Here is a 115343-nt window from a genome sequence, read left to right as displayed (position 1 = left end):
GCCGCGCCCGGGTAGTAACCGGCCCTGCTCGTCGACTCGATGGTCACCGCCACGAACTGGAGTCCGGCCGCCCGGGCGTCCTTCTCGCGCAGACCGGTGCGGGCCAGCTCCAGGTCGCAGACCTTGCTGACGGCCGTGCCGACGACACCGGGGAACGTGGCGTAGCCGCCGCCCGCGTTCGAACCGATCACCTGGCCGTGCTTGTTGGCGTGGGTGCCGAGCGCGATGTGCCGGTGGCTGCCCGACACCAGGTCGAGGACCTCCACGCAGTCGCCGCCCGCCCAGATGTTCTCGTGCCCGCGCACCCGCATCGCGAGATCGGTGAGGATCCCGCCGTGCTCGCCGAGCGGCAGCCCCGCCTCGCGGGCGAGCGCCGTCTCGGGCCGTACGCCGATGCCGAGCACCACCACGTCGGCCGGGTACTCGGCGTCCTCCGTGGCCACCGCCCTGACCCGCCCGTCGTCGCCGGTGAGGATCTTGGTGACCTCGGCGTCGTTCACCATCTCGATGCCCATGCCGGTCATCGCCTCGTGCACCAGGCGGCCCATGTCCGCGTCGAGGGTCGACATGGGCTCCTTGCCGCGGTTGACGACCGTCACCTCGTAGCCGCGGTTGACCATCGCCTCGGCCATCTCGACGCCGATGTAGCCCGCGCCGATGACCACCGCCCTGCGCCCCTCGGTCCTGGCCAGGGTGTCGAGCAGGGCCTGCCCGTCGTCGAGCGTCTGCACGCCGTGCACGCCGGGCGCGTCGATGCCGGGCAGCGCGGGACGGATCGGCCGCGCGCCGGTGGCGATCACGAGCTTGTCGTACGTCGTCCAGGACTCGCCGCCCCCTTCGAGGTCGCGGTCCAGGACGCGGCTGTTCGCCACGTCGATCCGCGTCACCTCCGTACGCATCCGCAGATCGATGTCGCGCTCCCGGTGCTGCTCCGGCGTGCGCGCGATGAGGGCGTCGCGCTGCTCGACGTCGCCCCCCACCCAGTAGGGGATGCCGCAGGCGGAGTACGACGTGAAGTGGCCGCGCTCGAACGCGACGATCTCCAGCTCGTCTGGGCCCCTGAGCCTGCGTGCCTGCGACGCGGCGGACATGCCGGCCGCGTCGCCTCCGATGACCACAAGTCGCTCTCGTGTGCTGCTCATGAGGACACGCTAGGCGCTGCGCTGGCGAGGCGGTGGAGAGCTGCGGGTTCGTTGTGGCTGGTCGCGCCCACGCGGCGGAGCCGCACATGACACAGCCCCGCGCCCCTTACGGGGCGCCATCGTCGCCCTGTCCGCCCTGCGGACGGCGCCGCAGCCACACCAGCACCAGCAGCGCGAAGACCACCGCGAACGGCAACACCGCGGCCAGTGCCACGCCGACCCACCGCAGCGCCGTGACGAACACGTCCCAGCCGCCCGAGAGCGCGTCCATGAACGTCGGATCATCGTCCCCGGCGTCCGACGCCACCGCGTGCTCGGTCAGCGACAGCGTGATCGTCGCCATGCTCGTGCGGTCCTTCAGCGACGCCTGCTGCGCGAGCAGCGACTCCAGGTCGGCCTGACGGGTGCTCAACTCCCCTTCCAGGCTGACCACGTCGCTCAGTTTCGTCGCCTTGTCCATCAGCTCCCGCACCCGCGCCACGCTCGCCCGCTGCGAGGCGACGCGGCTCTCGACGTCGACGACCTGATCGGTGACGTCCTGCGCCTTGGCGTCCCGGTCGATGAGCTTGCCGGTGCCTTCGAGCGCGGTGAGCACGTCCTCGTACTCGTCCTGGGGAACCCGCAGGACGACCCGGGAGCGCTCGCGGCCCGCGTCGTCGCGCGAGGTGCTCTCGTTCCCCACGATGCCGCCCGCGTCCTCGGCCGCCGTACGGGCCCGCTCCAGGGCCGCGGGCACGTCCTTGACGCGGACGGTGAGCTCCGCGGTGCGGATGACGTGCGTGTCGGTCGGCTTGACCGGCTGCTTCTTGCCCGCGCGGGAATCCGCGCCGCGGCCGCCCCCGGCCTGCTTGCCGTCGGACCGCCCCGCCTCGTCGGGCGCGACGCCCGCCGCCTTGCCGCCGCCGCTGTCGGTGTCGTCCGAACCCCCGCCGCTGCACCCCGTGAGCGCGAGGGCGAGGGCGAGAAGGACTCCGGAGAGCGCCCGGACCGTGCCGTGGCGCGACTTGCTGGACGTGTGCATCGGCGTACCCCCGAGAGACGTGGCCAGTGATGCTCCTTCGACGCCGCACGGGGGCCCGACGGTGGTTGCCGACCGGTCCCGATGCGGTCACGGTCGGGACTCGGCGGTCTGAGAGAGTGGAGACATGCGCGAAACGGACACACGTACGGGGAACGGCCATGCCGTCGTCATCGGGGGCGGGATCGCCGGACTCGCCGCCGCGCACCGCCTGCTCGGCACGGCCCCAGGCACCCGCGTCACCGTCCTGGAAGCCTCGGACCGGCTCGGCGGCAAGCTGCTCGCCGGTGACATCGCGGGCGTCCGCGTCGACCTCGGCGCCGAGTCCATGCTGGCCCGCCGCCCCGAGGCCGTCGCGCTCGCCCGCGAAGTTGGCCTCGGTGACCGCCTTCAGCCGCCCGCCACCGCGACCGCGTCGATCTGGACCCGCGGCGCCCTGCGCCCCATGCCCAAGGGGCACGTGATGGGCGTCCCCGGCGACGCGTCCGCCCTCTCCGGAGTCCTCTCCGACGACGGCCTGCGCCGCATCGAGCGGGACCGCGAGCTGCCGCCCACCGAGGTCGGCGACGACGTCGCGGTCGGCGCGTACGTCGCCGAGCGCCTCGGCCGCGAGGTCGTCGACCGCCTCGTGGAGCCGCTGCTCGGCGGGGTGTACGCCGGTGACGCGTACCGCATCTCGATGCGCTCGGCCGTCCCGCAGCTCTTCGAGGCCGCCCGCACCCACGGCTCGCTCACGGAGGGCGTCCGCGCCATCCAGGCCCGCGCCGCGCGGAACCAGCAGACCGGGCCCGTCTTCATGGGCATCGAGGGCGGCATCGGCCAACTCCCGCTCGCCGTCGCCGATGCGGTACGCGCGCGTGGCGGTGAGATTCTGCTGAACTGCCAGGCGCACGACCTGCGCAAGGCCGAGGAAGGCTGGGAGGTGTACGTCGAGGACTGGAACCTGGAGGCGGACGCCGTCGTCCTCGCCCTGCCCGCCCCGCACGCCGCCCGCCTCCTGGACCATGACGTACCGGCCGCCGCCTCCGAGCTGCGTTCCGTGGAGTACGCCTCCATGGCCCTGATGACCCTCGCGTACCGCCGCAGCGAGATCGACCTCCCCGAAGGCAGCGGTTTCCTCGTGCCGCCCATCGACGGGCACACCATCAAGGCGTCCACCTTCGCGTCCCGCAAGTGGGGCTGGATCGCCGACGAGGACCCCGACCTGCTCGTCCTGCGCACCTCGGTGGGGCGGTACGGCGAGACGAAGATCCTGGAGCGGGACGACGCCGAGCTCGTCGACGTCTCCCGGCGCGACCTGCGCGAGGCCACCGGACTGAGCGCCGCCCCCGTCGCCACCCGCGTCACCCGCTGGCACGACGGACTCCCGCAGTACCCCGTCGGCCACCACGCGCGCGTGGCCCGCGTCCGCGACCACGTGAGCAAGCTGCCAGGACTCGCGGTCTGCGGAGCGGCGTACGACGGAGTGGGCATCCCCGCCTGCATCGCGAGCGCCCACGCGGCCGTCGACCAGCTGGGCGGCGACCAGGCCGGTGTGCAGGAGCTCACCGCCAACCCGGTGCAGAGTCCGCACGGCGGCGGAGGAGAATAGGGCCATGAGTGACGACGCCCCCGCCAAGACCCCCAACGCAGGCAAGAAGGCCAAGGACCTCAACGAGGTCATCCGCTACACGCTGTGGTCCGTCTTCAAGCTGCGTGACGTGCTCCCCGAGGACCGCGGCGGCTACGCCGAAGAGGTCCAGGAGCTGTTCGACCAGCTCGCCGCCAAGGACATCACCGTCCGCGGCACGTACGACGTGTCGGGGCTGCGCGCCGACGCGGACGTCATGATCTGGTGGCACGCCGAGACCGCCGACGAGCTGCAGGAGGCCTACAACCTCTTCCGCCGCACCAAGCTCGGCCGCGCCCTGGAGCCCGTCTGGTCGAACATGGCGCTGCACCGCCCCGCCGAGTTCAACAAGTCGCACATCCCGGCCTTCCTGGCCGACGAGACGCCCCGCAACTACGTCTCGGTCTACCCCTTCGTGCGCTCCTACGACTGGTACCTGCTGCCCGACGAGGACCGCCGCCGCATGCTCAAGGACCACGGCATGATGGCCCGCGGCTACCCCGACGTGCGCGCCAACACGGTCGCCTCGTTCTCGCTCGGCGACTACGAGTGGCTGCTCGCCTTCGAGGCCGACGAGCTGTACCGCATCGTCGACCTGATGCGTCACCTGCGCGCCTCCGAGGCCCGGATGCACGTACGCGAAGAGGTGCCGTTCTACACCGGCCGCCGCAAGGACGTTGCGGACCTCGTGGCGGGTCTCGCCTAGTCGGTAATTCGGTTGCCGTGCCCGCCCGGTGCGGGTTTCATCGAGAGGTCGGGCCGACTGGGGCCCGGCCTCTCGTGCGTGGACAGAAAGCCGGTGTTGTATGCCCAGGGCCCTGCGGAATCTCTCGAACTCACCCCATTCCGCATCGCTCAGGAGTTCCTTCCACCATGTCCCGCAACACTTCCAGGCGGGCGCGCACTGAAGCACGCGCCCAGTCCTTCCGCTGCCTGCACTGCGGTCTCGACGTATCGATGACCGCGCCGGGCACCAGTCACCGCAATCACTGTCCGAACTGCCTGTGGAGCCGTCACCTCGACGACACGCCGGGCGACCGGGCCGCGGACTGCGGTGCCCGGATGGAACCCCTCGCCATATCCGTCAAGGGAGACGGCGAATGGGTCCTCGTCCACCGCTGCGTCCACTGCGACGTCCTGCACGCGAACCGCACGGCGGGTGACGACAACGCGTTGCCGCTGACCCGTCTCGCCGTGCGGCCGCTGGCGCAGACGCCCTTCCCGCTGGAGCGGCTCGGGGCGCTCTGAGTCCCTGATTTTCTGAGTCCCTACGACAGGGGCTTCGGCTCCCGGTGCGGCGCGCACTCCGCGTGCCGCACCGGCAGGCGGCCCTCAAGCAGATACGCGTCCAGGTGGCCGTTGACGCACTTGTTGGGACCGGCGGCGATGCCGTGCGTGCCCGCTCCCTCCTCGGTCACCAGGACCGATCCCCGCAGCCTGCGGTTCAGCTCCAGCGCGCCCTCGTACGGGGTCGCCGCGTCCCGCTCGGCGGCCAGGATCAGCGTCGGGGGCAGCGCGCCCCGCGCCGTGCGCACGTCCACCGCCCGCTGCCGGGGCGCGGGCCAGTAGGCGCACGGCAGGTTCATCCAGGCGTTGTCCCAGGTCTCGAACGGCGCCACGCGCGCGAGGTCGGAGTTGTCGCGGTCCCAGACCCGGAAGTCCGTCGGCCAGGGCGCGTCGTTGCACTCGACGGCGGTGTAGACGGCGTTGCCGTTCTCCGCCTCCGCGGCGCCCTTCGGCTCCGGCGCCGCCTGCTCGATCAGCGGCTTCGGGTCGCCCTTCAGATACGCGGACAGGGCCGCCGCGCGCTTGGGCCAGTAGTCGTCGTAGTACCCGGCCTGGAGGAAGGCGGACTGCAGCTGACCGGGTCCCACCTTGCCGCCCGCGGGCTTGTGGGCCAGCTCGGCGCGGACCTTGTCGTAGCTGCGCAGCACGTCCTCGGGCGTCGTGCCCAGGTGGTACGCCTTGTCGTGCTTGGCCACCCAGGCACGGAAGTCCGCCCAGCGCCGCTCGAACGCGAAGGACTGTTCGAGGTTGTTGCCGTACCAGATCTGCGCCGGGTCGGGGTCGACCGCCGAGTCGAACACCATGCGCCGCACGTGCGAGGGGAAGAGCGTCGCGTACACCGCGCCGAAGTAGGTGCCGTACGAGGCGCCCATGAACGTCAGCTTCCGCTCGCCGACGGCGGCCCGCAGCACGTCCAGATCGCGGGCGTTGTTCAGCGTCGTGTAGTGCCGCAGGCCCGGATTGCGGGCGCCGCAGCCGCGCGCGTACGCCTTCGCCCGCGCGATGCGCTCCCGCTTGTACGAGGCGTCGGGGTAGGTCGGTGACTGAGTGGGTGCCTTTGTGTATTGCTTCGGGTCCTGGCAGGTCAGCGGCGCCGAGCGGCCCACCCCGCGCGGGGCGTAGCCGACCAGGTCGTACGCCGCCGCGATGCGCTTCCACTCGGGCAGCACGCCCACCAGCGGGAAGTACATGCCCGAGCCGCCGGGGCCGCCCGGGTTGAAGACGAGCGCGCCCTGGCGCGCGACCGCCTTGCCCGACGCCTTCTTGGTGGCCTTGGTACGGCTGACGGTCAGCTTGATCTTCTTGCCGTCGGGGTGCGCGTAGTCGAGCGGCACCGTGACCGTGCCGCACCGGACGGACGGCGGGAGGTCCTCGGCCTTGGCGCAGGTGCCCCAGCGGATCCCGGCGGCCTCGGCGCGCTGGGCGGCGACGGCGGTGCCGCGTGTCTCGGGCGACGGCGGAGCGCCGCTCGCGGAGCCCGCGGGGGCGGCGACGAGGGCGGTCAGGACCAAGGATCCGGCGGTTCCGTAGCGGGCGGCTGCTGCTCTCATCGCGCTTCTTACCTCTTTTGTTCGGCGGCACTACTCGAACAAAAGGGATACTTCGTGCGGCAGTTGGCGAAGTAAAGCACCGGCCCGCCGTGTCGGCTCAATGACCCCGATGCGCCGTATCCGACCGGGAGCGGTGCGCGAAGGCCGCCCGCAGGCCGGGGTCGGGAAGGGCGCGGACACCGCGTACGGCCACGGTGGTCAACTCGTCACGGGCCGCGGGCAGCGCGCCGAGGAGCCGCTGCCCGGCGGGGGAGGCCCAGCGCGTGTACGGGTGGACCTCGACGCGGGCGATGAGGAGGCAGCCCACGCAGAGCAGCAGCGGCAGCGAGAACCAGATCGCCACCGGGACCTGCCCCGCCGCCGCCCGCTCCTGGGTCGGCATGCACACCGCCAGGGTGCCGAGCGCGAGCACCGTCACCGTCGCCGCGCGCACCTGCCGCGCGGCGGCCGCGACGCCCGAGCCCGCGCTCTCCGGGACGGCGAGGCCCGCCGCGACGAGCCGCTCGCCGAGGGCGCGCACCGCGTCGGCGGTGGCCGCGCCCTTGCGTATCGGCGCTATCCGCGACTGGCCCGCGGGGCCGATCGCGCCGAGCACCGAACGCTCCATGTCGTCGCGGCCGACCGGGTCGACGACGGTCGCCCAGCCGGTGTGCGCGATCAGCAGGCGGCGCGCCCCCGCCATCGCGACGAGCGCCACATCGGCGACCCGCGAGGGGCCGCCGGAGAGGAAGGCCGTCTCGTAGAGCGTCAGTTCGTGCCCGCGGGGCGCGGCCCTCTCGTGGGCGGCGGCGCGGCTCGCGGCGAGGCAGAGCCTGCCGCAGGAGAGGCCGGTCGCGGCCCAGGCGAGGAGGAGAAGGGGCAGCCAGAACATGGCGGTTTTCTATGCGAAGGCGCCGCGCGGCGCCATGGCAATTTCACTATGTGGACAGTGGGTGACGGGTAGGTAACGTTCCGCTTCCGCCCAGGGTTCGAGGCTCAGGGCTCAGAGCTCAGGACTTGTCGGGGCTCGGTGCGGCCTGCTTCTCCGGTTTCGGGCGCGATGCCGCGGGAGGGAGCGAGAACGTCGGTGACGGGGTGACCGGTTCGGCGGGGGGAGGTGATGCGGCCGGGCCCGGTGGGGCGGGGGAGCGGGTCGCGGGGGCCTGGCCCGTGGCGGCGTCGCGCGCGAGCCCGTCGAAGTCGACCAGGCCGGTCCGCTCAAGGATCTTGATGTGGTCGAGGACGGTGGTGTTGGCGTCGTCGGCCAGGGCGCGGACCAGCGAGTTGCGGGTGCCCGCGCGGACCTCGGCCACCACCGAGAAGACCTTGCCGTGTGCGCCGCGCAGGACGTTCGCGAACTTCTCGTCGTACGTCTGCCCGTGCGCCGCGCTCAACTCGGCCAGCCAGCCGCGCTGCTGGGGGTTGGGCTGGCTCGGCAGTTCGAGGCTGAGCCGGGCCGCGACCTCGCGCACGCGCGCGTCCAGGAAGGTGTGGCCCTGGACGAGGTGCTCACCCGCCGTGCGCACCGCCTTGGTGGTGCCGCGCTCCTCGGCCTGCTGTCCGGCCGGAAGTTCCCACAGGCCCGCGAGGCGCACCTTGGTGATGAACTCCCTGTCCAGGGCGGACAGCGGCCCGAAGTCGGTCGACACGGTCTCCGCGTTGAGTCTGTCGAGGGTGGTGCCCGAACGGTCCGCGTACGACCAGAGGGGGAAGAGCAGGGCGGCCAGGGTCGCGACGAGCCCCGCGACGATGAGGCCGGTGCCGTTGATGGTTCGGGATCGCATGGTGCCTCCTGTTGCGGCACCGCACGTTAGTGCGCGGCGACCCGGGGGCACCGGGATACGGGCGGGAGTACGTCAACCGCCGTACTCCCGCGCCGAGTCGATGGCCACGGCGCGCGCCGCCAGAAGGAGGACTACGAACTGCTGCAACTGGACCCGCCACCTCCACCACAGGAGGACCCGCCTCCGCCGCAGGACGATCCGCTGCCGGAGCAGGAGGAGCCGCTGCCGCCCGAACACGAGCTTCCGCTGCCGGAACACGTCGATCCGCCACCGGAGCACGAGCCTCCGCTGCCACCGGAGCAGCCGCCTCCGCCACCGCCACCGCTTCCTCCGCCGCCTCCGCTGCCGCACCACGTCGGCGTCCCCGAGCTCGTGCTCCCCGAGTTCGTACTCCCCGTGCCCGGAGTCCGGTACGGCGCGGGGTACGGGCTCAACGGGCTCATGCGAGGCGGCGCGGGGGCCCGGACGCGCGCCGCGGCCAGCAGGTGGCCGCGCAGGTCGGGGTGGGCCGCCGACAGGCCGTGCGTCGCCACGAGGTGCGCCGCGCCCGTCAGGTGGCCCGAGGAACGCACGTACTCGTAGAGGGCGCGCCGCCCGGCGACGGTGAGCCGTTTCTCGGTGACGTACAGGCAGATCAGGCCGGTCACGACGCCGATGAGGACGACGGGAACCAGCTCGCCGACCCTGTCGTACAACGAATCGGAACCGGACCCCGGATAGCTGTCCGCGGCGTACTGAGCCGTCGTCAGCATGGCCGCGGCGATGAACCCGAAGACGCTCAGGAACGTCTGGAGCCCGGCCCAGCGGCGCCACTTGCGCTGGCTGCCGGGCCGTACGACGAGGCCGCGCCTCGCCAGCGCGTCGCCCGTCTCCTGGACCGGGGCGCTCCGCATCACCCCGAGCCGCAGCCAGTGCAGCGCGCCGTTCGGCGCCGCGGTGTGGGCGTCGAACACGGCCTGCTCGGCGGCGTTGCGCGCGGTCGGCCGCGTGATGCCGACGACGCCGGGGCCCCCGACGACCAGGCCGCCGTCCTCGTGCAGACCCGCGATCAGCGCGTCGGCGACCCGGGCGGGACCGCCGGAGAGGAACGCGGCCTCCATCGTGCCGCGCACGAAGACGCCGTGCTCGGAGCGCTCGTCGGCGTGCAGCGGCGACGTCCTCGTCCGGCGGGACGTCACCACGCCCCTGAGCAGCTCGCAGGAGGAGAGCGCGACGACGACGGTGTACACCGTGCCTGCGATGTTCATGACGTCACCGCCTCAGCAGGACGCGGCGGGTGGCGTGCAGCAGCCGGGCGGCGGGCCGCCGGGACAGCGGCTCGGGGCCCGAACGCTCCAGCCACCAGTGGCTCAACTCCCGCTGCGCCTGCGCCTTCTCGGGCCGCCCGGCGAGCAGCAGGTGCTCGGCGAAGGCCAGCGCGTCGTGCCGGTAGCCGCCGGTCATCGGCCTGGCCCTGGCGTACTCGACGAACGCGGCGCGGTACTCCCCGCCGAGGATCCCCGGCAGCTCGGGCGCCACCTTCGCCACGACGTCGGCCCGCTTGGCCGCGAGCGCGTGGCTCTGCACCCGCAGCCGCGCGTGGTCGAAGCCCTCGGGCGCGGGCGTTCCCGCCACGAGCGAGGAGAGCAGCGCGGCCTGCGCGAGCCCGGTGCGCTGGCGCGCGGTGGGGGAGGCGGGCAGCGGCTCCGTGCTGGTGGTGCCCCCGTGAGTGCTGTCCGCGTTGGTGCTGTCCGCGGTCGTGAGCGTCGCCCGGATCGCGGTCAGTTCGCGCTCCAGTTCGGCCGGTGCCGGAAAGTTCTCGTCGCGCTCCAGGAGGACACCGGGCGGGCTCACCCGGGACGCGAGGTCGGCGAGTACGGCGAGCACGGCCTCGGGGACCGGGTGCGCGTGGCTGTCGTGCCAGACGCCGTCCCGTTCGAAGCCGCCCGCGACGTGGACGTACGCGATGGCCTCGACCGGCAGTTCGTCGAGGGCCTTGGCCGGGTCCTCGCCGCGGTTGACGTGGTTGGTGTGGAGGTTGGCGACATCGATGAGCAGCCGGACGCCCGTGCGCTCGACGAGCTCGTACAGGAACTGCCCCTCCGTCATCTCCTCGGCGGGCCAGGAGATCAGCGCCGCGATGTTCTCCAGGGCGAGCGGCACCGGCAGCGCGTCCTGCGCGATGCGGACGTTCTCGCACAGCACGTCGAGCGCGTCGCGGGTGCGCGGCACCGGCAGCAGATGCCCGGCCTCCAGCGGCTGCGTCGCGGTGAGCGGACCACCGGCCCGTACGAACGCGATGTGCTCGGTGACGAGCGGCGAGCCGAGCGCTTCGGCGCGCTCCGCCAGCGCGCGCAGCCTTCCCTCGTCGGGGCGGTCGGCGCCGCCGAGCCCCAGCGAGACGCCGTGCGGCACCACGGTCACCCCGCGCTCGCGCAGCCGCAGCAGCGAATCGGGCAGGTGCCCGGGGCAGACGTTCTCCGCCACGGCCTCCACCCAGTCGATGCCCGGCATCGCCTCCACGGCGTCAGCTATCTCGGGACGCCAGCCGATTCCGGTGCCCAGATGCCTCATGTCGTTCCCCCCTGTCCCCCGTACGTCCCCCGTTGCCAGGACCATGGCCCCGGCCGAGTGGATCGAACCCCCGGGGGGAGACGTTCAGAGCTACATTTGAGGTTCCGGCCGACCGGTATCGATCCGGCTCGGCGCCGGTACCAGCGCCGGATCCGTCGCCGCCGCGCGCAGCCGCGCGGCGATGGCGGTGCTCGCGAAGCGGTACGCCCGCGACTCGTCGTGCAGCACCGAGTGCGCGTTCGCCGTCTCCATGAGGGCGATGCACTCGAAGGCGAGCTGGGCGAGGTCCGTGTCCGCGTGCAGTTCGGCGGCGTCGACGGCCTCGGCGAGCGAGCGCTCCATCAGCTCGCTCCAGTCGCGGTTGGCGCGGACCAGCGCGTCGTGCACCGGACCCTCGCGGGCGTCGAACTCGGCGATCACCCCGTAGAAGAAGCAGCCGCCGGGGAAGACGCGCTGCTCGGAGTAGTCGAGCCAGGCCGTACAGAGCCGCCACACGCGGCCGACTCCGGGCGGGGTCTGCAGGGCGGGCTCCACCACCGTGTCCAGATAGATGCGCCCGGCGGCCCGCACGGTCGCCAGCTGCAGTTCCTCCTTGGAGCCGAAGAGCGCGAACACCCCGCTCTTGCTCAGCTTCAGCTCGGTGGCGATCCGGCCGAGCGACAGCGCGTCGAGCCCCTCCACCGAAGCGACGTCGACCGTGCGCCGCAGCACCAGGCGGCGGGTCTGGTTGCCGCGCTCGACCCGGCCGTCGAGCCGGGTGCCGCCCGTCATGCCCGCGCCGTACGCAGGGCGGGGTGGTCGGCGACCACGGTGCAGGAGCCGGGGGCGATCTCCGTGAAGCCCGCGTCGCGCACCACCGGAAGGCCGCTCGCGGTGAGTTCGCGCCAGCGCGCCGCGTCCGGGGTGCGCACGGACAGCGGGAAGCCCGCGTCGCGCCACGCGGCCCGGTCCGCGTCCGACAGCTCCCACCAGGCCAGCTGGGCGCCGTGGCCCGCCTGGGCCATCGCCTTGCCCGCCGACATCTCGACGTCCGGGCTCATCCAGAGCACGGGGTGCGTGGTGTCCGCGCCGGGCGGGGGCTCCGGGTCGTCGAGCTCGGTGCCGGAGACCTGGAGCTTGGCCAGCTCCTTGGGCCAGCCGTCGAGCGGCACCGGCGGGAAGACGCGGACCTCCGCCGACTTGCCCGTGACCGTGATGCCGGGCAGGGTCTCAGCCCGCCGCCACTCGGCGCCGCGGGCGCGCCTGACCACCTTGCGGATCCGGGCGTCCTGCCAGTCGCGCACGGCCTGCGCCCACTCGCCGTCGCCGACGGAGCGCTCGTCGCTCAGCATCACGAGGACGGCGCGGGCCGCGGTCTCCAGGGCGTCCGTGCGGGCCGGGGGAGCGGCGCGCTCGATGCGGGCGACGAGGGGCAGCACGAACTGCGGGGCCTCGTCGCGCGAGATGTTCTCGTGCCGGAAGGGGCTGTCCGCCGCGCTCGGGGCGGGCGGGCCCTGCGGCGCGTCGGGGAGGGTCTGGTCACTGCTCACGCGTCCAGTCTGCCAGGCGGAAGATCGGCCGTACCTGGGATTTCGCCCCGGCCGACGGGACGTGCGCGAGGATGACCGCATGGAACGTGATCTCGCGATACGGCTCGCCGGGGTGGGTCGGCGCTACGCGCTGCGCGGTCCCTGGGTGCTGCGCGGCGTCGACCTCGGCATCGGCGGGGGCAGCCTGGTGCGGATCGAAGGCGCCAACGGCACAGGCAAGTCAACCCTGTTGAGACTCCTCGCGGGCATCGACGCACCCTCGGAGGGCCGCCGCGAGGGGCGCCCGCGCACGGCGTTCGTCCCCGAAAGGTTCCCCGCGTCGCTGCCGTTCAGCGCGGTGGGCTACCTGACGCACATGGGCCGCGTGCACGGACTCGCGCGAGGCGCCGCGGAACGGAGCGCCGAGCAGTGGCTGGAGCGTTTCGGCGCGGGCGGCTACGCGCGTACGCCGCTGGCGGAGCTGTCCAAGGGCAGCAGCCAGAAGGTCGCCGTGGCGCAGGCACTGCTCGCCGACCCCGAACTGCTCGTGCTCGACGAGGCGTGGACGGGCCTGGACGCCGCGGCCCGCGCCGAACTCGACCGCGCCGTGGCCGAACGGCGGGCGGCGGGCGGCGCGGTGGTCTTCGTCGACCATGACCCGCGGCGGCTCCTCGGGGCGACGGACGAGACGTACGCGGTGGTGGGCAACGCGCTCAACCGCCGTATGGGTGGCGGCACTTGGAGCCAGGAGGAAGACGGGAGCGCGGTGCTCGCCGGTCCCACCGTCGTCATCGAGACGCAGGGGCCGCTGGGCGCGGAGCTGCCGCCGTCCGTCGCGTCGGCGGCGACGGGGATCGGCGAGCCGACTCCGGAGGGAGTGACGCGGCTCTCGGTGCCGGAGAGCCGCTCCGACGTCGTACTGAAGGAACTGCTCACGGCCCTGCCGCCCTGGCATGTGGTGACGGTGGGTGGCGGCGCGGGGGCGAATGTGCCGTCGACATCGGCATCGTCGGTGGCGTCGGTATCGGCGTCGGTGGAAGTGGGTGACCGCCGATGAGCGCACTGCTCCACTATCAGCTCTCGTTGCTCGCACGGTCCCAGCGGTGGCTGCCGCCCGTGATTCTCTACGCGGTCTTCCTCGCCGTCGGCGTGCAGGGCGGCCAGCCCATCCTGGACTCGCTCGCGTACGCGGCCGCCGCCCTGCTGCCCGTGGCCGCCTGGCTGGTGCGGATCTGCGCCACCAACGAGCCGCCCGCGGCGCGCGGTTGCACCGCGGCCGCGGCGGGTCCCGGCCGCGCCCACCTCGCCTCGCTGCTCGCCGCCCTGCTCGCGTCGGCGGCGCTCGGCGCGCTCGCGGTCCTGGTGGTGACGGCCATCAGCGACGCGTCGAGCACGGACGCGCGGCATGCGGTCCCCCGGCTGCCCTCGGCCGCCGTGGGCCTCGTCGCGATGCTGGTCAGCGCGCTCGTCGGCACGGCGGTCGGCGCGCTCACCAACTGGCCGCTGCTGCGTTCGGCGGGCCGCGCCGTCCCCGCGCTGCTGCTTCTGGCGCTCCTCGCCCTGGTCACCTCGGGCTCGCCCGCGAAGTCCGTCCTGACGGATCTGACGGCGGGTTCGCGGGACGGAGTGGTACCGGTACCGGTGGGCGCGCTCGCGGCGGCGGGGGCCGTCGCGGCGGCGGCGGTGTGGGCGGCGTGCGCGCTCAGTTCGAGGCGGGGCGGATAGAGGGCGGGGTCCGTGGGGCCCTCAGCCCGAGCAGGCCGTGCGCTGGGCTTCCTGCCACTCGCAGACGGGGCAGAGCGTGATGCCCTTGTGGGACTCCGGGTACTCGGTGGGCGCGCGGCACAGGACGCACTCGGCGAGGGGCTCGTCGGGAACCGGTGCCGGTGCCGGGTCGTTCGCGGTAGAGCGTCCGGTACCCGTATCCGTATCCCCGAAGCAGTCGTCGCCCATACCGACCAGCCTAGCTCCGCGCCTCCACGGGCCCGGCCGTCGCCGCCGCGCCGGTCGCCCCCGCCGCGCCGCCCGCCGCGCCGATCTGCTCCGACACCCGTACGAATCGGAATCCGCGCTCGCGCAGCTTCGGGACGATCGTCCGCAGGGCTCGCTCCGTCGCGGGGGCCGCGCTGCGCGTGCAGTGCATGACGACCACCGAACCGGGCCGCACCCCGTCGAGTACCTGCCGGGCGACCGCCGCCGAGTCCGTGGCGAAGGCGTCGCCGCTCACCACGTCCCACTGCACGGCGGTGACGCCGGGCGCGAGCGCGCGCAGGGCCTGCCGGTCGTAGCAGCCGCCGGGGAAGCGGAAGTACGGCACCGCGCGCTCGACGCCCGCCTTGCGGAAGGCGTCGAAGGCGCGCCGCACGTCCGTGCGCATCCGGGGCGCGGGGACGGTCGGCAGGCCGTAGCAGCTGCCGGTGAAGGCGTGATGGCTGTACGAGTGGTTGGCGACCTCGAAGAGCGGGTCCTTGCCGATGTCCTTGGCCTGCGCCGGGTACTCCTCGGCCCAGCGTCCCGTCATGAAGAAGGTCGCGGGCACCTTGAGGCGGCGCAGGGTGGCGACGAGCGCGGGGTTGTCGAACCTCTCGCCGGCCGCCGCGCGCGGCCCCTGGTCGGCGGTCATGTCGGCGTCGAAGGTGAGCGCGACGGTGCGTCCGTGCGCGCGGGACCCGTTCATGAACACGGGGGTGAGGCCCGAGGGCCCGGGGGCGAGGGTGGGCGGGGCGGACGCCGAAGGGGCGACGGCCGCCGGGGTCCTGGCGGGACGGCCGGGGTGCCCCGGCGCGGCGGTGTCACCGGAACACCCGGCGAGGACGGTGGTCAGGACGCCCAGGGCGCAGAGTGCGGCGCAGCTCCGTACGAGAGTGATCACTCGGTGACGATATATGTGTAAATGGGATAAATCGTTTAATTGTGCGGAGGGTCGCGTACGTCAAGCCGGTTGGCGGGCCCGGCCCCGCACCCGACCCGCCCCCCCACCCGCCCCCACGCTCAGAGCCAGCCCTCGAGCGACGCCATGAACCCGTCGAAGTCGTCACGGTGGATCGTGTGACCCGCCCCCTTGACCGTACGCACCTCGAAGCCGCGCCTGGTCAGCTCGTCCTTGAGCGCCTCGTCGACGAGGAGGCTGGGGTCCGCGACCTGGACGAGGGAGGGGACGGCGGGCGCGGCCGGGGTGCGGTCGACGGCGTTCGCGCCGGAGAGGCCGAGCGCGGTGTCCGTGTCCCAGGCGGCCAGCGTGGCGAGTTCGATGTCCACGTCGGCCGCCTCCCAGCGCGGGTTGAAGTTCGCGATGATCCCGCGCGTCGCCCGCTGGAACTCCACGAACACGGCGGGGTCCACGGACTGTTCGGCCCCGAGCGTCCACGCCGGGTCGGAGTAGACGGCGCGCTGGGGCGCGAGGCGCTCGACCGCGAGGGCGAGTGCCATCCCGCCGAGCGAGTGCCCGATCGCGAGGTCCGCGCCGACCGGCAGCGTCTCGACGAGATCGTCCGCGAAGATCTCCGCGCCGTACGCGCCGCGCCCGCTCTCCCCGTGCCCGCGCAGGTCGACGCCTATCACCCGGTAGCCGCGCTCGGCGATGGCGGGTCCCACGCGCCGCCAGGTGCGGTGGTCCGACATGATCCCGTGGACCAGGAGGGCGACCCGGTCGCCGGTGCCCCATTCGTGGGTGTGCAGCTTCATTGTGGTGCCCTTCTGGCGGACGGGTAGGCGGGTAGGCGGGTGGACGGGTGGACGGGTGGACGGGTGGACGGGTGGCAACACGTCGATCTTGGCTGATCCGTTTCCCGCATGACCGGCGGCCCCCGGCTGGGGTAGCGTCCGCCGATGCGCTCGAACCTCTTCAACATCGCCGTCGACTGTGCGAACGCGTACGAACTGGCACAGTTCTGGAGCAAGGTCGTCGGCCATCCGTTGAACGACGACGACTTTCCCGGCGAGTCCACGGCCGTCGTGCGGCTCCCGACAGGGGTCCGGCTGTACTTCGCCGAGACTCCGGAGGCGAAGGCGCGGGCCGCCGACGCCAGCGGTGCCGCCCGGGCCCCCAAGAACCCCCTGCACCTGTGCTTCCAGCCCGACGGTCCGCGCGACGCGGAGGTGGATCGGCTCAAGGCCGTGGGCGCGACGGTGCTCGCGGACCTGCGTACGCCGGACGGCAAGGGGTGGGTGGTCTTCCAGGATCCGGAGCGCAACGAATTCTGCGTGCTGCGCAGCGAGGCGGAACGGCTCGCGGGGGAGGAGCCGGATGCCCCCGGCGAGGCGGATACCTGTGGAGGGGCCGAGGTGCTCCCGGGGGAAAAGCCGTTGTCAGGTGGGCCGGGGATGTGACAGCGTCCCGGTCATGACTCTGGGCATGGTTGTCGGCTGACTCCCGCTCGCGCGCCGCGACGCGGGGGTTCCGCCTGCCCTGAAGTGCCGGACGCCCGGCACGCCTCTCTCCGGTGACACGGTCCTGCCGCTTTCGCGCCGACCGTCGTTCCGGCAATCCTTGAGGTCCCTCTCGTCGAAGCGCTCTTCGTGCCCCTGAGCCTTGCGATCACGAGGAGTCCTGATGCTGATGCCTGCCCGCATCGAATGGACCGACAGCGACAGCGACAGCGACAGCGACAGCGACACCCCGACCCTCTCCGCCCGTTGGCACTCCGAGAGCGGCGCGGCCGCGCCCCGGCGCGTCGTCGTCGCCGATGACACGACCAAGGCCGCCACCGCCCACCGCCTTGCCTGCGAGGGCACCGCCCTGCTCTGGCGCGGTGACTTCCACGGTGCCCGGCAGTTGCTCGCCGCCATGGCGCGGCGCGTCGACAGGAAGACCCCGCCGCCGGGGCGCACGCCCGCGGACGCCTTCCACCAGCACCGCCGCGCCAGGGGGCACCGCGCCCGGGTGCTCGGCATGCTGCTCGTACTCCTCGACGGGGAGTACGGCCTGGTGGGCGCGTACGGCCTGGTGGGGGAGCGTGGCCCGGCGCTGCGCAGGGCGCCCGACGTCAGGGCCGCCTGTCGCGCGACGTACGGTCCGCCCCGCGGGCCGATGGCCGTCTCCCTGCGCGAACTGCTCGGCGTGGTCGGCGCCCACGAGTGGCGCGTGAAGGGCGTGCCGGTGCCCGCCATCGGCGGCGCGCGGATCCATCCGCATTACGGAGTGTTCTCGCCGGTCAGAGGGGAGTACGTCGACCTGGTGGCGCGAGCCGCGCTGCCGGTCGCCGCCTGGCGGGACGCGCCCCGCCCGCGTACGGCATTCGACATCGGGACCGGAACGGGCGTGCTCGCCGCGGTACTTGCCCGCCGCGGACTCGACCGCGTCGTGGCCACCGACATCAACCCGCGCGCCCTCGCCTGCGCCCGGGAGAACGTCCAACTCCTCGGCCTGGAAGGGGTGGTGGAGGTGGATGCCGCCCCTGGGCTCTTCCCTGCGGAGAGGCGCGCCGCGCTCGTCGTGTGCAATCCGCCGTGGCTGCCCGCGCGTCCGACCTCCGCCGTCGAACAAGGCGTGTACGACCCCGGCGGCGCGATGCTGTCCGCCTTCCTGGGCGGGCTCGCGGCGCGCCTCGCGCCGGGAGGTGAGGGCTGGCTCGTCCTCTCGGATCTGGCCGAGCGTCTCCAACTGCGCTCGCGCGAGCAGCTGTTGGGGGAGATCGCGGAGGCGGGGCTGCGGGTGGTCGAACGGCTCGACACGGTGCCGCGCCATCCGCGCGCGGTGGATGCCTCAGACCCATTGCGCGGCGGCGACTCGTTGTGCGCCGCCAATCCGCTGTGCGCCGCCGACCCGTTGCGACCCCCCGACCCGCTGCGCGCCGCCCGCGCGGCCGAGGTCACCTCGCTCTGGCGGCTCGCGCCCGGCCAGTTCTGAAGCGAACGCTTCAGTATGTGTTAGCGTCCCTCTTCGTCAGTTCTGAAGCACCCGCTCCAAAATTTGTGGAGCGGGTGCCGAGAGAGGGAGGACCGCCTCAATGCCGCCAGCGGTGTACATAGTCGGGCTCGGCATCTTCACCCAAGGGACTTCGGAGTTCATGCTCTCGGGGCTCCTTCCCGGCATGGCCGACGACCTCGGGGTCTCGATCCCGGACGCCGGACTGCTCATCTCGGCCTTCGCGATCGGCATGGTCGTCGGCGCCCCGCTGCTCGCCGTCGTCACGCTCGGCTGGCCGCGGCGCACGGCGCTCGTCTCCTTGCAGGCCGCCTTCGTCGTGGCCCACGTGGTCGGCGCCCTCGCGCCCGGCTACGCCGTCCTGTTCGTGACGCGCGTGATCAGCGCCCTCGCGTACGCCGGGTACTGGGGCGTCGCCGTGGCCACCGCGGTCGCGCTCGTCCCCGCCGCGGCCAAGGCGCGGGCGGTCGCCGTCGTCGCCGGTGGCCTGACGCTCGCCACCATCGTCGGCGTCCCCGTGGGCACCCTGCTCAGCCAGGTCTCCAGCTGGCGCGCCGCGTTCTGGGCAGTGGCCGCGGCCACTGTGGTCAGCCTCGTCTGCACCCTGCTCCTCGTCCCCGGCGGACGCGGCGAGGGCGAACGCCCCTCCGTCAGGGCCGAGTTGCGCGGCATGGCGCGGCCGCAGCTCTGGCTCTCGTACGCCATCACGGCCTTCGCCTTCGGCGCGGTCATCGTCACCTTCAGCTATCTGGCGGCGCTCCTTACCGAGGTCGGCGGGGTCTCCGAGGGCTGGGTGCCCGCGATCCTCGCGCTGTTCGGGGTCGGCGGTCTGGTCGGCATCGTGGTCGGCGGGCGTACCGGCGAGACCAGGCCGCTGGGCACGCTCGGCCTGGGGCTCGGCGCCCTCGCGCTGTTCTCCGCGCTCCTCGCCCTGACGGCCCACGTGACGGCCGTGGTGATCGCCCTGGTCTTCCTGCTCGGATTCGTCGGCTACGTCACCAACCCCGCCCTGCAGTCACGGGTGTTCACCCTCGCGCCGGGCGCCCCGACGCTGGTCGGCGCCACGAACACGGCCGCGTTCAACGTCGGCAACACCGTGGCCCCGCTGCTCGGCGGCCTGACCATCGACGCCGGGTTCGGCTACGCGTCGGTGGCCTGGGTCGGCACCGGTCTTGCCGCGGCGGGAACGCTGGGCGTGCTGTGGGCGGCGCGGCTCCAGCGGGCGGAACGTGGGCGTCCGTCGGTGCCGACGCCTGTGTCGCCCTCTGTGTCGCCATCTGCGCCGCTGCCCGTGGCGCAGGCCGCCCGTGAGTCCGCGCGGGCGGAGGCGTGAGCGCCGTGGAGCGGTCAGGCCGCACCCGTGTCACCGCCGATCCCGACTGGTACGAGTCGGCGGGCATCTCGCTCGGCATCCGCGTCGGCGACCTGGTCTTCACCTCCGGACAGGCGCCGGTCGACGGGCACGGCGCCACCGTCGGCGCCGGGGACTTCGAGGCCCAGGCCAGGCAGGCGCTCGCCAACGTGTCCACCGTCCTCGACCGCGCCGGGTCCGGCATCGACCGGGCCGTGAAGCTCACGGTGTTCGTCACCGACGTGGCCCACCAGGACGTGTTCGCCCGGCTGCGCGCGGAGTTCTACGTCGCGCCCTTCCCCGCCGAGTCCTTCGTGCAGGTCGCCGCGCTCGCGGATCCCGCGTGGCTGGTCGAGATCGAGGCGGTCGGCGCCGTGGAGTGAGCCGATGTTTTGTAAGAACGTTCCAAAACGTTTACGGTGGAGCCATGGCCAGGCCGCGAGAGTTCAACGAGGACCGTGTCGTCAGCGCCGCCATGGAGACGTTCTGGCGCCACGGCTACGAGGGCACGTCCACGCGCGACCTGTGCGACAGCACGGGCCTCGGCCCCTCCAGCCTCTACAACACCTTCGGCGGCAAGCGCCAGCTCTACCTGCGCGCCCTCCAGCACTACTACGACACCAGCACCGCCGAACAGGTCGCCGTCCTGCGCGGCCCCGGCCCCGCGAAGGAACGCCTTCGCGCCATGATGCTGCTCGCCGTCGAAGGGGAGCAGGAGGTCCGCGACGAACGCGGCTGCTTCGCGATCAACGCGGCCATCGAGGTCGCGGGTACCGACCCGGAGGTCAGGGCGGCCGTGCGGCGCACCTTCGACCGGGTCGAGAACGAGCTGTGCGAGGTCGTGGAGGCGGGGCGCCGCGCGGGGGAGATCCGCTCCACCGGTGACGCGCGGACGGTGGCCCGCCGGGTGCAGAGCACGTACTACGGACTGCGGGTCCTCGGCCGGGTGCAGGACGACCGCGATGTCCTGCTCGCCACGGTGGACGGGGCACTCGCCGACCTGTGACGCGCGCTGCTCCATGACGGGGAGAGGGCAGGGAGCGGGCAGGGAGCGGGCGGGTTTTCGTACACCCATGCGAGACCCGTAAAGTGGCGTAATGCCCGAAGAAGTACAGAAGCGTACCCGTGTCGCGTCCGTCGCCGAAGGAGTCGCCGCCCTCGCCGCCCTCGTGGCGATCGGTACCTCCGGCGACTGGATCTGGCGCCACGGCGTGGCCCTCTGCCCCGGCGGCGGCCACGTCTTCGCGGTCGTGATCGGCATCCTCTGCTTCGTCGCCGTGATGGTGGCGAGCGAGGCCCGGCGCCGGGTCCGCGCGATCGGCGGGGGCTCCGCCCGCGTCGTGGGTCCCGCGCTGCTCGCGGCCGTCGCCGCGGTGATCGGCACGTGCGCCGTGGCCGCCGTTCTCTCGTGCTTCCCCGGACGCAACGGAAAGCCGCTCGGCTCCCTCTTCCAGGGTGGTCCGATGTGGGTCGAGGAAAACCCCGACGTGTCGAGGAGCCTCCTCCTGGGTCTGGCCATCGGTCTCGCGGCCGTCGTGACGGCGGGGCTGCTCCGGCGTCCGAGCGGGCGTCGCAGGGCCGTGCGCTGACGTCGCGTCAGCGCGGTCACGCGGCGCTCTCCCGCACACTCCGGAAATGCCCGTCATCGCGTGTCACCTGCCCGTTTATCAGTTGTTGATCGGATACGGACAGGCTCCGCGAGTCCAAGTCAGTCATGTACCAATGGAATTGACCGGAGGCATGTGCATGAAGATCGTTCGCTCGCTCAAGAAGAGGATCACCGGAGAGAAGAGCCTCAAGGCGTACGCCTGGTACCACTGGTACTAGGCCGGCGACGCGCTCACCGCGCGCATCCCGCACGCTGACGGGGGTGCGCATCCCGTAGGGACGTAACCGCCGTCGAGACCGCGCCCGGCGTGCCCGACCAGCCGCCGGGTGCGGGCCTCCCGCACCTGGAGACCCCGATGCCCCCGACGCCCTCCTCCGGTACCGACCGGCTGTCCAGGACCACCGTCTTCACGCCGCGACTCCATGCCCTGCTGCGCGACCGCCGCGGTGAGGACGTGTTCCGCCTCGACTCCGACACCGTCGGCGTCGCCGGGCCCGAGCAGAGCGACCGGATCCTCGCCGCCCGCCCGGCCACCGAACGCGAACGCCCCACCTTCAAGCCGCTGCACGGGCGTTCGATCCCGCGTACCGAGGCGTCCACCGTCATGCAGGCCATCGGCCGCGACGTACGCAGGGCGCTGCGCGAACCCGTGCCCGGGAACGTCGACCTCTCCGGTGAGTGGCCGCACGTCGGCCACGTCCACCTGCGCGATCTGATCCTGGGCACCGACCCGTACCGGCTGCGCATCCTCATGGACCGGACCCTGGAGCTGACGCCCAAACTCACCTGGTCGGTGATCGCCGTCGGCGCCGCGCTGCCCGGCAGGCTCCGTCCCGGAGCGCCCGTCACCAGCATCGCGGGCCTCACCGCGGACGCCACGGGCTACAGCGACCGGCGGTACGCGATGGGCCTGTACCGGCGGGCCGCGGCCCCGGTCTGCTTCACCGTCTCCACGCTCGTCGCCAACGCGTACTGGCTGGGGGCGCCGTTCGACGACGAGACGCCGAACGAGCACATCCTCTACGAGTCCATGCGGCTGCTGCCGCCGTCCTGGAACATCCTGCGCAACGCGTCCCCCGAGTACCCGGCCATCGACGACCGCATCGGCGCGGGCGACGACGTCCTGCTGCTGCCGCTGCTCAGCCACCGGGACCCGGCGCTCTGGAAGGACCCCGACGAGTTCCGCCCCGAACGCTGGGCCGCCCTCGACCCCGACGACCACCCCGGCTACCTCCCCTTCGGCCACGTCTCCGAACGCTGCTGGGGGCGGCACATGGTGATGCCGCTCGCTGGTCAACTCCTCGACATCCTGCGCGCCGACGGCATGACGGTCGACCCGCGGCAGACCACCGCGAAGGTGCCCCTCGCCGGGCTCCTCGGGGTCGACAAGGTGCGGCTCGTGCGGTCGGGGCGGGCGTAGGGGTGTGAGTAACACCCCATGGCAGAAAGGGAGTTGGGTCTAGCGCTCGGGCGTTTCGGCAGGGCATGGTGGGGGTTCGCGGTGCGACACACGTATCGCGCCCGGACCCGTCATGGGGTTCGACCGCAGGGAGTGATGGACATGGCTGCGAACTACCGGCGCATGAGCGCCTCCGTTCACGGGAAGTGACCCCGGCCGCCGGGGCCGACCCCGGACGCGCTCCTGCGTTTGATCATTGAGGCCGAACTGCCTTGCGCTGCCGTCGCGTTCCGCGCGGCGTCGGTACGGTTTCGGCTCCGCCTCGGTGCTCTTCGACGTCGGACGCGTCTCCGTCGGCCACTCGGCATTCCGGATCCCGGACCTTCGGATCCCTGGATCCCTGGATCCAGGGACCTCGCCCCTCGCCCCTCGCCGACTCCGGCCTGCCGACGGAGGAATCCCATGACCACCATCCTGCTCGAACTCGCCGCGGGAACACCCGAGATCCTGCTCGCGGCCGTCATCGTGATCGCCGTGACCTTCCTGACCGCCCTCGCCATCGCGGTCCGGGGCACGGCCCCGGAAGAACGCGCGACGGTCTTACGCGCCTTCGCCCAGATCCTGCCGGTGCGAAGGAGATAGGCCTGGCCGATGGAACAGCGCCGTCCACAAGAACGGCTCGCCGAACAGTGGCGAGCCGTTCTTCTCGTCGCGCATGCGGCGCAGTTCGAGCTCCGTCAGGCCCGCGAAGATCCGGCGCAGCGCGTCCGCGTCGTAGGCGAGGCCGCCGTGCAGGCCCGCCGTGCGGTAGAACTCCGCGTCGGACAGCTCGGATCCCATGCCGTTCTCGCCTGCCGCGAAACAGGTGAGGGCGAAGTGGCCGCCGGGGGCCAGGACGCGGTCCAGGAGCGCGAGATAGCTGATGCGGCGGTGCGGCGGTAGGTGGTGGAAGCAGCCCGAGTCGTAGACGAGGTCGTACGGTCCGGCCAGCGCGGTCCGCGTCAGTACGAAGACGTCGCCCTGGTGGAAGCGCACGTCGGCGCCCGCCTCTTCGGCCCGGCCCGCGGCCCAGTCGAGCGCGGCGGGCGAGAGGTCGACGGCGTCCACCTCGAAGCCGAGGGAGGCGAGATGGAGGGCGTTGCGGCCGGGGCCGCAGCCGATGTCGAGGGCGCGGCCCGGGGTGAGCAGCCCTCGCTCCACGTACGAGACGAGGTTTTCGTCCGGCTTCGCGGCGAAGAACGGCACGGGCTTGCCGCGGTCCGCGTAGAAGCCGTCCCACCAGCCCGCCCCGTCGGCGGTCCACCGGTCGGCCTCCGGCGCGAACAGTCCGTCGAGGAGCTTCATCACGTCGTCGATCGTGTGGATGTCGCGGTCCATCAAGTCCCCTTTCGTGGAAGGCGATTGTAGGTGGCGACTGTCGCGTATGCCCAGGTCAGGAGGCATGGGTGGGCATCCTTCGAAGCTGTCCGAAGGCTTTCGGCGGGCGCCTGGAGGCGCTTGGGATGATGCCCGGCCCTGCCCGTCGACCAGGGCGCCACGGGGTGTCGGCGCCCGCGTGAGGTGCCCGTTCGGGGGCAATTTCGGCCGCGCGGGAGCGACTTTCCTCCGGGGTTCCCGGCCCAGGACCGTTCAGGACTGCCCAGGACCGTTCAGGACTCCCAGGACCGTCCGGGGCTGCCCAGGCCAGTCCCGGCCCGCCAAGGCCCGCCCGGGTGTGAACGCCGCGTTCACGCGAAGTATCCCCAGAAGTAATCGTGGCTGGTTGGATGTGCGGGCGCCCGGACACCGGCCGCTTCCGGCACGGCCGGAACCCGCAGCAACACCCCCCACACCCAGGAGTCTCAGTGCCGCACTCAGCGCTGCGCAGGACCCACGCGACCGCGATCTCCACCGTGCTCGCCGCCGCCACGCTCGCCGCCGTCGCCCCGTCCGCGACCGCGGCCGCCGACGCGTCTGCCGCGCCGCCCTCGCTCAAGGTGCTCACGTACAACACGTTCCTGTTCAGCAAGACGCTCTACCCGAACTGGGGCCAGGACCACCGGGCCAAGGCGATACCGGCCGCGGACTTCTTCCAGGGGCAGGACGTCGTCGTGCTGCAGGAGGCGTTCGACAACTCCTCGTCCGACGCGCTGCAGGCCAATGCCAAGGACCGCTACCCGCACCAGACGCCCGTGATGGGCCGCGGCAAGAGCGGCTGGGACGCCACCGGAGGTGCCTACTCCTCGGTGACCCCCGAGGACGGCGGCGTGACGGTCCTGAGCAAGTGGCCGATCCTGCGCAAGGAGCAGTACGTCTACAAGGACGCGTGCGGCTCCGACTCGTACTCCAACAAGGGCTTCGTCTACGCCGTCCTGGATGTGAACGGCACGAAGACGCACGTGGTGGGCACGCACACCCAGTCCACCGACCCGGGCTGCGGCAGCGGCGAGGCGGCGGCGACCCGGGCGAAGCAGTTCAAGGAGATGGACGCCTTCCTCGCCGCCAAGAACATCCCGGCGGGTGAACAGGTCATCGTGGCGGGCGACTTCAACGTCGACTCGCACAGCTCCGAGTACGCCTCGATGCTCGCCGACGGCGGTTTCGCCCCGGCCGACAGCCGCACGGGCCACCCGTACTCCTTCGACACCCAGGACAACTCGATCGCCGCCGAGCGCTACCCGGACGACCCCCGCGAGGACCTCGACTACGTCCTCCACCGCAAGGGCCACGCCCGCCCGGCCTCCTGGCGCAACAACGTGGTCAAGGAGCAGAGCGCGCCCTGGACGGTCTCCAGCTGGGGCAAGCAGTACACGTACACGAACCTGTCGGACCACTATCCGCTGACGGCGGGCTAGGCCAGGAACGGACGCAGCAGAGCGAGCAGGGCGCGCGGGCGGTGCAGCGGGATGATGTGGCCGCAGTCTTCGATGACGTGTCCGGTGAGATCGTCGGTGACCGGGCGGAGCTGGCGTTCCAGCGCGGTACCGACGGGCCGGGCGCCCAATGCCATCGTCGGCACCGTCAGGCGGGCGGTGGCGACCGCCCGCTCGATCTGTTCCGCGCTCGCGGGCAGCGCCCGGTAGTACGAGAACGCGCGGCTCAGCGCCTGGCGGCCGGTGTACGCGCGGACGAAGGCGTCGCGGAGGGCGGGGCGCACTCCGTCGCCGAGCGTCCCGGCGCGCAGGAACCAGTCGATGTAGGCGGCCTCGTGGCCCTCCAGCACGGTTTCGGCGAGGCCGGGCGCGGCGCGATGGAACCCGAACCACCACGGCGGCCCGTCGGCGAGGAAGTCCTCGGCGCCGGGCAGCCTGCCCAGGAGGGACTCCATGACGACCAGGCGCCGGACGAGACCGGGGCGGCGCAGGGCGAGGAGGAAGGCCGGTGCGGTACCCGCGTCGATGCCCACCACCGCGGCCGAGGACACGCCGAGCGTGGTGAGGAGCGCCGCGGCGTCCTCGGCCAGGGTGCCCGCGTCGTACCCGGCGGCGGCCGGGCTGCTCGCGCCGAACCCGCGCAGGTCCGGGGCGATGACGCGGTAGCGGTCGGACAGGTCGGCCATGATGTCCGTCCACACTTCCCAGGTGTGCGGGAAGCCGTGCAGCAGGAGTACGGCCGGGCCCGATCCGGCGAGAGCGACGTTCAGTTCGACACCGTTGACGGGGACGCGCCGCAGCTCGGGCATGGAGTGGCTCCAGGTGAGTGGTGAGGAATGGTGAGGGGTGGTGAGGAATGGTTACCAGGTCACGCTAGGGAACTATCCTGGTCCGTCCAAGACGGCACTTTCCCTACAGGTGGTGAGCCCTGAGTGACCACATCAAGGCCCGGCGAATCCGTCCGGCAGCGCGGTGAGCGGGGTGATCTGCTGGATCCGCTCTGCCCGACCCGCCAGTTGCTCGACCGCATCGGCACCAAGTGGACGTCGATGACGGTCAAGGTGCTGGCCGAGGAGGCTCCGGACGAGATCCGTTTCGCGGAGCTGCGGCGCCGTATCCCCGGCATCTCGCAGAAGATGCTGTCCGTCACCCTGCAGAGCCTGGTCCGCGACGGCCTGGTCGCGCGCCGAGTGGAACCCACCGTGCCGCCCGCCGTCCACTACCGGCTCACCGAGCTCGGCCTGTCCCTCGAAGGACCGCTCTCCGCCCTGCGGGTCTGGGCCGAGACACACATGCCGGAGATCGACCACAACAACCAGCTCGCCGACGAGGCATCCGCCAACTAGCCGTCTCGCCACAGCCGTCCCGAGGGTCTCAACGGCCAGTGATCCACGCGGTGAAGCCCGAGCACGCGGTGGCCGCCAGCAGTGTCAGGAGCTTCACGGGGACGCGCTGAAGGGTCATGCGGAACCCGCCGATTCGGATGTCGAGTGCGGGTGCCTTGTGGTCGGTCTCCATTGGTTCGCCCTCCATCAAGTCCCGTGCAGGACAGGGTGATTGGGTTCGTTTGGCGCGGTGAATTCAGCATGCCCGAGGTTGCGCGGCAGAGTGCACTCGGGGTCGCCCCCTGGGCCTTTTCGCGGCACTGAGTGCCACCCCCTGAACGGAGTGAGTCCTCACTCATTGACGGAGTGAGGACTCACTCCGTACCATCGTGGCCATGACCGCAGCCAAGGAGAACGAGAACCGGACCACCCGCCGTCGCGCCCCCAGCATGTCGCCGGAGCGGCGCCGAGAGATGATCATTCAGACCGCGATCCCCCTGATCGCCGAGTGCGGCGCCGCGGTGACGACCGCGAAGATCGCCCGTGCCGCTGGCATCGGCGAGGGCACGATCTTCCGGGTCTTCGCCGACAAGGACGAGCTGCTGCAGGCCTGCATGGCCGAGGCGCTCTCTCCCGAGCACGCCGTCCGCGAGCTCGACGCGATCGACGTGTCCCAGCCGCTGGCCGACCGGCTCGCGGAGGCGGCCGAGGCGTTGCAGGCGCACCTGGCCAGGATGGGCGCGATCGCCGGGGCGGTGGGGCATTTCGGCGGCAAGCACCCCGGCACGGTGCGCGGCGCGGGTCGCAGCGAGTCGACGACCCGTATCCGCGCGGCCCTCGTGGACCTGCTGGAGCCCGACGAGGCCTCTCTGCGCCGCCCGCCGGAGCAGATCGCGGCCCTCTTCTTCGGGCTGCTCTTCACCCAGCCGCGTACGGACGACGAACCCGACCTGACCCCGCAGGAGTTGGCCGAGGTCTTCCTGCACGGGGCGCTGTCGGGGGACGCCGAGTGAGCGCGCGGAGAATGCGGTTGGGGGTCACGGCGCCGGCCGTCCTGGCCCCCGTCCTGGTGTGGCTGGTCGTGGACCCGCTGCTGGGGCACCGGCTGCGGATCGTCGACGGCGAGCAGACGCTCGACATCGGCGCCGCGCCCGTGGCGGTCGTCGCGCTGCTCGCGTCGCTCCTCGGCTGGGGGCTGCTGGCCGCCCTGGAGCGGTTCGGGGTGCCGCGCGCCCGCGCCATCTGGACCGGGGTGGCCTGCGCCGTCCTCGCCGTGTCCTTCCTGCCGTTGCTCGGCGACGGCATGGACGGCGGCACCCGGGTCGCCCTAGCGCTGATGCACCTGGCGGTGGCGGTGGTGCTGATCCCGGGGCTCGGCGGCACGAAATCCCCCCGTGTTCCCGCGAGCACCTCTACGGGTGTTCCTACAGGGTGAAACGGGTGTTCCTACGGGGTGAAGACGAACCGGATGTGAGCGTCGTCCACGTACCTCGTGGCCTCGCCCTCGCGCCATGAAAGCCGATACGCGATTTCGTAGGACCCGCTGTCATTGGTGCCGACGTGGCGGCCGTCCTCCACCAGGGCTCTGTGCCGCAGGTACCGGCTGGTTCCTCGCGCATTCCTAGCCTGGGTTCTCTCCCCTTCCAAAGCCAGGAGAACCAGGAGAACCAGGAGAGTCATGCGAGTCATTACCCAGGAGACGCTCGGCGGCCCGGAAGTGCTCAGCATCGTGGACGCCCCCGAGCCCCGGCCCCTGCCGACCGAAGTCCTCGTCCGCGTCAAGGCGATCGGGCTGAACCCGCTGGAGGCGCGCCTGCGCGCCGGTGAGTTCCCGCCGTTGATCGGCCGGCCGCCGTTCGTCCTCGGCTGGGACATCAGCGGCGTGGTCGAGAAGGGGTCGCTGACCTATCGGTTCAGGCCCGGTGACGAGGTGTTCGGGATGCCGCTGTTCCCGCGGGCCGCGGGTGCGTACGCCGAGGTCGTGTCGGCCCCGGCGTTGCACCTCATGCGTAAGCCGGATTCTCTCTCGCACGTCCAGGCGGCGGCGCTGCCGATCGTCGGGCTCACGGCGTGGCAGGGCCTCGTCGATCTCGGCGGCGTGAGCGAGGGCGACCGCGTCCTGGTCCACGGCGGTGGCGGCGGGGTCGGCCACGTCGCGATCCAGATCGCGAAAGCGCTCGGCGCGTACGTGATCACGACCGCGAGTGCGAGCAAGCGGACGTTCGTCGAGGAGTTCGGCGCCGACGAGGTGATCGACTACACGAAGGCCGACTTCGCCGAGGCGGTCCGGGACGTCGACGTCGTGCTCGACACGATCGGCGGCGACACCGGCGAACGGTCGCTCGGCGTGCTCCGCCCGGGCGGCCACCTGGTGACGGCGGTCGCCGAGGAGGACTCGGGGCTCATCGCCATGTACGAGGCGGCCGGTATGCGGTTCAGCGGCATCGCGGTCGACCCCGATCCGGTCGCCCTGCGTGGTCTCGTCGCCCTCGCCGAACAGGGCAGGCTCCGGGTCCACGTGCAGGAGACGTTCCCCTTCGAGCGCGTGGCCGACGCACACCGGCTGCTCGACGGCGGCCACCTTCAGGGCAAGCTCGTCCTCACCCTCTGATCGGAACCGGGTACGGGGCAGCAGCCGCCGCCCCTCAGCCCTCGCTCAGCAGCCTCTTCCTGCTCTCCTCGACGTCGAAGTCCGCCGCCGGGTACTTCGGGTCCAGCGACTCCAGGTGTTCCAGGAGCAGCTTGCTGATGGCCCAGTTGCGGTACCACTTGCGGTCCGCGGGGATCAGGTGCCAGGGGGCCGCCTCGGTGGAGCAGCGTTCCAGGGCCAGTTCGTAGGCCTCCTGGTAGGCGGGCCACAGGGCGCGTTCCTCGATGTCGCCGGGGTTGAACTTCCAGTGTTTGTCAGGGTTGTCGAGGCGTTCGAGGAGGCGGCGGCGTTGCTGGGCGTACGAGATGTGGAGGAAGCACTTGACGACGGTGACGCCGTCGTCGGCCAGGGACTTCTCGAAGCGGTTGATCTGGCCGTAGCGGCGGCCGAGCTGGCTGCGGGGGACCAGTTCGCGGACGCGGGCGATGAGGACGTCCTCGTAGTGCGAGCGGTCGAAGATGCCGATCTCGCCGGGCTGGGGGAGCGCCTTCATGACGCGCCAGAGGAACGGGTGGTTCTGTTCCTCGGACGTGGGCGCCTTGAAGGCCTTGATGCGGCAGCCCGAGGGGTTGAACAGGCCGATGACGTGCTTCACCGTGCCGCCCTTGCCGCTGGTGTCCATGCCCTGGAGGACCAGGAGGACGCGGCGGCGGTCGCCCGCGGTGCTCGCGGCGTACAGGCGCTCCTGGAGGTCGGCGAGGCGTTCGCCCATGCGGGCGGTGGCCGCGAGGCCCGCGAGCTTGTCTGCGGGGCCCGCGGGGGTCGCGGCCGCGTCGTACGAGGAGAGGTCGACCCTCTCCCCTTCGGGGATGCGCAGCAGGTCACCGAGCCGGGGCGGGGCCGTCTTTCCCGCGTCCTTCTTGGCGCCCTTGCCCCGCTTCTTCGCGCCCTTGCCGTCCTCCTTGGCGCTCCTGCCGTCCTTCTTGGCGCTCTTGCCGTCCTTCTTGGCCTTCGCCACCGCGCACCCCTTCCGGTCGTGTCCCTCGATCGTGCGACGAGGGCCCGGGGGCCGCTACTTGTGCCAGGGCCCCGTCACGGCGAACGTCGTGCCGGGCGTGTAGCAGTTCACGTACATCGTGTCGTGGTCGGGCGAGAACGTCACCCCGGCGAACTCGCCCCACTCGGGCTCCTGAGGCGTGCCGATGTTCTGGCGGCCGCGGGCCATCGGGTAGACCTCGCCGCGCCGGGTGAGGCCGTAGACGTGCTGGGCGCCGCTGCCGTCCTCGCAGACCATCAGGCCGCCGGTGGGCACGAGGCAGATGTTGTCGGGGGACTCGCCTGGCAGCTGGATGTCGGTGCTCGGGCCGAACACGATCACCAGGGTGAGGCGGCGCCTGGACGGGTCGTAGCGCCAGATCTGGCCGAAGTGGTCGGCCGCCGAGCCCTCCGCGCTGTGGGCGAAGGAGGACACGAAGTAGACGGACGAGCCGCCCCAGTAGCAGCCCTCCAGCTTCTGCGCGTGCGTGATGCCCTTGGGCCCGAAGTCCTGGAGGCGGATGGGGGTCTGGGCCGCGAGCGGGTCGGGGACGTCGACCCATTCGACGCCGTCGAAGCACGCGCCCGTCTCCTGGACGGCGGAGAGATCGGGGACGCCGGGCACCCGCATGGCCTGCAGCTTGCCGCCCGCGCGCAGTGAACCCCGGCCGCCCTCCGGCTTGTTGGGCAGGAAGCGGTAGAAGAGGCCGAAGGGCTTGAGGAAGGCGTCCTCGGTCTCGTAGACGACGCCGCGCCGGGGGTCGACGGCGATCGCCTCGTGCTGGAAGCGGCCCATCGCGGTCAGCGGCACGGCGCCGGTGCGGTGCGGGTCCACCGGGTCGACCTCGAAGATGAAGCCGTGGTCCTTGGTGTAGCCGTTGGTACCGGCCTTGTCCTCGGTCTCCTCGCAGGTCAGCCAGGTGCCCCAAGGGGTGGGCCCGCCCGCGCAGTTGACGGCGGTTCCGGCGATGGCGACGCGTTCGCCGACGACGTTGTTTCTCCGGTCGAGCGCGAGCGCCGTACAGCCGCCCTTGGCCATCGGGTCGTACGTCAGGCCCTCGACCGTCGGTACGCCGATCTTGCCGGTGACGCGGTTCTCGTGATTGCGCACGAGGTTGACCCCGCCGTGCTTGCCTCGGAAGGCGGCCATGCCGTCGTGGTTGCTCGGCACCTTGCCCTCACCGGAGCGAAGGTCGTCGCCCTCGCGCGAAAGGACCTTGTAGCGAAAGCCCTTGGGGAGGTCGAGCAGCCCCTCGGGGTCGGGGACGAGGGGGCCGTAACCGGCCTTCCCGTGTGCGGCGGCCGTGCCCGCGAAGAGTTCCGAAAGCGCTCCGGTGAAGGCGATTCCCGCGCCTACAGCACCGGTACGGGCGAGAACCTGACGTCGAGTGGCAGACATGATGGGCAACCTCCTGCTGGCGGACAGGAATGTGACCGGATGTGTGTACCACGCGCTCTGGTGCACGGGAACCACGCGCGTAGCTATCTGTTTTCGCCTGCCGTTCCGCGTCCCCGCCCCGGTGGGGCTACTCGCCCACGAGCCCCTTGGCGTCCCGCGCGAGCGCCGTGAGACGCGAGATGGCGCGGAAGTACTTCTTCCGGTACCCGCCGTTGAGCATGTCCTCGCTGAAGAGCCGGTCGAAGGGCACACCGGAGGCGAGCACCGGCACCTCCCGGTCGTACAGCCGGTCGGCGAGCACCACGAGACGCAGGGCGGTCGACTGGTCGGGCACCGGTGTCACATCGGTCAGGCACACCGCGGCGACGCCGTCCGTCAGCGCGCCGTACCGGCTGGGGTGGACCTTGGCCAGGTGCGCGAGCAGGTGCGGGAAGTCGTCGAGGGCCGCGCGGTCGGTCGCGTACGCCGCCTTGGTGACCTGCTCGTCGGAGTACGGGGCGGGGGCCTCGGGAAGACCCCGGTGGCGGTAGTCGTCGCCGTCGATGCGCAGCGCCTTGAAGTGGGCGGAAAGGCCCTGGATCTCGCGCAGGAAGTCGACGGAGGCGAACCGGCCCTCGCCGAGCTTGCCCGGCAGCGTGTTCGAGGTCGCCGCCAGGGCGACGCCCTGGTCCACCAGCCTGGCGAGGAGCGAGGAGACGAGCACCGTGTCGCCCGGGTCGTCGAGCTCGAACTCGTCGATGCAGAGCAGCCGGTGCTCGCCGAGCGTGCGGACGGTCTGCTGGAAACCGAGCGCGCCGACCAGGTTGGTGAGCTCCACGAAGGTGCCGAACGCCTTCTTCTCGGGCGCCGCGGGCGTCGCGTGCCAGAGGGAGGCGAGCAGGTGGGTCTTGCCGACTCCGTAGCCGCCGTCGAGGTAGACGCCGCGGGGGCCCGCGGGTGCGACGGGCTTGGACCTGCCGAACCACCGCTTCTTGGCCGCGCCGCTGGCGTGCGCCCCGCCGAGCCCTGCGGCGAAGCCGCTGAGGACGCTGACGGCCTCGGTCTGGCTCGGCTGGTTCGGGTCGGGGATGTACGTGGCGAAGCGGACCGAGTCGAAGCGCGGCGGCGGCACCATCTCGGCGACCAGACGGTCGGCGGGGACGTGGGGCTCGCGTGCGCAGAGGGACAGCGGAGCCGCTTCGGCTATGGGGGTCTGCCCGAGGGCGGCGGTGGAGGACGACACGGTTCCCAACCTTAAGGGGCGTGCAAGACTGCGGATATGCGACGCCTGTTCCCTGTGACCGACCAGACATGCGACCGGAAGGACGCCCGGACGGAGGACCGGACACCTGACCGGGCGCACGACCGTACGGATGATCGTGCGGAAGGCGCGCACGGCACGGACAGTGCGCCCGGCGTGGGCGGCGCGGCCGGTGCGGCGGGCAGGGCGTGGGGGCTCGACGAGCTGGCCGACGCGTACGCCTATCCCGGCGGCGGCGCACCCTGGCTGCGCGCCAACATGGTGTCCACGCTCGACGGCGCAGCCCAGCACGACGGGCGCTCCCAGCCGATCTCCAACGACACCGACATGCGGATCTTCGGCACCCTGCGCGGGCTCGCCGACGTGGTGATCGTCGGGGCGCAGACGGTGCGCCAGGAGGGGTACCGGCCGACGCGCGCGCGTGAGGCGTTCGCGGCCCGCAGGGCGGCCGCCGGGCAGACCGCGGCGCCCGCGGTCGCCGTGGTCAGCGCCGGTCTGGACCTGGATTTCACGCTTCCGCTCTTCACCGCGCCGCTCGCGCCGACGCTCGTGGTGACCGGCGCGGCCGCCCCCGCCGACCGGATGGCCGAGGCCCGCAAGGCGGGCGCCGTCGTGGTGATCGCGGGCGAGGGCGCGGCCGTGGCGCCGGAGCGGGTGGCCCCGGCCCTTGCCGAGCGGGGTCTCACCCGGCTGCTCACCGAAGGGGGGCCCCGGCTGCTGGGTCAGTTCGTGGCGGCTGGGGTACTCGACGAGCTCTGTCTGACGATCTCGCCGATGCTCACCGCCGGGGACGCCCAGCGCATCGCGGGCGGGCCCTCGGTCTCGGTGCCCGAAAAATTCGTACTGACGTCCGTACTGGAGGAGGCCGGGTTTCTCTTCACCCGATACCGTCGTACCTGACAATCAGCGGAATCAGTCGTTCCGTTTGCCTTCCGCTGGGCACACTAGATCTCGCAGACCCCGTGCGGTCACGGGGCAGGATGGTTTCCGCAGGGGCCTCGCGACGGCCCACGGACGAGAAGGGCGCCTGCAGTGTTCACGAGCGTATTGATGATCGAGAAGGCCCTGACGTCCGCCGACGTGGAGTTCGTCACCACCTTGCACGGCGATGAGCAGGTCACCTTCCACGTGCTGCTCCAGCCCAGGGGCGACCAGGCGGACCGGCTCCTCAGGGCCATCGACGACGTCGCGCTCGGCGAGCTCGACGAGGCGGCGCGCGAGGGGGAGACGCCCGAGGGGCAGGACGCGACGGGGCCCGGCGAGCAGGCGCTGCAGGTCTCCCTGGTCGCGCTGCGCACGGCGGGCTGTGAGGCGACGGGGCGGCTCATCGAGGATCACCCCCTCGACGCGCTCAAGTCCCTCGTCGACGACGTGGACGCCGACGAGGTCATCGTGCTGACCGATCCCCACTACGTGGAGGAGTTCTTCCACCGGGACTGGGCTTCGCGGGCGCGGCACAAGGTGGGGGTTCCGGTGCTGAAGCTGTTCTCGCACAGTCTTGCCGACGAGGCGTAGGCGCTACCGCTGGGTTGGGCGGATTTCAGGCTGCGGGTCCGTCGTGGCTGGGCGCGCCCCGCGGCGGAGCCGCCAGTGTCACAGCCCCGCGCCCCTGACGGGCCGCTTTGCGGCCCTTGCGCAGTTCCCCGCGCCCCTCGCGGGGCTCGGGTGCTACTAGGCTGGGGTGCTCAGCTACGTACGATTTGGGAGACATACGCATGGCACCCGGCCTTCCTACCGCCATGGACCGACCGCACTTCATCGGCATCGGCGGCGCCGGAATGTCGGGCATCGCGAAGATCCTGGCCCAGCGCGGCGCCGAGGTCGCGGGCAGCGACGCCCGGGACTCCGCCACCGCCGATTCGCTGCGCGCCCTCGGTGCCACGGTCCACATCGGGCACGACGCCGCGCACCTCGCGTCCGACGCGAGCTGTGTCGTCGTCTCCTCCGCGATCCGCGCCGACAACCCCGAGCTGGCCCGCGCCACCGAGCTCGGCATCCCCGTCGTGCACCGCTCGGACGCCCTCGCCGCCCTGATGGGGGGCCTGCGCCCGATCGCGGTCGCCGGTACGCACGGCAAGACCACCACGACCTCGATGCTCGCGGTCACGCTCGCCGCCCTCGGCCTCGACCCGTCGTACGCGATCGGCGGCGACCTGGACGTGCCGGGTTCGAACGCGCTGCACGGCGCGGGCGACATCTTCGTCGCCGAGGCGGATGAGAGCGACCGCAGCTTCCACAAGTACGCGCCCGAGGTCGCCATCGTCCTCAACGTGGAGCTCGACCACCACGCCAACTACGCGTCGATGGACGAGATCTACGAGTCCTTCGAGATCTTCGCGGGCAAGGTCGTGCCCGGCGGCACGCTCGTCATCTCCGCGGACCAGGCGGGCGCGGTCGAGCTGACCAAGCGCGTGCGCGACCTGGGCGAGCTGAAGGTCGTCACCTACGGCGAGTCCGAGGACGCCGACCTGCGCATCCACAAGATCACCGCGCGCGGCCTGACCAGCGAGGTCACCGTCCTGCTCGACGGCAAGCTGCTCACCTTCACGGTCTCGGTGCCCGGGCGGCACTACGCGGGCAACGCGGTCGCGGCCCTCGCGGCGGGCATCGCGCTCGGCATCCCGTCCCGGAACCTGGCAGGCGCCCTGAAGTCGTACACGGGCGTCAAGCGCCGCCTCCAGCTCAAGGGCGAGGCCGCGGGCGTCCAGGTCATCGACTCCTACGCGCACCACCCGACCGAGATGACGGCCGACCTGGAGGCGATGCGCTCCGCCGCGGGCGAATCCCGCATCCTCGTCCTCTTCCAGCCCCACCTCTTCTCGCGCACCCAGGAGCTGGGCACGGAGATGGGCCAGGCCCTCGCGCTCGCCGACTCCTCCGTCGTCCTCGACATCTACCCGGCCCGCGAGGACCCGATCCCCGGCATCACCAGCACCCTGATCATCGACGCCGCCCGTGCCGCGGGCGCCGAGGTGCGGGCCGCGGGCGACAAGGACGAGGCGGTGCGGGAGATCGCGGGAATGGCGAAGCCCGGCGATCTCGTTCTCACCATGGGCGCGGGCGACGTCACGGACCTCGGCCCGCGGATCCTGGCCGATCTCTCGAAGTAGGAAGCAAGAGGTTCCCGTCATGTCGTACGACGTAGAGAAGCCGGACGAGGAGTGGCGCGCGCAGCTGAGCCCCTCGGAGTACGCGGTCCTGCGCCAGGCGGGCACCGAGCCCGCGTTCGTCGGCGAGTACACCGACACCAAGACCCAGGGCGTCTACTCCTGCCGGGCGTGCGGCGCCGAGCTCTTCACCTCCGGCGAGAAGTTCGAGTCGCACTGCGGCTGGCCGAGCTTCTTCGACCCGAAGGACACGGACGCGGTCGAGCTGATCGCGGACACCTCGCACGGCATGGTGCGCACCGAGGTGCGCTGCGCACGCTGCGGCTCGCACCTCGGGCACGTCTTCGAGGGCGAGGGGTACGCGACGCCCACGGACCAGCGGTACTGCATCAACTCGATCTCGCTGCGGCTCACGGCCGACGAGGGCTGAGTCCCGCGAGGGTCGTGCGCACGAGGTCCACGACGGACTCCCGGTGGTCGTCCAGGAAGAAGTGGCCACCGGGGAAGGTCCGCAGGGCGAAGGCGCCACGGCTGTGCCGCTCCTCGTTGCGGACCGTCGGCAGCACCATGGCCAGTACGTCCGGGTCCCGCAGCAGCCGCATGTCCGTGCCGCCCTGCGCGGCGAGTTCGGCGAGGACCCCGCGTCGTCGCGGAGGTGCACCCGCTCCGTACGGAAGTGTGAGGGCGCCCGCCGTCCGGAGAGGAAGAGGGCCGCGGGCGGTGTGCCGAGCCGGTCCTCCATGCGTACGGCGATCAGCTCGCGCTGCCCCCGGCGTGCGGCAGACACACCAGGCGTACGCCGCCGTGGGAGCCAGGAGTACGTGCGGCTTCGGCGGAGTCGTGGAAACTCCTGATCCAGGCGTCGAGTTCGGCGGCCCTGTGCACCACGGGATTCATGCGGGACACGGTCCACGGGCGGGCTAAATCCCGGCTGAATGCCCCGGGAACTCCGCGTATGCGAATGGCTTCTTGATCGTCTTTTCCCGATAAGTGAGCGATAACGGGCGTGGTTAGCGTTCGGGAGTCCTGTCACGCCTTCGTTGCCGAGAAGAAGTGGGGAACACTTCCGTGGGCTCAGCCCCCATGACCCCCGTCGACACCGTCACGATCATCGGCACCGGCATGATCGGGACGTCCATCGCCCTGGCCCTCACCGAGCGGCGCGTGCGGGTCCACCTCCAGGACGCCAGCGAGGAAGCACTGCGCATCGCCGAGGCGATGGGCGCGGGCAGCCTCGCGGCGCCCGGCGGGCCGACGGACCTCGCCGTGCTCGCGGTGCCTCCCCGGCACGTGCCCGGCGTCCTGAGCGACGCGCAGCGGCGCGGGACCGCCCTGCACTACACCGATGTGGCCAGCGTGAAGACGCTCGGCCGCGCGGGGCCGGGCGGTCCCGGGTTCGACACGTCCAGCTTCGTCGGCGGGCACCCCATCGCCGGGCGCGAGAAGCCCGGCCCGGCGGCGGCGCGCGGCGACCTCTTCCACGCCAAGCCGTGGGTGCTCACCCCCACCGCGCACACCTCCGACGCGACGTCCGGCGCGGCCCGGCAGCTCGTCGAGCTGTGCGGGGCCAACCTGGTGACGATGGACGCGCACGACCACGACCGGGCCATCGCCGTCACCTCGCACCTGCCGCACCTCCTTTCCAGCCTCACGGCGCGGCTCCTTCGCGAGGCCGACCCGCACGCGCTGACCCTCGTCGGCTCCGGCCTGCGCGACTTCACCAGGATCTCGGCGGGCGACCCCGAGCTGTGGACGGACATCCTCGGCTCCAACGCGACGGCCGTCCGCGACGCCCTGGAGGTGCTCGCCCATGACGTCGACACGACGCTGCGGGCGCTGCGTTCGCTGACCGCGGGCGGCGAGGACCGCGCCGCCGACGAGGACGCCGAGGCCAGGCAGTGGCTGCGCACCGTCCTGGAGGAGGGCCGCGACGGCCGCGCCAGGATCCCCGTCAAGTACGGCCCGCAGGACCGGGTCTTCGCCCAGCTGCGGGTGGCGCTGCCCGACCGCGAGGGCGAACTGGCCCGGTTGCTCTCGGACGTGAGCCGTCGCGGGGTCAACGTCGAGGACCTGCGCATCGACAACGACCCCAAGTCGCCGAGCGGTCTGATCGAGCTCCTCGTCGACGAGACCGAGGCCGACAAGCTCGCCCGGTGGCTCACGGACCTGGGGTGGCAGGTGCACGCGCCGACACCCGCGTAGGCGGGAACGACGACAGCGGGCCCGAACCGCCTTCGCGGTTCGGGCCCGCTGTCACCCGTGGGGGGGGGTGTCAGGCCGCCTGGAAGGCGAGCACCGCGTTCTGGCCGCCGAATCCCATGGAATGGCTGAGCGCGAAGTCGACCTTGGCCTCGGTGGCCAGGGCGGCCACGTCCAGGTTGACGGCGGGGTCGAGGGTGCTGAGGTTCGCCGTCGGGGGCACCACGCCGCGCTCGATCGCGAGGACCGTGTAGATGCTCTCGACCGCGCCCGCGGCACCCAGGAGGTGCCCGGTGACGCCCTTCGTCGAGGTGACGAGCGGGCCGCCGGGGAAGACGCGCTCGATCGCCGCGGCCTCGACCCTGTCGTTCAACGGGGTCGACGTGCCATGGGCGTTGATGTGCCGTACGTCCGCCGGACCCGCCCCGGCGTCCGCGAGCGCCGCGCGGACGGCGGCCTCGATGCCGCGGCCCTGCGGGTCGGGAGCGCTGAGGTGGTGGGCGTCCGCACTGGCGCCGTACCCGGCCACGCGCGCGTGCACCCGGGCCGACCTGGCCCTGGCGTCCGCGAGGCGTTCCAGGACGAGGATGCCCGCGCCCTCGCCGCCCACGAAGCCGTCCCGGTCCGCGTCGAAGGGCCTGGACGCGGCGGCCGGGTCGTCCTGGCGGCGCGAGAGCGCGCCCATCTGCGCGAAGCCCGCCATGATCAGCGGGGTCACCATCGCGTCGCTGCCGCCGGTGATCACGATGTCGCAGCGGTCGAGGAGGAGCAGGTCCCTGGCCACGCCGACGGCCGTCGTGCCCGAGGCGCAGGCCGTGGCCACGACGAGGTTCGGGCCGCGGGCCCCGCACTCCATGGCGACCTGCCCGGCCAGCATGTTGGGCAGCTGCATGGGCAGCAGGAGCGGCGAGACGCGCGACGCGCCCTCGTCGACGAGCACCTGGTACTGGCGCTCGACGGTGGACTGCCCGCCCTGGGCGGTGCCGAGCACGACACCGACGCGCGGGGCGTCCCACGTCGTCGCGTCGAGTCCGGCGTCCGCGAGGGCCTCGTGCACCGCGACGAGCGCGTACTGGATGAAGCGGTCGAGGCGGTGGGCGCGGCGGGCGCCGAGCAGCGCGGCGGCGTCGAACCCGGGCACCCGGCTGGAGATCCGCACCGGGTTGTCCGCGAGCGACTCGTCGATGGCGGCCGTCGGCCGACCGGCGCACACCGTCTCCCAGTTGGTCTCCACGCCGATGCCGGCGGGGGTGACGAGACCGAGGCCGGTGACGGCGATGTCGTGACGCTCCATCAGGCCCTCGTGCCCGCGTTCTCCATGAGGCCCACGACGTCGCCGAGGGTGGTGACGCCGGTGAGGGAGTCCTCCGGGATCTCGAAGCCGAGCGACTTCTCCAGGATCAGGCTGAGCTCGACCAGGGCGAGCGAGTCCAGCTCGGCGTCGGCGAGCGTCGTCTCGGGGGTGAGGCCTTCGACCGGGAGGTGCAGCTGGTCACCGAGGATGGCGAGCAGTTTGTCGAACATGCTGAACTCCAAGCGTTTTTCAGAGGACGGGGGACACATCGGGCCAGACGAGGGTGGTGGCACCCCAGGTGAGGCCCCCGCCGAAGGCGGTGAGCAGCACCCGGTGGCCGGGGCGCAGGGTGCCGTCGGCCGCGGCGTCGGCGAGCAGGATCGGCACCGAGGCGCCCGCGGTGTTGCCGACCCGCTCGATGTTGGAGGCGCGCCGCTCGGGCGGGATGCCCACGAAGTCGGCCACGGCGGATGTGATGCGGGCGTTGGCCTGGTGGGCGACGAGCAGGTCGACGTCCTCGGCCCGCCAGTCGGCGGCGGCCAGGGCGTCGGCGCAGACGACGGACATCCGCGTCACCGCGTGCCGGAAGACCTGGCTGCCCGCCATCCGGAAGTACCGCTCCTCGCGGGGCAGCGGGCCTTCGGTGCGGCGCGCCGTGCCGCTGGTGCCGACGGCGACGAGGTCGGCGTTCTCGCCGTCGCTGCCGAGCAGCGTCCGGCCCACGGCGCCGGGCTCGTCGGGCGTGCCCGCGCGCAGCACCACCGCGCCCGCGCCGTCGCCGAAGATGGGCGCCGTCGTACGGTCGTCGGGGTCGATCAGGGTGGTGAAGGCCTCCGCGGCGATCACCAGGACGTGCTCGGCGGTGCCCGCCGCGATCAGTCCGGCGCCGGTCGCGAGGCCGTACAGGAATCCGGTGCACACCGCCGACACGTCGAAGGCGGCGACGCCGGTCAGACCGAGCCGCGACGCCACCTCGGGGGCCGTCGCGGGGCAGGGCCTGTCGGGCGTGGTGGTGGCGAGCACGACGGCGTCCACCCGGTCGCGGCCCGCCGACTTCAGCGCGCGCCCGCCCGCCTCGACCGCGAGGTCGGCGGTGGTGGTCCCGGGGGAGATGACGTGCCGCACCGCGATGCCGGTACGGGACCGGATCCAGTCGTCCGTCGTGTCCAGGCGTCGCACGAGCTCGTGGTTGGACACCGTGTTCGGCGGCAGATGGGCGCCCACTCCGGCGATCACTGCCGTGTTCGTGCCCGCTCTTGTCATCCGGCACTCCTTGGACGGGGATCCGCTCTCTGCGGCCCGGGTCTGCGGTCCGCGGGGATTCCGGCGGCCCACCAGTCGAGCCCCCTCAGTCTCGGATCGAGGGATATGGGGTGCGTATCGCCCTGTTATCCGGCGCCCTGTGCCGGGGAATGGCTGCTCGATATTCGGTACATAAGGCAGTTCTCTACGGTCGGGCGGCAGCATCAGAAGCGCCTTTTCGGCAAGCGCACCCTCGGCCGCGCGCCGCCCGCCGGCCCCGGACGACGTGGAGAACGATGACCGACGTACGCAAGGCGTCCAGCCTGTCCCAGGTCCTGCGCGGGCTCGCCCGCTCGCGGCCCGACGAGGCGGCGGTGATCCACATCCGGGTCCCGGACACCGACGACGGATACGACACGCTGACCTATGCCCGGCTCGACCTGGCGGCCCGCCGTCTCGCCGACCGGCTGCGCACGGAACTCGGCCTGCGGGCGGGCGACCGGGTGCTCCTGCAGTACCCGTCGGGCACCCAGTTCCCCATCGCCTTCTTCGGCTGCCTGTACGCGGGTCTGATCACCGTCCCCGCCCCGCTGCCGGGACGCAACCGGCGCGAGCGCCAGCGGGTCAAGGGCATCGTGCGCCAGGGCGGCATCCGCGCGATCCTCACCGACGAGGAGAACCACCCCGCGGTCTCCGAGTGGGCGCGCACGGAGTCCCTCGACGACGTGCCGCTGCTGGTGACCGCGGGGGAGGACCCGGCTTCGTACGACGAGGCTTCGTACGACGGCGAGGCTTCGTACGACGACGCGGCGAGCCTGCCCGGCGAGGCCGCGAACCCCGAGACCCCCGCCCTGATCCAGTACACCTCGGGCTCGACCTCCGACCCCAAGGGCGTGGTGATCACCCACGGCAACCTGCTGCACAACGTCGCGGCGATGGGGGAGAGCTTCGCCATAGCCCCCGGCACCCGGCACGGCGGCTGGATCCCGCTCTACCACGACATGGGCCTCATCGGGCACCTGCTCACCGGCGTGCTGCTCGGCAGGGGCGTGGTCACGCTCAACCCGATCACGTTCGTGCGCCGCCCGCACCAATGGCTGCGCGCCATCGACCGGTTCGACATCGGGCACTCCAACGCCCCCAACTTCGCGTACGAGTTGTGCGTGCAGCGCGTCACGGACGAGCAGATCGAGGGGCTCGACCTGTCGCGCTGGCGCTACGCGATCAACGGCTCGGAGCCCGTGCACGCCGCGACGCTGCGGGAGTTCACCGAGCGGTTCGCCCCCTACGGCTTCCGGGCCGACGCGCTCGTGCCCTGCTACGGCATGGCGGAGGCGACCCTGTACGTCTCCGGATCCGTGCTGCGGGAGCCCGTCACGCTGGTGGCCGACGCCGAGTTCCTGGAGAAGAACGTGCTCGCCCCGGCCACGGGGGCCGCTGGCGCCGAGACCGCGACCCGTGAGCTGGTCAGCTGCGGCGACGTCCACGACCTGGCCTGCCGGATCGTGGATCCCGTCAGCGGCGAGGCCCTGGCGGAGGGGCACGTCGGCGAGATCTGGCTGAACGGCCCCAGCGTCGCCAAGGGGTACTGGGACAACGAGGCCGCCACCGTGGAGACGTTCGGCGCCACGCTGGAGGGCGACCGCTATCTGCGCACGGGCGACCTCGGCGCGCTCCTGGACGGCGAGCTGTTCATCACGGGCCGGATGAAGGAGACCCTGATGATCAACGGCCGCAACCTCTACCCGCAGGACGTCGAGCACGAACTGCGCAGCCACCACACGGAGCTGGCGACACTGCCCGGCGCCGCCTTCACGGTCGTCGAGGAGCGCGGCGGCCGTCACGAGGAGGTGCTCGTGGTGGCCCAGGAGGTCACGGGGCAGCTCCCCGAGGAGGAGTACGCGCGGCTCGCCGCCGAGATGAAGCAGACGGTCAGCCGCGAGTTCGGCCTTCCGGTACGCGGCGTGGCGCTGCTGCGCAGGGGCGGCGTCCGGCGTACGACGAGCGGGAAGATCCAGCGCGTGGCGATGCGGGAGCTCTATCTCGCCGACGCGCTCCAGCCGCTGTACGCGGACTGGCAGGACTAGCGGTACGCACCTGCTGAGCGGGTCGGGCCGGGGCTCCGTGGACGGGCCCCGGCCGGTGCGTCAGTGTCCGGCGTACGACGGCCGGGAGCGCCGTACGCCGTTGTGCCGGTCTAGCCGGCCGCGCGCGCGTGGAAGCGCAGGAGTTCCTTCCAGCGGTAGCGGAAGCCGCCCCACGCGTCACGCCCCACGACCTCCAGGAGGTGGGCGTCCACCAGGCGTTCGATCAGGTCCTCCGCCTCGGCCGACGTCGTGGAGAGCGTCTTGGCGCCGGTGGTGAGGTCGAACTCCGGGGTGTCGATCGAACCGAGCCGGTGGTAGGCGGCGGCCACCCGGGTGCTCAGGTTCTGGAAGCAGCGGTCGAACCTGCTGCGCAGCGAGTTCTCCCCGTGGCTGAGCTCGGCGAGCCGCTGCTCGGGGTCCCGCAGCCGGGCCACCAGGTCGTCGGCCGACCAGTGCTGCCTGCTCTGCAGCCGGATCCCGGCGGCGCGCAGCGCGAGCGGAATGTGGTCGCAGAGCGCGGCGAGCGTGCGCAGGGTCTCCGGGTCCGTGGCCGTGAGGCTGTCGCGGGTGATGGAGCGCAGCATCGACACGGACTCGTCGGACGACAGGGCGCCGAGCCGTACGCGCAGGGTGTCGGAGCTCTCGAGGAGGTCGTTGAGACCGTCCCTGCCGGTGACCAGGACCCCGCACTTGCCGCTGCCGGGCAGCAGAAGCCGCACTTGGGCGAAGGAGACAGCGTTGTCCAAGGTGATGAGGACGCGGCGGCCGTCGAGCTTGCTGCGGTAGAGCGCGGCACACTCCTCGACGCCGACGGGGATGCGGTCGGCGGGGGTGCCGAGGGCCCGCAGGAAGCGGTGCAGGACCTCGCGCGGGTGCAGCGGGAGCCCGTTCTCCTGGAGGTCGATGAAGAGCTGGCCGTCCGGGAAGTGGGAGGCGGCGCGGTGCGCCCAGCTCAGCGCCAGGCCGGTCTTGCCGATGCCGGGGCTGCCGGTGATGCAGCCGACGGGCAGCGGCGCGTGCTCGGTGCGGCCGAGCAAGGCCTGGTCGAGGGCGGCCAGTTCGGTGGCGCGGCCGACGAATCCGTGGATGCCGGGCGGGAGCTGGGCAGGGGTCGACCAGCTGTCCTCCTGCGAGGAAGGGGCGGTCGCGGGGGCGGGCGCGGCCAGGTCGAGGGACTCGTCCTGGAGGATCAGCTGGTGCAGTTCCTGCAGTTCGGTGCTCAGGCCGATGCCGAGCTCCTCGACGGAGATCTGGCTGCCCTCGCGGAAGGTCTCGAGCGCCTCGGCGCGGCGTCCCGACCGGTACTGGGCCAGCATCAAATAGGCACGCATCCGGTCGCGCAGGGGCCTGGCCTGCACGAGCGCGGTCAGTTCTCCAAGGAGTGCGTCGTGCTCACCCAACTCAAGCCGCAGCGCCATCTGTCGTTCGATGGCGTGCATGCGTTCCTCGTCCAGGCGCATCACCTCCACTTCGGCGAAGTTCGACGTGACGTCGCTCAGCGCGGGGCCGCGCCAGAGTCCGAGCGCGTCGCGCATCAGGTCGGCCGCCTCCGCGAGCCGCCCGCGGCGGGCCTGCTCCTCGCCCGCGCGCACCAGGCGCGCGAAGGTGACGGTGTCAAGCGTGTGGGAGTCGGAGCGGAACACATAGCCGGGGGTGACGGTGGCGATCACCGTCTGCTCGCAGCCCGCGGCGCGGAAGACCTTGCGCAACGCGGCCACGCAGATGGCCACTTGGGTGCGCCCGGTGCTGGGCGGGCTGCCGCTCCAGACCTGCTCGATCAGGGAGTCGACGGAGACCACCTGGTCGGGCGAGAGCAGCAGCGCCGCGAGTACGGCACGCTGGCGCGGCCCACCCACCGCGATGCTCTCCGACCGTGCGCGGACCTCAAGAGGGCCGAGTATTCGAAACTCGAGGCCCTGCTTGGCCGGCTGTCTTCGTTGAGTTGGTACGTAATCGACTGTCGTGCGCTCAGAGCTGTCCGACGTAGGTCGGGGTGGGCAGGGCGAGAAAATCGACTCCATGAAGTTACCCCCAGGTATTACCTTGCGGCATTAATGGCGGCTCGAAGGGAGACTGTGCATGGCCGCGCGGGGGCGTAAGGAGCCCGCGCCGGATTACGAACGAGTAGGGCACTGCGGCAAGGCGCAGTTACCCCTTTGCGTCAGGACAGATTTGACAGGACATAAGGTCCGACTCTCCGTCGATCGCAGAACCTTCCTCTGGTGCTCGGTCGTCATCACGGCACGGAAGAGTTCCGCCTAGGGAGGGTCTCGATCCCTCCGCCCCCGTAGTTCGAAATCATACGGACTATGGTCGCCCGTTGCAGTCGCCCATCGTCAATAATCGGCCTTACTTTAGTCGGGTGTCCAGGTGGCCCCTTCGCGCCACTTGGCTGAAAGTGGTCTCAACTACGCCCGGTTTGCCTGTGTTTGGACGGTGCATATGCATCCGTAATGATCAAAGTCCCCGCCTCGGACAGGTACGGATGTGGTGCGTCACTTCGATCGCATCGTTCGGCATTCCGCAATAACCCTTAGGAAGGTCTGCCCCCTGACCTTCGTCGTGTGCCGGAAAGCGAAGGGGGTGCGGGGCCGACTGGCAGTGCCAAGAGCCCTGTTGACCTTGTAACGTGGCGCGGGTGGTGGAAACGGCAAGTGACCCGGGGACCGGCTGGGCGAAGACCCGGCGGCGGGTGAGCGAATATCTGCATTCGCGAACAGCCGCCGCGGACGCGCTCCTTTTCGTCCTCCTGATGGTGGCGCCCGCGGTCGCGATGGCCTTCTCGCATCAGGGCGCCGTCGAGTCGGTGGTGTCCGTGGGCCTCATCGCGGCGGGCGTCGCGACGAGCAGACGCGCCCCCTTTGTTTCCCTCATGGCCGTCACCGCTTTCGCTCCGCTTTATGTGGCGATCGATACGATCCCGCTCGGCATGTCACCCGCGGTGGCGATGGTCGTGCTCGGCTGGCTCGCCGGGCACCGCATGCCCGAGGCGCGCCCCGCGACCATCGGGTTCGCCGTCGTCGCGCTCCTGGGCCTCGCCCTCGCCGCGGCCTTCGGCAACGTCTGGTCCTGGCCGTTCGTGACGCTGATCGAACTGCTCGCCATCCTGCCGTGGTGGGCCGGTCACTACGGCCGCATGCGGGCCGAGGTCTTCCGCGCGGGCTGGGAGCGCGCCGACCACCTGGAGCGCGAACAGCGGATCATCGCCGAGCAGGTCAGACTGCGCGAACGCGCCCGCATCGCCCACGACATGCACGACTCGCTCGGTCACGAGCTGAGCCTGCTCGCCCTCCAGGCGGGCGCCCTGGAGATGGCGGGCGACCTCTCCGAGCGCCACCGCGCGGGCGTCGCCCAGCTGCGCGCCACCGCGATCACCGCCACCGAACTGCTGCACGACGTCATCGGGCTCCTTCGCGACGACACCGACGACGAACCGGCCCGCCTGGAGCCCGCGTCCGAGTCCGTCACGGAGCTGGTGGCACGGGCCAAGGACTCCGGGGTACCGGTCACGCTGCGCAGCGACGGCACGCTCGACGGCCTGCCGCAGATGACCGAACGGGCCGCCTACCGCGTCGTGCAGGAGATGCTGACCAACGCCATGAAGCACGCGCCCGGCAGGCCGGTCCTCGTGCATCTGGAGGGCAACCCCGACGAACTCGACGTGACCGTCTCCAACGAACTGCCCGAGGACGGCGCGCACAGCGGGCTGCCCAGCGGCGGGCGCGGGCTGCTCGGTCTGCAGGAGCGGGTCCGGCTCGCGGGCGGCAAGCTGCGGATCGACTCCTCCGGCGGCGTCTTCTCGGCGACCGCGCGGCTGCCCCGGCACGCCCCGCTCCTTGACGACGCGGCCGCCGATGACGTGAGATCGCCTTCCGGAGAGCCGGATTCGGAATCCGCGAACCAACTGCTCAAGGCCAGGAACGGGCTGCGCAGGCGGTTGAAGCGGATGGCGATGGTGCCCGTCGTCCTCGCCGTCGGCACCGGCCTCGCCCTGATCGGCGTACGCACCTATACGGTCATGACCACCGCGATCTCGGCCGAGACGTTCGAACGGATCGAGATCGGCGAGAGCGAGGCGGACCTCGCGGGCCAGCTGCCCGAGTCCTCGCTCGACAAGCCGTCCGACGGCCGGGCGGAACAGCTGCCCGCGCCGCCGGGATCGACCTGCCGCTACTACGGAACGAGCCGCAACGTGCTCGACGCCACCCGCGACCTGTTCCGGCTCTGCTTCGATGACGGGGCACTGGTGGCCAAGGACAGGCTGCGGGCGTTGCCACAGCGGTGAGAGAACCGGACCACAGGCGTACCAAGGAAAGCGGAGACCATGATTCGCGTAATGCTCGCCGACGACGAGGCGATGATCCGGGCCGGGGTCAGTTCGATCCTGTCCGCCGACCAGGACATCGAGGTGATCGCGGAGGCCAGGAACGGCAAGGAGGCCGTCGAGCAGTGCCGACTGCACCGGCCGGACGTCGCGCTCCTGGACATCCGCATGCCGGAACTCGACGGGCTCGCCGCCGCCACGCAGATCAAGTCCGCGGTGCCCGGCACCGCCGTGCTAATGCTGACCACCTTCGGCGAGGACGAGTACATCACCCGGGCGCTCAGCGAGGGCGCCAACGGCTTCCTGCTCAAGGCGTCCGACCCGCGCGAACTCATCGCCGCCGTGCACGCGGTGGCCGAGGGCGCGGCCTATCTGTCGCCGCGGGTCGCCCGCCGCGTCATCACCAAGCTCCAGGAGACCGGACTCAGCCCCGCGGGGCCCGCGCGCAGCCGTGTCGCGCTGCTGACCGAGCGGGAGCGCGAGGTGCTGACGCTGCTCGGCTCCGGCATGTCCAACGCGGAGATCGGGCGGCAGATGAATCTCGTCGAGGGCACGGTGAAGAGTTACGTCAGCGCGATCCTGAACCGGCTCGACGTGCGGAATCGGGTGCAGGCGGCGATTCTCGCGTATGAGGCGGGGCTCGTGAACAGGTCGGGTAGCAGCCGCTAGCGGCGTTTCGCTTTTAACTGCCCCCCCCGATGCCGGGGGGGTGCCTCTATGACTTCGGTCAAGGGGCAACGGGGGTTGGTGGTTGGTAGAAGGTCCCGTCGCGGAGCATCGCGAAGAGCACGTCGGCTCGGCGTCGGGCGAGGCAGAGGAGGGCCTGGGTGTGATGCTTGCCTTCCTTGATCTTCTTGTCGTAGTAGGTGCGGGAGGCGGGATCGGACAGGGCGGCGAACGCGGAGAGGAAGAAAGCCCGCTTGAGCTGCTTGTTCCCTCTCCTGGACTGCTGTTCGCCGCGGATCGAGGAGCCCGAGCTGCGGGTCGTCGGCGCGAGTCCCGCATAGGCGGCGAGGTGGGCGGCTGAGGGGAACCTGGTGCCGTCGCCGACGTCGATGAGGAGGCGGGCCGCGGTCCTGACGCCGACGCCGGGCATCGACGTCAGGACCTGGGAAAGAGGGTGTGTCTCCAGCAGCTCGTCGAGTCGTTTCTCCAGCAGACGGCGCTGGTCGAGCACGGCGGTCAGGGACCGGGCGAGGCTGGGAACGATCAGTGCGGCCGCCTCGGTGCCCGGGACGACGACGGTCTGTTCGTCGAGCGCGGTGAAGACGTCCTCGGTCAGACGGGCCGCCATCCGCGGAGCCTTGGGCCGCAGCAGGTGGGTGACCTTGCGGCGTCCGGTCTGGCGGATCTGGGCGGGCGAGCCCAACCTCTCCAGCAGGACCAGGACGGCCGGGTGCTGCATGCGCGGGCCGAGCACCCGCTCCAGGTGCGGGTGGACCTGCGTGAACAGGCCGCGGAGCCGGTTGGAGAGCCGGTTGGCCTCAGCGACCAGGTCGTCGTCGAACCCGACGAGCATCTCCAGCTCGGCGACGGTCTCGTCGTCCAGCTCGATGGAGCGAAGCGTGTGCGGCATCGCCCTGGCGGCGTCGGCGATGATGAACGCGTCGCGGGCATCGGTCTTGGCTTCGCCCGGATAGAGGTCGGCGATCCGCCGCATCGTCAGTCCGGGCAGATAGGCGACCTGGCAGCCGACGGCTCGGGCAACGGCCAGCGGCAGGGCTCCGATGGAGGCCGGCTGGTCGACGACCACAAGCACGATGCCGTGCTTGGCCTGGAGTTTCGTGAAGACCTCGCGGAGCTTGGGTTCGCTGTTGGGCAGGCGTTTGTCGAGGGCCTTCTTCCCGGCCGATGTGACAGCGGTGGCGTGGTGTTCGCCCTTGCCGACGTCCAGGCCGAGGAAGACGTCGATGTCGCTGATGTCGATCACGTCGTGGTTCCTTCGGTGCTGTTCACCCGGCCTCGCCACGGCACTGATCGCCACATCCACATTACGAAGAGCCTCCCGACCTGGGGAAAGGCCGGTGGTCATGCCTCTAATCAGCGGTCTGTCAGTGCCTTCGGAGCCGGTGACACCACCCCCCGGGCCATGCACTCGACAAGGGGAGGTAGTCATGCCAACTCCGAAGGCCGGTAGTCCCGTTGCGGGACTACGAGAACGGTAATGGGGGGGGCAGCCTCAGGCTGAGAGATGGCGGATCATTGCCGCCAAGCGCGTGATGCCCTCGTCCACCTGTTCGGCCGTCAGGTAACTGCAGGAGAGTCTGATCTGGCGGTCGCCGTCGTGGCCCAGGTGGAAGTAGCGCATCGGCGTCCACAGGACCCCGAACTCGCGGGCCGAGACGTCGAGTGCCGCGTCGTCCGCCTCGAAGGGGACGTCGAGGCTGAGGAAGAAGCCGCCGTCCGGACGGTTCCAGGAGACCTGGGAGCGGGTCCGGTCCGCGCTCGGGAACTCGCGCTCCAGGCCGTCCCTGATGCGGCCCATCATGTCCTGGTAGTGCTTGGCCGCCACGGTGTTCGCCTCGCGCAGGCCGCCGTCGCCGGACAGGAGCATGGCGCCGATCACCGCCTGCGAGACGCTCGGGGTGTTGACCGTGATCATGCTCTTGATCTTGGCGAGTTCGGCGGCGAGCAGTCCGGCGCCGGTGACCCGCTGGTCCGCCACCACGTAGCCGACGCGGGCGCCGGGGAAGGCGCTCTTGGCGAACGAGCCGAGGTAGACGACCTGTTGGCGCTCGTCCAGGGACTTCAGGGTGGGCAGGCGCCGACTGCTGAAGAGCCCGTACGGATTGTCCTCCAGGAGCAGCAGGTCCAGGCGGCGGGCCGTCTCCAGGAGCGCCTCGCGGTCGGCGCGCTCCATGCTGACGCCGGTCGGGTTGGAGCAGTCGGGCACCACGTACAGGGCCCGCACCCGCTTGCCCCGGGCGGTCAGTTCCGCGACGGTGCGCTCCAGTTCGCCGAGGTCCACGCCGGTGCCGGTGCCGGGCACCGCCACCACGGGGATCTCCAGGAGCCGGGCGGCGCCCGTGACGCCCACGTAGCAGGGGTTGTCGACGAGGACGACGTCGTCGGGGTCGCGGCACAGCGCCCGGAGGACCAGGAGGACGGCCTCCTGGCAGCCCACGGTCACCACGACCGACTCCGGGGGCACGTCGATGTCCTCGTCCACCCGCAGCATCCGGGCGACGAGTTCACGGATCTGGCCCGCGGTGGGGCCGTACTGGAACAGCGCGGTACGGACCTCGTCCTCGCTCTTCCCGGAGTCCCGCAGGTGGTCGATGTACGCCTGGACCAGGCGCGGGATCTCGTCCGCGGCGAAGAACCCCTCGTAGGGGCGGCCGGGCGCGAAGGACACCGCGTCGGGGTAGCGGTAGGTGATCTCGTTCAGGAACGTCATGGTGGTCAGGACCGGGCTGGTCACGCTGGCGTGCAGCGCGCCCGCGTCGAGCTCCACGGCGGGAGCGTCGGGCGCCGGGTCCCCGGCGGCGGAACGGGCCATCAGCGCTGCTCCTTCGGGAGGTACGGAAGGTCGTCCAGATGCCGGAGGTGCATCGCGCGCGGCGCGAGGACCGAGGCGTCGACGGCGTCGACCGTGGCGCGTCCGGTGAGCGCCATGGTGTCGGCGAGCTCCCGCATCAGGAGTGAGAGTACGGCGTGCGCGCCCGCCGCGCCGTCCACCGCGAGGCCGTGCAGCACGGGGCGTCCGACGAGGACGGCGGTGGCGCCGAGGGCGAGCGCGACGACGATGTCCGAGCCGCGCCTGATGCCGCCGTCCACGAGGACGGGACAGCGGCCCCCGACGGCGGCCACCACCTCGGGCAGCACCTCCAACGTGGCCGGTGCGCCGTCGAGTTGGCGGCCGCCGTGGTTGGACACGATGATCCCGGCGACGCCCGCGTCAAGCGCGGCCCGCGCGTCCTCGCCGCTCAGCACGCCCTTGGCGAGGACGGGCAGGCCGCTCCACTCGCGCAGGCGGGCGACCACCGACCAGTCGAGCGCCGGGTGGAAGGCGGTGCGGCTGTGCGCCGCGGGCGATGCCGCGTCGGCCGCTCGCGCGCCGTCGGCAAGCCCTTCGACCAGGTTGGCGGGCACGATGTGGGGCGGCACCTGGAAGCCGTTGCGCAGATCGCGCAGGCGCCGCCCCATGAAGGGGGTGTCGACCGTGACGACGAGGGCCTCGTAGCCCGCGGCGGCGGCGCGCCCGGCCAGCGACCGCGTCACCTCCTCGTCGCGGAAGCAATACATTTGTAGCCACAGCGGGGCGCTCGCGTCGCGCGCGACCCGTTCCAGGCTCTGGCTCGCGAAGGTGGAGACCACCAACGGCAGGCCGAGCGCGCCCGCCGCCCCGGCCGTGCCGGTCTCGCCGTCGCGGTGCGCCAGTTCGTGGTACGCGACGGGGGCCACGCCGAGCGGCGCGGCCCACCGGCTGCCGAGCACCTCGACGTGGGTGTCGGGCTCGGTGAAGCCGGGGAGGGCCTTGGGGCGCAGGCACACCGTGTCGTACGCCGCCTCGTTGGCCGCGAGGGTCCGCTCCCGGCCCGCGCCGCCCGCGATGAAGTCCCAGACGTCCTTGGGGAGTTCACGCCGGGCGAGGGCGGCGTACTCGTCGAGGCTCAGCGGCGTCACTTGTTCGCCGTCTCCCGGGCGCGCTCGACGGCCTCGTACAGCGCCTTGATGTTGGAACTGCCGAAGCCCTGGGCGCCGTTGCGCTGGATGAGCTCGTAGAAGACCGTGCCGCGCTCGTAGGGCGAGCGGGTGAAGATCTGCAGCAGGTGGCCCCACTCGTCGCGGTCCACCAGGACGTTGGTCTCGCGCAGGTCGGCGATGTGCTCATCGAGGTCCCCGACGCGCTCGCGGATCACGTCGTAGTACGTGGCGGGGGTGTTGAGGAACTCCACGCCGCGGCCGCCGAGTTCGCGCACCGAGCCGATGATGTCCTCGACGAGGAAGGCCAGGTGCTGCACGCCCGCTCCGCCGTGCGCGGCGAGGAACTGGTCGATCTGGCCCGGGTTGCGGGTCGGGTCGGGCTCGATGAGCGTGAAGGTGATGCCGCCGGACTCGTTGCGCACCACCTTGGAGTCCATGGCCTGGTCGCCGACGAGGATGTACTCCTCGGAGAAGTAGTGCAGGTCGAACGCCTGGTTGTAGAAGTCGACGGTCCGCTTGAGGGTGTCGACGGGCAGGCAGGCCGCGATGTGGTCGACGCCGCCGAGGACGGTGGCGGTGGCCGGGGTGTCGGCGGCGGCGGTCTCGTCGATGTTCCAGCGGCGGTCCGGCGGCAGCGACCCCGCGGGCGACTGCGACGGCTGTACGAGGGTGTGGCGCAGGTCGCCGAAGCCCGAGACGACCGCGAAGCGGTCCTCGCGCGCCGGGTCGACGGCGTCGGCCGGCTCGCGCAGCGCGGTGGCGCCCGCGCCGGTGGCCCGCGCGAAGTCCACGGGGAGGTCCTCGCAGACGAAGGCGAGGTCGGCGAAGGAGTCGCCGTGCGCGTCGAGGTAACGGGAGACCTCGCCGTCCTCGCCGACCGGTGCGGTGACGACGAGGGTGACCGCGCCGTTGCGCAGCGCCCACGAGCGGCGGTCGGCCGTGCCGGTCTCGGGCCCCGCCGTGGCGATCAGACGGAAGCCGAAGCGATCGGTGAAATAGCTCGTGGCCGCGTCCTCGCGCGCGGTGTACAGCTCCGAGTACGCAATGGTGGTTGGTGACATACCAGCTCCAAGAGGATGGCTTACCAAGTGCGAATTCCTGGCATGGAGGGCGGTAATCCATGCACCTTTTCAAGGATCCCGCTAATGCCCCTGGAGGCTACTTTACGAGCTTGGTTTATACCCTCGTTATTGAAGCCATATTACGGCTCTGACCTGCGAGTATGTCTCGGACTTGAATAATCTTGACGGTCTCTTCGAGCGGCTGCTACCGTCTCGCTCGAATCCAATTATTGTGCATCCTGAAGACTGTCGGGGAACTATATCGACAGGTTCTATCGCAGGATGTATCGGGTTGTCGACACAGGGGGGTCGCCATGCGTCCGATTTCTGCTGAGCATTCTGTTGAATCCATTACGGCCTGGCTGACCGAGCGGTTCGCCGGGTACGCGCGGCGCGCGGTCGAGGACATCGATCCACAGCGTCCGTTCGCCGACTACGGCCTCGACTCGGTGGGCGCCATGTCGCTCGCCGTCGACATCGAGGACCACTTCGGCGTCGAGATCGACGCCGAGGAGATGTGGAACCACCCCACGCCCGCCGCCCTGGGCGAGCTGCTCACCGGCAAGCTCGCGGGCGCCTGAGCGTCCCGGAGAGTCACCCCCGGCGCCCCGTGCGCCCAGAGATCCAGCCCCGGCGGCACAGCACAGCTTGATCAGGATTGTGAGGAGACAGGTGTCCGACGTTGCAGCCATGCGGCACGATTTGTCCGGCGCTCAGCTGGGGGTATGGCTGGCGCAACAGCTGGAGCCCGCCAGCTCCCGCTACAACGTCGGCGTATGCCTGGAGATCGACGGACCCGTCGACACCGAGCGCTTCTCGGCGGCGGTGCGCCTGGTGGCCGCGGAGACCGAGTCGCTGCGCGTCCGGTTCGACACCGACGCCGAAGGCCCCTTCCAGATCCTCACGCCGGACTGCGAAATCCCCTGCCACGTCCTGGACATGACGGACGAGCAGGACCCGCGGGCCGCCGCCGAGGCCTGGATGCGGCACGACCTCACCACCCCGCTCGACCTGCGCCGCGCACCGCTGTTCACGCACGCCCTGATCGCCACGGGCCAGGACAGCTTCGTCTGCTACATCCGCTACCACCACATCCTGCTCGACGGCTTCGGCCTGATGCTCTACGTGCGCCGCCTCGCCGCCGTGTACTCCGCGCTCGTCGCGGGCGAGGAGTACCCGCCGAGCACCTTCGGCGCCCTGGAGCACCTGGTCGGCGAGGACGCCGCCTACCGCGAGTCGGACGCCTTCGCCGCCGACCGGGCCTTCTGGCTGGAGCAGTTCGCCGACGCGGGCGAACCGGCCACGCTCGCGGGCCGCTCCGCGCCCGCCGCGCCCACCGCGCTGCGCGGCAGCGCCCCGCTCTCCGAGGAGCGGGCCGACCGGCTCACCCGCGCCGCCGCGGCGACCGGCGGCCCCCGCTCGGCGCTCCTGATCGCCGCCATGGCCGCCTACGTCCACCGGATGACCGCCGCCGAGGACGTCGTCCTCGCGCTGCCCGTCAGCGCCAGGGCGGGCCGCACCGCCCTGTCCACGCCCGGCATGCTCGCCAACGAACTGCCGCTGCGCCTGCGCGTGGAGCCCGGCATGAGCTTCGCGGAACTGGTCGGCCAGGTCTCCCGCGCGGTGGGCCAGGTCCTCAAGCACCACCGCTACCGCGGCGAGGACCTGCACCGCGATCTCGGCCTGTCCGGCGGCGAGTCGGGCCTCGCGGGGCCGATGGTCGACATCCTCTCCTACGTGCGCATCCCGTCGTTCGCGGGCAGCGAGGCGACCATCCGCCCGCTCTCCGGCGGACGCGTGCGCGACCTCATCGTCACCGTCTACGGCGACCCGCACGGCGGCATGCGCGTCGACTTCGAGGCCAACCCGCGCCTCTACACGCAGGACGAGACACACGCCCACCAGGAGCGCTTCCTGCGGCTGCTCGGCGCCCTCACCGAGGACCCGGCGCGCCCGCTCGACGAGCCCGAACTCCTCGCGCCCCACGAGCGCGACGCCGTCCTGACCACCTGGAACGACACCGGCCACGAGGTGTCCGCCGCCACCCTGCCCGAGCTCTTCGAATGGCAGGCCGCGCGCACCCCCACCAGGCCCGCCCTCACCTTCGAGGACACCACCCTCACGTACGCCGAGCTCGACGCCCGCGCCACCCGGCTCGCCCGGCACCTGACGCTGCACGGCGCGGGCCCCGAGCGCTTCGTCGCCGTCGCCGTGCCGCGCTCCGTCGACCTCGTCGTCAGCCTGCTCGCCGTCCTGAAGACGGGCGCCGCCTACCTGCCGGTCGACCCCGACTACCCGGCGGACCGCATCGCGTACATGCTCGAGGACGCCCGGCCCGCGCTGCTGCTCGCGGCCGCCGACGTCGCGGAGCGGCTGCCGCACACCGAGGGCGTGCCGCACCTCGTCCTCGGCGAGGACACGCCCGGCGACTGCGCGGCCGCCGAGGGCGAGAGCCCGCACACGGCCACCGCGGCCCGCGCCTGCCCGCCCGACCTGCGCCACCCCGCGTACGTCATCTACACCTCCGGATCGACGGGCCTGCCCAAGGGCACCGTCGTCTCGCACGGCGCCATCGTGAACCGCCTGCACTGGATGCAGGACACCTACGGCCTCGACGAGAGCGACCGGGTCCTGCAGAAGACGCCGTCCGGCTTCGACGTGTCGGTGTGGGAGTTCTTCTGGCCGCTGATCGTCGGCGCCACCCTCGTCGTGGCCCGCCCCGACGGACACCGCGACCCGGTCTACCTCGCCGAGCTGATCCGCCGCGAGCGCGTCACCACGCTGCACTTCGTGCCGTCCATGCTGCACGCCTTCCTCCAGGCCAACCCGGTGCCCGAACGGGGCGCGCTGCGCCGCGTCTTCTGCAGCGGCGAGGCACTGCCGCGCGAACTGCTCGCCGAGTTCCAGACCACCTGGAACGTGCCGCTGCACAACCTCTACGGCCCCACCGAGGCCGCCGTCGACGTCACCTACTGGGACGGCTCGGGCGAGCCCACCCACGGGCCCGTGCCGATCGGCCGCCCGGTGTGGAACACCCGCTGCTACGTCCTGGACGCCGCACTGCGCCCGGTGCCGCCCGGCGTCCCCGGCGAGCTCTACCTCGCGGGCGTCCAGCTCGCCCGCGGCTACCTCGGCCGCAGCGCCCTGACCGCCGAGCGCTTCGTCGCCAACCCCTTCGCGGCGGGCGGCGAACGCCTCTACCGCACCGGCGACCTGGCCCGCTGGAACACCGACGGCACACTCGGCTACCTCGGCCGCACCGACCACCAGGTCAAGCTGCGCGGCTTCCGCATCGAGCTCGGCGAGATCGAGGCCAGGATCGCCGCGGAAGCGGACGTCGCGCACGCCACGGTCCTGGTCCGCGAGGACCGCCCCGGAGACCAGCGCCTGGTCGCCTACGTCGTCGCGGCGCCCGGCACGTCCCCCGACACCGAGCGGCTCGCGCTCGCCCTCGCCGGGGACCTGCCCGCGCACATGGTGCCCTCCGCGTTCGTCGTCCTGGACACGCTGCCGCTGACCGCCAACGGCAAGCTCGACCGCAAGGCGCTGCCCGCGCCCGAGTACGGCCCGCAGGGCGCGGGACGCACTCCGCGCACCCCGCGCGAAGAGGTCCTGTGCCAGCTGTTCGCCGACGCCCTCGGCCTGGAGCGGGTCGGCATCGACGACAGCTTCTTCGACCTCGGCGGGCACTCGCTGCTCGCCACCCGGCTCAGCAGCCACATCCGCGAGGCACTCGGCCTCGACGTACCGATCCGCCAGCTCTTCGACACCCCCACCATCGCCGGGCTCTCCGCCGCCCTGGACCGGGCGGGCACCACGCGCGCCCGGCTCACGGCGGGCGCGCGGCCCGAGCGCCTGCCGCTCTCGCCCGCCCAGCGGCGCCTGTGGTTCCTGCACCGCCTCGAAGGCCCGTCGGCGACGTACAACATGCCCGCCGTGCTCCGCCTGCGCGGTCAACTCGACGCGGCAGCCCTGGAGTCGGCGCTCGGCGACGTCGTCGCCCGGCACGAGACGCTGCGCACGGTCTTCGCCGAGGACGAGTCGGGCGCCCACCAGAGCGTGCTCCCCGTCGACGCCGCCCGCCCCGTGCTCGTCACCGAGCGCACCGACGCGCACCTCGTCGACGAGCGCGTCGAGCGGGCCGCCCGGCACACCTTCGACCTGACGGCCGAAATCCCTTTGCGCGCCTGGCTGTTCGAGACCGGTGCCGACGAGCACGTGCTGTTGCTCCTGCTGCATCACATCGCGGGCGACGGTTGGTCGATGGGTCCGCTGGCCCGTGACCTGGCGACCGCCTACAAGGCCCGGCTCGCGGGAAGTGAGCCGGGTTGGGACGCGCTTCCCGTGCAGTACGCGGACTACGCGCTGTGGCAGCACGACATGCTCGGCGACGAGACGGACCCCGAGAGCCCGCTGTCCCGTCAGCTGGACTACTGGCGCGAGTACCTCGCCGACCTGCCCGAGCAGCTGCGCCTGCCCACCGACAGGCCCCGCCCCGACTCGCCCACGCAGCGCGCCGGATCGGTGTCCTTCACCGTCCCCGCGGAGCTGCACGGCGCCCTCGTCGACCTGGCCAGGGGCACCCACTCCAGCGTCTTCATGGTCACCCAGGCCGCCCTCGCCACCCTCCTGCACCGCCTCGGCGCGGGTACCGACATCCCGATCGGCACCCCGATCGCGGGCCGCACCGACAAGGCCCTCGACGACCTCGTCGGGTTCTTCATCAACAGCCTCGTGCTGCGCGCCGACACCAGCGGCAACCCGACGTTCCGCGAGCTCCTGCACCAGGTGCGCGGGCGCGACCTGGCCGCCTACAGCCACCAGGACCTGCCCTTCGAGCGGCTCGTCGAGGCCCTCAACCCGACCCGCTCCGCCGGTCACCACCCGCTGTTCCAGACCCTGTTGACCTTCGACTCGACACGGCTCGACGCGACCGAGGGGCTCACGGGCCTTCCCGGACTCGACGTCACCGTCGAGCAGGCCGAAGCGGCGAGCGCCAAGTTCGACCTGTCCTTCTCCTTCGACGAGCGCACCGACGACGAGGGGCGCCCCGCCGGGCTCGGCGGACTCGTGGAGTACAGCGCCGACCTGTTCGACCGGCACACCGTGGAGACGCTCGTCGAGCGCCTGCTCCGCGTCCTCGCCGCCGTCGCCGCGGAGCCGGAGCTGCGCATCGGCGCCGTCGACATCCTCGACGCCGCCGAGCGCGACCAGGTCCTGCCCCGCCCGGAGGGCCCGGCCTCGCACGCACGGCCCGGCACGCTCGTCGACGCCTTCGAGGCGCAGGCGGGCCGCACGCCCTCGCGCGCCGCGCTGACCTTCGACGGCGACTCCTTCACGTACGCCGAGATCAACGCCCGCGCCAACCGGCTCGCCCGGCTCCTCGCCGGGCGCGGCATCGGCCCAGGATCCGTCGTCGCGCTGGCCCTGCCCCGCTCGGCCGAACTCGTCGTGGCGCTGCTCGCCGTCGTCAAGTCCGGCGCCGCCTACCTGCCGCTCGACCCGGACTACCCGGCGGAGCGCATCGCCTACATGCTCCAGGACGCCGCCCCCGCCGCCGTCCTCACCGACACCGCCACGGCCGAGACCCTGCCGGTACGCACCGCCGTGGAGCTCACCGTCGACGCCCCCGAGGCCGACGGGCTGCCGGACCACGACCTGACCCCGGACGAGCGGACCCGCGCGCCGCACCCGCTCGACACGGCGTACGTCATCTACACCTCGGGATCGACCGGCAAGCCCAAGGGCGTCCTCGTCCCGCACAAGAACGTGACGCGGCTCTTCTCCGCCACCGACCACTGGTTCGGCTTCGACGAGAACGACGTCTGGACGCTCTTCCACTCCTACGCCTTCGACTTCTCCGTATGGGAGTTGTGGGGCGCGCTGCTGCACGGCGGCCGCCTCGTCGTCGTACCGCACCGCGTCAGCCGCGACCCGGGCGCCTTCCGCGCGCTGCTCGCCGACGAGGGCGTCACCGTCCTCAACCAGACGCCGTCCGCCTTCTACCAGCTCGTCGCCGCCGACCGCGAGGCGCCGAAGTCCGCGCAACTCGCCCTGCGCTACGTGGTGTTCGGCGGCGAGGCGCTCGACGTGACCCGGCTGGGGGACTGGTACGCGCGGCACGCCGACGACGCGCCCGTCCTGGTGAACATGTACGGCATCACCGAGACGACCGTGCACGTCACCCACCTCGCCCTGGACGAGGCCGCCGTGACGGGCCCGGCCGGACTCATCGGCACCGGCATCCCCGACCTCAGGGTCTACGTCCTCGACGCGTACCTGCAGCCGCTGCCCGCCGGTTCCGTCGGTGAGATGTACGTCGCGGGCGCCGGTGTCGCACGCGGCTACCTGGGCCGTCCGGGGCTGAGCGCCGAACGGTTCGTCGCCGACCCGTTCGCGGCCGCCTACGGCGAGCACGGGACCCGCATGTACCGCACCGGTGACCTCGCGCGCCTGGGCACGGACGGCGTCCTGGAGTACGCGGGCCGCGCCGACCAGCAGGTCAAGCTGCGCGGCTTCCGCATCGAACTCGGCGAGATCGAGGCCGCGTTGGCCGCGCACCCCGACGTCGCCGACGCCGCGGTCATGGTCCGCGAGGACAGCCCCGGAGACCAGCGCCTGGTCGCCTACGCCGTCGTACGGGCCGAGGCGACCACCGCCGCGGACCTGCGCGATCACGCGGCCGCCGCGCTGCCCTCGCACATGGTGCCGTCCGCCGTCGTCCTCCTGGACCGGCTGCCGCTGACCGCCAACGGCAAGCTCGACCGCAAGGCGCTGCCCGCGCCCGAGTACGGCCCGCGGGGTGCGGGCCGCGCGCCGCGCACCCCGCGCGAGGAAGCCCTGTGCCGCCTGTTCGCCGACGCCCTCGGCGTCGAGCGGGTCGGCATCGATGACAGCTTCTTCGACCTCGGCGGGCACTCGCTGCTCGCCACCCGCCTGGTCGGCCGGGTCCGCGCCGTCCTCGGTGCCGAGCTCCCCGTCCGCCAGCTCTTCGACACCCCCACCGTGGCCGGTCTCGCCGGGGCCCTCGACGAGGCGGGCACCGCGCGAACGGCGCTCACCGCGCGCACCAGGCCGGAGCGGCTCCCGCTCTCGCACTCCCAGCGCCGCCTGTGGTTCCTCAACCGCCTCGAAGGCCCCTCGGCGACGTACAACATCCCGGCGGCCCTGCGCCTGTCCGGCCAACTCGACGTGACCGCCCTGGAGTCGGCGCTCGGCGACGTCGTCGCCCGGCACGAGAGCCTGCGCACGGTCTTCGCCGACGACGCGGACGGGCCGCACCAGGTGATCCTGGACGCGGACGCAGAGAACGCGCGTCCTGAACTGACGCTTGTCCACACGGATGAGGCGGGCCTGAACGACGAAGTGGCGCGCGCCGCACGGCACATCATCGACCTGACCTCTGAAATCCCGTTGCGCGCCTGGCTGTTCGAGACCGGTGCCGACGAGCATGTGCTGTTGCTCCTGCTGCATCACATCGCGGGTGACGGTTGGTCGATGGGTCCGCTGGCCCGTGACCTGGCGACCGCGTACAAGGCCCGGCTGTCCGGCGTGGAGCCGGGTTGGGACGCGCTTCCCGTGCAGTACGCGGACTACGCGCTGTGGCAGCACGACATGCTCGGCGACGAGACGGACCCCGAGAGCCCGCTGTCCCGTCAGCTCGACTACTGGCGCGAGCACCTCGCGGACCTGCCCGAACAGTTGCGCCTGCCCACCGACAGGCCCCGGCCCGCGCAGGCCACCCAGCACGGCGACACCCTCGCCTTCACCGTCCCCGCGGAGCTGCACGCCCGCCTGGACGCGCTGGCCGCGGAGACCCGCTCCAGCGTCTTCATGGTCACCCAGGCCGCGCTCGCCGCCGTCTTCTCGCGGCTCGGCGCGGGCGACGACATTCCGGTCGGCTCGCCCATCGCGGGCCGCACCGACAGCGCCCTCGACGACCTCGTCGGGTTCTTCATCAACAGCCTGGTGCTGCGCACCGACACCAGCGGCGAGCCGACGTTCCGCGAGCTCGTGGACCGCGTCCGCGCCACGGACCTGGCCGCCTACACCCACCAGGACCTGCCTTTCGAGCGGCTCGTCGAGGTCCTCAACCCGGTGCGCTCGCTCAACAGGCACCCGCTGTTCCAGGTGTGGCTGACCGTCCACGACACCCAGCGCGACGCGCTCGCCGCCCTGGGCGCGCTGCCCGGCATCACCGTCACGACGCACCAGGTGGACCAGGGCAGTTCACGCTTCGACCTCGCCTTCGAGCTGAAGCAGCACCGCGCCGACGACGGCACCGCCGCCGGGCTCGAAGGAACCGTCGAGTACAGCACCGACCTGTTCGACGCGGCCACCGTCCGCTCCGTCGTCGACCGGCTGCTGCGCTTCCTCGACGCCGCCACCGCGGACCCCGACGGTCCCGTCGGCGCCGTCGAGCTGCTCGGCGACGACGAGCGCGAGCGGCTGCTCGTCGAGTGGAACCGCCCCGCGGCGCCGACCGCGCACCCCACCGTCTCCGAACTCTTCGAGCAGGTCGCGGCCGCGCACGCCGACAGGCCCGCGATCGTCGACGACGAGCGGACCCTCACGTACGCCGAACTCGACGCGCGCGCCAACCGTCTCGCGCGACTGCTCCTCGCCCGCGGCGCGGGCCCCGAGCGCACCATCGCCGTCGCGATGCCCCGCTCCACCGATCTCGTCGTCGGCGCGCTCGCCGCGCTCAAGGCGGGCGCCGCCTTCCTGCCCGTCGACCCCGACCAGCCCGACGACCGCGTCGCCTACCTGCTCACCGACGCGCGGCCCGCCGTCCTCGTCACCACCGCCGAAACGGCGGCCCGGCTGCCCGACGCGCGCTGCGAGAGCGTCGTCCTCGACGACGCGGCGACGGCCGCCGTGCTCGCCGCACAGCCCGCCGAAGCGCTCACCGAGGCCGAACGGGGCGCCCCGCTGCGGCCCGGGAACGCCGCGTACGTGATCTACACCTCGGGAACGACCGGACGTCCCAAGGGCGTCGTCGTCTCCCACGCGGGCCTGCCCCACCTGACGGCGACCCACGTCGACAGCGTCGGCGTCACCCCCGAGAGCCGCGTCCTGCACAACCTGGCGCCCGCGTTCGACGGCGCGTTCTGGGAGGTGTGCATGGGCGTGCTCACCGGCGCCGCCCTCGTCATCGTCCCGCCCTCCGTCGCCCCGGGACCCGACCTCGCCGCGTACGCGCGCCGCCACGAGGCCACCCACGCCACGCTGCCGCCCGCCGTCCTCGCCCTCGTCCCCGAAGGTGCGCTGCCCGAGCGGATGACGCTCGTGGTGGCCGCCGAGGCGTGCTCGCCCGAGCTAGTGGAGCGCTGGTCGGCGGGGCGCGTGATGCTCAACGCGTACGGCCCGACCGAGACGACCGTCTGCGCCACCATCAGCGCCCCGCTCGCCGGCCGCGCCGTGCCGCCGATCGGCCGCCCCATCGCGGGCACCCAGGTGTACGTGCTCGACGAGCGCCTGCGGCCCGTGCCGCCCGGCGTCCCCGGCGAGCTCTGCGTCGCGGGCGCGGGCCTGGCCCGCGGCTACTTCGACCGGCCCGCGCTCACCGCCGAACGCTTCGTCGCCAACCCCTTCGACGCGGCGGGCGGGCGCATGTACCGCACCGGCGACCTGGTGCGCTGGCGCGCCGACGGCACGCTCGAATACCTGGGCCGCGCCGACAACCAGGTCAAGATCCACGGCCTGCGCGTCGAGCTGGGCGAGATCGACACCGTCCTCGAAGGGCACCTGGCCGTCGCCCAGGCCGCCGTCCTGGTCCGCGAGGACCGCCCGGGCGACCGCCGCCTCGTCGGCTATGTGACGCCCAGCGCCGGTACCGGTACGCCGGACGCCGCCGGTACCGGTACGCCGGACCCCGCCGAACTCCGCGCGTACCTGCGCGAGGTGCTGCCCGAGTACATGGTCCCCGTCGCCATCGTCGTGCTCGACGCGCTGCCGCTGACCTCCACCGGAAAGCTCGACAAGAAGGCCCTGCCCGCCCCGGACTTCCAGGCGGACGCGGGCAGCGGCGAGCGCGGTCCGCAGGGCCGGATCGAGGAGGCGCTCTGCGCGCTCTTCGCCGACATCCTCGGGCTGGAGAAGATCGGCGTCGACGACGGCTTCTTCGACCTCGGCGGCGACAGCATCCTCTCCATCCAGCTGATCAGCCGGGCGCGGGCCGAGGACATCAGGCTCACCGTGCGCGACGTGTTCGAGCGCCAGACGGTCGCCGCGCTCGCGCAGTCCGTCGAGGAGGCGCTCGCGGCCGCGGGCACCCAGGAGACGGCGGACTCCGCCGTGACCGTCGCCGACACCGCCGCAGCCGCGGCGGACGAGGCGCGCCCCGCCCGGTGGACGCCGATCATGCGCTGGTTCGCCGAACTCGGCGCGCCCGTCGCCCCGTTCAACCAGTCGGTGGCCGTCCAGGTCCCGGCAGGGGCGGAGCTCGATGCCGTGACGACCGCGGTCCAGGCCGTCGTGGACCACCACGACACGCTGCGGATGCGCACCGGCGCCGTACCCGGCGACGTGGAGATCATGGCCGAGGGCACGGTCCAGGCCGCCGACCTCGTGCGCCGCTTCGACGCCACCGGTCTCGAAGGCGCCGAACTGGAGGCCGCGGTGCGCCGCGAGGCGCGGCGGGAGCGCGGCCTCCTCGACCCGGCCGAGGGCCGCATGCTGCGCGCGGTGTGGTTCGACCGGGGCGGTCAGGAAGGGCTGCTCGCCCTCGTCGCCCACCACTTCAGCGTCGACGGCGTCTCCTGGCGGATCCTGCTCCAGGACCTCGCGGAGGCGTACGAGGCGGCCGAGCACGGCAGCTACACGATCCTGGCCGAGGTCGGCACGCCGTGGTCCCAGTGGGCCCGCGCGCAGTCCGACACCGGCGACGATGGTGCGTCCGGCGCCGAACTCGCCTACTGGCAGGGCGTGGTGGCCGGTGCGGACGACCGCGGGACCTCGCGGCTCGACCCCGCGCGCGACACCCAGGAGAACGCGGGCCGCATCGCGCTCAGCCTGCCCGCCGACCTCACCCGTTCCCTGCTGACCTGGGTGCCCGGCGCCCTGCACACCGGCATCTCGGACGTGCTGCTCGCCGCCTTCGGCTCCGCGATCGGCGACTGGCGGCGCTCGCGCGGCCTGCGCGGCGGACCCGTCCTGGTCGACGTCGAGCAGCACGGCCGCGACGAGGCGCCCGGCACCGACCTCACCCGCACTCTCGGCTGGTTCACCGCGCTCTACCCGCTGCGCCTGCCCACCGGCGGCACGGTCGGCGACCTGGTGCGGGACGTCAAGGAGTGCACGCGTGCCGTGCCCGGACAGGGCGCGGGATACGGGCGACTCCGGTACGCCCAGGGCACGTTGGCTGCGCACGCCGCCCCCGAGTTCCTCTTCAACTACCTGGGCCGCGTCACCGGCTCGGGCGAGGGCGAGGCGTGGGGCGTCGCCCTGCGCGACGTCGCGGGCACCGACCCCGCGATGCCGCTCGACCACCCGGTGGCGCTGAACGCCGCCACCGAGGACGGCGAGGACGGGCCGCGCCTGCGCGTGGAGTGGACGTACGCCCCCGGCCTGTACGCCGAGGAGGACGTCAGGCGCCTCGCCGAAGGATGGTTCCAGGCGCTGGAGGAGCTCGTCACCTACGCGGGCCGCCCCGACGCGGGCGCGCTCGTCCCCTCCGACGTGACGCTGCCGGGACTCACCCGGGCCGACATCGACCACCTGGAGAAGGCCGCGGCGGCCCCGCTCGCCGACGTCCTGCCGCTGACCCCGCTCCAGGAGGGCTTCGTCTTCCTGAACCTGGCGGACGACACCGCGCTCGACGTGTACGTCGGGCAGATCGTCCTCGACCTAGACGGCGAGGTCGACGCGGAAGGCCTGCGCACGGCCGCGCGGCAGCTCCTCGACCGGCACCCCAACCTGCGCGCGGGCTTCCACCAGCGCGCCGACGGGTCCTGGGTCCAGGTAGTGCCGCGCACCGCCGAAGTTCCGTGGCGCTACGCGGACTTGGCCGCATCGGCCGACATGGAAGACGCCGCCGCCCGGATCGCGGAGGAGGACCGCTGGGCCGAGTTCGACCTGGCCCGTCCGCCGCTGCTCCGCTTCACCCTGATCAAGCTCGGTGACGCGCACCACCGGCTCGTCATGACGAACCATCACATCCTCTTCGACGGCTGGTCCCTGCCCGTCGTCTTCCGCGACCTGCTCACCCTGTACGCGCGCCGCGACGGCTCGGGGAAGATCCGCGCGCTGCCGAAGCCGCGCGACTTCCGCGACCACCTCGGCTGGCTCGGCCGCCAGGACAAGGACGCCGCCCGCACCGCCTGGACGCGGTCGCTCGGTGACCTCGACGCGGGCTCGCTCCTCGCGCCGGACGCAGGGCCCGTCGTCACGGCCCCCGGCCAGGTCCCCTTCCGGGCGGGCCGCGAGCTAAGCGAGGACCTCACCCGGTTCGCCCGCGCGCACGGCCTCACCGTCAACACGGTGGTGCAGGGCGCCTGGGCACTGGTCCTCGCCCAGCTGACCGGCGCCTCGGACGCCGTCTTCGGCGTCACCGTTTCCGGCCGTCCCGCCGAGCTGCCCGGTGTGGAGAGCATGGTCGGCCTGTTCATCAACACCGTGCCGCGGCGGGCGCACATCGACCCCGCCGAGCCGGTCGGCCAGTACCTGCGCCGCCTCCAGGAGGAGCAGACCAGGCTCCTCGACCACCAGTGGGTGGGCCTGGCCGAGGTGCAGAACTGGGCGGGATCCACCGGCCTGTTCGACACCGCGATGGTCTTCGAGAACTACCCGCTCGACGGCAACGCCCTGGACGAGACCCTGAACGCCGCGGGCCTCGCCATCGCGGGCATCCAGACCGCCGACAGCACGCACTTCGCCCTCAACCTCGTCGCCGACCTGCGGGATGCGGAACTCAACGTCCGGTTCGACCACCGCTCCGACGTCCTGACGGAGGAACAGGTCCGCGAGATCGCGGAGCGCTTCGGCCGGGTCCTCGCGGCGTTCGTGGCCGACGCGGAGGTGCCGGTGGGCCGGATCGGTCTGCTGGGAGCGGTGGATCGTGAGCGGGTGTTGGTGGAGTGGAACGGTGACACGAGTGGTGTGGTGTCGTCGGTGTCGTCGGTGTCGTTGCCGGAGCTGGTCGCGGAGCGGGCGCGCCTCGCGCCGGATGCCGTGGCCGTGAGTGACGAGAACTCCCGACTCACCTATGCCGAGTTGACGGACCGCGCGGACCGGCTCGCCCGATACCTGATCACGCGTGGCGTGGGCGCCGAGCGGTTCGTCGCCGTGGCGATGCCGCGTGGCGTCGACGCGGTCGTGGCGCTGCTCGGCGTGCTGCGGGCCGGTGCGGCGTACGTGCCGGTGGACCCGGAGTACCCCGTCGAGCGGATCGCGTACATGTTGGAGGACGCGGCGCCGGTTCTGGTGCTCGCATCCGAGGGCGTGGCGGCGAAGCTTCCTGCTTCTGAGGTGCCGGTCGTCGGACTCGATGGGCTTGAACTAGCAGACAAGGGTGCGGAGTTGGCGGCTCCGTCGCCGACCGATCCTGCCTATGTCATCTATACGTCGGGTTCGACCGGCCGTCCGAAGGGTGTGGTGGTCGAACACCGCGCTGTGGCCGCTTACTTGGGCCATGCGGGTGCCGCCTACCCGGACGCGTCCGGTGCGACGGTGCTGCACTCGCCGCTGTCCTTCGACCTGACGGTGACCGCGCTGTGGACCCCGTTGACCGTCGGCGGTCACGTCCACCTCACCGCCCTGGACGAGGGCGACGTCGCGGCCCGTCCGCAGCCGTCCCTGATGAAGGTGACCCCGAGCCACCTGCCCATGCTCCAGGAGCTGCCCGACACGGCGAGCCCGAGCGGGACGCTGATCATCGGCGGCGAGCAGCTGACCGGCGAGGCGCTTGCCGCGTGGCGTGAGCGTCACCCGTCCGTCCGTGTCATCAACGCGTACGGTCCGACCGAGTCGACCGTGAACTGTGCGCAGTTCGAGATTCTGCCCGGTCAGGCGGTCGCCAACGGTCCCGTGCCGATCGGTCGTCCCTTCGGTCATCTGCGGATGTACGTCCTGGATGGTGCGCTGCGGCCCGCCCCGGTGGGTGTCGCGGGTGAGCTCTATCTCGCGGGCCCGCAGTTGGCGCGCGGTTACTGGGGCCGCGCGGGTCTCACCGCCGAGCGTTTCACCGCCGACCTGTACGGCGAGCCGGGTGCGCGGATGTACCGCTCGGGTGACCTCGCCCGCTGGAATCACGAAGGCCAGCTGGAGTACGTCGGCCGTACCGACCACCAGGTGAAGCTGCGCGGTCACCGCATCGAGCTCGGCGAGATCGAGTCCGCCGTGCTCGCGCACCCGGCCGTCGCCCAGGCCGCCCTCGTGCTGCGCGAGGACGAGCCCGGCGACCAGCGCCTCGTCGCGTACGTCGTGCGGGCCGATGGAGCCGACCTCGCGGCCGCCGACGTACAGACGCGGCTGCGTGCCGAACTCCCCGACTACATGGTGCCGTCGGCGGTCGTCGTGCTGGACGCGCTGCCGCTCACCGTGAACGGCAAGCTGGACCGGGTCGCGCTGCCAGCGCCCGCCTACACCGACCGTCCGGCGGGCGGTCGTGGTCCGCGTACGCCGCAGGAAGAGATCCTCTGCACGCTCTTCGCCGAGGTGCTCGGACTCGACCGGGTCGGCATCGACGACGACTTCTTCACCCTCGGCGGGCACTCCCTGCTCGCCACGCGGCTCGTCAGCAGGATCCGGCAGGGCCTCGACGCCGAAGTCTCCATCCGGCAGGTCTTCGACAGGCCGACCGTGGTCGCGCTGGCCGAGGCGCTGACGGCGACGGGCCGTGCCCGTGCGCCGCTGGCCCCGCGGCCGCGTCCCGAGCGGCTTCCGCTGTCGTACAGCCAGCGCAGCATGTGGCTCCTGCACAAGCTGGAGCCCGAGTCGACGGCGTACAACATCCCGACCACCCTGCGGATGACCGGTGACCTCGACACCGTGGCGCTGCGCGCGGCCCTCGCGGACGTCGTGGCTCGCCACGAGAGCCTGCGCACCGTCTACGCGGAGGACAAGGAGGGCGACTACCAGCTCGTCCTGGCCGCCGACGAGGCACGGCCCGCCCTGCCGGTCGTGGAGTGCGACCGGGAGGCGGTGGCCGACCGTCTCGCGGACGCGACGCGGTACGTCTTCGACCTCTCCGCCGAACTCCCGGTGCGCGCAACCCTGTTCAAGGTGACGCCCGACGAGCACGTGCTTCTCCTGCTCGTCCACCACATCGCGAGCGACGCCTGGTCGCGTGTGCCGCTGGCCCGCGATCTGACCACCGCCTACACGGCCCGCGTGGGCGGCTCGGCCCCCGAGTTCGCGCCGCTGCCCGTGAGTTACGTGGACTACGCGCTGTGGCAGCGCGACGCACTCGGCAGCGTGGCCGACGCGGACAGCGTGCTCGCCCGCCAACAGAACTACTGGGCCGCTCAACTCTCCGGTCTGTCGGAGGAGTTGCGGCTGCCCGCCGACCGGCCGCGGCCCGCCGTCGGCGGTCAGGGCGGCGACCGGACCGTGTTCACCGTGCCCGGCGACGTGCACCAGCGGCTCGGCGCACTGGCCCGTGAGACCGGCAGCAGCGTCTTCATGGTCGTGCAGGCCGCGCTCGCCGCGCTCCTCAACCGGATCGGCGCGGGCGATGACATCCCGATCGGCACGCCCGTCGCCGGACGCACCGACAGCGCGCTGGACGACCTCGTCGGCTACTTCATCAACACCCTGGTCCTGCGCACCGACGCGAGCGGTGACCCGACGTTCCGCGAACTGCTCGACCGGGTGCGGCGCACCGACCTGGAGGCGTACGCCCACCAGGACCTGCCCTTCGAACAGCTGGCGGAGACCGTCAACCCCGTCCGCACGCCGGGCCGTCACCCGCTCGTCCAGGTGACGCTCAACGTCACCCACGTCGACGCGGGTTCCGTCGCCCGGCTGCCCGGACTCGACGTGACCTTCGAGCACGCCGAGGTGACGGGGGCCAAGTTCGACCTCGCCTTCAGCCTCGCCGAGGAGCGCACGGAGGCGGGCGAGCCCGTCGGCATGGTGGGCGCGCTCGACTACCGCACGGACCTCTTCGACGCCGCCACGGCCGACGAGCTCGCCCAGCGCCTGCTGCGCGTCCTCACCGACGCCGTCACTCACCCGGACCGGCCGCTGAGCCGTGTCGACCTGCTGGGTGCGGCGGATCGTGAGCGGGTGTTGGTGGAGTGGAACGGTGACACGAGTGGCGTGGTGTCCTCGGCGTCGCTGCCCGAGCTGGTCTCGGCGCGGGCACGGGTCGCACCGGACGCCGTGGCCGTGAGTGACGAGAACTCCCGACTCACCTATGCCGAGTTGACGGACCGCGCGGACCGGCTCGCCCGATACCTGATGACGCGGGGTGCGGGCGCCGAGCGTTTCGTCGCCGTCGCGATGCCTCGTGGTGTCGATGCCGTGGTGGCCCTGCTCGCGGTGGTGAGGTCCGGTTCCGCGTACGTTCCGGTGGATCCGGAGTACCCGGTGGAGCGGATCTCCTACATGTTGGAGGACGCCGCGCCGGTTCTGGTGCTCACCTCGGCCGAGGCGGCGGGCGGACTTCCCGAGGCGCAGGCCCCGGTCATCGTACTCGATGGCCTCGAACTGCCCGACGAGAGCGGCGAGTTGACTGCTCCTGCCCCCAGTGACCCCGCCTACGTCATCTACACGTCGGGCTCGACCGGCCGCCCCAAGGGTGTCGTGGTCGAACACCGCGCCGTTGCTGCCTACTTGGGCCATGCGGGTGCCGCCTATCCGGACGCGTCCGGCGCGACCGTCCTGCACTCGCCGCTGTCCTTCGACCTGACGGTGACCGCGCTGTGGACCCCGTTGACCGTCGGCGGTCACGTCCACCTCACCGCCCTCGACGAGGGTGATGTCGCGGCCCGTCCGCAGCCGTCCCTGATGAAGGTGACCCCGAGCCACCTCCCGATGCTCCAGGAGCTGCCCGACACGGCGAGCCCGAGCGGGACGCTGATCATCGGTGGCGAGCAGCTGACCGGCGAGGTTCTCGCGGCCTGGCGTGAGCGTCACCCATCCGTACGTGTCATCAACGCGTACGGTCCGACCGAATCGACCGTGAACTGCGCGCAGTTCGAGATCGAGCCCGGTCAGGAAGTCGCCAACGGTCCCGTACCGATCGGTCGTCCCTTCGGGCATCTGCGCATGTACGTCCTCGACGCCGACCTCCAGCCCGTACCGCCCTCCGTGGCCGGTGAGTTGTACCTCGCGGGTCCGCAGTTGGCGCGCGGCTACTGGGGCCGGGCCGGTCTCACCGCCGAGCGCTTCACCGCCGACCCGTACGGCGGTCCCGGTGCGCGCATGTACCGCTCGGGTGACCTCGCCCGCTGGAACCGTGACGGTCAGCTCCAGTACCTCGGCCGCACCGACCACCAGGTCAAGCTGCGCGGTCACCGCATCGAGCTCGGCGAGATCGAGTCCGCCGTCCTGGCGCAGCCGGGAGTCGCTCAGGGCACCGTCGTCGTGCGCGAGGACCAGCCGGGCGACCAGCTCCTCGTCGCGTACGTCGTACAGGCCGATGGAGCCGACCTCGCGCCCGCCGACGTACAGACGCGGCTGCGCGGCGGGCTCCCTGACTACATGGTGCCTTCGGCGGTCGTCGTGCTCGACGCGCTGCCGCTGACCGTGAACGGCAAGCTCGACCGGGCCGCGCTGCCCGCGCCGGAGTTCGGCGGCGCCGCGCAGGCGCGGCGGCTGCCGCGCTCCCCGCAGGAGGAGATCCTCTGTGCGCTCTTCGCCGAGGTGCTCGGTGTCGATGCCGTCGGTGTCGACGACGACTTCTTCGCGCTCGGCGGGCACTCGCTGCGCGCCACCCGGCTCGTCAGCAGGATCCGGCAGGCGCTCGACGTGGACGTCTCCATCCGGCAGGTCTTCGACCTGCCGACCGTGGCGGGCCTCGCGGAGGCCCTGACGGGTGCCGCCCGCGCCGCGCGCGCCCCGTTGGCGCCGCGCCCGCGCCCCGAGCGCGTCCCGCTGTCGTACGCCCAGCGCCGCCTCTGGTTCCTGCACCAGCTGGAGGGCCCTTCGGCGACGTACAACATCCCGACCGCCCTGCGGATGTCCGGGGTGCTCGACGTCGAGGCGCTGCGTTCGGCGATCGCCGACCTCGTCGTGCGGCACGAGACCCTGCGGACCGTCTTCGCCGAGTACGAGTACGAGGACGGGCCCCGGCAGATCGTCCTGGCGGCGGATGCCGCCGTGCCAGGGCTCACCGTGGTCGACGTGGCGGCGGACGAGCTGGACGCCGCCGTCGTCGAGGCCGCCGGGCACGCCTTCGACCTGCGGTGCGACCTGCCGGTGCGGGCCACGCTGTTCAGGACCGCGCCCGACGAGCACGTGCTGCTCCTGCTGATCCACCACATCGCCACCGACGGCTGGTCCACCGGGCCGCTCGCCCGTGACCTCGGCACCGCCTATCAGGCGCGGACCCGCGGCGCCGCGCCCAACTGGGCGCCGCTCGCGGTGAGTTACGCCGACTTCGCGCTGTGGCAGCGGGACACCCTCGGCAGCGTGGCCGACGCGGACAGCGTGCTCGCCCGCCAGCAGAGCTACTGGACTGAGCAACTGGCCGATCTGCCGGAGGAGTTGCAGCTCCCGGTGGACCGGCCGCGGCCCGCCGTCAGCGGACACGAGGGCGACCGGGTCACGTTCACCGTGCCAGCCGCGCTGCACGGGCGCCTCGCCGAGCTCGGCAAGGAGACGCACACCAGCGTCTTCATGGTCGTGCAGGCCGCGCTCGCCTCGCTCCTCAACCGGCTCGGCGCGGGCACGGACATCCCGATCGGCACGCCGATCGCCGGACGCACCGACAGCGCGCTCGACGACCTCGTCGGCTTCTTCATCAACAACCTGGTCCTGCGCACGGACACCGGCGGCAACCCGACGTTCCGTGAGCTGCTCGACCGGGTGCGGCGCACCGACCTGGCCGCGTACGCCCATCAGGACCTGCCCTTCGAGCAGCTCGTGGAGGCGCTCAACCCGGTCCGTTCCCTCGGTAGGCACCCGCTCTTCCAGGTCCTGCTGAGCGTCAGCACCGTCGACGACGACCCGGTCGAGCAGGCCGGACTCGCGGGTCTCGACGTCGCCCCCTACCGGCTCGGGACCGCCGCGGCCAAGGTGGACCTCGCCCTGGCCCTCGCCACGGGCCGGTCGGCCGACGGCACGCCCGCCGGGCTCTCCGGCATCCTCGACTTCGCCACCGCGCTGTTCGACAGGGCGACCGCGGTCTCCGTCGTCGACCGGTTCCTGCGGCTGCTCGAGGCCGTCGCGGCGGAACCGGACCTGCGCATCGGCTCCTTCGACGTCCTCGACGCCGCCGAGCGCCACGACATCCTCGTACGCCGCAACGACACCGGAAGGGCCACCGCGCCCGGCACCCTGCCCGAGCTGTTCCGGCGGCAGGCCGAGCTGACCCCCGACGCACCGGCCGTCGTCTTCGGCGAGCGGACGCTGTCCTACGCCGACCTCGACGCACGGGCCGACCGGCTCGCGCATCGGCTGCGCGCGGACGGCGTGCGGCGCGGCACCCCCGTGGTGCTCCTGATGCGCCGCTCGGCGGACCTGCTCGTGGCGACCCTCGCCGTCGCCAAGGCGGGCGGCGCCTACGTCCCGCTGCACGAGTCGTACCCGGTGGAGCGCATGCGCTTCGTCGTCGACGACGCGGCGGCGCGGCACGTGGTCACGGACGCCGAAGAGGCGCCGCGCGCGGCCGAGTTGGGCGGCGACCTCACCGTCGTCCGGGCCGACGAGGACCACCAGCCGGGACAGGCCGAAGAGGCAGCCGAAGAGGCGCTGGAGAGCGACCTCGCGCCCGCCGACCTCGCGTACGTGATGTACACGTCGGGCTCGACCGGCGTGCCCAAGGGCGTCGCCGCGACGCAGGGTGGCGTCGTCGACCTGGCCCTCGACGGCTGCTGGTCACCGGCCGCGCGGGAACGCGTGCTCCTGCACGCGCCGCACGCCTTCGACGTCTCCAACTACGAGATGTGGGTCCCGCTGCTCTCCGGCGGCACCGTCGTGGTGGCCCCGCCGGGCACCCTGGACGCCGCCGAACTCGGCGCGCTCCTGGAGCGCCACCGCATCACCGGGGTGCACCTGACCGCCGGGTTCTTCCGGGTCGTCGCCGAGGAGGCACCCGGCTGCTTCGCCACCGTCAAGGAGGTCCTGACCGGCGGTGACGTCGTCGCCCCGAACGCCGTGGCCCGCGTCCTCGACCACGCGCCGCACCTCGTGCTGCGCCAGCTGTACGGGCCGACGGAGACCACGCTGTGCGTCGCGCACCACGCGGTGACCGCGCCGTACGAGCCGGGTGCCCGCCTGCCGCTCGGCAGGCCGCTCGACCACACCCGCCTCTACGTCCTGGACGCCGGGCTGCGGCCGGTGCCCGACGGCGTCGTCGGCGAGCTGTACATCGCGGGCGCCCAGGTCACCCGCGGCTACCTCGGCCGCGCCGCGCTCACCGCCGAGCGCTTCACCGCCGACCCGCACGGCGCGCCGGGGGAGCGGATGTACCGCACCGGCGACCTGGCCAGGTTCACCCGCGACGGTCTTCTCGAATACCTCGGCCGCGGCGACGACCAGGTCAAGCTGCGCGGCTACCGCATCGAACTCGGCGAGATCGAGGCCGTGCTGGCGCGGTTCCCTGGCGTGGCCCAGGCCGCGGCGCTGGTCCGCGAGGACCGCCCCGGCGACCGCCGTCTGGTCGCCTACGCGGTGCCGTCGGGCGACGCCGCACCGGACCCCGCCGAGCTGACCGACCGGCTGCGCGAGCGCCTGCCCGACTACATGGTCCCCGCGGCCGTACTCGTCCTGCCCGCGCTGCCGCTGACCACCAACGGCAAGGTGGACCGCAAGGCGCTGCCCGCGCCCGACTTCCAGGCCCTGGCCACCGGACGCGAGGCGGGCACCGGAATCGAGAAGCGCCTCGCCGCGCTCTTCGCCGACGTGCTCGGCCTGGAGCGGGTCGGTGTCGACGACGGGTTCTTCGACCTCGGCGGCGACAGCATCCTCTCCATCCAGCTGGTCAGCAGGGCCCGCGCCGCCGGACTCGCACTCACCGTGCGCGACGTGTTCGAGCACCAGAGCGTCGCGAGGCTCGCCGGGCTCGACCTGACCGCCGGGACCGGCGTGGCCGCATCGGACGTCGCCCCCACGGGCCCGCTGCCCGCGACCCCCGTCATCAGCGCGTACGGCGAGAGCGGCGGCCCCGTCGACGGCTTCAACCAGTCCGCGGTGGTCCAGGTGCCCGCCGAGGCCGGGCCCCGCACGCTCGGCGCGGCCCTGCAGACGGTGCTCGACCACCACGACGCGCTGCGCCTGAGGGTCGGCGGGCTCACGCCCGACACCGACCTCGACGTGCTGCCACCCGGCGCCGTCGACGCCACCGCCTGCCTGGTCCGCGTCGACGCGGCGGACCTGACGGAGGACCAACTGCCCGAGGCGGTCAGGCGCGAGGCCGAGAGCGCCCGCACCCGGCTCGCCCCGGCCCGCGGCGTCATGCTGCAGGCCGTCTGGCTCGACAGGGGCGCGCGCCCGGGCCTCCTGGTCCTGGTCGCCAACCACCTCGCGGTCGACGCGGTCTCCTGGCGCACCCTGCTCCCGGACCTCGCCGACGCGTGGCGGGCCGCCCACGAAGGAACCGACCCGCACCTCGCACCGGTCGGCACGTCCTGGCGGCAGTGGGCGCACACCCTGCGGGAGATGGCCGTCACGCAGGACCGCGAGAGCGAGCTGGACACCTGGCGCGCCATCCTCGACAGGCCCGCTGTAGAGCAGGTGTACGGCAGCCACGACGACGCGGGCACGCTCTCGCTCACGCTCCCCGCCGACGTCACCGAGCCGCTCCTGAGCTGGGTGCCCGGCGTCTTCACCGGCGGCGTCAACGACGTGCTGCTCACCGGCTTCGCCGTCGCCGTCGCCGAGTGGCGGCGCGAACGCGGCGAGCAGGAGGGCCCCGTCGTGGTCGACCTGGAGAGCCACGGACGGCACGAGGACGCGGTGCGCGGCGCCGAACTCTCGCGCACCGTCGGCTGGTTCACCAGCGTCCACCCCATCCGGCTCGCACCGCGCAACGAAGCGGAGGTGTGGGACGGCGGGCCCGCCATGGGCCGGGCGATCCGGCACGTCAAGGAAGCGCTGCGGGCCTTCCCCGACAGCGGCATGGGCTACGGCCTCCTCCGTCACCTCAACCCGCGCACGGCGACCGCGCTCGCCGCCCTCCCCGCCCCCGACTACGGCTTCAACTACCTGGGCCGCGGCGCCGTCGCCGGGGACCCGGGCGACTGGGACCGCGTCGCGGGCGGCGTCGCGGGCCGCCCCGAAGGCACCCCGCTCACCCACGCCGTCGAGATCAACTGCGCGGCGCAGGACGGGCCCGAAGGGCCGCTCCTGACCGCCAACTGGACGTACGCGGCCGGTCTGTACGACGCCGACGGCATCCGGCGCCTCGCCGACCTGTGGTTCACGGCCCTGGCGGCCCTGGTGGAGCACGCGCGCAGGCCCGACGCGACGGGCCTCACGCCGTCCGACATCACGCACGCGTCGCTGAGCCAGGCAGAGATCGACGAGTTCGAGGAAGACCTCATGTCCGATTGGGAGAACCAGTAGTGAGCAAGCAGCCACCACAGATCGAGGACATCCAGCCGCTGTCCTCGCTGCAAGAGGGCTTCCTCTTCCTCAGCCTCTTCGACAAGGCCGGACTCGACGTCTACATCCGCCAGTTCGTCCTCGACCTGGACGGCGAGCTCGACGCGGAGGCCATGCGCGCCGCGGCGCAGCAGCTCCTCGACCGGCACGCCACACTGCGGGCCTCCTTCCGCCAGCGCAAGAACGGCGACTGGGTGCAGATCGTCATGCGCGGCGTGCGGGTGCCCTGGACGGTCGTCGACCTCACCGCGCTCGACGACGACAAGCGCGAGGACGAGGCGCGGCGCACCGTCGAGGAGGACCGGCTGCGCCGCTTCGACCCCGCGCGCCCGCCACTGATCCGCTTCACGCTCATCCAACTGGCCCCCAACCGACACCGGTTGGTCATGACCAACCACCACATGCTGTTCGACGGCTGGTCCCTGCCCATCCTGCTGCGCGAACTGACCGCGCTCTACACGGGCACGACCGGCGCGGCCCTGCCCCGCCCGCGGCCCTTCGCCGAGTACCTGGCCTGGCTCGGCGAACGCGACAAGGACGCGGCGCGCGCCGCGTGGACCGAGGCCCTCGCGGGCATCGAGTCGCCGACCGTCGTGGCGCCCGACGCGGGCCCCATCACCGAACTCCCGCGCCAGATGCCCGTGCCGCTCGACCCGGACGTCAGCACCAAGCTCGTCGACCGGGCCCGGGCGCAGGGCCTCACCGTCAACACGATGGTGCAGGGCGCCTGGGCGCTGGTCCTCGCCCAGCTGACCGGCGCGTCGGAGGCGGTCTTCGGCGTCACGGTGTCGGGCCGCCCCGCCGAACTGCCCGGCGTGGAGAGCATGGTCGGCCTCTTCATGAACACCGTGCCGCTGCGCGCCCGCATCGACCCCGCCGAGTCCGTGGGCCAGTACTTGCGCCGCCTCCAGGAGGAGCAGACCAGGCTCCTCGACCACCAGTGGGTCAGCCTGGCCGAGGCGCAGAGCTGGGCAGGGTCCACCGGCCTGTTCGACACCGGCATGGTCTTCGAGAACTACCCCGTCAACGCCGCGAAACTGGACGCCGGACTCGGCTCCGCGGGCCTCACCGTGGACAGCGCCGCGATCCGCGGCGGCGGCCACTTCACCATGCAGCTCATCGCCGACCTGCGCGGCACCGCGCTGAACGTGCGCGTGGACTACCGCCCCGACCTCCTTGGGGACGAGCGGGTCCACGAGATCGCGGAGCGGGTCGCCCGGGTCCTCGCGGCGTTCGTGGCCGACGCGGAGGTGCCGGTGGGCCGGATCGGCCTGCTGGGTGCGGTGGATCGTGAGCGGGTGTTGGTGGAGTGGAACGGCGACGCGGGTGGTGTGGTGTCGTCGGTGTCGCTGCCGGAGCTGGTTTCGGAGAGGGCGCGGGTCGCGCCGGATGCGGTGGCCGTGAGCGATGAGAATTCGGCGCTCACGTATGGGGAGTTGGTGGCTCGTGCGGATCGGCTCGCGCGGTATCTGATCACGCGGGGTGCGGGCGCCGAGCGGTTCGTGGCCGTCGCCATGCCTCGTGGTGTCGACGCCGTGGTGGCGTTGCTCGCGGTGGTGAAGTCGGGTGCGGCGTACGTTCCGGTGGATCCGGAGTACCCGGTGGAGCGGATCTCCTACATGTTGGAGGACGCGGCGCCGGTTCTGGTTCTTACGTCGGCGGAGGTGGCGGGCGGGCTTCCTGCGACGCAGGTCCCGGTCGTCGTACTCGATGGTCTTGAACTGGCCGACGACGAAGCCGAGTTGGCCGACCCCGCTCCCGGCGACACCGCCTACGTCATCTATACGTCGGGTTCGACCGGCCGTCCGAAGGGCGTGGTGGTCGAACACCGCGCTGTGGCCGCCTACTTGGGCCATGCGGGTGCTGCCTATCCGGACGCGTCCGGTGCGACCGTCCTGCACTCGCCGCTGTCCTTCGACCTGACGGTGACCGCGCTGTGGACCCCGCTGACGGTCGGCGGTCACGTCCACCTCGCCGCGCTGGACGGTGACGACCATGCGTCGCGTGCGCAGCCTTCGTTGATGAAGGTGACTCCGAGCCACCTCCCGCTGCTCCAGGAGCTACCGGATTCGGTGAGCCCGAGCGGGACGCTGATCATCGGCGGCGAGCAGCTGACCGGTGAGGCGCTCGCGGTGTGGCGCGAGGGGCACCCCTCTGTCCGCGTCATCAACGCCTACGGTCCGACCGAGTCGACGGTGAACTGCGCGCAGTTCGAGATTCTGCCCGGTCAGGCGGTCGCCAACGGTCCCGTGCCGATCGGTCGTCCCTTCGGGCACCTGCGGATGTACGTCCTGGATGGTGCGCTGCGGCCCGCCCCGGTGGGTGTCGCGGGTGAGCTCTATCTCGCGGGCCCGCAGTTGGCGCGCGGTTACTGGGGCCGGGCCGGTCTCACCGCCGAGCGCTTCACCGCCGACCCGTACGGCGAGCCGGGTGCGCGGATGTACCGCTCGGGTGACCTCGCCCGCTGGAATCACGAAGGCCAGCTGGAGTACGTCGGCCGTACCGACCACCAGGTGAAGCTGCGCGGTCACCGCATCGAGCTCGGCGAGATCGAGTCCGCCGTGCTCGCGCACCCGGCCGTCGCCCAGGCCGCCCTCGTGCTGCGCGAGGACGAGCCCGGCGACCACCAGCTGGTGGCCTACACAGTGGCCGCCGACGGACGCACCGTGCAACCGGCGCACCTCCTCGCCGAGTTGAGCGGGCAGCTGCCCGACTACATGGTGCCGTCGGCGGTCGTCGTGCTGGACGCGCTGCCGCTCACCGTGAACGGCAAGCTGGACCGGGCCGCGCTGCCCGCGCCCGCCTACGCCGACCGTCCGGCGGGCGGCCGTGGTCCGCGTACGCCGCAGGAAGAGATCCTCTGCACGCTCTTCGCCGAGGTGCTCGGACTCGACCGGGTCGGCATCGACGACGACTTCTTCACCCTCGGCGGGCACTCCCTGCGGGCCACCCGGCTCGTCAGCAGGATCCGCCGGACGCTGGACGTGGAACTGCCCATCCGCCAGCTGTTCGAGACGCCGACGGTGGCCGGTGTCGCGGCGGCGGTGGCCACGGCGGGGCGCGGGCGTGCCGCGCTGGTCGCCAGGCCCCGTCCCGAGCGCGTCCCGCTGTCGTACGCCCAGCGCCGCCTCTGGTTCCTGCACCAGCTGGAGGGTCCTTCGGCGACGTACAACATGCCGACCGCCCTGCGCCTGAAGGGCGACCTCGACGAGGGCGCGCTGCGCTCCGCGCTCGCGGACGTCGTGGCGCGGCACGAGAGCCTGCGCACCGTCTTCGCCGAGGACGACGAGGGGCCCCGCCAGATCGTGCTCGCGCCCGAGGACGCGTGCCCCGCGTTCGACCTCGTGGCCTGCGCGAGCGAGGACGTCACGCGCGAGCTCGGCGAGGCCGCCCGCCACTGCTTCGACCTGGCCGCCGAACTCCCGGTGCGGGCCACGCTGTTCAAGGTCACGCCCGACGAACACGTACTGCTCATCCTGCTGCACCACATCGCGGGCGACGCCTGGTCGATGACGCCGCTCGCCCGGGACCTGAGCGCCGCCTACACCGCGCGCACCGGCGGGCTCGCGCCGGACTGGACCGCGCCGGACGTGGCGTACGCGGACTACACGCTGTGGCAGCACGAGACGCTCGGCGGCGCGGACGACGCGGAGAGTGTGCTCGCCACCCAACTCGGCTATTGGCAGAAGCAGTTGGCCGGGCTGCCCGAGGAGCTCCAGCTGCCCGCCGACAGGGCGCGGCCCGCCGTCGCCTCGCACCGGGGCGACCGGGTGGCCTTCACGCTGTCGGCCGAGGCGCACCAGGGGCTCGCCGATCTTGCCAGGTCCACGCACACCAGCATGTTCATGGTCGCGCAGACCGCCGTGGCGGCGCTCCTGAACCGGCTCGGCGCGGGCACCGACATCCCGATCGGCACGCCGATCGCGGGCCGCACCGACGCCGCGCTCGACGACCTCATCGGGTTCTTCATGAACACCCTGGTCCTGCGCACCGACACGAGCGGCGACCCGACCTTCCGTGATCTGCTCGCCGCCGTGCGCGGCACCGACCTGGCCGCCTACGCCCATCAGGACCTGCCCTTCGAGCAGCTCGTGGAGGCCCTCAACCCGGTCCGCTCGCTCGGCCGTCACCCGCTCTTCCAGATCCTGCTCACCGTCCACAACGCCGACGAGGGCGCCGCGGCCGACGCGATCGGCGGGCTGCCCGGGCTCGACGTCTCGGTGGTCGGCGGCGGGGACGGCGCGGCCCGCTTCGACCTGTCGTTCGCGTTCACCGAGCAGTTCGCCGAGGGGCGGGCGCCCGCGGGGCTGCACGGCTCGGTGACCTACAGCACGGACCTCTTCGACCGGGGCACGGCCGAGGCGCTCGTCGCCCGCCTGGAGCGGGTCTTCGCCGCCGCCGTGGCGGACCCGGACCTGCGCATCGGCGCCGTCGACCTGCTCGCGCCCGCCGAGCGCGACCGGCTGCTCGGCAGGGACGGCGCCACCGTGCGCGCCTTCCCCGCCGAGTCCGTCGCCGAGGCGTTCCGCGCGCAGGCCGCCCGCACCCCCGGACACCCGGCGTTGAGCGTGGGTGACACCACCCTCACGTACGCCGAACTGGACTCGCGCGCGGAGCGGTTGGCGGCGCTGCTCCGTGCCAAGGGTGCGGGGCCAGAGCGGTTCGTCGCGCTCGTCCTGCCGCGCGGCGCCGACCTGATCGTCAGCCTGCTCGCCGTGCTCAAGAGCGGCGCCGCCTATCTGCCGATCGATCCGGGCCACCCGCGCGAGCGCATCGCGTACATGCTGGCGGACAGCCGCCCGATGCTGGCCATCGGCACCACGGAGACCGTGCGGGACCTGGACGCGGCAACCGGGCTGGAGTGGCTGCTGCTCGACGACCTCCGGGCCGAACTTCCCTCGGTGGCAGACCCGTTGGCCGAAGTCGCCGATGCCGCGCACCCCGCCTACGTCATCTACACCTCGGGCTCGACCGGGCGGCCCAAGGGCGTCGTCGTCAGCAGGGGCAGCCTCGCCAACTTCCTGAACGACATGCGCGAGCGCGTCCCGATGGGCGCCGCCGACCGGCTGCTCGCCGTCACCACCATCGGCTTCGACATCGCGGGGCTCGAAGTGTTCCTGCCGCTCGTGGACGGCGCGACGCTCGTGCTCGCCGACCGCGACACCGTGCGGGACCCGGGCGCGCTCGGCGCCCTCCTCGTCGACAGCGGCACCACCGTCGTGCAGGCCACGCCGAACCTGTGGCACGGCCTGCTCGACACCGTCCCCGACGCGCTGCGCGGAGTGCGCGCGCTGGTCGGCGGCGAGGCGCTGCCCGCCGGGCTCGCCCGCCGCCTCGCCGCGTCGTGCGCGTCGGCCGTGAACGTCTACGGCCCGACCGAGGCCACCATCTGGGCCAGCGCGTCGCCGCTGGACGCCGCGCTCACCGGCGCCCCGCCCATCGGCGTTCCGCTCGCCAACACCCGGATGTACGTCCTGGACGCGGGCCTGCGCCCGGTGCCGCCCGGCGTGCCGGGCGAGCTGTACATCGCGGGCGCCCAGCTGGCCCGCGGTTACCTGGGGCGTGCCGGGCTCACCGCCGAACGCTTCACCGCCGATCCGTTCGCGGCGCCGGGGGAGCGGATGTACCGCACCGGTGACCTGGCGCGCTGGCGCGGCGACGGGCGGCTCGACTACCTGGGCCGCACCGACGACCAGGTCAAGCTGCGCGGCTTCCGCATCGAGCTGGGCGAGATCGAGGCCGCGCTCGGCCGCCACGCCGGCGTCGCCAAGGCGGCGGCCCTGGTCCGCGAGGACCACCCGGGCGACCAGCTCCTCGTCGCGTACGCCGTGCCCGAGGACGGCGCCGTGCTGACCCTGCGCGAGGTGCGCGAGGGGCTCGCCGCCTTCCTGCCCGAGTACATGATCCCGTCGGCGCTCGTCACCCTCGACGCGCTGCCGCTCACCCCCAACGGGAAGCTCGACCGCAAGGCCCTGCCCGCGCCCGACCACTCCGGGCGCGCCGCGGGGCGGGCGCCGCGCACGCCACAGGAAGAGATCCTCTGCACACTCTTCGCCGAGGTGCTCGGCGTCGAGTCCGTCGGCGTCGACGACGACTTCTTCGCGCTCGGCGGGCACTCGCTGCGCGCCACCCGCCTGGTCAGCCGCGTCCGGGACGTCATGGGGCTCGAACTGGCCGTCCGCGGGCTCTTCGAGACGCCGACCGTGGCCGGTCTCGTCGCCGCGCTCGGCCGCGCGGACCGGGCCCGCGCCGCGCTCGTCGCCCGCCCGCGTCCCGAGCGGCTCCCGTTGTCGTACGCCCAGCGCCGCCTCTGGTTCCTGCACCACCTGGAGGGTCCCTCGGCGACGTACAACATCCCGACCGCCCTGCGTCTGACGGGCGAGCTGGACGAGGACGCGCTGCGTGCCGCGCTCGCGGACGTCGTGGGCAGGCACGAGAGCCTGCGCACCGTCTTCGCCGAGGACGACGAGGGCCCGCACCAGGTCGTCATCGCCGCCGCGGCCGCTCGCCCCGGGCTCGACGTCACCGACACCACCGAGGCCGACCTGCCGGGCGCCCTGCGCGACGCGGCCGGGCACTGCTTCGACATCACCGCCCAACTGCCCGTGCACGCCCACCTGTTCCGCCTCGCGCCCGACGAGTACGCGCTGCTCCTGCTCGTCCACCACATCGCGGGCGACGGCTGGTCGATGGCGCCGCTCGGCCGCGACCTCACCACCGCGTACGCCGCCCGTGCGCGCGGCGCCGCGCCCGACTGGACGCCGCTGCCCGTGCAGTACGCCGACTACGCCCTGTGGCAGCGCGAGGTCCTCGGCGACGAGAGCGACGCGGACAGCCCGCTCGCCCGCCAGCTCGCCTACTGGAGCGAGCAACTGCGCGATCTGCCCGAGCAGTTGGAGCTGCCCACCGACCGGCCGCGCCCCGCGGTCTCGGGCAACCAGGGCGACCGGGTCACCTTCACCGTGCCGACCGAGCTGTACGAGCGGCTCGGCGCGCTCGCCCGCACCAGCCGCACCAGCGTGTTCATGGTCACCCAGGCCGCGCTCGCCACGCTCCTGAACCGGCTCGGCGCGGGCTCCGACATCCCGATCGGCACGCCGATCGCCGGGCGCACCGACAGCGCGCTCGACGACCTCGTCGGCTTCTTCGTGAACACCCTGGTCCTGCGCACCGACACCGCGGGCGACCCCACCTTCCGGGAACTCCTGGACCGGGTGCGGCGCACCGACCTGGCGGCGTACGCCCATCAGGACCTGCCCTTCGAACGGCTCGTGGAGGTCCTCAACCCGGTCCGCTCGCTCGGCCGCCACCCGCTCTTCCAGACCCTGCTCACCTTCAACAACGACCGGCAGGAAGGCGGCGGCGCGGGCCCGGAGACCGCGCTCGACGCCAGCCGCATGGAGACCAGCACCGCCTCCGCCAAGTTCGACCTCTCGCTCACGTTCAGCGAGCGGCGCGACGGCGCGGGCGAGCCCGACGGGCTGCACGGCTGGCTGGAGTACCGCACCGAACTGTTCGACGCGGCGACCGCCGAAGCCCTGGTCGACCGGCTCCTGCGCGTCCTCGCCGCGGCCGCCGACGACCCGGAACTGCGCATCGGCGCCATCGACGTCCTCGCCCCCGCCGAACGGGACAGGATCCTCACCGGGCGCGGCGGCCCGGTGCGGGAGCTGGCGCCCACCACGGTGCTCGACCTGTTCGCCGCGCAGGCGGCGGCCAGCGCCGACAGCACCGCCGTGCTCGCAGGCTCGGAGGCCCTCACCTACGCCGAACTCGACACGCGGGCAAGCCGGTTGGCGCGGCTGCTCGCCGCGCGCGGCGCGGGGCCCGAGAGCGTCGTGGCCATCGCCATGCCGCTGTCCGCCCAGACCGTCGTCGCCGTACTCGGCGTCCTCAAGTCCGGCGCCGCCTACCTGCCCATCGACCCGGAGACCCCCGCCGACCGCGTCGCCCACCTGCTGCGCGACGCCGCGCCGCACGCCGTACTGACCACGTCGGCGACACCGGCCGGACTGCTGCCCGAGGACACGGACCCGTACGCCGTCGGACTGCCCGACGTCATCGACCTCGACGCGCCGGAGACCCTGACCGCGCTCGCCGCGTACGGCGAAGGGGCGGTGACGGACGCCGAGCGCACCGCGCCGCTCACCCCGGGCAACGCCGCGTACGTGATCTACACGTCGGGCTCCACCGGCCTCCCCAAGGGCGTCGTCGTCGAACACCTGCCGCTCGTGCGGTACTTGACGACCGCCAAGGACCGCTACGCGGGCGCTTCCGGCACCGCGCTGCTTCACTCGCCGCTCGCCTTCGACCTGACGGTCACCGGCCTGTACACGCCGCTCCTGACCGGCGGCACCGTCCGCGTCGGCGACCTCAAGGAACTGCACGGCGGCGCCGTCGACGCCCCGCAGACCGGGTTCCTCAAGGCCACGCCCAGCCATCTGCCGCTCATCCAGGGCATGGCCGCGCAGGACGTGCCGCGCGGCGAGCTCGTCCTGGGCGGTGAGAACCTCACCGCGGGCCCTGTCCGTGAACTGCTGCGCGCCCACCCCGGCGTGACGGTGGTCAACGAGTACGGTCCCACCGAGGCGGTCGTGGGCTGCACGGAGTGGCGGGCCACCGCGTCCGACGAACTGCCCGACGGGTCCCTGCCCATCGGCCTGCCCTTCCCCGACACCCGGCTCTACGTCCTGGACGAGGGCCTGCGGCCGGTGCCCGACGGCGTGCCCGGCGAGCTGTACATCGCGGGCACCCAGCTGGCACGCGGCTACCTCGGCCGCGCCCCGCTCACCGCGCAGCGCTTCGTCGCCGACCCGTTCGGCGGTCCTGGCGCGCGCATGTACCGCAGCGGTGACCTCGCCCGGTGGAACAGGGACGGCCTCCTCGAGTACCTCGGCCGCACCGACGACCAGGTCAAGCTGCGCGGCTTCCGCATCGAGCCCGGCGAGATCGAGGCCGTGCTCGACCAGCACCCGGGAGTCGCCCAGGCCGCCGTCCTGGTCCGCGAGGACCGGCCGGGCGACCGCCGCCTCGTCGGCTACGCGGAGAGCGCGGCCGAGGGCGAGGGGGAGCCGCACGGCGCCGACCTGGTGCGGTGGCTGCGCGAGCGGCTGCCCGACTACATGGTGCCCGCGGCCGTCGTCGTCCTCGCCGAGCTGCCCCTGACCGGCAACGGCAAGGTCGACCGCAAGGCGCTGCCCGCGCCCGACTACCAGGCCCTGGCCACCGGCCGCGCGGCGGACACGCCCCGGCAGAAGGCGCTCGCCGACCTCTTCGCCGAGGTCCTCGGCCTGGAGCAGGTCGGCGTCGACGACGGGTTCTTCGACCTCGGCGGCGACAGCATCCTCTCCATCCAGCTCGTCGGCAGGGCCCGCGCGGCCGGACTGCACCTCACCGTGCGGGACGTCTTCGAGCACCAGTCGGTGGCGGCCCTCGCGGAGTTCGCATCGGCGGCCGGTGAGGAGGGCCCCGCGGCGGGCGCGGACGAGCGCACGGGCACGCTGCCCGCCACGCCGATCATGCGCTGGTTCACCGAACAGGGCGGCCCCGTCGCCCCGTTCAACCAGTCCGTCGCGGTGCGCGTGCCCGAATCCGTGGCCCTGCCGACCCTGACGACCGCGCTCCAGGCGGTCCTGGACCACCACGACGCGCTCCGCATGCGGGTGACCGACACCGGCACGGACGACGGCGTGGAGATCCTGCCCGTCGGATCGGTGCGGGCGGCGGAGTGCGTGCGCCGCGTGGACGTGTCGGCCCTCGGCGCCGCCGAGCTCCCGGCCGCGCTGCGCACGGCCGCCGAGGAGGCCCGCGGGCGCCTCGACCCGGCCACGGGCCGGATGTTCGAAGCGGTGTGGCTGGACCGGGGCGACGCGCCAGACGACACCGACCGGCGCGGTCTCCTCGTCCTCGTCGCCCACCACTTCAGCGTCGACGCCGTGTCCTGGCGCATCCTGCTGCCCGACCTCGCCGAGGCGTGGCAGGCCGTGGCGCGCGGGGACGCCCCGGCGCTCGCCCCGGTGGGCACGCCCTGGCGGTACTGGGCCCGCACCCTGCACCAGGGCGCGACCGAGTCCGCCCGAGAAGGTGAACTGGCGCTGTGGCGCGGCATGTTCGACGGCGCGCGGGATCCGGGTGTCGACCCGCTCAAGGACACCCGCTCGGACGCGGGACGCCTTGCCGTGAGCCTGTCGGCGGAGACCACCAAGGAGTTGCTGACCTGGGTGCCCGGGGAGCTGCACGCGGGCGTCACCGACCTGCTGCTCGCCGCCTTCACCGAGGCGGCGGGCGCGTGGCAGCGCTCGCGCGGGCGTGCTTCGGGCGGTGTGCTGCTCGACCTGGAGAACCACGGACGGCACGAGGAGCTGCACCCCGGCACCGACCTGTCGCGCACCGTCGGCTGGTTCACCATGCTGCACCCGCTGCGGCTCGCCACCGACCCGGAGGGCACCGGCGGCGCCACGCCCGGCGTGCTCGTCAAGCACGTCAAGGAGCAGGTGCGGGCCGTGCCTGACAACGGCGTGGGACACGGCCAGCTCCGCTACCTCAACCCCCGCACCCGCACGGACCTGGCCGCCGCCCCGGCGCCGGAGTTCGGCTTCAACTACCTGGGCCACTTCACCGGTTCGGACGCCGCGCAGGAGGCCGCCGACTGGGCCGCCGTCAGTCGCGGCCTCGCGGGGCAGGACCCCCGCGCGCCGCTCGCGCACGCCGTCGAACTGACGGCGGGCGCGCACGACGACGAGGACGGGAACCCGGTCCTGCGCGCCGAATGGACCTTCGCGCGCAGGCTGCACTCGCAGGCCGACGTCCAGCGGCTCGCCGACGCCTGGTTCCGTGCCCTGCAAGCCCTGGTGGAGTACGCCCGCCGGCCCGACGCCGGCAGCCTCACCGAGTCCGACGTCGCGCTCAGCTCCATCAGCGCCGACGAGATCGCGCTTTTGGAATCCGATTGGGAGGCGTCCCTGTGACGACCACACGCTCCGGCCTGCAAGACATTCTCCCGCTCACCCCGCTGCAGGAGGGGATGCTCTTCCACCACGCCTACGACGCGGACGCCGACGACGCCCTGGACGTGTACACCGTCCAGGTGTTCCTGGAGCTGGAGGGCCACGTCGACGTGGCGGCGCTGCGCACCGCCGCGGACGCGCTGCTCCTGCGCCACCCGAACCTGCGCGCCGGATTCCGTTTCCAGGGCGTCAAGCGGCCCGTGCAGTTCATCCCGCGCACGGTCTCCGCCGTACTGCGCGAGAAGGACCTGACCACCGTGCCGGAGGCCGACCGGGAGCCGGGGGCCGAGGCCGTGGCGGTCCAGGACCGCTGGCAGCGCTTCGACCTGGCGCGTCCGCCGCTGGTCAGGTTCACCCTGATCCGCCTGGCGACCGAGCGCTACCGCCTGATCATGACGTGCCATCACATCCTGCTCGACGGCTGGTCGATGCCGGTGCTCCTGCGCGAGCTGATGACGCTGTACGTCTCGCGCGGCGACATCACCGCGCTGCCGCCCGTGCGCCCCTACCGCGACTACCTGGCCTGGCTCGCCGCCCGCGACCGCGACGGCGCCCGCGACGCCTGGCGCGGCGCCCTTGAAGGCCTGGACAGGCCCACGCTCGCCGCGCCCGAGCCCGGGCCGCTCACGGTGCGCCCGGAGCGCGTCGGGTTCACGCTCTCGGACGAGTCGCACGCCGCGCTCGCCCAGTACGCCCGCTCCCAGGGCCTGACCCTGAACACGGTCGTGCAGGGCCTGTGGGCCGTCGTCCTCGGCCGTCTGACGGGCAGCGCCGACGTGGTCTTCGGCGCGACCGTCTCCGGGCGGCCGACCGACCTGCCCGGCGTCGAGAACATGGTCGGCCTGTTCATGAACACGCTGCCGGTGCGCGCGAGGCTGGACCCCGCCGAGCCCGTCGGCGCGCTCCTGCGCAGGCTCCAGGACCAGTCGGCGCGGCTCCTGGACCACCAGTGGGCGGGGCTCGCCGAGATCCAGAACTGGGTCGGTTCCAAGCGCCTGTTCGACACCGCGATGGTCTTCGAGAACTTCCCGTCCCGGGTGGGCGGCGGGCAGGGCGGCGAGGACGCCCCCGCCGCCGACGCGCCGCGCGTCGTCAAGATCCACTCCAGTGACGCCATGCACTACCCGCTGGGCCTGCTCGTCCTGCCGCGCCCGCCCATGCGGTTCTCGCTCGGCTACCGGCCCGACCTGTTCGAGCGGGCCGAGGTGGAGCGCGTCGCCGACCGGCTGCGGCACGTCATCGACGCGGTGCTCGCCGACCCCGAGCTGCCGGTCGGCCGCATCGACGACGGCGAGCGGGCGGCCTCGGTCACCGGCGGCGCGACGCCCGGCACCGGCCGCGCCGGTACGGAGCAGGCCGCCGCGCTGCCCGAGACGACCTGCCGCGACCTCTTCGAGGAGCAGACCGCCCGTACGCCCGAAGCGCCCGCGCTCTCCGACCACGAGGCGCTGCTCGGCTACGCCGAACTGGACGCCCGCGCCAACCGGCTGGCCCGCGACCTGATCGGCCGCGGCGTCGGCCCCGAGTCGTACGTCGCCGTCGCCATGCCGCGCGTCAACGACCTCGTCGTCGCGATGCTCGCCGTCCTCAAGGCGGGCGCCGCCTACGTGCCCGTCGACCTCGGCTACCCGGACGAGCGCATCACGCGGATGATCGACGACTCGGCGCCGGTCCTCGCGCTGACCGTCGCGGAGGCGGCGGAGCGGCTCGACGGGCTCGGCGTGCCGGTCATCGCCGTGGACGGCGCGGCGCACCGCGAGCTCGTCGCGCGGCAGGACCCGGGCCCGGTCACCGACGCCGACAGGACCGCTCCCGCATCGCCGCGCCACCCCGCGTACGTCATCTACACCTCGGGCTCCACCGGACGCCCCAAGGGAGTCGTCGTCGAGCACCGCTCGCTCGCCGCCTACGCCCAGCGCTGCCGCGAGGAGTACCCGGGCGTCGACGGCGTCGGCCTGCTGCACTCCTCGATCTCCTTCGACCAGAGCGTCGGCGCCCTGTACGTGCCGCTGATCAGCGGCGGGCAGGTGCGCCTCGCCGAACTGGACGAGCGCGCGGTGCCTGGCCCCGGTCCTGGCGCGGCACGTGCGACGTTCATGAAGGCGAGCCCCTCCCACCTCGCGCTCCTCGCCGAACTGCCCGACGAGGTCTCGCCGACCGGCAGCATCACCTTCGGCGGCGAGCAGCTGCGCGGCGAGGTCATCGGCCCCTGGCGCGAGCGCCACCCCGGCACCACCATCTTCAACGTGTACGCGCCCACCGAGGCCACCGTGCACTGCGTCGACTACCGCATCTCGCCCGAGGACGAGACGCCCAAGGGCCCGATCCCGATCGGCCGCCCGAACGCCAACACCCGTCTGTACGTGCTCGACACGGCCCTTCGGCAGGTGCCCGACGGCGCGCCCGGCGAGCTGTACATCGCGGGCACCCAGCTCGCCCGCGGCTACCTCGGCCGTCCCGCGATGACCGGCGAGCGCTTCGTCGCCTGCCCCTACGAGGCCCCGGGTGCCCGCATGTACCGCACCGGCGACCTGGTGCGCCGCAACGCGGACGGCGACATCGAGTACGTCGGCCGCGTCGACGAGCAGGTCAAGGTCCGCGGCTTCCGCGTCGAACTCGGCGAGATCCAGACCGCGTTGACCGGACACCAGGGCGTCGTCCAGACCTCGGTGATCGTGCGCGAGGACGAGCCGGGGGACCAGCGCATCGTCGCCTATGCGGTGCCGGGGCCGGACGGCTGGGACCAGGCCGTGGCCCGCCGCCACCTCGCGGGCGTCCTGCCCGAGTACATGCTGCCCGCCGCCTACGTCACGCTGGACGCGCTGCCGCTCACGCCCAACGGCAAGATCGACCGCAAGGCGCTGCCCGCCCCCGACTACGGCGCGCAGGCAACCGGCAGGGAGCCGCGCACGCCGCGCGAGGAGATCCTCTGCGGGCTCTTCGCCGACGTGCTCGGCACCGGCCGCCGGATCGGCATCGACGACAACTTCTTCGACCTGGGCGGCCATTCGCTGCTCGTGATGCGTCTGGTGGGCAGGGTCCGTTCGGCGCTCGGTGTGGACCTCGGCATCCGCAGCCTCTTCGAGGCCCCGACGGTCGCCGCCCTCGTCGAGCGTCTCGACGCCAGCGCGCCGGACGCCAGGCCCGCGATCCGGCAGGACGGCGACAGGCCCGAGCGCCTTCCGCTCTCCTTCGCCCAGCGCAGGCTCTGGTTCCTCGCCCAGCTCTCCGGGCCAGGCCACACCTACAACATCCCCATCGCGCTGCGGCTGCGCGGCCGCCTCGACAGGGACGCGCTCGCCGCGGCCCTCACCGACGTCGTAGGCCGCCACGAGAGCCTGCGCACCGTCTTCCCCGCCGCCGACGGCGAGCCCTACCAGCGGGTCCTGGACGCCGTGCCGTTCGAGCTGCGCGCCGACCTGGTGCGCGAGGACGCGCTGCCCGAGACCCTCGCGCAGGCCTCGCGCGCCGTCTTCGACCTGGCCGAGCAACCGCCGCTGCGGGCCCGCCTGTTCGAGATCGAGACCGAGGGGACAACGGGGGGCGACGACCACGTCCTGCTCCTCCTCGTCCACCACATAGCCAGCGACGCCTGGTCGCGCGGCCCGCTCGCCCGTGACCTGGGCGCCGCCTACGCCGCGCGCGCCGAAGGCCGGGCGCCCACCTGGACGGCGCTGCCCGTCCAGTACGCCGACTACGCCCTGTGGCAGCGCGAGCTGCTCGGCACCGAGGGCGACGCGGACAGCCTGATCTCCCGGCAGCTCGCCCACTGGCGCGAGGCGCTCGCGGGGCTGCCCGAACAGATCGAACTGCCCCTGGACCGGCCGCGCTCCGCGGCCTCCTCGCAGCGCGGCGGCCAGATCCACCTGAGCGTCGACGCCGAACAGCACCGCCAACTCCTGGCCCTGGCGCGGGAGTCGGGCGCCAGCCTGTTCATGGTGCTCCAGGCGGGCCTGGCCGCCCTCCTGAACCGGCTCGGCGCGGGCGACGACATCCCCATCGGCTCGCCCGTCGCGGGCCGCGGCGACGAGGCGCTCGACAACCTCGTCGGCTTCTTCGTCAACACCCTGGTGCTGCGCAACGACGTCTCGGGCGACCCGGCCTTCCGCGAACTCCTGCGGCGCACCCGCGAGACGGACCTGGCGGCCTACGGCCACCAGGACGTGCCCTTCGAGCGGCTCGTCGAGGTCCTCAACCCGGTCCGCTCCGCCACCACGCACCCGCTGTTCCAGGTCACCCTGGTACTGCAGAACACCGCGCGGTCCACCCTCGACCTGCCGGGCCTCACCGCGAACACCGTGCAAGTCAGCGACGGCTCCAACAAGTTCGACCTCGGCTTCAGCCTCACCGAGCGCTACACCGAGGACGGCACGCCCGCGGGCCTCGTCGGCGCCGTCGACTTCTCCACCGACGTCTTCGACGCCGCCACCGTCGAGACCGTCGCCCGCCGCTACACCCGCCTGCTCGCCCAGGCCGTCGCCTCTCCCACCACCACGGTGAGCGGCTTCGAGCTGTGGGACGAGGGCGAGCGGGGGCGCGTGCTCACCGAGTGGAACGACACCGCGCACCCGGCACCGGCCGCGAGCGTGCCCGAGCTCTTCGCCGAGCAGGCCCGGCGCACCCCGGACGCCACCGCCGTGCTCTTCGAGGGCGCCTCGCTCTCGTACGCCGAACTCGACGCCCGCGCCGAGGAGTTGGCGCGCCGCCTGACCGCTCGCGGTGCGGGACCCGAGGCCCTGGTGGCCGTCCTGATGCGGCGCTCGCCCGACCTGGTCGTGGCGCTGCTCGCCGTGCTCAAGTCCGGCGCCGCCTATGTGCCGCTCGACCCGCGCTACCCCCAGCGCCGCATGGAGCAGGTCCTCGGCGAGACCACGCCCGCCGTGCTCCTCACCGACGAGGCGGAGCGGGAGCGCGCCGAGAGCCTGCTCACGTACGTGACCTCGGCGCGGGTCGTCGCGGTGGCCGACGCGGGCCCCGGGGCCGACGGCGGCGCGGACCGCGCACCCGTACGCCCTGGCCAGCTCGCGTACGTCATGTTCACCTCCGGCTCCACGGGCCGCCCCAAGGGCGTCGCGGTCAGCCACGAGAACATCGTCGGCCTCGCCCTCGACCCGTGCTGGCGGGGCGCGGCGCAGGAGCGGGTGCTCGCCCACTCGCCGCACTCCTTCGACGCCTCCACGTACGAACTGTGGGTGCCGCTCCTCTCGGGCCGCACCGTCGTCGTCGCGCCGCCCGGTGAACTGGGCGCGCCCGAACTGGAGCGCGTCATCCAGGACAACGACGTGAGCTGCGTCTTCCTGACGACCGCGCTGTTCAACTTCCTCGTCCAGGAGCGGGTCGAGGCGCTGCGCGGCCTCAAGCAGGTGTGGACCGGCGGCGAAGGCGTCTCGCCGGACACCATGCGGCGGGCCGTCGCCGAGTGCCCCGACACCGTCGTCACCCATGTCTACGGACCCACCGAGACGACGACGTTCGCCACCTTCCACGCGCTGCGCGCGGACCGGCCCATCGAAGGCACCGTGCCGATCGGCGGGCCCATGGCCAACACCCGCGCCTACGTCCTCGACGACCGCCTGCGGCCCGTGCCGCCCGGTGTCCCCGGCGAGCTCTACCTCGCGGCGTCGGGCCTGGCCCGCGGCTATCTGGGCCGCGCGGCGCTGACCGCCGAACGCTTCGTCGCCGTGCCGTTCGCGGGCCCCGGCGAGCGCATGTACCGCACCGGCGACCTGGTGCGCTGGAACGCCGAGGGGCAGATCGAGTTCATCGGGCGCAGCGACCAGCAGGTCAAGATCCGCGGCTTCCGCATCGAACCCGGCGAGATCGAGACGGTCCTGACCCGCCACGACACCGTCGCGCACGCCGTGGTCACCGTGCACGAGCCGCAGCCCGGCGACAAGCGCCTGGTCGCCCACGTCGTCGCCGCCGACCCGGGGACGCCGGTCGACACCGCGAAGCTGCGCGCGTACGCCGCCGAGACACTGCCCGACTACATGGTGCCCGTCGCGATCACCCCCCTCGACGCGCTGCCGCTCACCCCGAACGGCAAGGTCGACAAGAAGGCGCTGCCCGCGCCCGCCTACGACACCGTCGGCGGACGCGGCCCGCGCGGGCCCGTCGAGGACGTGCTGTGCGGCCTCTTCCGCGAGGTCCTGAACCTCGACAAGGTCGGCATCGACGACAACTTCTTCGACCTGGGCGGGCATTCACTGCTCGCGCCCCGGCTCGCCGAACGCATCCGTACCGCCTTCGGCGTGCGGCTCGCGGTCCGTGACGTGTTCGGGGCGCCCACCGTCGCGGCCCTCGCCGACCGCGTGTCCGGCGACGGCGGCAGCCACGACCCGCTGGGCGTCCTGCTGCCGCTGCGCCCGCACGGCGCCGCGGCACCGCTGTTCTGCGTCCACCCGGGCCTCGGCCTGAGCTGGAGCTACGCGGGACTGCTGCGCCGCATCCCGGCCGACGTACCGGTGTACGGACTGCAGGCGCGCGGCTTCGCCGAGGGCGACGTACTGCCCGAGTCGATCGAACGGATGGCCGCCGACTACGTCGACGAGATCAGGGCCGTGCACCCCGAGGGCCCCTACCGGCTGCTCGGCTGGTCGCTCGGCGGCAACGTCGCCTACGCCATGGCCTCGCTCCTGCGGGCCAAGGGGGAGAAGGTCGAACTCCTCGCGCTCCTGGACGCCTACCCGAGCTCGGGCGCCGCCGATGCCGCCGCGCCCGCGGCGGCCCCCGACGAGCGCGACCGCGCCGAACTCCTCGCCCGCAACCTGCGCGCCGACGGCTTCGACGTCGAGGCCGCCGAGCTCCTCGACACCGGCTTCCCCGCGGCCCGCTACAAGGCCCACCTGGTGGGCAGGGGCGATCCGCTCGGCGAGCTCGACGAGCGCGAACTGACCGCCGTGTCACGGGTGTACGCCAACAACGTCCACCTGCTGCGCGCCCACCGCCCCGAGCCGACAGACGACGGCGTGCTGCTGTTCTCGGCGACCCGGGTCTCCGCGGCGGCCGCCGCGCGCGCCGACCGGGCGGGCGACGACCGCCCGCGCGGCGAGGCGGCCTGGCGGCCCTACGTCGGCGGCGACATCGAGATCGTCGACGTCGACGCCGCCCACGCCGACCTGCTCGCCGCCGACTCCGCACTCGCCCGCATCGGCGACACGCTCGCCGACCGGCTCTGAACCGCCCGCCCCGCACCAGCGCACCAGAAGGACGACGTCATGCCTCTCATCAAGGTGAACGGCATCAATCTCAACTACGAGGAGTCAGGGCCGAGTTCGGGCCCGCCCGTACTGCTCGTCATGGGCAGCGGATCCGGCGGCAGGGCCTGGCACCTGCACCAGGTGCCCGCGCTCACCGCCGCCGGATACCGGGTCATCACCTTCGACAACCGCGGCATCCCGCCGACCGACGAGTGCGGCGAGGGATTCACCATCGACGACCTCGTCGGTGACACGGCCGGGCTCATCGAGGCGCTCGGCATCGGGCCCTGCAAGCTCGTCGGCACCTCGCTCGGCGCGCGCGTCGCGCAGGAACTGATGCTCGCGCGCCCCGGCCTGATCGAGCGCGCCGTGCTGCTCGCGACGCGTGGCCGCGCCGACGCGCTGCGCGCCGCGCTCGGCCGCGCCGAGGTCGAACTGCACGACTCGGGGGCCCAGTTGCCCGCCGCGTACGAAGCGGCCGTCCAGGCCATGCAGAACCTCTCGCCGCGCACCCTGAACGACCCCGAGCAGGTCCGCGACTGGCTCGACGTCTTCGAGCTGACCCGCCGTTCGGGCCCTGGCCACCGGGCCCAGCTCGGCCTCAACTCCGAGCAGAACCGCCTCGCGGCCTACCGGGACATCGCGGTGCCCTGCCTCGTCGTCGCCTTCCAGGACGACCTGCTCACCCCGCCGACGCTCTGCCGCGAGGTCGCGGAGGCGATACCCGGCGCGAGCTTCGACGTGGTGCCCGACTGCGGCCACTACGGCTATCTGGAACGGCCCGAAGAGGTCAACAAGCGTGTCATCGAGTTCTTCGGGACGGTGAACTGACCATGGGAACCATGGACTTCAGCCTGTTGTACTTCGCCAACCGCAAGGTCGACGACCCGCCCGCCGAGTACGACCTGCTCTTCGACGCGGCCCGGTTCGCCGACGAGCACGACTTCACCGCGGTGTGGCTGCCCGAGCGGCACTTCCACCCCTTCGGCGGCGCCTACCCCAACCCGGCGCTCGCCGCGGCCGCGCTCGCCACGCGGACCAGCAGGCTGCGGCTGCGCGCGGGCAGCGTCGTGCTCCCGCTGCACGACCCGCTGACCGTCGTCGAGGACTGGGCGTTCGTCGACAACCTCTCGCGCGGCCGCGTCGACCTGGCCCTGGCCACCGGCTGGAACGCCAACGACTTCACGCTGGTGCCCGAGCGCTACGAGGACCGCAGGTCGTACACCATGGACAACGTGCCGGTCCTGCGCGACCTGTGGGCGGGCAAGACCGTCACCCGTCGCAACGGCAAGGGCGCCGACGTCGAGGTCGGCACCTACCCGCGCCCCGTCCAGCCGGACCTGGACATGTGGCTCACCTGCGCGTCCAACCCGGCGGGCTTCGCCGAGGCGGGCGCGCTCGGCCTCAACGTCCTGACCGCGCTGCTCTTCCAGCGCGTGGAGGACCTCCAGCCGCGCATCACCGCGTACCGCGAGGCACGCGAGAAGGCGGGCCTCGACCCCGACACCGGCAAGGTCACCGTCATGGTGCACACCTTCGTGGGGGAGAGCGACGAGGCGGTCCGCGAGACCGTGCGCGAACCCTTCCTGGAGTACCTGGAATCCTCCGTGGACCTGTGGAAGGACCACTGGCAGGACCTCAACAAGTTCTCCGGCGAGAAGCTCCTGAGCTACGCCTTCGAGCGCTACTTCCGTACGTCGGCGCTGCTCGGCTCGGTCGAGAAGTGCACCGAGTTCGTACGGAACCTGCGGGACGCGGGCGTCACCGAGGTGGCCTCGCTGATCGACTTCGGCGCGCCGGGCCGTGTGACGCTGGACGCGCTGCCCTACCTCGACCAGGTGCGGCGCGCCGTCCAGGCGGACTGAGGGGTCATCCCCGATGCCGTGGCGGCGATGCGGAGTCTCCTCCCTCATTTCCCTTGTGGGCAGAGTTAGTTGAGTCAACCTCTGGGGTTTTTGATTCACTTGCCGTGAGTTGAACGGGGGGAGCGCGCTCAGCCCTGCCCCCGCACCGGCCTCCTGGGGGAACAATGACCCGTCCGAACAAGCCCGTCCTCAACCGCCGCACCCTGCTCGGCGGTACCGCCGCAGCCGGTGTCGGTGCCGTCGTGCCCGCCGGGACCGCCGCCGCGGGGGACGTGGGCAAGCAGCGCGGGCCCCTTGACCAGCGTGCGATCGACGCCGTCGTCCGGCGCGTCGAGAGCGGCCTCGTCGAACTGCGGCGCGACCTGCACGCCCATCCGGAGACGGCGAAGAGCGAGACCTCCGCGGGCGAGGTCGCCACCTCCCGGATCGTCGCGCACCTGCTGCGCGCCGCCGGGCTCGAAGTGACCACCGGGGTCGGCGGCTTCGGCGTCGTCGGCGTGCTGAAGGGCGCACGGCCCGGGCGTACCGTCGCCTACCGCGCCGACATGGACGCCGTGCCGCCGGAGGGGATCTTCCCCGAGGCCACCCAGCCCGCCCACGCCTGTGGGCATGACATCCACACCGCCGTCGGCGTCGGCGTCGCGCAGACCCTCGCGCGGTTGCGGCACCGCCTCAGCGGCACCGTCGTCTTCTTCTTCCAGCCGGGGGAAGAGGCCCTTGAGGGGGCTCGCGCGATGATCGATGCCGGTGTGCTGCGAGATTACGCGCCCGAGGAGATCCACGCCCTGCACTGCGGGCCCTTCCCCGTGGGGCAGTTCGCCGTGACCCCCGGCAGCGGGCTGCCCGGGCAGGACGGGACCGTCATCAAGGTGAACGGCGCCGACGCGCTCGCGCGGGCCGAGCGGCTCGCCGCCGAGATCACGGGACTCAGCACCGTCGCGCCCCCGGAGACGTCCGCCGGTCTGGAGAAGATGGTCGCTGACGTACAGATCAAGGACGGGCCGCTGGCCAGGTTCGTCACCGTCCAGGCCGGGGCGGCGAAGGCCGAGGACACGGGGCAGGTCACGGTCTCCGTGTGGTACCGCTGCTGGCCCGAGGAGCGTTACGTCGAGGTGCGCGAGGCCGTCCGGGGGCTGGCCAAGAAGTACGAGGGTGCCGTGGTCGACTTCGACCGGGAGCCCTTCCCCGCCCTGGTCTGCCCCGAGCGCGACGCACTCGCTCTGGGGCGGCACCTGCGCCGTGTCCTGGGCCCGGACGGGGTGACCGTCATGCATGCCGCCTTCCCGTTCAACGGCGAGGACTACGCGCTGTTCCTGGACCGGATCCCGGGCACGTACTCCTTCCTCGGCGTACGGCGGCCGGGGACCGACATCGCCGAGGGGGTCCCGCACTACGGCACCTTCGACCCCGACACCAAGGCCATCGGCGTCGGTGTCCGGGCGATGGCGGGGTGGCTCGCGGCGCGGGCGAAGGCCTGACCGTCAGAAAGGAGAAGGGCCGTCCGTCGGTGTGCCGGACGGCCCTTCCCCTTCTTCGGAGCGGCACGGGGGGACCGCTCCTCCAGGGGTGGTTCAGATGGCGGCGCGAGCGCGCCTGCCGTAGGCCCACACGAGTTCGAGTGCCAGGCCCGCGACCACGGCACAGCCCACCGCGGCCCAGGGCGCGGTGACACCGGTCAGGCGCAGCTGGAACACGTCCCGCAGGGCGGGGACGAGAAGGACGAGGCAGAAGCCCGCCGCCATGGTCAGGACCAGCAGGACCCGCCACCACGTGTAGGGGCGGGCGATGATGGCCAGGGCCCACAGCGCGACGAGGAACAGCGCGAGCGTCGCCGCGGAGGTCTCCGCGGCCAGGTCGCCGTCGTACACCTGCCGGGCCACCAGATACGCCACCGACGTGGCGAGCGCGGCGAGCGCGCCCGCGGGGAGCGCGAAGCGCAGCACCCGGCCCACGAAGTCGGGCCGCGCGCGTTCCTTGCCGGGCGCGAGCGCCAGGAAGAACGCGGGCACGCCGATGGTCAGCGCGCCGATCAGCGTGATGTGCCGGGGCAGGAACGGATAGGGCACGCGCGCGCAGACGATCACGATGGCCAGCAGGACCGAGTAGACGGTCTTGGTGAGGAAGAGATGGGCTACGCGTTCGACGTTGCCGATGACGCGGCGGCCCTCGGCGAGCACCGAAGGCAGCGTCGCGAAGCTGTTGTCGAGCAGCACGATGCGGGCGGCCGCGCGGGCGGCGGGGGATCCCGAGCCCATCGCCACACCGATGTCGGCGTCCTTGAGGGCGAGCACGTCGTTGACGCCGTCGCCCGTCATCGCCACGGTGTGCCCCTTGGCCCGCAGCGCCTTGACCATGTCCTGCTTCTGCCGCGGACCGACCCGGCCGAAGACGTCCCCGCGGCCGACCGCCTCGGCCAGCTCGTGGGGGGCCTCCGGCAGATAGCGGGCGTCCACGGGGTGGTGCGCGCCCGGCAGGCCGAGGCCCGCGGCGACCGCGCCGACGGAGACCGCGCTGTCGCCGGACAGCACCTTCGTGGTGACGCCCTGCTCGGCGAAGTACCGCAGGGCGTCGGGGGCTTCCTCGCGGATGCGCTGCTTGAGGGTGACAAGGGCGCACGGCACCGCCGCGTCCCGCACCGCCGCCGGGTCTCGCAGCAGTGCGTCGAGCGGCCGCGAGCAGCGGGCGAGCAGCAGCACCCGCAGGCCGCGCGCGCCGTAGGTGTCGGCGGCGGCGAGCACCGTGTGCCCGGGGCGCAGCAGCGTGTCGGGCGCGCCGATCAGCCAGGTCGACTCGACGCCGCACGCCTCGACGAAGGTGGCGCCGCTCCAGCGACGGGCCGAGGAGAACGGCGCGTCGGCCGTGCGCACCCACTCGGCGGGATCCGGATGCGCCTCGACGATCGCCCGCATGCTCGCGTCGGGCGCTTCCTCGACGGCGCCGAGCGCGCCGAGCACCGCCGCCACGGGGACGGCCGGATCCAGCGAGTGGACCTCGTCGACGTCCATGGACGGCTCGGTGAGCGTGCCCGTCTTGTCCAGGAACACGGTGTCGACGCGGGCCAGGCCCTCGATCGCGGGCAGCTCCCGGACCAGGCACCGCTGCTTGCCGAGCCGGACCACGCCGACGGCGAACGCCAGCGAGGTGAGCAGCACGAGGCCCTCGGGCACCATCGGCACCAGACCGCCCACCATGCGGCGTACGGCCTCGGGCACGTCGTCGTCGTGGACCGTCAGCTGCGTGATGATCAGCGCGATGCCCGCGGGCACCATGGCGAGCGTCACGAACCGCAGGATCCGGTCGATGCCGTCGCGCAGCTCGGAGTTGACCAGGGCGAACCCGCGGGCCTCCTCGGCGAGCTGCGCCGCGTACGCCTCGCGGCCCACCCGGGTCGCGGTGAACGTCCCGGTGCCCGCCACCACGAAGCCGCCCGACAGCACGGTGTCGCCCGGACGTTTGACGACCGGGTCCGCCTCGCCGGTCAGGAGCGACTCGTCGACCTCCAGGCCCTCGGCGACGCGGACCAGGCCGTCCACCACGATCCGGTCGCCCCGGCGCAGGTCGACGGTGTCGTCGATGACGATCCCGGCCGCGCCGAGCGCCACCGGGGCGCCGTCGCGCCACACCCGGGGCCGGGCCCCGCCGACGGCGGCGAGCCGGTCCAGGGTCCGCTTGGCGCGGAGCTCCTGGACGATGCCGATCAGGGTGTTGGCGAGGATCACGCCGCCGAACAGGGCGTCCTGGACGGGCCCCACGACCATGATGATCACGAAGAGGACGCCGATGACCGCGTTGATCCGTGTCAACAGATTGGCGCGGACGATCTCCCCGACGCCCCGGCTCGACCGGGCGGGGACCTCGTTGACACGGCCCCGCGCGACCCGCTCGGCCACCTGGTCCGCGGTGAGTCCGAGCGCCGCGTCGACGGGCCCCGCGGGCACGGGACCGGCGAAGGCCTCAGGGTCGGCGAAGGCTTCAGGGTCGGCGCCACGACCGGTCTCGCCGTGCGCCTCTACCCGCTTCTCCATGCTTCCGGTGCCCTCCGCACTCGTCGTGCCGGGCCGCTCCCTCCGCGAGGAACGGCCCGGCTGTGTGCCCCGGAGCGACCGTAGAAGCAGGGAAGAGGCCGCCACCAGGCACGAACGGTATGACTTGGCCGGTACTTTCGATGGGGTGGCGGCCGCCGGACGGGCTCAGTGACCAGCGGCTGACGGGCTCAGTTGACCAGCAGCTGGTGGCTGGCGAGTTCACGGTAGAGCGGGCTCGAACCGGTCAGCTCGCCGTGCCTGCCCACCGCCGCGACGCGGCCGCGCTCGACCACCACGATCTGATCGCTGTCGACCACCGTCGAGAGCCGGTGGGCGACGACGACGAGCGTGCGGTCCGCGGAGGCGAAGCTGATCGCGTCCCGCATCGCCGCTTCGTTGCGGGCGTCCAGATTGCTGGTGGCCTCGTCGAGCAGCATGATCGGAGGACGCGCGAGGAACGTCCTGGCCAGCGCGAGACGCTGGCGTTCGCCGCCCGAGAGCAGCACACCGCCCTCGCCGACCTGGGCGTCGAGCCCGTCGTCGGTGCGGGCCACGATGTCCTGCAGATTGACCGAGCGCAGCGCCTCCATCATGTCGTCCTCGGTCGCCTTGGGGGCGGTGAGGGCGAGGTTGTTGCGCAGCGTGCCCGCGAGCACCGGGGCCTCCTGCTCCACGTAGCCGAGCCTGGCGCGCAGTTCGGCCCGCGGCAGATCGCGGACGTCCTGGCCGTGCACGCGGATCGTGCCGCCCGTCACGTCGTAGAACCGCTCGATCAGCGAGAGCAGCGTCGACTTGCCCGCGCCGGAAGGACCGACCAGGGCGGTCCTGGTGCCGCGCGGCACGCTGAAGCTCACGTCGTGCAGGACCTGCTCGCCCGTCGCGTACGAGAAGGAGACGCGGTCGAACTCGACGGCGGGCGGGGATCCGGCGTGGTCGGCGGCCGAACTGCCGGGAGCGGTGCGTTCCTTGACCGACAGCACGGTGCGCAACGGCTTCTCGTCCTCGTCACCCGTCTCCTGCGGCAGGTCGAAGACCTCCTCGATGCGGTGCAGCGCGCCGAGGCCGCTCTGCAGCCGGGTGTAGGCGTTCAGGGCCCGGCCGAGCGGGAACCACAGCATGAACAGCAGCAGCACGAAGGCGACCAGGTCGCCCACGCTCATCGCGCCGTCCGCGACCCGCGCGCCGCCCACGCCGAGCACCACCAGGAAGGCGACCTGCATGGTCGTCGTGGTGATGGGCGTGATCAGCGCCTGCAGCTTGCCGACGTCGAGGCCCGCGTCATGGGCGGCCTGCGCGTCCTTGTCGATGACGGCGCTCTCGCGCTCCTCGGCGCCGCTGGCCCGGATCGTGCGTACGGCCGACAGGGCGCGGTCCACGGAGGCCGTCATGTCGCCCATCCGCATCTGCGCCCGGTGCGAGGCCGACCGCATCCGCCGCGCCAGCGCGAGGACGGCGAGCAGTCCGACGAGGATGCCGCCGACCGCCGCGGCGAACAGCGGCAGGTCCAGGACGGCCATCGCGATCGCCGAGCCGACGACCATGACGATGCTCGTGACGGACTCCAGGAGCCCCGAGGTGACCACCGCGCGCAGCAGCGTGGTGTCCGCGCCCACCCGGGAGAGCAGGTCGCCGGTGCGGCGCAGGTCGTACTCCGCGATCGGCAGCCGCAGCAGATGGGCCACCAGCCAGCGCCTGGTGGTGAGCACCAGGCCCTCCGCGGTGCGCTGGAGCATGAAGTCGCGTACGCCGCTGATCACGGCCACGGCCGTGAGGACGACGACGAGCAGGACCACCTCGGTGGCCACGGACTCCTCGGCCTGGATGTGGTCGAGCACCGACCTGGTCAGGAGCGGCTGGGCCAGCGTGCCGCCGGTCTCCAGGAGGGACAGCACGGCCACCACGACCAGTGCTCCCCGATGGACCCGCAGATACGGCAGGAGCGCGCGCAGCCCGGCGCGACGCCGCGCAGGACGCCGAGAAGTCTTCATGGAACGGGGAGGCTAGGGGCCTTCGTTATGGGCCTCTTATCAATCCCGCGAACCGCTCGGAAAACGGATCAATAACAGAAGAAAAGAGACGCTTTCTATTGTACGGCCTACAGTCCTCTTCCCCGCGGCCATAGGAGAGTTCGTCAGTGCATGCATCAACGCGCGGGTATGCCCCCACAGGAGAGAACCTCCTCGGTCAACTGGAGGAGCTCAAAAGGCAATTCCCCGAGTGGCACGCGCTCGTCGACGGCGAGCGGTTGGAGTCCTTCTCGGCCGAGACGCAGGAACGGCCGGTCAAGCACGACGACTTCGGCAGCGACGAGGCCGGCGGGCGCGGTATCGAGTACCTCCACGCCCAGGCCATCAACACCCAGGCGCGTGCCACCGGGATCAAGAAGCTCCTGGGGTTCGCCGGTGGCTCCGCCGAGCGCTCCGGTGAGCGCTACCTCGTCGACCTGCTCGGCGGTGACGGTCTCATCCGGACCGTCTGCGAAGAGCTGGGCATCACCGACTTCAACATTCTGACCTGCGACGCGTCGCCCCACATGATCTCGGCGGCCTGGGCGGCGGGCAAGCCCGCGCTGTTGCAGCGCGCGGAGCGACCGCTGCTCAAGGACAGCTCGGTCGACGCCGTGCTCCTCGCCTACGGCTCGCACCACGTGCCGCCGTCCGACCGGCAGTCCGTCGCCACCGAAGCGGCCCGCACGCTGCGTCCCGGCGGCACCTTCGTGCTGCACGACTTCCTCGTCGGCTCGCCCGTCGACGTCTGGTTCGAGCAGGTCACCGACGCCTACTCGGAGACCGGACACAAATTCCTGCATTTCACGTGGGACGAGATCACCGGCTATCTGGAAAAGGCCGGATTCGACTCGTACGAAGTCCTGGAGATCGACGACCCGTACACGGCGACAGGACCCACGCCGGAAGCCGCGGAGCTGGAAATCGGCAAGTACCTGCTCAACATGTACGGCCTGACCAAGCTCCTCAAGGACCGCGACGAAGCGGACGCCTACCGGTGGACGGCGAAGACGGCCCAGTCCATCTTCCGTTACGAGGACGCCGAGGGCGGCCTCCTGGAGGCCGAACTAGGCTTCGACGAGGAGAGCGACGCCTGGCGGATCACGATCCCGCGCCGTGCCGTCGTCGGCATCGGCCGTAAGAACCCGTGATCCGCATACTCTTCGCAACCGACCGTCCCGGAAAGGAACACGCGCCATGACCAACCCCTTCGAGAACGACGACGCCCAGTACCTGGTCCTCGTGAACGACGAGAACCAGCACTCCCTGTGGCCCGTGTTCGTCGACGTGCCCGAGGGCTGGAGGTCCGTCTTCGGCGAGGCCGCCCGCAAGGACTGCCTCGAGTACATCGAGCGGAACTGGACCGACATGCGGCCCAAGAGCCTCGTCGACGCCATGGACGGGAGCAAGTGACCCAGGCCGTACCGGCCGTCCCCGACCTGGTCGACCCCACCAGCCACCTCGATCCCGGCATGGACGAGGTCTGGGCGGGGCTGCGCAGGGACGATCCGGTCCACTGGCACCCGGGCACGGCGGACACCCCGGGATTCTGGGTCGTGACCCGGCACGCCGACGTGTCCGCCATCCTGCGCGACCCCGCCCGCTTCACCTCCGAGAAGGGCAACGTGCTCGCCACGATGCTGCACGGCGGTGACTCGGGCGCGGGCCGGATGCTGGCGGTCACCGACGGGCCCCGGCACAAGGAGCTGCGCACGGTACTGATGTCGGCCTTCTCGCCGCGCGCCCTGGCGGGCGTGGCCCAGCGAGTGCGCTCCACCACCCGGCGCCTCCTGGAGGAGGCGCTGGAGCGCGGCAAGGTCGACTTCGCGCAGGACATCGCCTCGCACATCCCGCTGGCCACCATCTGTGACCTGCTCGCCGTGCCCGAGGCGGATCGCGACTACATCCTCACCCTGACCAAGTCGGCGCTCGCCTCCGACTACGCGAACCAGGACAGCGGTGAGGACCGGCTCGCCCGTGGCGAACTGCTCCTGTACTTCCACGACTTGACGCGGCAGCGCAGGGCGAACCCGGGCGACGACGTCATCAGTCTGCTCGCCACCCGCAAGGTGGGCGGGGAGCTGCTGCACGAGGACGACATCGTCCTGAACTGCTACAGCCTGATCATGGGCGGCGACGAGACCAGCAGGCTCTCGATGATCGGCGCCGTGCACGCCATGATCCAGCGGCCCGACCAGTGGCGGGCGCTCAAGAGCGGCGACGTCACGATGGCGAGCGCGGGCGAGGAGGTGCTTCGCTGGACGACACCCACCATGCACTTCGGCCGGGTGGCCACCGAGGACGTCGAACTGCACGGGCGCACCATCGCCGAAGGCGACCTGGTGACCCTCTGGTTCAACGCGGCCAACAGGGACGAGGGCGTCTTCGACGACCCGTACCGCTTCGACCTCGGCCGGAGCCCGAACAAGCACCTCACCCTCGGGTACGGCCCGCACTTCTGCCTGGGGGCCCATCTCGGCCGGGTGGAGATCACCGCGATGCTCGACGGTCTGCGCACGTTCGTCGCGGAGGTCGAGCAGGTCGGGGACGAGCGGCACATCTACTCGAACTTCCTGTCCGGCATGAGCAGTCTGCCGGTCGCCCTCACCCCCCAACGAGGGCCGACGCCCTGGGAGGAATGAGCGCCGACGAAGGGCGAGGAGGCACAGCGCCTCCTCGCCCTTCGTCGTTTCCGCGTCCCCCCGTACGTACCCCACTCGTATGACCGGAGCACTGCCGAAGGTCAATTCCAGCGGTGCCGAACGCCAGATGTGGCGGGTGCGGCCCGCGTCCTACGGTCGTGGTGCTGCAAGGGAAGGAGCACAACCACCATGATCACGTTGAACGGCGTGACCAAGCGGTACGGCGACAAGGCCGCTGTTAACGACCTGTCTCTGGAGATCAAGCCCGGCAAGGTCACCGGCTTCCTCGGCCCCAACGGGGCGGGCAAGTCGACGACCATGCGCATGATCCTGGGCCTTGACGAACCCACCTCGGGACAGGCGCTCATCAACGGCAAGCCGTACAGCGCGTTGCGACACCCGCTCAGCGAGGTCGGAGCGCTCCTGGACGCCAAAGCCGGACACCCGGGCCGTACCGCGTACCACCACCTCCTGGGCCTGGCCCGGAGCAACGGCATCTCCGCCAAGCGGGTCACCGAGGTCCTCGACGTCGTCGGCCTCGGCGAGGTGAAGAACAAGCGCATCGGCTCGTTCTCGCTCGGCATGGGCCAGCGCCTGGGCATCGCGGTCGCGCTCATCGGCGACCCGAAGGTGCTGCTCTTCGACGAGCCGGTCAACGGCCTCGACCCCGACGGGGTGCGCTGGGTCCGCGAGTTCATCCGCTCGCTCGCCGCCGAGGGCCGCACGGTCTTCGTGTCGAGCCACCTGATGAGCGAGATGCAGGACACCGCCGACCACCTCGTCGTCATCGGCCGCGGCAAGCTCATCGCGGACGCGCCCATCGAGGAGGTCATCTCAGGATCCTCGATGAACTCGATGAAGGTCGTCACCACCGATCTGGACGTGCTCCAGAAGGAACTGGTGCGCACCGGCCTGGACGCCAAGGAACACCCCGAGGGCAACGCCCTCCTGGTGACCGGCGGTTCGCTGGAGGACATCGGCTCCACCGCCCACCGCCTGGGCCTGCCGATCTTCGAACTCAGCCAGCGCAACGCCTCGTTGGAGCAGGCCTACATGGAGCTCACGGCGGCCAGCGTCGAGTACGAGGCGGCAGGCATCACCCAGCAACCGTCGGACGCGAAGCGATAGGAAGCCCGAAAGCCATGACTGCGACAGCCATTCCCAGTGGCCCGACCCAGGGCCAGACCGAGGGTCGGGCCAAGCTCAAGGGCGGCGGCCTGCGCGGAGCGCTCGCGTTCGAGTGGACCAAGCTGTGGACGGTCCGCTCCACCTGGTGGAACCTCCTCGCCGCCGTCGTCCTGATGACGGGCTTCTCCGCGATCGTCGGCATGTCCGCCGAGGCGAGCGCGAAGAACGGCGTCAGCGTCGCCGAACCCGCGCCGCACGCGGCCACCGACGCCGTGCTGCTCGTGCAGCTGACCACCGTCATGCTCGCCACCCTCGCCATCACCAGCGAGTACGCGAGCCGCTCCATCCTCACCACCCTGCAGAGCGTGCCCGTACGCAAGCGGATGTTCTTCGCCAAGTCGGTCGTCGTCACGGCGGTGGCCCTGGTCACCGGCATGGTGTTCAGCGCCCTCGGCACCCTCGTCGCCGCCCCGCTGATGGGTGACTACGGCGAGTTCACCGGCGGCGAGTTCGCCAAGACGGCCCTCGGCACGGGTGCCTACCTCGCCCTGCTCGCCCTGTTCACCGTCGGCCTCGGCACGATGATGCGCAGTGCGGCGGGCACCATCACCACCGTGATCATGATGCTCCTCGCGGTGCCGCAGATCATGTCGGTCGTCGGCGTCGACTGGCTGAAGGACGCGGCCGACTATATGCCGGGCAACGCGGGCGTGGTCCTGATGACCCAGGACACCGAGCCCTACGGCTCCGGCACCGCACTGATCGTCCTCCTGGTGTGGACCCTGGTGAGCTTCATCGGCGGTCGCACGCTCCTCCGACGCCGGGACGCCTGAAAATCCCCCGCAGGCTCCCGGTCCGAACGGCCCGGGGGCGGTGATGCCACCCCCCTTCGGCGTCACCGCTCCCGGGCCGCTCCGTATCCCGACATGCCCCTCCATCAACTGATAACGCGTCAATAGAGCCCGCATACCGCGCTCTTCGACACTGTCGGAGTGTCAGACCCGAACGCGTACCGAGCAGCGAGCGCCGCGCAGCAAGGCGTCTGGCTGGCCCACCAGCTGGACCCCGACAGCACGCTCTACCACTGCGGGGTCCGCCTCGTCGTCGAGGGCCGCGGCCTCGACGTACCGCTGCTCCGCGAAGCCGTGCGGCGCGCGGTCACCGAGGCCGAGACGCTGCGGACGCGGTTCGTCGCGTACGAGGACGAACTGCGCGTGCGGATCGCGGACGTGCCCGAGGAGCCGCTGACCGTCGTCGACCTGCGGGCCGGACCCGCCGCCGAGCGGGAGGCCGCCGCCCGCGCGTGGACGGACGCCGACCTCGGGGCCTCCATGGACCTGGCGCGCGGCCCGCTCGCCGCGCACACCCTGCTCCGGATCGCCGACGACCGGGCCTGGCTCCAGCTGCGCTACCACCACATCACCCTCGACGGATACGGCCAGAGCCTCTATCTGCGTCGCCTCGCCGACCTCTACAGCGCCCTGGTGGCGGGCCGCGACCCCGGACCGAGCCCCTTCGCGCCGCTGAGCGTCCTCCTCGACGAGGACGCGGAGTACCGCGCCTCCGCCCGGCACGCCCGCGACCGCGCCCACTGGCTGCGGGAGTTCACCGGCGCGCCCGCGCCCGTCACCCTCGCGGGCCGCACCGCGCCACCCCGTGCCGAGGTGCTGCGCAGCGCCGTACGGCTGCCGGGGGAGCGCGTGCGGGGGCTCCTGGACGCGGTGCCGGGCGCCGCTGGCCGCTGGTCGCTGCTCGTCGTCGCCGCCACCGCCGCCTATCTGCACAGGATCGGCGGCGCCCGCGAGGTGGTCATCGGGCTGCCGCTCGCCGCGCGGGCGGGCGGGGCGTCGGCCGCCACGCCCTCCATGGCGGTGAACGTGTTGCCGCTGCGGCTCACCCTCGACGACACGACGACGTTCGCCGAACTGGTCGCCAGGACCCGCCGGAAGGTCAGCGAGGCGATCGGGCACCAGCGCTACCGGGGCGAGGAACTCCGCGCGGAACTCGGCCTTTCGGGCGCCTTCGACGAACTGCACGGCCCGTCCGTGAACACCATCGCCTACGAGGAGGAACCGGCCTTCGCGGGCCTGCGCGTCACCCGCCACCAGGTCATGACGGGCCCCGTCAAGGACCTGTCGGTCGTCGCCGTCGGCACCCAGGACGGCGCGGGCGGCGTCCTCGTCGAGCTGGAGGCCAACCCCGCGGTGTACGACGCCGACGGCCTGACCCGGCACCGGGACCGCTTCACCGCGTTCCTCGACGCGCTCGCCCGCACCCCCGACCAGCCGGTCGACGGCATCGACGTGCTCGGCGACGCCGAGCGGGACCTGCTGCGCACCTGGCGTGCCACCGGCACGGGGACGCCGCCGCCCACGGAGAGCCTCCCGCGCCTCTTCGAACGGCAGGCACGTCTGCGCCCCGACGCGACTGCCGTCGTCGACGATGAACAGGCCCTTACGTACGGGGAGTTGAACGCCCGCGCCGACCGTCTTGCGCGAAGCCTCACCGCGCGGGGCGTGGCCCCCGGCGACCTCGTCGCGATCCTGATGCGGCGCTCGGCCCACCTCGTAGTGGCGATCCTCGCGACGCTCAAGGCGGGCGCGGGCTACGTGCCGCTGCACCGGGGGCACCCGCCTGAGCGGGCCCGCCGGATCCTCGCCGACACGGCGGCGCGCGCCTTGCTGACCGACGACGTGGGGAGCACGCACCCGGTGACGGCCGGGGGCGGGCCGCCCGTGATCGAGGTGGGCGGCCCGGACGCGGACATACCGGGCACGGATGTGCCGGGCGCCGACGTGCCGGGCGACGCCCTCGCGTACGTGATGTTCACCTCCGGCTCCACCGGCCTGCCCAAGGGCGTGGCCGTCACCCACGCCAACGTGGCGGCCTTCGCCCTCGACCGGTGCTGGCGCGACGACGTCGCCGCATGCGTCGTCTTCCACGCCAACCACGCCTTCGACGCGTCCACCTACGAGCTCTGGGTGCCGCTGCTGCGCGGCGGCCGGATCGTCGTGGCGCCGGAAGTACCGCCCACGGCCGAACACATCGGGCGGCTCATCGCCACCCACCGTGCCACCAACTTCCATGCCACCGCAGGGCTGTTCAGGGTGCTCGCGCAGGAAGCGCCGCACGTCTTCGCCGGGCTGCGGGAGATCTCCACCGGCGGCGACGTCGTCTCCGCCGACGCGATCCGCGCGCTCCAGCGGGCCTGCCCCGACCTGGTGATCCGCACCACCTACGGGCCGACCGAGACCACCGCGTTCGCCACCCACCTCCCGTTCACCGCCGCCGACCCGGTGCCCGACGCCGTGCCGATCGGCCGCCCCATGGACCACACCCGCGCCCACGTCCTCGACGCCGGGCTGCGCCCCGTGCCCGTCGGCGTCGCGGGCGAGCTGTACCTCGCGGGCGCGGGCGTCGCGCGCGGCTACTGGGGGCGTCCCTCGCTCACCGCGGGGCGGTTCCTGCCCGATCCCTTCGGGGCGCCCGGTGAGCGCATGTACCGCACCGGGGACATCGCCCGGTGGCGGCCCGACGGCACCCTCGACCATCTGGAGCGCGCCGACGACCAGGTCAAGATCCGCGGCTTCCGCATCGAGCCCGGCGAGATCGAGTCGGCCCTCAGGCGTCGCCCCGAGGTCGGCCAAGCGGTTGCGCTGGTAAGGGAGTTCGCGGGCGCGGGCGCGGGCGCGGGTGCGGGTGCCGGTGCGGGTACGGCTGGCGTCGGGGCGCGGAGCGGCGGTGACGGTGTGGACAAGCGGCTCGTCGCCTACGTCGTGCCCTCGGGCGAGCCCGGCACCACGACCCCCGATCCCAGCGCCCTGCGCACCGCGCTGGCCGGGCACCTGCCCGACTACATGGTGCCCGCCGCCGTCGTCGTCGTGGACGCGCTGCCGATCACCGCGAACGGCAAGCTCGACCGCGCGGCCCTGCCCGCCCCCGACTTCGGCACGCCGACCCCGGGCAGGTCCCCGCGCACCCCGCTGGAGGCCACTCTGTGCGGGCTCTTCGCCGATGTCCTCGGCGTGGACCGTGCCGACCGCGTCTCAGGTGTGGGCATCGACGACAGTTTCTTCGACCTGGGCGGACACTCCCTGACGGCCACGCGCCTCGCGGGCCGGGTGCGCTCCGCGCTCGGCCTCGAACTGGAGATGCGGGCGCTGTTCGAGACGCCCACGGTCGCGGCGCTGGCCGAGAGCTTGTCCGAGGGCCTGTCCCGCGTGAAGCGGGCAGGCCCGCCGCTCCTTCCGGTGCCCGACGCCGCCCGCCCCGAGCCGCTGCCGCTGTCCTACGCGCAGCGCCGCCTGTGGCTCATCGAGCAGCTCGAAGGCCCCGGCGCCACCTACAACATGCCCCTTGCCCTGCGCCTGACGGGGCCGCTCGACCGCGCGGCGCTCGCCCTCGCCCTGTCCGACGTCACCGAGCGGCACGCGAGCCTGCGCACGGTCTTCCCGCAGGGACCCGAGGGACGGCCCCACCAGCGAATCCTGACCGGCGCCGCGGGCACCGGGGGCGTACCGGCGCTGACCGTGCGCGATGCGACGCCCGACGAGGTGCGGGGGCTGCTCGCCGCCGAGGCCGCGCGCGGCTTCGACCTCACACGGGACGCCCCGCTGCGCGCCACCCTGTGGCACGTCGGCGCCGACGACCACGTCCTGCTCCTGGTCATCCACCACATCGCGGCCGACGCCTGGTCGCTGCCGCCGCTCCTGCGCGACCTGTCCACGGCGTACGCGGCCCGGCGCGCGGGCGGCGGCGCCGACCTGCCGCCGCTGCCCGTGGACTACGCCGACTACACGCTGTGGCAGCGCGCGCTCCTGGGCGACCCGGATGACGAGGACAGCCCCGCCGCCACGCAACTCATCTATTGGCGCGCCGCGTTGGCGGATCTACCGCAGGAGCTCGCGCTCCCTTACGACCGCCCGCGCCCGCAGGCGGCCTCTCATCGGGGCGGCTCCGTGCCGCTCGTCATCGACGCGAGCCTGCACGACAGGATCGGACGGCTCGGCCGCGCGGGCGGCGCCAGCGCGTTCATGGTCGTCCAGGCCGCCGTCGCCGCCCTGCTCACCCGGCTCGGCGCGGGCGAGGACATCCCCCTGGGGGCGCCGGTCGCCGGGCGCACGGACGACGCGCTCGACGACCTGGTGGGCTTCTTCGTCAACACCCTGGTCCTGCGCACCGACACCTCGGGCGACCCGACGTTCCGGGAGCTCATCGCCCGGGTGCGGGACCGCGACCTCTCCGCCTACGCCCATCAGGACCTGCCCTTCGACCGGCTCGTCGAGGCGCTCAACCCCCGGCGCTCGCTCGCCGGGCACCCGCTGTTCCAGGTGATGCTCGCCTTCCAGGGCGTGGCCGACGGGGCCGCCGAGCTCGCCGGGGTCGAGGTGGAGCGCGAGCCGCTCGCCGCGCCCGCCGTCAAGTTCGACCTCTCCTTCGAGCTCGCCGAACGGTTCGCCGCCGACGGCACGGCCGCAGGGATCACCGGCACCGTCGAGTACGCGCGGGACCTCTTCGACGCGGCCATGGCGGACGGCATCGCGCGACGGCTCGTACGGTTCATCGACGCGGTCACCGCCGACGCCGATCAGCCACTGAGTGCGGTCGACATCCTCGAACCCGCCGAGCAGACGCGGCTGTTGACCGAGTGGAACGACACTCGGGCTTCCCTTCCCGAAGCCACCGTGCCGGAGCTGTTCGCGGCGCGCGCGGAGGAAACGCCACAGGCCACCGCGCTCGTCTTCAGGGGCGCCGAGCTGACGTACCGCGAACTGGACACCCGCGCGGAGCGCCTCGCCCGGCACCTGGCCGGACTCGGCGCGGGCCCCGAACGCGTCGTGGGGATCGCGCTCCCGCGCTCCACCGAGCTGATCGTCACGCTCCTCGCCGTACTCAAGACGGGCGCGGCGTTCCTGCCGCTCGATCCGCAACTGCCAGCGGAACGGCTTGAGTTCATGCTCAGGGATGCGGAGCCGATGTGCGTGGTGACGCGCGGGGGCGTGGCCGAGGGGCTGCCCGCAGGGGGGTGCGCGCTTGTCGTGCTCGACGACTTGGGCAACGTCCCCGACGACTCGACCGCCCCCGTCGCCTCCGCTCCCGTGTCCGTATCCGTGTCCGTGTCCGTGAGTGGACACCACCCCGCCTACGTCATCTACACCTCCGGCTCGACCGGGCGCCCCAAGGGGGTCCTCGTCACCCGCGCGGGGCTCGCCAATCGGCTCGACTGGATGCAGGAGCGCTACCGCCTGACCCGCGCCGACCGCGTGCTCCAGAAGACGCCCGCGAGTTTCGACGTCTCCGTCTGGGAGTTCTTCTGGCCGCTGGTGCGCGGCGCGACACTGGTCGTCGCCGAGCCCGAGGGGCACAAGGACCCCGACTACCTGGCCGACGCGATCCGCGCGCACGGCGTGACCGTCGCCCACTTCGTACCGTCGATGCTCCGCGCCTACCTCCAGGCGCCGAAGGCCGCCCAACCCTCCTCGCTGCGCCGCGTGTTCTGCAGCGGCGAGGCCCTCACGCGGGAGCTGGAGGCCGACTTCCACGCCACGGTGGACGCGCCGCTTTCGAATCTCTACGGGCCGACCGAGACGGCCGTGGACGTCACCGCGTGGGACTGCCGCGCCGACGACGACGGGGCCGCCGCCGGGCCGGTGCCGATCGGCGAGCCGGTGGCGAACACGCGTCTCTACGTCCTCGACCGGCGGCTCGGTCTCGTACCGCCGGGTGTGGTGGGGGAGTTGTACGTGGCGGGCGTGCAGTTGGCGCGCGGCTATGTGCGCCGTCCCGGCCTCTCCGCGGAGCGTTTCGTCGCGGATCCCCATGCCGCTTCGTACGGCGCGGCGGGTGAACGCATGTACCGTACGGGCGACTTGGCGCGGTGGCGTCCCGACGGGCAGGTCGAGTACGTCGGCCGGGTGGACGACCAGGTGAAGGTGCGCGGCTTCCGCATCGAGCCCGGTGAGGTCGAGGCGGCGCTGCTCGGACATCCCCGGGTGGCCCGGGCCGCCGTGGTGGTCCGGGCGGACGGGCCCGGCGAGCCCCGCCTCATCGGCTACGTGGTGCCGTCCGGCGGCGGCTGCGACCCGGCGGACGTGCGGCGCTCCGTGCGGGACCTGCTGCCCGACTACATGGTGCCCGCCGCCGTCGTACCGCTCGACGCGCTGCCGGTGACCGCCAACGGCAAGCTCGACCGCGCGGCGCTCCCCGCGCCGGGCTTCACCGCCGCACCCGGCGGCCGGGCTCCGCGCACGACGCGCGAACGCACGCTGTGCGCGCTGTTCGCCGAGGTCCTCGCGGTGGCGTCGGTCACCGTCGACGACGGCTTCTTCGACCTCGGCGGCGACAGCATCCTCTCCATCGACCTGGTCAGCAGGGCCCGCGCGGCCGGTCTCGTCCTCACCCCCGGCGACGTGTTCCGCTGCGGGACGGTCGCCGAACTCGCCGACGTGGCGCGGGACGCGGCCGACGACGTCCCGCCCGCGGGGCCCGCCGAGCTGGCGCCCACGGGGGAGCTGGAGCCGACCCCGGTCATGCACTGGCTGCGCGAACGCGGCGGCCGGGCCGACGCCTTCCACCAGTCGGTGCTCGTGTGGACCCCCGCGGGACTCGACGAGGAGGGCCTGATCGCGGCGGTCGACGCCCTGGGCCGCCACCATCACGCGCTGCGGATGCGCCTGGATGTCGACGGCGAGCGTGGCGGCGACGGCGGCGTGCGATGGCGGCCGTACCTCCCCGATGCCGGGGCCTTCGACGCGGCGGGATGCGTACGCCGCATCGACGCGACCCGTCTCGACGAGTCGGGCCTGCGCGCCCGTGTCGCGGAGGAGACGGTGGCCGCGGAGGGCCGACTGCGGCCGCGCGACGGGGTGGTGCTGCAGGCGGTGTGGTTCGACGCGGGCCGGGACCGGTGCGGTCAACTGGTGCTGCTCGCCCACCACTTGGCCGTCGACGCGGTGTCCTGGCGGATCCTGCTCGCCGACCTCGCGGTGGCCTGGGACGCGGTGGCGGCCGGGCGCGGGCCCGTGCTGGCCCCCGTGGGCACCTCGCTGCGGTCCTGGGCGGCGGCGCTCGTGGCCGAGGCCGGGTCGGAGCGGCGCGAGGCCGAGCTGTCCGCCTGGACCGAGATCCTGCGAACGCCGGAACTCCCTCTCGGAGGGCGTGATGTGGACCCGGCGAGGGACCTGGGCGAGACCGCGACGTCCCTCACGGTGACCGTCCCCGACCGGGACGTGGACCCGCTCCTGAACGGGCTCCCCGCCGCCTACCGCACCGACGTGCCCACGGTCCTGCTCACCGGGCTGGCCCTCGCCGTCGGCGAGTGGCGCCGCCGGGCGGGCGGGCCGGGCGACGGGAGCGTACTCGTCGACGTGGAGGGCCACGGCCGCGAGGAGACGCTCGTGCCGGGCGCCGACGTTTCCCGGACCGTGGGCTGGTTCACGACGATGTATCCCGTACGTCTCGACGCGGGCGGCGACGAGGGCTCGACGCGGGACGGGTGGGACGCGGTCCTGGACGGCGGCGCCGAGGCGGGCGCCGCGCTCAAGCGGGTCAAGGAACAACTGCGTGCGGTGCCTGGGCGCGGGGTGGGCCACGGTCTGTTGCGCCACCTCAACGGCCGGACGGCGCCGGTGCTCGCCGCGCTCGGCCGACCCCAGATCCTCTTCAACCACCTGGGGCGGCTCACGTCCGCCGCCGCGGGCGCGCCCGAACCTTGGCACCCCGTCGCCGTGCCGCAGGGGCCGCCGCGCGGTACCCCGGGGCTTCCCCTGTCCCATGCCCTTGAGATCACCACGCTGGTCGAGGACCACGGTGCGGGGCCGCGGCTGCGGCTCACGCTGTCCTGGCCCGGCGGCCTGCTGACCGAACCCGATGTGGCCTCGCTCGCCCGTACCTGGCTGGCCGGTCTGAGCGCGCTGGCCCGGCACGCGGGACGGCCCGACGCGGGCGGCAGGTCGCCGTCCGACCTCGCGCTCGTCTCCCTCAGCCAGGAACAGATCGAGCGGCTCGAAAACACCTGGAGGACTTCGCGGTGAGCGCGGAAATCGAAGACATCCTGCCGCTGTCCCCGTTGCAGGAAGGGCTGCTGTACCACGCCCAGCACGGCACGGAGGGATCGTCGGGCACGGTCGACGCCTACGGCGTCCAACTGACCCTGCGCCTGTCGGGCCCCCTGAACCACCCCCGCCTGCGAGCGGCCTGCCAATCCCTGCTCGCCCGCCACGCCAACCTCCGCGCCGCATTCCTCCACGAGGGTGTGGACCGCCCGGTCCAGCTGATCGCGGCTGAGGTGGATACGCCCTGGCGGGAGCATGACCTGCGGGGCGTGGGCAGCGGGGAATCAGGTGCCGTCGGAGCGGCGGGGCACGGCGGGGGGCCGCCTGGTGCCGGAGCGTTCGGGCACGCCGGATGGCCGGATGGCGGCGAAGAGCCCGGCCATGGGGCTGACGTTGCTGCGGGACTGTGCGCGGGCACGGCGTCCGCGCGGGAGAGTCGTACCGACCGGGGCACGGATGCAGCGCCTGCGGCCGTGCCAGAGGCTGGCGTGGCCTCGGGCGCGGATGTGGCGCCCGTGCCAGAGGCTGGCGTGGCCTCGGGCGCGGATGTGGCGCCTGCGCCAGGAGCCGCTGTGGCCTCCGGCGGGGAGGTGGCAGAAGCTGTCGCGGCCCTCGGGGCGGATGTGGCGCCTGCGTCAGTAGCCCTCGCTGC

At 72.6% G+C, this 115343-nt stretch carries 70 protein-coding genes and 1 pseudogene (1 of these 71 running past the window's edge); 41 read left to right on the top strand and 30 right to left on the bottom strand.

Annotation, left to right across the window (positions count from 1 at the left end; translation table 11 throughout):
• Positions 1–1142, bottom strand: the 5' portion of a protein-coding gene (locus tag CP970_RS09910; RefSeq protein ID WP_055544607.1) for an FAD-dependent oxidoreductase. 238 nt of this gene lie to the left of the window's left edge; 1142 of the gene's 1380 nt are visible here — the first part of the coding sequence; its start codon is at positions 1140–1142; the stop codon falls past the left edge of the window.
• Positions 1143–1248: 106 nt separating this feature from the next.
• Positions 1249–2163: a DUF4349 domain-containing protein gene (locus tag CP970_RS09905; RefSeq protein WP_055544608.1), complete on the bottom strand. Its 915-nt coding sequence runs from the start codon at positions 2161–2163 to the stop codon at positions 1249–1251.
• Positions 2164–2287: 124 nt separating this feature from the next.
• Between CP970_RS09905 and hemG the strand changes: the two genes are divergently transcribed.
• The 3 genes from hemG to CP970_RS09890 all read left to right on the top strand — a co-directional run bounded on the left by hemG (position 2288) and on the right by CP970_RS09890 (position 5017).
• Positions 2288–3751, top strand: a complete 1464-nt coding sequence (gene hemG / locus CP970_RS09900) for a protoporphyrinogen oxidase (protein ID WP_055544609.1) — start codon at positions 2288–2290, stop codon at positions 3749–3751.
• Positions 3752–3755: 4 nt separating this feature from the next.
• Positions 3756–4475, top strand: a complete 720-nt coding sequence (gene hemQ / locus CP970_RS09895; RefSeq protein ID WP_055544610.1) for a hydrogen peroxide-dependent heme synthase — start codon at positions 3756–3758, stop codon at positions 4473–4475.
• Positions 4476–4642: 167 nt separating this feature from the next.
• The gene (locus tag CP970_RS09890) at positions 4643–5017 is read left to right on the top strand and encodes an RNHCP domain-containing protein (RefSeq protein ID WP_079043241.1); all 375 of its coding nucleotides are present in this window, start codon (positions 4643–4645) and stop codon (positions 5015–5017) included.
• Between the two features lie 20 nt (positions 5018–5037).
• On the opposite strand, the gene CP970_RS09885 is transcribed toward CP970_RS09890, so the two are convergent.
• The 7 genes from CP970_RS09885 to CP970_RS09855 form a co-directional block, all read right to left on the bottom strand.
• On the bottom strand, positions 5038–6606 hold the full coding sequence (locus CP970_RS09885; RefSeq protein ID WP_055544611.1) for an alpha/beta hydrolase: 1569 nt from the start codon (positions 6604–6606) through the stop codon (positions 5038–5040).
• A gap of 97 nt (positions 6607–6703) precedes the next feature.
• Positions 6704–7477 carry a TIGR04222 domain-containing membrane protein gene (locus CP970_RS09880; RefSeq protein ID WP_150493199.1) on the bottom strand — a complete coding sequence of 258 codons (774 nt, stop codon included), beginning with the start codon at positions 7475–7477 and terminating at the stop codon, positions 6704–6706.
• Between the two features lie 118 nt (positions 7478–7595).
• Complete coding sequence (locus tag CP970_RS09875) at positions 7596–8369, bottom strand: DUF4142 domain-containing protein (RefSeq protein ID WP_150493197.1); 774 nt, start codon at positions 8367–8369, stop codon at positions 7596–7598.
• Positions 8370–8500: 131 nt separating this feature from the next.
• A complete protein-coding gene (locus CP970_RS09870; protein ID WP_055556873.1) occupies positions 8501–9616 on the bottom strand; it encodes a TIGR04222 domain-containing membrane protein in 1116 nt (371 codons plus the stop codon).
• A 4-nt stretch (positions 9617–9620) separates the two neighbouring features.
• Positions 9621–10922, bottom strand: coding sequence for a DUF692 domain-containing protein (locus CP970_RS09865; protein WP_055556875.1), 1302 nt, complete (start codon positions 10920–10922; stop codon positions 9621–9623).
• Between the two features lie 90 nt (positions 10923–11012).
• The gene (locus tag CP970_RS09860; protein WP_055556877.1) at positions 11013–11693 is read right to left on the bottom strand and encodes a TetR/AcrR family transcriptional regulator; all 681 of its coding nucleotides are present in this window, start codon (positions 11691–11693) and stop codon (positions 11013–11015) included.
• Positions 11690–12451 (bottom strand): peptidyl-tRNA hydrolase, encoded by a 762-nt coding sequence (locus tag CP970_RS09855; RefSeq protein WP_055556879.1) that lies wholly within the window; start codon positions 12449–12451, stop codon positions 11690–11692. The genes CP970_RS09860 and CP970_RS09855 overlap by 4 nt, the downstream gene beginning before the upstream one ends.
• A gap of 79 nt (positions 12452–12530) precedes the next feature.
• Here CP970_RS09855 and CP970_RS09850 point away from each other — a divergent pair, with 79 nt between their 5' ends.
• Both CP970_RS09850 and CP970_RS09845 read left to right on the top strand, forming a co-directional pair.
• Positions 12531–13487 carry an ABC transporter ATP-binding protein gene (locus CP970_RS09850; protein WP_055556881.1) on the top strand — a complete coding sequence of 319 codons (957 nt, stop codon included), beginning with the start codon at positions 12531–12533 and terminating at the stop codon, positions 13485–13487.
• Positions 13484–14155 (top strand): hypothetical protein, encoded by a 672-nt coding sequence (locus CP970_RS09845; protein ID WP_055556884.1) that lies wholly within the window; start codon positions 13484–13486, stop codon positions 14153–14155. Before CP970_RS09850 ends, CP970_RS09845 begins: the two co-directional genes overlap by 4 nt.
• Positions 14156–14176: 21 nt before the next feature.
• Here CP970_RS09845 and CP970_RS09840 read toward each other — a convergent pair whose 3' ends face one another.
• The 3 genes from CP970_RS09840 to CP970_RS09830 form a co-directional block, all read right to left on the bottom strand.
• On the bottom strand, positions 14177–14383 hold the full coding sequence (locus CP970_RS09840) for a hypothetical protein (RefSeq protein WP_055556887.1): 207 nt from the start codon (positions 14381–14383) through the stop codon (positions 14177–14179).
• A gap of 10 nt (positions 14384–14393) precedes the next feature.
• Positions 14394–15302, bottom strand: coding sequence for a polysaccharide deacetylase family protein (locus CP970_RS09835; RefSeq protein ID WP_150493195.1), 909 nt, complete (start codon positions 15300–15302; stop codon positions 14394–14396).
• Between the two features lie 119 nt (positions 15303–15421).
• The gene (locus tag CP970_RS09830) at positions 15422–16114 is read right to left on the bottom strand and encodes an alpha/beta fold hydrolase (RefSeq protein ID WP_150493193.1); all 693 of its coding nucleotides are present in this window, start codon (positions 16112–16114) and stop codon (positions 15422–15424) included.
• A gap of 144 nt (positions 16115–16258) precedes the next feature.
• On the opposite strand from CP970_RS09830, the gene CP970_RS09825 reads away from it, so the two are divergent.
• The 9 genes from CP970_RS09825 (at position 16259) to CP970_RS09790 (ending at position 23297) form a co-directional block, all read left to right on the top strand.
• Complete coding sequence (locus CP970_RS09825) at positions 16259–16759, top strand: VOC family protein (RefSeq protein WP_063806221.1); 501 nt, start codon at positions 16259–16261, stop codon at positions 16757–16759.
• A gap of 223 nt (positions 16760–16982) precedes the next feature.
• The gene (locus CP970_RS09820; RefSeq protein ID WP_079043940.1) at positions 16983–18278 is read left to right on the top strand and encodes a N5-glutamine methyltransferase family protein; all 1296 of its coding nucleotides are present in this window, start codon (positions 16983–16985) and stop codon (positions 18276–18278) included.
• Between the two features lie 100 nt (positions 18279–18378).
• A complete protein-coding gene (locus CP970_RS09815; protein WP_055554534.1) occupies positions 18379–19629 on the top strand; it encodes a Cmx/CmrA family chloramphenicol efflux MFS transporter in 1251 nt (416 codons plus the stop codon).
• Positions 19626–20030 (top strand): RidA family protein, encoded by a 405-nt coding sequence (locus CP970_RS09810; RefSeq protein ID WP_055554532.1) that lies wholly within the window; start codon positions 19626–19628, stop codon positions 20028–20030. Before CP970_RS09815 ends, CP970_RS09810 begins: the two co-directional genes overlap by 4 nt.
• A 44-nt stretch (positions 20031–20074) precedes the next feature.
• Entirely contained in the window at positions 20075–20653 is a 579-nt protein-coding gene (locus CP970_RS09805; protein WP_055554529.1) for a TetR/AcrR family transcriptional regulator, read from the top strand.
• A 91-nt stretch (positions 20654–20744) separates the two neighbouring features.
• On the top strand, positions 20745–21236 hold the full coding sequence (locus CP970_RS09800) for a hypothetical protein (protein WP_055554527.1): 492 nt from the start codon (positions 20745–20747) through the stop codon (positions 21234–21236).
• A gap of 133 nt (positions 21237–21369) precedes the next feature.
• Positions 21370–21474: a tryptorubin family RiPP precursor gene (locus CP970_RS44880; protein ID WP_224058340.1), complete on the top strand. Its 105-nt coding sequence runs from the start codon at positions 21370–21372 to the stop codon at positions 21472–21474.
• A gap of 137 nt (positions 21475–21611) precedes the next feature.
• Positions 21612–22676 (top strand): cytochrome P450, encoded by a 1065-nt coding sequence (locus CP970_RS09795; RefSeq protein WP_055554541.1) that lies wholly within the window; start codon positions 21612–21614, stop codon positions 22674–22676.
• A gap of 441 nt (positions 22677–23117) precedes the next feature.
• The gene (locus CP970_RS09790) at positions 23118–23297 is read left to right on the top strand and encodes a hypothetical protein (RefSeq protein ID WP_055554524.1); all 180 of its coding nucleotides are present in this window, start codon (positions 23118–23120) and stop codon (positions 23295–23297) included.
• Here CP970_RS09790 and CP970_RS09785 read toward each other — a convergent pair.
• The gene (locus tag CP970_RS09785) at positions 23256–24032 is read right to left on the bottom strand and encodes a class I SAM-dependent methyltransferase (RefSeq protein ID WP_055554522.1); all 777 of its coding nucleotides are present in this window, start codon (positions 24030–24032) and stop codon (positions 23256–23258) included. The genes CP970_RS09790 and CP970_RS09785 overlap by 42 nt on opposite strands.
• Positions 24033–24499: 467 nt before the next feature.
• On the opposite strand from CP970_RS09785, the gene sph reads away from it, so the two are divergent.
• Positions 24500–25489 (top strand): sphingomyelin phosphodiesterase, encoded by a 990-nt coding sequence (gene sph, locus CP970_RS09780; RefSeq protein ID WP_055554520.1) that lies wholly within the window; start codon positions 24500–24502, stop codon positions 25487–25489.
• On the opposite strand, the gene CP970_RS09775 is transcribed toward sph, so the two are convergent.
• On the bottom strand, positions 25486–26316 hold the full coding sequence (locus CP970_RS09775; RefSeq protein ID WP_055554518.1) for an alpha/beta fold hydrolase: 831 nt from the start codon (positions 26314–26316) through the stop codon (positions 25486–25488). The two genes, sph and CP970_RS09775, sit on opposite strands and share 4 nt — an antisense overlap.
• A gap of 123 nt (positions 26317–26439) precedes the next feature.
• On the opposite strand from CP970_RS09775, the gene CP970_RS09770 reads away from it, so the two are divergent.
• Positions 26440–26853: a winged helix-turn-helix transcriptional regulator gene (locus CP970_RS09770; RefSeq protein WP_055554516.1), complete on the top strand. Its 414-nt coding sequence runs from the start codon at positions 26440–26442 to the stop codon at positions 26851–26853.
• A 28-nt stretch (positions 26854–26881) separates the two neighbouring features.
• Here CP970_RS09770 and CP970_RS44130 read toward each other — a convergent pair whose 3' ends face one another.
• On the bottom strand, positions 26882–27025 hold the full coding sequence (locus tag CP970_RS44130; RefSeq protein WP_157877813.1) for a hypothetical protein: 144 nt from the start codon (positions 27023–27025) through the stop codon (positions 26882–26884).
• 202 nt (positions 27026–27227) lie between these two features.
• Here CP970_RS44130 and CP970_RS09765 point away from each other — a divergent pair, with 202 nt between their 5' ends.
• From CP970_RS09765 to CP970_RS09750, 3 genes are all read left to right on the top strand, one after another.
• Positions 27228–27845, top strand: coding sequence for a TetR/AcrR family transcriptional regulator (locus tag CP970_RS09765; RefSeq protein ID WP_055554514.1), 618 nt, complete (start codon positions 27228–27230; stop codon positions 27843–27845).
• Positions 27846–27856: 11 nt separating this feature from the next.
• Entirely contained in the window at positions 27857–28267 is a 411-nt protein-coding gene (locus CP970_RS09760; protein ID WP_169801285.1) for a DUF6069 family protein, read from the top strand.
• 243 nt (positions 28268–28510) lie between these two features.
• Positions 28511–29443, top strand: coding sequence for an NADP-dependent oxidoreductase (locus tag CP970_RS09750; protein WP_055554510.1), 933 nt, complete (start codon positions 28511–28513; stop codon positions 29441–29443).
• A 34-nt stretch (positions 29444–29477) separates the two neighbouring features.
• Here CP970_RS09750 and CP970_RS09745 read toward each other — a convergent pair whose 3' ends face one another.
• From CP970_RS09745 to zapE, 3 genes are all read right to left on the bottom strand, one after another.
• Positions 29478–30440, bottom strand: coding sequence for a PPK2 family polyphosphate kinase (locus CP970_RS09745; RefSeq protein WP_055554508.1), 963 nt, complete (start codon positions 30438–30440; stop codon positions 29478–29480).
• 54 nt (positions 30441–30494) lie between these two features.
• Positions 30495–31856 carry a PhoX family protein gene (locus CP970_RS09740; RefSeq protein ID WP_055554505.1) on the bottom strand — a complete coding sequence of 454 codons (1362 nt, stop codon included), beginning with the start codon at positions 31854–31856 and terminating at the stop codon, positions 30495–30497.
• Positions 31857–31983: 127 nt separating this feature from the next.
• Positions 31984–33078, bottom strand: a complete 1095-nt coding sequence (gene zapE, locus CP970_RS09735; RefSeq protein ID WP_055554503.1) for a cell division protein ZapE — start codon at positions 33076–33078, stop codon at positions 31984–31986.
• A 36-nt stretch (positions 33079–33114) separates the two neighbouring features.
• Here zapE and CP970_RS09730 point away from each other — a divergent pair, with 36 nt between their 5' ends.
• The 4 genes from CP970_RS09730 to msrB all read left to right on the top strand — a co-directional run bounded on the left by CP970_RS09730 (position 33115) and on the right by msrB (position 36633).
• Entirely contained in the window at positions 33115–33996 is an 882-nt protein-coding gene (locus CP970_RS09730) for a pyrimidine reductase family protein (RefSeq protein ID WP_079043939.1), read from the top strand.
• 132 nt (positions 33997–34128) lie between these two features.
• Positions 34129–34611, top strand: coding sequence for an indole-3-glycerol phosphate synthase (locus tag CP970_RS09725; protein ID WP_079043938.1), 483 nt, complete (start codon positions 34129–34131; stop codon positions 34609–34611).
• Between the two features lie 200 nt (positions 34612–34811).
• Positions 34812–36206, top strand: a complete 1395-nt coding sequence (murC, locus tag CP970_RS09720) for a UDP-N-acetylmuramate--L-alanine ligase (protein ID WP_055554499.1) — start codon at positions 34812–34814, stop codon at positions 36204–36206.
• A gap of 19 nt (positions 36207–36225) precedes the next feature.
• Positions 36226–36633: a peptide-methionine (R)-S-oxide reductase MsrB gene (gene msrB / locus CP970_RS09715; protein WP_055554497.1), complete on the top strand. Its 408-nt coding sequence runs from the start codon at positions 36226–36228 to the stop codon at positions 36631–36633.
• Here msrB and CP970_RS44875 read toward each other — a convergent pair.
• Positions 36614–36805: a hypothetical protein gene (locus tag CP970_RS44875; RefSeq protein WP_055554495.1), complete on the bottom strand. Its 192-nt coding sequence runs from the start codon at positions 36803–36805 to the stop codon at positions 36614–36616. The two genes, msrB and CP970_RS44875, sit on opposite strands and share 20 nt — an antisense overlap.
• A gap of 151 nt (positions 36806–36956) precedes the next feature.
• Positions 36957–37100: a hypothetical protein gene (locus CP970_RS44870; RefSeq protein WP_206188697.1), complete on the bottom strand. Its 144-nt coding sequence runs from the start codon at positions 37098–37100 to the stop codon at positions 36957–36959.
• Positions 37101–37286: 186 nt separating this feature from the next.
• Here CP970_RS44870 and CP970_RS09705 point away from each other — a divergent pair, with 186 nt between their 5' ends.
• On the top strand, positions 37287–38405 hold the full coding sequence (locus tag CP970_RS09705; RefSeq protein WP_150493191.1) for a prephenate dehydrogenase: 1119 nt from the start codon (positions 37287–37289) through the stop codon (positions 38403–38405).
• Positions 38406–38475: 70 nt separating this feature from the next.
• Here the strand turns inward: CP970_RS09705 and CP970_RS09700 are convergent, their stop codons facing one another.
• Genes CP970_RS09700 through CP970_RS09690 form a run of 3 tightly spaced genes read right to left on the bottom strand, consistent with a single transcriptional unit; the run spans position 38476 to position 40959 of the window.
• Entirely contained in the window at positions 38476–39696 is a 1221-nt protein-coding gene (locus CP970_RS09700; protein ID WP_055544768.1) for a beta-ketoacyl-[acyl-carrier-protein] synthase family protein, read from the bottom strand.
• A complete protein-coding gene (locus CP970_RS09695) occupies positions 39696–39926 on the bottom strand; it encodes an acyl carrier protein (RefSeq protein WP_055544771.1) in 231 nt (76 codons plus the stop codon). The genes CP970_RS09700 and CP970_RS09695 overlap by 1 nt, the downstream gene beginning before the upstream one ends.
• A 19-nt stretch (positions 39927–39945) precedes the next feature.
• Positions 39946–40959 (bottom strand): beta-ketoacyl-ACP synthase III, encoded by a 1014-nt coding sequence (locus CP970_RS09690; protein WP_055544769.1) that lies wholly within the window; start codon positions 40957–40959, stop codon positions 39946–39948.
• Between the two features lie 275 nt (positions 40960–41234).
• Here CP970_RS09690 and CP970_RS09685 point away from each other — a divergent pair, with 275 nt between their 5' ends.
• The gene (locus tag CP970_RS09685; RefSeq protein WP_055544770.1) at positions 41235–43025 is read left to right on the top strand and encodes a fatty acyl-AMP ligase; all 1791 of its coding nucleotides are present in this window, start codon (positions 41235–41237) and stop codon (positions 43023–43025) included.
• Positions 43026–43135: 110 nt separating this feature from the next.
• Here CP970_RS09685 and CP970_RS09680 read toward each other — a convergent pair whose 3' ends face one another.
• A complete protein-coding gene (locus CP970_RS09680) occupies positions 43136–44881 on the bottom strand; it encodes an AfsR/SARP family transcriptional regulator (protein ID WP_224058339.1) in 1746 nt (581 codons plus the stop codon).
• Positions 44882–45663: 782 nt separating this feature from the next.
• Here CP970_RS09680 and CP970_RS09675 point away from each other — a divergent pair.
• Together CP970_RS09675 and CP970_RS09670 are read left to right on the top strand one after the other, a co-directional pair.
• Positions 45664–47310, top strand: coding sequence for a sensor histidine kinase (locus CP970_RS09675; protein ID WP_150493186.1), 1647 nt, complete (start codon positions 45664–45666; stop codon positions 47308–47310).
• 39 nt (positions 47311–47349) lie between these two features.
• Positions 47350–48018, top strand: coding sequence for a response regulator (locus CP970_RS09670; protein WP_055556444.1), 669 nt, complete (start codon positions 47350–47352; stop codon positions 48016–48018).
• 58 nt (positions 48019–48076) lie between these two features.
• Here CP970_RS09670 and CP970_RS09665 read toward each other — a convergent pair whose 3' ends face one another.
• The 4 genes from CP970_RS09665 to hppD all read right to left on the bottom strand — a co-directional run bounded on the left by CP970_RS09665 (position 48077) and on the right by hppD (position 53057).
• On the bottom strand, positions 48077–49279 hold the full coding sequence (locus tag CP970_RS09665; RefSeq protein WP_107099142.1) for an IS110 family RNA-guided transposase: 1203 nt from the start codon (positions 49277–49279) through the stop codon (positions 48077–48079).
• Between the two features lie 249 nt (positions 49280–49528).
• Positions 49529–50848 carry an aminotransferase-like domain-containing protein gene (locus tag CP970_RS09660; protein ID WP_079043083.1) on the bottom strand — a complete coding sequence of 440 codons (1320 nt, stop codon included), beginning with the start codon at positions 50846–50848 and terminating at the stop codon, positions 49529–49531.
• On the bottom strand, positions 50848–51975 hold the full coding sequence (locus tag CP970_RS09655) for an alpha-hydroxy acid oxidase (protein WP_063805975.1): 1128 nt from the start codon (positions 51973–51975) through the stop codon (positions 50848–50850). The genes CP970_RS09660 and CP970_RS09655 overlap by 1 nt, the downstream gene beginning before the upstream one ends.
• Positions 51972–53057 carry a 4-hydroxyphenylpyruvate dioxygenase gene (hppD, locus tag CP970_RS09650; protein WP_055543442.1) on the bottom strand — a complete coding sequence of 362 codons (1086 nt, stop codon included), beginning with the start codon at positions 53055–53057 and terminating at the stop codon, positions 51972–51974. The genes CP970_RS09655 and hppD overlap by 4 nt, the downstream gene beginning before the upstream one ends.
• A gap of 314 nt (positions 53058–53371) precedes the next feature.
• Between hppD and CP970_RS09645 the strand changes: the two genes are divergently transcribed.
• The 7 genes from CP970_RS09645 (at position 53372) to CP970_RS09615 (ending at position 97315) form a co-directional block, all read left to right on the top strand.
• The gene (locus CP970_RS09645; protein WP_055543443.1) at positions 53372–53638 is read left to right on the top strand and encodes an acyl carrier protein; all 267 of its coding nucleotides are present in this window, start codon (positions 53372–53374) and stop codon (positions 53636–53638) included.
• Between the two features lie 91 nt (positions 53639–53729).
• Positions 53730–75728 carry a non-ribosomal peptide synthetase gene (locus CP970_RS09640; protein ID WP_055543444.1) on the top strand — a complete coding sequence of 7333 codons (21999 nt, stop codon included), beginning with the start codon at positions 53730–53732 and terminating at the stop codon, positions 75726–75728.
• A complete protein-coding gene (locus CP970_RS09635) occupies positions 75728–86734 on the top strand; it encodes a non-ribosomal peptide synthetase (RefSeq protein WP_150493184.1) in 11007 nt (3668 codons plus the stop codon). Before CP970_RS09640 ends, CP970_RS09635 begins: the two co-directional genes overlap by 1 nt.
• Positions 86731–93951, top strand: coding sequence for an amino acid adenylation domain-containing protein (locus tag CP970_RS09630; RefSeq protein WP_055543447.1), 7221 nt, complete (start codon positions 86731–86733; stop codon positions 93949–93951). Before CP970_RS09635 ends, CP970_RS09630 begins: the two co-directional genes overlap by 4 nt.
• A 39-nt stretch (positions 93952–93990) precedes the next feature.
• Positions 93991–94803, top strand: coding sequence for an alpha/beta fold hydrolase (locus tag CP970_RS09625; protein ID WP_055543448.1), 813 nt, complete (start codon positions 93991–93993; stop codon positions 94801–94803).
• Between the two features lie 2 nt (positions 94804–94805).
• Positions 94806–95837, top strand: a complete 1032-nt coding sequence (locus tag CP970_RS09620) for a MupA/Atu3671 family FMN-dependent luciferase-like monooxygenase (protein ID WP_055543449.1) — start codon at positions 94806–94808, stop codon at positions 95835–95837.
• A gap of 164 nt (positions 95838–96001) precedes the next feature.
• The gene (locus CP970_RS09615; protein ID WP_055543450.1) at positions 96002–97315 is read left to right on the top strand and encodes a M20 metallopeptidase family protein; all 1314 of its coding nucleotides are present in this window, start codon (positions 96002–96004) and stop codon (positions 97313–97315) included.
• 93 nt (positions 97316–97408) lie between these two features.
• Here the strand turns inward: CP970_RS09615 and CP970_RS09610 are convergent, their stop codons facing one another.
• Positions 97409–99862: an HAD-IC family P-type ATPase gene (locus CP970_RS09610; RefSeq protein WP_079043084.1), complete on the bottom strand. Its 2454-nt coding sequence runs from the start codon at positions 99860–99862 to the stop codon at positions 97409–97411.
• A gap of 188 nt (positions 99863–100050) precedes the next feature.
• Entirely contained in the window at positions 100051–101850 is a 1800-nt protein-coding gene (locus tag CP970_RS09605; RefSeq protein WP_055543451.1) for an ABC transporter ATP-binding protein, read from the bottom strand.
• A 146-nt stretch (positions 101851–101996) separates the two neighbouring features.
• Between CP970_RS09605 and CP970_RS09600 the strand changes: the two genes are divergently transcribed.
• The 7 genes and pseudogenes from CP970_RS09600 to CP970_RS45950 form a co-directional block, all read left to right on the top strand.
• Positions 101997–103019 (top strand): class I SAM-dependent methyltransferase, encoded by a 1023-nt coding sequence (locus tag CP970_RS09600; RefSeq protein WP_055543452.1) that lies wholly within the window; start codon positions 101997–101999, stop codon positions 103017–103019.
• A gap of 46 nt (positions 103020–103065) precedes the next feature.
• The gene (locus CP970_RS09595; RefSeq protein ID WP_055543453.1) at positions 103066–103281 is read left to right on the top strand and encodes an MbtH family protein; all 216 of its coding nucleotides are present in this window, start codon (positions 103066–103068) and stop codon (positions 103279–103281) included.
• Entirely contained in the window at positions 103278–104510 is a 1233-nt protein-coding gene (locus CP970_RS09590; RefSeq protein ID WP_055543454.1) for a cytochrome P450, read from the top strand. Before CP970_RS09595 ends, CP970_RS09590 begins: the two co-directional genes overlap by 4 nt.
• Positions 104511–104699: 189 nt before the next feature.
• Positions 104700–105638 carry an ABC transporter ATP-binding protein gene (locus tag CP970_RS09585; RefSeq protein WP_055543455.1) on the top strand — a complete coding sequence of 313 codons (939 nt, stop codon included), beginning with the start codon at positions 104700–104702 and terminating at the stop codon, positions 105636–105638.
• A 14-nt stretch (positions 105639–105652) separates the two neighbouring features.
• Entirely contained in the window at positions 105653–106471 is an 819-nt protein-coding gene (locus CP970_RS09580) for an ABC transporter permease (RefSeq protein WP_055543456.1), read from the top strand.
• A gap of 159 nt (positions 106472–106630) precedes the next feature.
• Positions 106631–114670 (top strand): non-ribosomal peptide synthetase, encoded by an 8040-nt coding sequence (locus CP970_RS09575; protein ID WP_055543457.1) that lies wholly within the window; start codon positions 106631–106633, stop codon positions 114668–114670.
• Positions 114667–114945, top strand: a pseudogene (locus CP970_RS45950) (condensation domain-containing protein); the annotation flags it as partial. The gene CP970_RS09575 and the pseudogene CP970_RS45950, both read left to right, overlap by 4 nt.
• Between the last annotated feature and the right edge of the window lie 398 nt (positions 114946–115343).

This window comes from Streptomyces kanamyceticus, assembly GCF_008704495.1.
In the GTDB taxonomy this organism is placed as follows: domain Bacteria; phylum Actinomycetota; class Actinomycetes; order Streptomycetales; family Streptomycetaceae; genus Streptomyces; species Streptomyces kanamyceticus.
Note: the sequence above shows the minus strand (reverse complement) of the source record. Positions and strands in the feature narration are given on the sequence as shown.

Bases quoted from the DNA above. Each gene is read 5' to 3' on its own strand.
- CP970_RS09905 (WP_055544608.1), bottom strand. From the start codon at position 2,163: ATGCACACGTCCAGCAAGTCGCGCCACGGCACGGTCCGGGCGCTCTCC.
- hemG (WP_055544609.1), top strand. From the start codon at position 2,288: ATGCGCGAAACGGACACACGTACGGGGAACGGCCATGCCGTCGTCATC.
- hemQ (WP_055544610.1), top strand. From the start codon at position 3,756: ATGAGTGACGACGCCCCCGCCAAGACCCCCAACGCAGGCAAGAAGGCC.
- CP970_RS09890 (WP_079043241.1), top strand. From the start codon at position 4,643: ATGTCCCGCAACACTTCCAGGCGGGCGCGCACTGAAGCACGCGCCCAG.
- CP970_RS09885 (WP_055544611.1), bottom strand. From the start codon at position 6,606: ATGAGAGCAGCAGCCGCCCGCTACGGAACCGCCGGATCCTTGGTCCTG.
- CP970_RS09880 (WP_150493199.1), bottom strand. From the start codon at position 7,477: ATGTTCTGGCTGCCCCTTCTCCTCCTCGCCTGGGCCGCGACCGGCCTC.
- CP970_RS09875 (WP_150493197.1), bottom strand. From the start codon at position 8,369: ATGCGATCCCGAACCATCAACGGCACCGGCCTCATCGTCGCGGGGCTC.
- CP970_RS09870 (WP_055556873.1), bottom strand. From the start codon at position 9,616: ATGAACATCGCAGGCACGGTGTACACCGTCGTCGTCGCGCTCTCCTCC.
- CP970_RS09865 (WP_055556875.1), bottom strand. From the start codon at position 10,922: ATGAGGCATCTGGGCACCGGAATCGGCTGGCGTCCCGAGATAGCTGAC.
- CP970_RS09860 (WP_055556877.1), bottom strand. From the start codon at position 11,693: ATGACGGGCGGCACCCGGCTCGACGGCCGGGTCGAGCGCGGCAACCAG.
- CP970_RS09850 (WP_055556881.1), top strand. From the start codon at position 12,531: ATGGAACGTGATCTCGCGATACGGCTCGCCGGGGTGGGTCGGCGCTAC.
- CP970_RS09845 (WP_055556884.1), top strand. From the start codon at position 13,484: ATGAGCGCACTGCTCCACTATCAGCTCTCGTTGCTCGCACGGTCCCAG.
- CP970_RS09840 (WP_055556887.1), bottom strand. From the start codon at position 14,383: ATGGGCGACGACTGCTTCGGGGATACGGATACGGGTACCGGACGCTCT.
- CP970_RS09830 (WP_150493193.1), bottom strand. From the start codon at position 16,114: ATGAAGCTGCACACCCACGAATGGGGCACCGGCGACCGGGTCGCCCTC.
- CP970_RS09825 (WP_063806221.1), top strand. From the start codon at position 16,259: ATGCGCTCGAACCTCTTCAACATCGCCGTCGACTGTGCGAACGCGTAC.
- CP970_RS09820 (WP_079043940.1), top strand. From the start codon at position 16,983: ATGCTGATGCCTGCCCGCATCGAATGGACCGACAGCGACAGCGACAGC.
- CP970_RS09815 (WP_055554534.1), top strand. From the start codon at position 18,379: ATGCCGCCAGCGGTGTACATAGTCGGGCTCGGCATCTTCACCCAAGGG.
- CP970_RS09805 (WP_055554529.1), top strand. From the start codon at position 20,075: ATGGCCAGGCCGCGAGAGTTCAACGAGGACCGTGTCGTCAGCGCCGCC.
- CP970_RS09800 (WP_055554527.1), top strand. From the start codon at position 20,745: ATGCCCGAAGAAGTACAGAAGCGTACCCGTGTCGCGTCCGTCGCCGAA.
- CP970_RS44880 (WP_224058340.1), top strand. From the start codon at position 21,370: ATGGAATTGACCGGAGGCATGTGCATGAAGATCGTTCGCTCGCTCAAG.
- CP970_RS09795 (WP_055554541.1), top strand. From the start codon at position 21,612: ATGCCCCCGACGCCCTCCTCCGGTACCGACCGGCTGTCCAGGACCACC.
- CP970_RS09790 (WP_055554524.1), top strand. From the start codon at position 23,118: ATGACCACCATCCTGCTCGAACTCGCCGCGGGAACACCCGAGATCCTG.
- CP970_RS09785 (WP_055554522.1), bottom strand. From the start codon at position 24,032: ATGGACCGCGACATCCACACGATCGACGACGTGATGAAGCTCCTCGAC.
- CP970_RS09775 (WP_055554518.1), bottom strand. From the start codon at position 26,316: ATGCCCGAGCTGCGGCGCGTCCCCGTCAACGGTGTCGAACTGAACGTC.
- CP970_RS44130 (WP_157877813.1), bottom strand. From the start codon at position 27,025: ATGGAGACCGACCACAAGGCACCCGCACTCGACATCCGAATCGGCGGG.
- CP970_RS09765 (WP_055554514.1), top strand. From the start codon at position 27,228: ATGACCGCAGCCAAGGAGAACGAGAACCGGACCACCCGCCGTCGCGCC.
- CP970_RS09760 (WP_169801285.1), top strand. From the start codon at position 27,857: ATGCGGTTGGGGGTCACGGCGCCGGCCGTCCTGGCCCCCGTCCTGGTG.
- CP970_RS09750 (WP_055554510.1), top strand. From the start codon at position 28,511: ATGCGAGTCATTACCCAGGAGACGCTCGGCGGCCCGGAAGTGCTCAGC.
- CP970_RS09740 (WP_055554505.1), bottom strand. From the start codon at position 31,856: ATGTCTGCCACTCGACGTCAGGTTCTCGCCCGTACCGGTGCTGTAGGC.
- CP970_RS09730 (WP_079043939.1), top strand. From the start codon at position 33,115: ATGCGACGCCTGTTCCCTGTGACCGACCAGACATGCGACCGGAAGGAC.
- murC (WP_055554499.1), top strand. From the start codon at position 34,812: ATGGCACCCGGCCTTCCTACCGCCATGGACCGACCGCACTTCATCGGC.
- msrB (WP_055554497.1), top strand. From the start codon at position 36,226: ATGTCGTACGACGTAGAGAAGCCGGACGAGGAGTGGCGCGCGCAGCTG.
- CP970_RS44875 (WP_055554495.1), bottom strand. From the start codon at position 36,805: ATGCGGCTGCTGCGGGACCCGGACGTACTGGCCATGGTGCTGCCGACG.
- CP970_RS44870 (WP_206188697.1), bottom strand. From the start codon at position 37,100: ATGAATCCCGTGGTGCACAGGGCCGCCGAACTCGACGCCTGGATCAGG.
- CP970_RS09705 (WP_150493191.1), top strand. From the start codon at position 37,287: ATGACCCCCGTCGACACCGTCACGATCATCGGCACCGGCATGATCGGG.
- CP970_RS09700 (WP_055544768.1), bottom strand. From the start codon at position 39,696: ATGGAGCGTCACGACATCGCCGTCACCGGCCTCGGTCTCGTCACCCCC.
- CP970_RS09695 (WP_055544771.1), bottom strand. From the start codon at position 39,926: ATGTTCGACAAACTGCTCGCCATCCTCGGTGACCAGCTGCACCTCCCG.
- CP970_RS09690 (WP_055544769.1), bottom strand. From the start codon at position 40,959: ATGACAAGAGCGGGCACGAACACGGCAGTGATCGCCGGAGTGGGCGCC.
- CP970_RS09685 (WP_055544770.1), top strand. From the start codon at position 41,235: ATGACCGACGTACGCAAGGCGTCCAGCCTGTCCCAGGTCCTGCGCGGG.
- CP970_RS09670 (WP_055556444.1), top strand. From the start codon at position 47,350: ATGATTCGCGTAATGCTCGCCGACGACGAGGCGATGATCCGGGCCGGG.
- CP970_RS09660 (WP_079043083.1), bottom strand. From the start codon at position 50,848: ATGGCCCGTTCCGCCGCCGGGGACCCGGCGCCCGACGCTCCCGCCGTG.
- hppD (WP_055543442.1), bottom strand. From the start codon at position 53,057: ATGTCACCAACCACCATTGCGTACTCGGAGCTGTACACCGCGCGCGAG.
- CP970_RS09645 (WP_055543443.1), top strand. From the start codon at position 53,372: ATGCGTCCGATTTCTGCTGAGCATTCTGTTGAATCCATTACGGCCTGG.
- CP970_RS09625 (WP_055543448.1), top strand. From the start codon at position 93,991: ATGCCTCTCATCAAGGTGAACGGCATCAATCTCAACTACGAGGAGTCA.
- CP970_RS09620 (WP_055543449.1), top strand. From the start codon at position 94,806: ATGGGAACCATGGACTTCAGCCTGTTGTACTTCGCCAACCGCAAGGTC.
- CP970_RS09615 (WP_055543450.1), top strand. From the start codon at position 96,002: ATGACCCGTCCGAACAAGCCCGTCCTCAACCGCCGCACCCTGCTCGGC.
- CP970_RS09610 (WP_079043084.1), bottom strand. From the start codon at position 99,862: ATGGAGAAGCGGGTAGAGGCGCACGGCGAGACCGGTCGTGGCGCCGAC.
- CP970_RS09605 (WP_055543451.1), bottom strand. From the start codon at position 101,850: ATGAAGACTTCTCGGCGTCCTGCGCGGCGTCGCGCCGGGCTGCGCGCG.
- CP970_RS09595 (WP_055543453.1), top strand. From the start codon at position 103,066: ATGACCAACCCCTTCGAGAACGACGACGCCCAGTACCTGGTCCTCGTG.
- CP970_RS09585 (WP_055543455.1), top strand. From the start codon at position 104,700: ATGATCACGTTGAACGGCGTGACCAAGCGGTACGGCGACAAGGCCGCT.
- CP970_RS09580 (WP_055543456.1), top strand. From the start codon at position 105,653: ATGACTGCGACAGCCATTCCCAGTGGCCCGACCCAGGGCCAGACCGAG.